We start from the raw sequence: 115,343 nt of genomic DNA on the forward strand, positions 1-115,343 counted from the left end.
CTCCTTTGAACCCGCTATTTGTCGGAATATCAAAAGGTGTATTAAAGTTGCCCTTTTTTACCTAAATAGAAAAATTAATTTTTTTTCCATTCACTATTGACATTTCTTAGCTGGACTTAATATATTTGTTATGAATATAATACATGAATCATAGAGTATTATTTCTTAACTTCATTTTTTTAATCTATTTTTATTAATTTATCGCATCGTTGGGCATATATTTATAAGCTTTGATAAATCAGATCGATATGGCAAAAGATAATTCACCGGGAAGATAAACAGAATACAAATCAAATTCCTTTACTTACTGCACAATATAAAAATAGGACTCCCGAAGACCGGAAATCCAAATTAACACTAGCTTTTCTTAAAAGCGCGAGACGGGACTCGAACCCGCGACCCCGACCTTGGCAAGGTCGTACTCCACCAACTGAGCCACTCGCGCATATATGTTTGTTTCACAACACTGGCATTATACCATATGCGGGACAAATTTGCAATAGATTTTTATTTTTTTTTATTACAGAAATAATATATAACAAATGTGCTTTTCTAATAATTTGGAAACTTTATCCAATACTGTTTCTTGATTAATCACTGGTAAAATCACCCATTATTCCTTATTATTTTCCTAATATTATTAATTTAAAAGTGCTTTTATTTTATAATCTTAATTCATAACTTAATATATCCAATTATTCTGATTTTTCATTGACACCATTCTGACGGTTCCGTATAATGCAAGAAATTGGTCATCTGACCAAAAGGGGGACGTGATATGGGGCAAATTTTATCAACAGAAGACCGAATTCTGGATGCAGCCCTTACAGTCATTCAGGAAAAAACCATCGGAGGCTTGAGAATCAGGCAGGTGGCAGAAAAAGCACATTTATTTCAATCCAACATTCACTACTACTACAACAGTAAGAAAGAGCTTCTCCTTGCTGTTCAAAGAAAAGTCTTAAACCGTTACCGCGAAATCCGCCAGCAATCCATAAACCAATCGGGAATTGGTCCGGAAGCGACCCTGGAAGATCATCTGGACATTTTTATAAAACAGAAGATTCACACGATTTTAATAGAAGATAAATACGATGTTGCTGAGCTGGATTTTTGGAATCAGTCCCGTCTGGATCCTGACATGCATCAGGAATTCTGCCGTTCCTATCAAAACTGGAGGAGCGAAATACGGGAAATCACAGAAAAATTTGCACCTGATATGCCTTTGGCAAAACAGAATCTGGTTGCCGGAATCGCCGTCTCATTACTGGAGGGAGCCACGGTTCAGTTTCTGGTTGACAAAGAAGCATTTGATTTAGATTCATATTTTGCCTATTGCAAATCAATCCTGATCCGGGAGATCAGAGGCTAGGAGGAACCAATGAAGGAATTGCTGAGAATGGAGAACATCACCAAGCAGTTTGGGGATGTATATGCCAACCGCAATATCAACCTCTCTGTGAGAGAAGGAGAAGTACATACTCTGCTGGGGGAGAACGGTGCTGGAAAGAGCACATTGATGAATATTCTCATCGGCTTATACCAGCCCACTACAGGAACCATTTTTCTCCGTGGAGAAAAAGTAAAAATTGATACTCCAAAGGCGGCAGTAAAGATGGGAATTGGCATGGTTCACCAGCATTTTATGCTTGTGGAGGCCATGACCGTACTGGAAAACATTATTCTTGGAACCCGGAAGGATTCCTCTGTTTTCATAAAAAAGGACCAGGTCAGAAAAGAAATTCTGGCACTTTCAGAAAAATACGGTCTTGATGTGGAGCTGGACAAGCTGATTACCGAAATTTCTGTTGGTGCCCAGCAAAGAGTGGAAATTTTAAAAGCCTTATACCGGGGAGCGGAGCTTCTTATTCTGGATGAACCCACAGCGGCTCTTACCGACATGGAGGCAGAAGGGCTTTTTTCCATTATCCGCAAGCTGACCGGAGAACAGAAATCCGTGATCTTTATCTCCCACAAAATGAGAGAGGTTCTTTCCGTCAGTGACCGGATTACGATTCTGCGGGCTGGGGAAACTGTCACCACATTAAATAAAGAAGATACCGACGGCACCCAGCTGGCCAATTTAATGATCGGTAGAGAAATGGTGCCAAGTAATTATAAAAAAGTCACATCTCCCGGAGATGAGGTCTTAAGCTTTCAGCAGATCAGTTATCAGAAGCAGCAGAAACACAGCGGCTTAAACGATGTCAGCCTGACCGTCCGGAAGGGTGAAATCCTGGGCATTGCCGGAGTGGACGGGAACGGACAGTCACAGCTGGCGCAGCTGGCTGCAGGAATTATTGCACCGGATGAAGGAAACGTGTTATTAAAGGCCTCCCGCATCTCCCGCTTTGCACCCAATGGATTCATTCTCAACCATGTCTCTCATGTCCCGGAAGACCGCAATAAAATGGGACTCATCGGCAATATGACTGTCAGGGAAAATCTGGTTTTAAAAGCAACAGAAGAGGACCGTTTTTCCTATGGACACGGAGCTCTTTTAAAGAATAAAGCCATTACAAAATTTGCTCTTGAGATGAAGGAAAAAAATGATATCCGCTGTGCTTCCATCGAGCAGGAGGTGCGTAACCTCTCCGGAGGGAATCAGCAGAAAATTATACTGGCAAGAGAAATGGAGAACGATCCCGAGCTCTTAATCGCAGTTCATCCCACCAGAGGACTGGATATCGGTGCCGCCCGTTATGTGCATGATACCATGGCCTCTGCCAGAGATAATGGCTGTGCAATTCTCTTAATCAGTGCAGATTTTGATGAAATACTCAATCTGTCCGACCGGATTCTGGTTATGTTTGAGGGACAGGTCATGGGAACCTATTCAGGTGTCAATCCGCCCATCGAACAAATCTCACTTGCAATGGCAGGAAAGGGGAATTAGGACATGAAGCAGAAAGAAAATTTAATGAAAGTCATCGTGCCCGTATTATCCATTCTGGTGGCATTCATCATTGGAGGAATTATTATTATCTGCCTGGGTAAGAACCCCTTTCAGGCATATGGATTTTTGTTTTCCGGGGCATTCGGAAGCAGCAGAAAGATCGCTCAGACCCTTGTGATCGCCTGTCCCCTGATCTTTACCGGACTGACCGCTGCCTTCTCTTATAAATGCGGTGTGTTCAATCTTGGCGGGGAAGGCCAGTTTGTTATGGGCGCTGTTGCAAGCATCTTTTTTGTGACAAAATCAGGTATAGAAGGGTTAGCAGGAATACTGTTAAGCCTCCTGATCGGAGCAGCAGCCGGAGCATTATGGGGTGCCATTCCCGGAATTTTAAAAATAACAAGAGGCTTAAATGAAATGATTGTCAGCATCATGCTGAACTATGCAGCAACTCTCTTTATGGGTTACGTTTATACCACACTTCTGCGTGATGGAAGCGTACCCCAGACCTTTGCTATTCCCGCCAGCACCAAACTCTCAGTAATATCAAAAAGCTTTCCTGTTCACTGGGGCGTCTGGATCGCATTGTTTCTTGCATTTGCAGGCTACTATTTTCTTTTTTATACCTCAAAGGGATTTAAGCTAAGGGCAGTGGGATTAAATTCGACTGCAGCATTTTTTAACGGCTTCCCTGTTAACCGGTATGTACTCTTCTCCTTTATCGCCTCCGGAGCGGTGGCTGGACTTGGCGGAAGCGTGGAACTTCACGGCAAACAGTTAAGGCTGATGAGCGGATTTGGTCAGGGCTTCGGCTTTGACGGTGTGGCAATCGCACTGATCGCACAGCTTAATCCCATCGGAACAGCCGCTGTGGCATTCATTTTCGCCATACTGAGAAAAGGAGCAAGCACCTTACAGACCGGCATGCAGATTCCCACCGCAGTGGTTGATATTATTCAGGCACTGGTCATTATATTTGCGGTGGCCGGCACTGCACTTTTAAAGCTTCCTGCAATCAGACAATACATAAACAGCCACATGGGGAAAAAGGAGGTCACTAACTGATGGATGCATTTTTAAACATGAATTTTCTTACAGAGCTTTTGCTTTCCACCATTCGCATGGCTACTCCCATCCTGTTTGTTGCTCTGGCTGAAACCTACTCGGAACGGGCCGGTTTAGTCAACATCGGTCTTGACGGCATCATGTCCTTTGGTGCATTAATCGGGTTTCTGATTGGTTATCGCAGCGGTAGCCCTATGGTCGGTATCCTTGCCGGCGCCCTGTCAGGAATTGCCATTAATATGATTTATGCGTTCTGCACCATCCGCTTATGCGCGCCTCAGATCGTATACGGCATGGCAATAAATATCTTTGCACCGGCACTGGCTTCCTTTATTTACCGCCTTTCCTTTTCCGATACCTCCACACTCATTCAGGGCGTATCCATGAAGGCACTTCCCATTCCGGTTCTAAGCAGGATACCTTTTCTTGGTCCTTTGTTCTTTAACCACATTCCTCTGGTGTATGCCGCATATCTTCTGGTGCCTGTGACAACTGTTTTCTTCAGCCGGACAAAGGCCGGACTTAACTTTAAAGCCGTAGGAGAATTTCCAAAAGCTGCAGAGACACTTGGAATCAATGTGGTGCTTCAGAAATACCTGGCCTGCGTTATCTGCGGCGCACTTGCAGGGATCGGCGGTGCGTATTTAACCATCTGCTACACCAGTACATACTCCGAAGGAATCGTTGCAGGCCGTGGTTTTATCGCCCTGTCAGCTGTTATATTCGGACGATGGATGCCTTCCGGAGTCCTGTTAGCCTGCCTGCTTTTTGGTTTCTGTGATGCACTGCAGATCCGGTTACAGCTTTTAAGTCCATCTACGCCCTACCAGTTACTCCAGATGATTCCTTATCTGTGCACCCTGTTTGTTCTTGCATTTTTCGGAATCCGAAAAAGCGGTCCGAAGGCAAACGGCCAGCCCTATTACAGGGAAGAGCGCTGATGATAATTCCAGGATAGCCCTGCGAATATATATCTTTTCAAACATAAAAGGAGGATTATTATGAAAAAGACTATGAAAACAGCTTCACTTATCATGGCCGCAGTTCTTACCGCCATGAGTCTTGCCGCATGCGGCGGCAAAGCTGCCTCAGAGAAGACAGAATCTTCTGCAGCAGAAACAGCCAAAACAGAAACTACCGCAGCAGAGACTGCAAAAGAAGGTGACACACAGGCGGCCGCTGATACTAAAGCCGGCGGCTTTAAGGTAGCCATGGTCCTGGACTCTTCTGTTTCTGACGGAGGCTGGGGAGCAAGCTGCTATCAGGCTATGGTAAATGCAGCAAAAGACAGCGGCTGGGAAACAGTGTATACCGACAACGTTGCTACTGCAGATTATGCCACTGTTATGACAGACTACGCAGAACTGGGCTATAACCTGATCTTCGCTCCTGGTAATCAGTATACCGATGCAGTAAAGCAGGTAGCAGAGGAATATCCGGAAATCAATTTTGCTCTGTTAAATGGTACCGTTGAAACAGAAAACATTACCTCCATTCTCCCTGATGCAAAGCAGATCGGCTACATGGCAGGCGCTCTTGCCGGTCTCATGAGCAAGACAAACAACATCGGATTTATCGGCGGTATGGAGCTGGATACCACCAAAGCAAAGCTGGAATGTTATGAAAAAGCTGCTAAAAAGGTAAATCCTGATATTAAAGTTTCTTCTGCTTATGCCGGATCTTTCAGCGATACTGCCAAGGGCAAGGAGATTGCTTCCTCCATGGTCTCCACCTATGACGTTGATGTAATGTTTGGTGATGCCTCTGCAGTTGATACAGGTGCACGGGAAGCTCTGAGTGGTTTAGAAGGCAGATACGATATCGGTCAGCCCGGAGACTTAGGTTCTGCAGATGATAAGATCATCATCTGCTCTGTGGTAACAGACAATGCAGCTTTATTAAAGGCATGTATGAAGGATGTGGAAGCAGATACCTTTGGCGGCCAGACAATTTACGGAGATTTAGGCAATGGCTGCTTAAGCATAGGAACATTCTCAAATGCAGTTCCTGAGGACATTCAGACACAATATAAAGAAATTGTAGGCCAGATTCAGGCAGGAACTTTTATCCAGTAATTATAAAGCCCCACGCATTCAGTATGGATCAACATACTGGAGGCATGGGGCTTTTCCCTGTCTGTAAAACGGGGATCTTTCAAACGATACATAATGAACGGAATTGGGGAATCCTGATTTAATGGTGCTGTCTATTATTTTGTCAGTGCAAAGGATTCAAAGAACTTATCAATCTCCGGTGTTCTTTCTCCAGTTGCTGAAACCGCCTGGAGCTGGTAAATACGATCTCCGGCAATGTAAACTCTGTGATAGAAGGTAATAGTATCAGAACCTGACGGAACACTGTACTTTAATTCTTTTCCCATATACTCACCAAGAGTAATATCCTTGCTGTCTTCAATGGTATAGGGAATATTGGAAACGGCGCCCTGCAGCATGGCTGCGGGATCTGCATTACCGCCCTCTGGTATATCACTGTACATCACATTATAAAGAGCATCCTCCTGCTCAAGCATATAGGAATACAGGTCTATAGCAGTTCCTTCAGAAGAAGCGGACTGCTTCATCTCTTTCGGTGTTCCCGGATAGCTGGCTGTAAACATACCATTGGGATCTTCAAACGGTGTGAATGCATCTTCTGCATCTGCGACAGTGCTCTCATCTGCTGCCTTACTTTCTTCTGCTGTTGTCTGTGATTCTGCTGCTGTTGTGTCTGCTGCTGAGCTCTCAGCCTTTTTACTGCAGCCTGCAAGTGCAGCAATCAGTAAGCAAGCCAGTAAAATACTATAAATTCTCTTTTTCATAATCTCTCCTTGTCAATTGTTATTGGCAATTCCCCTGCTTTTATATGTAAAATCGAAAGCAGTAAGATTATAACACAGAACTTGTATAGTAACAAGTTTTTTTATATATAATTATTATTTAATATTTTGTAACTTTTTATCTGCACTGCCGGTGGACATTCCTTCTTTACTGTCTTCTATCAACCACAAACTCATGGGTGGGAACAGGAATATTACATTTCTTAGCTGCTCTTACTCCCAGACCATGAGCTACTGCGATCTTCATATTCATTCACCTTCCATCGTCAGGAAAACTCAGCGATTCCCTCAATGGCATAAGCACGGATCGGACAGGAATCAAGTCCCTTGATCGGAATCGGTGTATAGGACATGAAGAAGGTATCCGTTGTCAGTTCCTCTAAATTCTTAAGCACTTCTAAAAACACCACATCAACCTCCATTAAAACATCATGGAATGCAGAAACATCGGTGTTGTTGCTTTCAATGGAAACACCGTCTCCGAAGCCAACACATTTCACCTTTTTTTCTTTCAGCCACTCAGCTGTTTCACGGCAGATAAAAAGTCTCTTATCTTCCTCCGTGTTAGAAGCGGGAGTAAATGGAGGCAGCTTATACTGGGAATCCAGAATTACGATATCACCTTCTTTGATACGGCTGCCACAGGCTTTCTCTAAATCCTCTCCCTTTATTTTACCGTTAGGCTCCATATGAGTAATATTTACATAAATAGCACGTCCCATAAATGTACTGATGGGAAGGCCCTGTACATCCGTCCAGTTATCATTGTGATGATACGGACACTCAACATGAGTTCCTAAATGGCTGGTCAGATCCATGATGGTGTGAAAATCCGGGATCGGACCGCCAGTGTTAAAACGGAATAAATGACACCTTCTTGATTCTGCCGCCGGATCCAGCTGCTTTGTTAAATCAATCACTCTTAATCCATTGCCTAATTGAGATACGCTCATTGTTTTCCTCCTCCTGTGAGATTGAATATTAATTGTCTTATTGCTGTTATTATACCTGTATACCGGTATACCGGTCAATCTTTTTTTATTGACTTGTGAATTTTTCTGGGGTATGATAGGCTAAAATCACGAAAGGAGTTTTTCATGAACGATAGCGTTTCCCTGCAGTCACAGGCTTATAATATCATCAAAGAACAGATTTTATCCAAATCACTGGACTCAGATATTTTATATTCAGAGACCAGACTGGCAAGAGAGCTTGGAATTTCACGGACTCCTCTGCGGGAAGCACTTCAGTGTCTTTCCCAGGATGGCTACATCACCATCATCCCAAGCCGGGGCTTTAAGATACGCCGTCTGGATAAAGATACCATGCGCGAATCCATTGAAGTCCGCTGTGCAATCGAAGGTTTCTGCGTTCATCTGGCTGCCTCTTTAAGAGCAGACCAACGGTTTCTGACACTTCTTAAGGATATGGAAGAGTCCCTGAAACGGCAGAAAGCCGCACTGAGTTCGGACAACTTTCCTGTCTCTTTTACGGAGGAGGACCATCAGTTTCATATGCTTCTGGTCCATTTTGCCAGAAACAGTGAATTTGACCACTTGTTCCAGCGCCTTCTTTACATGATCCACCTGACTACAGCCAATGCCCTTACTGTTACAGGCCGGACACAGGCTACGTTAGAGGAGCACGAGAATTTTTATCATCATTTAAAAAATGGAAATACAGATCAGGCTTATCAGATTCTGATTGCTCATCTCATGATGCCTCTTAGGATGAATTTAATCTGACCCCCCCCCCGCTGCTAAACGGCTGCCAGATCTTCGTTTTATTTGCTTGCAATATCCTTCGTATCCAGATTCCCCGAAACGATTGCTAAGATCTGGTTCCAGATCTGTTCGTCAACGGTTACTCCGTTTTCCATGCTCTGCTTTCTGGTCTCTACGGTACGTTCGCCGGGGCAGGTAACTTTACCTCCCTCTTTTTCCGGATGGCTGTCATCTGCAGCTGCAACTCTTCTGTTTAACATCTCCTGAATTTCTTCCTTAGTGCCGAACAGATATGGATCATAAGCAATGAATATCTGGCAGCAGCCTGTACAGCTTCCTCTTCCTTCCTCGTCCATATTCAGTCCGCTTTTTCCGTTGGCCATAAGTGCCGCCGCCAGATCAAGAGCAATGGCCATGGAACTTCCCTTCCAGTATCCGGCAGGAAGTATCCTTCTGCTTTCCTCAATCGCTCCCGGATCATCTGTCAGGTTGCCGTCTTTATCGAAGCCACCGGGGTACGGCAGCTTTTTGCCCGCCAGACGGTATACGCCAAGCTTTCCGTAGGCATACTGGCTCATTGCCATATCAAGTACGATGGGACCATCTTCTCTTGGAACGGCGATACAGAACGGATTGTTCCCTACCCCCGGTTCATCACTTCCCCAAAGCGGCATACAGCTTTCTGTATTAATCCAGCTGATTCCCATATATCCGGCTTCCGCCATTCTCCAGGCATAAGTGCCGCCCCGCATCCAGTGCGTGGTATTTTTCAAAGCTACACAGCCGATTCCATGCTCTTTGGCAAGCTCCATGGCACGGTCTGCACAAAACAGGGCATTGGTGATGCCGATTCCCAGATGTCCGTCATAATTTTCTACTGCACCCTTGGCTCCTACTAATTCCGGATCACCTTCCGGATCAATCAAGCCTTTTAATACATATTCTACAAATCGGGGAACCCGGTTTAATCCGTGGCTTTCCACTCCATCTGCGCTGGACTGGGTGTGAACTCTGGCACAAATTTCTGCCTTTTCTTTCGATAATCCTGCCTGCAGCAGCGCCTTCTCAACGGTTTCACGCATTGTGTCATAAGGAATTTTTATACTCATTTCTTTTTCTCCTGTCTATTTTTTTATAAAGCACAAAAACGGACAGCCTCAGAATCAAGGCTGCCCGTTTTAATTAATAAGCGGGTGATGGGAATCGAACCCACGTATCCAGCTTGGAAGGCTGGTGTTCTACCATTGAACTACACCCGCAAGGATTTCAGAAAGATTTCAAATGCGCTTCGAAAAGCACAGTGCCCAAAGCCGGAATCGAACCAGCGACACGAGGATTTTCAGTCCTCTGCTCTACCAACTGAGCTATCTGGGCTTATTCTCCTGCAACATGAGTAATTCTACAAGATTTCTCCCCAATTGTCAAGACAAGTTTTATAAATTTTGCAATAAAATATAAAATAATAACAGTTTTTATATTGACTATATTATAATAATATAATATTATAATTTTATAATATGCGAGGAGGTAAACTAAAACAATGTCTTTAAGTCACAGCATACTGGGTTTCTTATCTTATGGAAGTATGACCGGATACGATCTGGCCAAAGCATTTGGTTCATCTGTCCGTTTTTTCTGGTACGCCCAGACCAGCCATATATATTTAGAACTGAATAAATTGGAAAAGAAGGAATTCGTCACCTGCGAAACCATCATCCAGACAGAAAAACCAAACAAAAAACTTTATACTATCACGCCAGAAGGAAAAGTGGAATTTTTCCGCTGGCTCGCAGAGGAGAATCACGAATTCACCAAGGGAAATAAAAATGCTTTTTTAATGAAAGTATTCTTCTCCGGAAACAGACCACCCAGAGAATGCATTGATATGCTTACTGATTTTATCAGTGACTGCAGCCTTTATCTGGGTGAAATGCAGAAAATACCTGACATCATCAGTCATTACAGCAGCATGGTAGAAACAGACCAGAAGCTGTACTGGGAATTATCTGCAGATTTCGGCTACAGCTACATACAAATGTGTATGGACTGGGCCCGCAGATCCATCAAACGACTGGAGGAACTGACATGAATGTCCTGATTATAAGCGGAAGTCCCAGGGGCACTAAAAGCAATTCTCTTAAGCTGACCGAATCATTTGTTCAGGGAATGGAAGAAAGCACCTCTGTTCATACAGAAACACTGACCGTTTCAAAGCTCAGCATTAAGCCGTGTCTGGGCTGCTTTCACTGCTGGAAGGAGACACCGGGAAAATGCTGTTTATCCGATGATATGACAATGGTGATTGAAAAGATTCTGGCTGCTGATGTGGTCGTATACAGTTTTCCCCTATATTATTACGGACTTCCCTCCCATTTAAAGGCACTGATAGACAGACAGCTTCCCATGGTATTGCCTTTTATGGAAAAGGGAGACCACAGCGGTTCCCATCCTTCGCGGTATGGCAGTTCAGAAAAACGTTATGTCCTGATCTCCACCTGCGGCTTTTATACCTCCAAAGGCAATTATGACGCGATTGATGCCCAGTTTTCCCACCATTTGGGTAAGGACAATTACGAAAGCATCTACTGCGGACAGGGTGAGCTTTTTTCAGTTTCCGAACTGAAGAGTCGAACCGACGAATATCTGGAGATTGTCCGTGCAGCAGGCAGGGAATTTGCAGACGGCAGGATCTCCCAGGAAACCAGAGACCTCCTAAAACAACTGCTTTATCCAAGAGATGTATTTGAACGTATGGCTAATGCAAGCTGGGGGGTAGAACCATTGGACCGGAGCGGTGTACAGGAGAAATCCGGCCCTGCTGTTTCATTTACAAGACAGATGGCGGCGCTTTACCGGAAGGATTCGTGGAATGGCAGAGATCTTGTTCTGGAAATGCATTATACGGATGAAGATATCGCCGTGCAGTTAATTATGGGCAAGGAGGATTGCCAGGTTATAACCCGGAATTTTAAACCATATACTACCAAAATCACAACGCCTCTTTCTGTATGGATGAAAATCGCAAAGGGAGAAATTGACGGACAGGCTGCACTGATGGACCATCTTTATCAGGTAGAAGGTGATTTTCAGCTGTTAATTCACTGGGATGATTATATGGGTCTCTCTTCGAAGTCCCAGGTCCCACAAACGGCTCCAGTTAAAAAAAGCAACATGACCCTTATGCTGCTTCCATGGTTTCCACTATGGTTTACAGGCTTTTATCAGCCTGTATTTGGGGGTATTCTATCAATAATTATCAGTGCAGCCATACCGTTTTTATTTTTCCGGTATCAGCCCACCCCATTTGATGTATTCTCCGGATTTTCGGCAGCGCTTCTTGGCCTCCTTGCCGTAACAGGATATTCCACCTTATATCTGGTTCCCTTATCCTACCTGCTGTTTGGACTCATGTGGACTGTGACCGCATTTATGAAAGTTCCCTTATCCGCTTATTATTCTATGTATGGATTCGGCGGAGAACGTGCACTTAATAATCCTCTTTTTATAAAAACCAACCGGATCCTGACCGCCTGCTGGGGAATTCTTTATCTTCTCACCCCTGTGTGGACCTATCTGTTTCTTAATTTCAATTACAGGCAGCCTGTCACCCTCCTCAATACAGCACTTCCATTTGTTCTTGGTTTCTTTACCAAATGGTTCCAGGAATGGTATCCGGCCCATTATGCAGCCAGCAAATAACAGAAAAAATAATTGTAAAATGTAAATAATTGTATTATAATACAAAAAGCAGGGAATGAAGTTCTCCCTAAGGCTAGTCCTTAAACCGCTTATTAAGCTGATGACTTCTGTGATAAAATATCGCAGACGTATCAGCTTTTTTAATCGTCTGCAAAGAATGGAGAAACAATATGTTATTATCACTGGCACTTATATTTCTTATTGGAATGGCTTTGGGTTCCCTTTTTGAAAAACTGAGGATTCCCAGCCTTCTGGGAATGATCCTGACCGGCATGCTGCTTGGTCCCTACGTCCTTAACCTTCTCGATCCAACTATTCTGGGAATATCCGCAGAGCTGCGTAAGGTCGCGCTTATTATTATCCTGACCAGGGCCGGCTTAAACCTGGATATCCAGGATTTGAAAAAGGTGGGGCGCCCTGCTATTCTTATGTGCTTTATCCCCGCCAGCTGTGAGATTGCTGCGATGGTGATTTTTGCCCCCATGTTTCTGGACATCACGCGGTTAGATGCTGCAATTATGGGAACGGTTGTGGCAGCAGTCTCACCAGCAGTAGTTGTCCCCAGAATGTTAAAGCTGATCGAAGGCGGTTATGGAACCAAAAAAAGCATTCCCCAGATTATTATGGCAGGTGCTTCGGTTGATGATGTTTATGTTATCGTACTTTTTACCGCGTTTACCGGTCTGGCAGGCGGAAAAGCCATCAATCCATCCGATTTTCTCACCATACCGACCTCAATTATATTCGGACTTTTAGGCGGAGCTGCTGCCGGTCTGCTTTTGTCCTTTTTCTTTCAGCGTTTTCACTTAAGAGACAGCGCAAAGGTTATGCTGATCCTTTCCATTTCATTTCTTCTTGTGACAGCTGAGAATTACATTAAGGGAAACATTGGATTTTCCGGACTTCTGGCAATTATGGCACTCGGGGCTGCACTCAGACAGAAAAAATATGAATTATCGAGAAGGCTTTCACTTAAATTCTCCAAGCTATGGGTTGCCGCAGAGATTCTTCTGTTTGTTCTGGTAGGAGCTACTGTTAACATTCAATACGCGCTCAGGGCCGGAATTATGGCTGTTCTTTTAATATTATGTGTTCTTGCATTTCGTGTCGCAGGCGTCTTTTTGTGCCTGTTAAAAACGCCGCTCAATAAAAAAGAGCGCATATTTACCGCGTTCGGATATATGCCAAAAGCAACCGTACAGGCTGCCATCGGCGGACTTCCCCTTGCCATGGGACTGTCCTGCGGAGACATCGTTTTAACGGTTGCCGTCTTATCAATTCTGGTTACCGCTCCACTGGGAGCCACACTAATAGACCGCACGTATCAAAAATTGTTGGAGCAAAATCATTAATAAGAATGCTGCGTCAGAAGCGGGAATCTGTACCCTTGCTTTTAACGCAGCATTCTTATTTACAGGCTAAAGTGATTCTTTCAGCCGTTCTACATTGATTTCCTCGAATTTTAACAAACGCTTCATCAACTCCACAATTTCTTTTTCCGCTTCCCCTTCATACTGCCTGATTCGTTTGATACAGTCAATGATTCCCCGTACACTTCCCAATATCAGCATTTCAGCCATATGGGAGGCACTTTTGTCAATCATTGTCTTCATATCAATTGTCAGGTAGGTCATCACTTTCTGAAGCTGCCCTATTTCTTTTTCCTTGTACCCATGTTTGTTTAACAGTTCCTTTGCTTCCTCATGAATACCTGTATATTCCTTCAGCTGTGAATGAAGCTGTTTTTTAAAAGCCTCATTATCCGTCATTGGTAAAAGTTGGTGTAATGTTTCCACTCCCATCTGGGAATTCTGATAAATGAAATTAAGTAATTCTGCATCAGCGCTCATACCTGCACCTCTTTTCTTTTTTATTAGTATGAGACAAAAAATAATTTTTATAACAGGAGGTATATAATGACCCAGAAACCGTTATTTTTTACTGATAAAAATCGAAATGTTATTCTGGAAGCAATTCTTGGTACACCAAACGCTGCCATACCAGACAGCTTAAAACCCTTTGAATTCCTGGAACCCAATACGTCCGATGCAGCATCGGAAAAGCACGCACCTGTTCTGGAGACAAAAGGTCTTCATGTCACAGTTAAGGTAGGAAGCGTACTCCACCCTATGTCAGATGATCACAGCATAACCTGGATTATGCTTGAGACAAAGGCCGGATGCCAGATGAGAATCCATTTTACGCCAGGTTGTGAACCAGTTGCCCACTTTACCCTGGAGGAAGGTGATTCTCCCAGAGCTGCTTATGCATACTGCAATCTCCATGGCTTCTGGAAGACAGAGGCTTAATAATGAAAAAACAGATTGAATCAGACCTCTTCCTGGTCTGAATCAATCTGTTTTTCTTCTTTATTTACCCGGAAATGAGACACCTCCGTCTGAAGAGCCTGCGCCTGCCCCGCCAGCCGTTCACTGGAGCCGGAACTTTCCCTCGCTGTCTCCATATTGGACTGAACTGCTTCTGACACAGTTAAAAGGCTCTGATTGATCTGTTCCATCACCTGTACCTGTTCCATGGAGGAGTTTTCTATCTCCCTGATTACTTCTTCTGTCATCCCGGCCTGTCCAGCTATTTCTTTCAGGACCCGTCCGGTATTTACCGCCAGACTCCTGCCCTTTGAAACCGCGTGGACGGACTGCTCCACTAACCCCTTTGTTTCCTTAGCTGCATCTGCAGATTTCGCAGCCAGATTACGGACCTCGTCTGCAACAACTCCGAAGCCTTTTCCTGCTGCCCCAGCCCGTCCTGCCTCCACTGCTGCATTTAAAGCCAGTATGTTAGTCTGAAATGCGATATCTTCAATCAGCTTTGTAATGCCGCTGATTTTTCTGGAAGTTAAGTCGACCTCTTCCATTGCCTGATTTAAGCTGTGCATATGTAAATTTCCTTCTTCCACTTTCTTTCCGGATTCTATTACATAAGCAGACGCTTTCTTCACATACTCTGCATTTTTCACGGACTGTTTAAAGACACCTGCTATGGATGTCTGCAGCTCCTCTATGGCACCGGACTGCTCCGCAGATCTTTTTGCAAGCTCCTGAGCCCCATCCCAGACCTGCCCGGAGCCTTCCGTCACCTCATATGCGGATGCCTTAATGCGCAGAAGCGTCTCTCTGAGCCGATATGCAATCGCTTCCATGGAAGTCCGGATTCCATTAAATTCACCAGGATACTCACAGCCGCTTTCCGCCTGTAAATTTCCACAGGATATTTCATACAGAAACCGGGATATGTCCGATATGATTTCTTTATATTTCCCTGCCATCTCATTGACCTTCTGTACGATCTGGCCTATTTCATCACTTCTGCGAATGGACAATTCCAGATTTAAATCACCTCCTGACAGCCGTTCAATTGCCTCTGCCGCCTGTCCGATCGGCTTTGTAATTCTGTTGGCAATATGAAGCATTGCCAGACCCGCAAGTATCATGGAAACAATACCAAGAACCAGGGACCCCAGAATAGAGACTGTCACCCCTGACATAAATTCCGACTCCATAGCTGTCACATTTACAGACCAGCCATCCGTATCTGCTATAGGAGTATATGCCCCGATTTTTTTCTTTCCGTTTATCCGGAAAAACCGGAAACCAGCCTCACCCTTTATCATAGAGCGCTCCAGGCTGGCCGCCTCTGCATATGCTCCTGGATTCTTTTTTGCATCTTCAATATCATTTTGTCCGGCCAAAACAAGAGAAAAATCTTCATGAGCCATTTTCCTGCCATCCCGGTTTATCATATACGTACTTCCCGTATTCCCCAGTTTGGTATCTTTTATAATTTCATCAAATACAGCGTATGGAAATTCCAGGACTACAACAATGTCTCCATAGGGATAAATATATTCGTAAGAGATTTTACCTTCTTTTATAATTGGATCTGATAAGGAAGGCTTTCCTTCTTCCGCCTTTAAAAATGCCGCATCCTGACTATAGGAATCTCCGTTTACAATAGATACTCCATCCTTGGAAAGAATATCAATCCGGTTTAAGCCATACTGGGAGCTGGACATATTCAAAAACAGCCCGATATTTCCGCCCCGTGCCGCATTTCCCTTCTGATACAGCGCAATGGATTCTGCAATCACAGAATACTCTTTTAATTGCTGGGTAATTTTCTCCGACACCAGTTCCGACGTCTCTTTTAAACACTTATTTAGAGTTCTGCGATTTAAATCATAAGAAAGATAAACAGATCCCGCAGACAAAATAAAAACAATAAAAATAATACAACCCATGGTAAATAAGATCAGTTCTCTTTTAATTCCAGCTGTCTTACGTCTCTTCATTCCTGCTGTCCTCCGATATAAACGTATGGCTCTATTCCATTATGGAAAGAGACAGGATCATTATAACGGATAGTATTCTGATAAGTATAGACGTTTTACCAATATTTTACAATTTTTACCTATTGTTTACACAATTAATTCCTTTCTAAACAGACACGACATCTTTCTTCCTCAGCCAGATAAAAGCTACCGCTGTTGATGCTGCCAGATAAAACAGACAGCCGGCCAGAAATTGTTCCTTACTGCATGCCATCGGACCTCCCGGACTGTTGGCCCTCATTCCCAGACTTAACAGTGTATAGGGATAGAAAGCTCCCAGACCTTTGGAAAGAGCTGCAATCCCCAGAATTCCCCCCGCTATTGCAATTCCTACCGGTACCGCAAAGCTCCGGATAATCAGGGAAAGCAAAAGCTGGACACTGCAGATAACAACTCCTCCCATTGTCCCAAACAAAAGCCATTCAAAAAGCTCCGGCGGAACCGGATCCGAAAGTCCCGATAATATTCCGGAAAGTATAAACAAAATCCCTACCCATATCTGAGTCAGCACCACCATGGCAGATGCCGTAATTAGTTTTGCCAGATATAAATGAAGTTCAGGAACAGGAAGCGTCATGACACGATTCCAGTTATGATTGGTGTGCTCCAGCCGGAAAAGATAAGAGCAGTAAACAGCAATTGTAGCAGGCAAAAAGAAATAACAGGTGAACAGTGTATGCTGGGTCCAGAGACTGTACCACCCATCCTCCAGTATTTCAATATTCTGGAGATAATTAAATGTCCCCATAAAAGCAGGGAGAACAGGAAGAATAAGAAAAGCCAGCCATACCGGGCTGCGTCTTAACTTCATACGTTCCCCACGAAGTACATTCCATAACATAAACTTACCGCTCCTTTCTGGTAAAACACCAGCGTCCTGTCAGATAAATTGCCGCAAGCAGTCCCAGAAGCAGCAGAAAACCGCTCCAGTCAACCGGAATATACTGCAGATCTGCAATTTTAGTCTGAAAGTCCCAATTCATCTTTACCGGTGTCAAAACCCCATAGTAACTCCATAAAATTCCTTTCTGTATGCCAGGCGGCAGAAAAAGGGAAAAAAGACCTGCAAAGCTTCCCGTAATTCCAACGATCAACGGAATCATCTGATTGGAAAATAATATAGAAACCACCTGTTGGAGCGCTAAAATGGTAATAGTCACCGTAACCGTTGTAATCAGATAATAAACCAGGTAACCCGGCGGAAATGGTTCCGTAAATCCCGCCGTTTTCCCAAGAATAATAATAAATAAGGTCTGGGCTGCGCCTGCTGCCGCCATATAAAGGGAGGCACAGATAAACTTTGCATCAAACAGGATACCTGCCGGCATAGTCGTCAGCAGCAGCTTAAAGGTCTGTCCCTTATGCTCCAGATCACAGATTCTGGAAGCTGTTATTGCAGCTATCATTGGCATCAAAATCGTATTGAAAACAGAAAAATGATACAAACACTGCATATACCCCTGTGACAGTTCTTTGGCATTCATATCCCGAAATGCCCATAACGCCCACAGGCACTGTATTCCAAGCAGCGCAACAATCGTAACCCAGATTTTTCTCCTTCGTATTTTATAGAATTCAAGGCATATTTCCTTCATTAAAGATTCACCGCCATTCCCGTTAATTCCAAAAATATATCCTCCAGCGTTTTTTTCCGTTCTTCTATCCGGACAACACCAATCTCATTCTTTAAAAACTGCAGAAAATATTCCGCCAGCTTTCGGTCCGGAAGTCTGGGAATCAGCAAAAATCCCTCTTCTTCCTGACAGGAAATCCCCTGGCTGCTTAATACATTTCTGGCCGCTTCATTATTCAGAGTACGAATTGCAATACAACTGTCACTTCTGTCATGAAGCACAGACAGCCGGTCCTGAAAAACCAGTTCTCCTCTGCTGATCACACCAATATGATCAGCCATCTGGTCAATTTCGCTTAATAAGTGACTGGATACCATGACTGTCATACCAAAAGAATGAGGCAGCGAACAAATCAGCTCCCGTATCTCCTGGATACCGGCAGGATCCAGTCCGTTGGTCGGTTCATCTAAAACAAGGAGCTTCGGATTCCCTAACAGTGCGGCGGCAAGGCCCAGCCTCTGCTTCATTCCCAGCGAATACTGGCCCACCTTTTTATTCTTTTGATTTTCCAGGCGTACCAGCTTTAACACACGGTCAGCTTCATGATCCGGCAGCTCTTTTAAGGTGCTGATTATTTTTAAATTTTCTTCTCCTGTAAGGTGTGCATAGTAACTTGGTGATTCAATAAGTGATCCCGTTTCTTTTAAAATGGCAAGCCGGTTTTTGCTGTTCACCTGTTTATCAAACACGGTAATGGTCCCGCAGGTGGGTTTTGCAAGCCCCAGTATCATCTTCATTGTGGTAGATTTTCCGGCTCCATTGGGACCGAGAAATCCGTAAATTACCCCTTCAGGTACTGCCAGGTCTAAATCCTTTACTCCCATGGCTGATCCATATTGTTTGCTGAGACCATTGGTAGTAATTATATTTGTCATACTTTTTCATCTCCTTTCCTTTTATGGTCTCATTCTAACAAAGCTGCCTTACATCAGCCTGTAAGCCACCTTACATTTACCTTAAACATTTACTTTTTCGTCCAAAATCCCGGCATTTCGGTTATAATGATAACAAAACGGACGGAAAGGAACCAACGCCATGAACGATATCTTTGACTGTAAACTCCTTCTTGTTGACGATGAACCGGAGCTTCGAAAAATGGTTGGCAATATATTAAAACAAAACGGTTTTAAAAAAATTATTTTTGCAGCAGACTGCAGTCATGCACGGTTTATGTTTACTTCTGAGAAACCAGATGGCGTATTACTTGACGTATCCCTTCCTGACGGTGACGGCTTTACCCTGATGCGGGAATTCCGAACCATTTCCGCCGCACCCGTTTTGTTTCTTTCCGCCAGAGATGAGGATGAAAACCGGCTTCTGGGTCTGGGCCTGGGTGCAGATGATTACATTACCAAGCCTTTTCTGCCACGAGAACTGATCCTGCGTCTTCATGCCGTATTAAACCGCACCTATTTTCCTGCTGTTTTAAATCCGAAAGAAAAAGCAGTCTTTTATCTGGGAGAGACCCGGATAGATTTTAACAGCGGAACCGTCAATTCTGCCAAAGGAATCTTTACTCTCACAGCAAAGGAGTTTGCACTCCTTGAAAAACTGTTTGAAAACAAAGAAAAAATAGTGACAGGAGACAGTCTGTGCCTTGCAGCGTGGGGGGACCCTCTCTACGGATACGAAAACACACTGATGGTCCATATCCGGCGTCTGCGCGAAAAAATAGAGCCGGAACCTTCCGACCCTATGTATCTGATAACAGTCCGGGGACTGGGCTATAAACTGGTGGGGGTGACATTGTCTTGAAAACCATGATTAAAATTTTATCCAGATATGTACTTTCTGCCGCAGCAGTTGCGATTTTCCTGCTTATCATTAATTTCACCGTTCTAGCTGCATGGCTGTTTCAGTCTGCCAGGGAATACGGAAAAAACTATACAATTAATCAGATGGCAGATGGTCTTACTTTGTCTAATGGTAAATTTTCCCTCTCTGATCCGATTGCCACAGAGCTTGACCAGCATCAGCAATGGGCTATGCTGATCGACGGGAAAGGTTCAGTCATTTGGAACAGAAATCTCCCATCGGATGTACCCCTGACCTATACCCTTACTGATGTGGCAGGATTGTCCCGCTGGTATTTAAGGGATTATCCGGTAAAGGTATGGCAGTACAGGAACGGACTTTTTGTAGTTGGTGATCCAAAAAACAGCATGTGGAAAATTGGTTTAGAGCTTCCAATGAAAACAATGGACAACTCCCGGTTCTGGGTACCGCTGTTCTTAATTTTAAATCTTGTTACTGCTGTAATACTTGCACTTCTCTTTGGTCTCCGGCTGTTTCTCTCCTTAAAAAAACTGACCACGGGTATTGAAGATCTAGCCCAAATGAAACCGGTGTCACTACCTTCCCAGGGTATTCTTGGCGATCTGGCTTCAGGTATAAACCATGCATCAGCCCAGCTGATTCGCCAGGAGACTGCATTAAATAAACGGGATAATGCACGTACCACATGGATTGCTGGAATTTCACACGACATCCGCACACCGCTCTCCGTAATAATGGGATATGCCGGCCAGATGGAAGAAGATAAAGCACTCACCAGAGAACAGCAGGAGCTTGCTGTCATTATCCGCAGCCAGTGTCAGAAAATAAAAGCATTAATCAATGATCTGAATCTGGCTTCTAAGCTGGAATATGACATGCAGCCCATACGTAAAGAAGAAATCCACCTTACGCCTCTGATACGCAGTCTCGCGGCTGATGTATTAAACAGCAGAATTTCAGACAAACATACTTTGGATATCTTAATAGATGAGAATGCACAGAACATTATTATAAATGGTGACAGCCAGCTGATCCGCCGGGCCATTACCAACTTAATTATAAACAGCATGAAACATAATCCAGATGGCTGTGATATTAAAATCCGGATTTCCAGTGGCTCCAAAACTGCTCTTTTGTCTGTTACAGATAATGGTTCCGGTTTTCCCCCTCAGACTCTGGAACGGCTTAATCAGCCACTGGAACCCATGGAACTTGACAATCACGGGCTTGGACTTACCATTGTACGGCAGATTATAAATGTTCACGGTGGCACCGCCTCTTTTTCCAACCCTGCTGGCGGCGGGTGCCGTGTTATTCTCACTCTGCCTGTCTTGCCATTATAAATTCCTGATGAATGTAACTTAAAAACTGGTCGAATATGTGATAAAACTCTGGTTTATCTGCCAAATGAACATTATGATCGGTATTGCTCATGGTATAAGCAATGGCATCCTTTAAGCAGACTTTCATATCCAAAAAATCCTGACTTGTTACCGCCCCTTCTCCTGCCGACTTTATAAGAAGCGTTTTGCAGAATATCTGGGGAAGCAGATCCATCCAATCATATACATTAGCCCTGTAAGCTGCCAAAGCCTTCTTTGAAAATAAAAAGCGATATCCTGATTCATCCTCATATAAACTGTTGACAAAATACTCTGTTTCCAGTTCAGAGGCCGATGCCCTCTTTATACACTCCAAAGCTTCTCTTCTCGTGTCAAAAACTTCATTCCATTCTTTTGTAAAAGCATCGTACTCTTTCACCTGACTTGACAAAACCGGAATATGTCTTTCCGGTCCTTTTGCCGTTTTGTCAAGAATCGCTGCTGCCAGGACCTTATCGGGATATTTTGAGGCAATATAACCCACGATACCTCCCCCCATGGAATGTCCCATAAGAATTGCCTGTTTTATTCCAATCCTGTCCATCAGCTCCACCACATCTTCTCCCATTTCATCAAACGTGTAATACCCGTCTGGATTTTTGTATCATAATAAAATAACTCTGCTTTGCTTAATCTGGCTGTTTCTCTAAAAATCTTTTTCATGTCTTTCTCCTTCTAATTAGTTTTATATAAAACTATTTCTATATAAAAATATGATTTCTCACAGAAGCCTCTGCTGAATCTTATTCTTTTCAATTATTATTAAAATTCTGGTTTATTTTTTCCAGGGACTGCATCAGTGCCATACGTTCCTCTTTTGGTATGTTTTGATATACTGTTTCAAATAAATTCTTTGAAATATCGTCAAACATAGGCTTTAAATCCTGTCCCTTTTGTGTAAGGGACAGGTATGTAATCCGGTTATCTGCCACATCCCGTTCCTTTTTCACATATCCAAGGCGAACCAGCTTTTCCACAAGCACGGTTACAGTAGACTTGTCTTTTTTAATTGAGCCTGCCAGATCCTTCATAGCAATCTTTTCAGTACTGAGTAATGTGAAAATAATATCACCATGGGAGGGCGCCAGCTCGTAAACACCATAGTCCACCATTTTATTGGTTATAAATTTATTAGCCTGATCCCTGATTTTAGATAGTAATGAAATAATATCTTGTTCTCTCATGGTTATATAATAGTTTTATATAAAATTAATGTCAAGTCAAATTTGGTAATACAAAAAGAAAAGCCAGCATTTTGCCAGCTTTCTTTTTGGGGCTATACTCTTACCAAATTCTTGTACTGGGCTATTACTCGATCCATTAATTCCGCTGCCCTGCAATAAGTCTCTTCATTTATCTGATTAAACGGGAAAATTGCCTGAGGAGAAATCTCTACCCCTCTTTTTATCATCAGCTTTTTAAACAAAAGTGAAAAATTGGAATCCATATCGTATAGAGGCATCAATTGGTGGATCAGATTCTCCAGCTTAATAGAACGTTCAAAGTCTTTTCTATTAGCTGCTGCCACCAGATCGCTCCAGATTTCAGGCACTATATTTGATAATCCTCCGATACAGCCATTCCCTCCGGAAGAAATATTGTAAAGAAACTGATCATCAAATCCGGAATAAGATAAAAACGGATGTCCATCAGCCGCCCGGCAGATCAGATTTGTATGGTTTGGCTCTGTGACAGAGTCCTTTAATCCTGCAATATTCTTATTTTCCTGTAAAAGCTTTTTTATTGTTTCCGGGGCAATGGAATGTCCTGTTCTTGCCGGAAAATTATAAACATATAAATCACCGCTTAAGGATTTAGCCAGTGTATCATAAAATATGAACAGCTTCTCCTGGTCAAGTCCATAGTAATATGGTCCGATTACCATAGGAGCCACGTAACCCATAGAATAAATTTCATTGGAGAGTTCTACCGTCTCCTTAAAATTAGTGCTTCCCGTACCTGCATATAATTCCACACGCTGGTTTGTATATTCTGCATAAAAATGGAAGAAATCAGATTTTTCTTTTTGGGAAAGTCCTGTAAATTCTCCAGTGGATCCCAATACCAGGATCCCGTCCACTCCTCCTTGTACCAAAAAATCGATAACCTTTTTATTTGCCTCATAATCCGGTTTTTCATCCCTGTCAAAAACAGTTACTACCGGAGTAATAATTTTATACATTTTTTTATCCTTTCTCAGGTATTTATCCTGCAATCCTCATTACGCCGTAGACTAATACCGCAATAACCACCATGAACAATCCGTTTAAGGCTTCATACACAATTAATTTCAGTCTCTCCCGAATATCCATATTCAGCGCCCCTGCGCTTACATGGAAAAATGAACCATGTGGTAAACCGTCAAAAACAAAACTTCCTGTATGCGTCATAACCGCCGCCGCTATTGCAGATATTCCTCCCATCATTACCGTAGGCCCAAATATCTGACTTGCGAGAGTTGTTCCCGCTGTGGAAGATGCAGTGGCTGCTCCCATTAAAATACCGGATATGGGTGCCAGCAAAAATCCCGGAAGCCCTGCCAGTTCAATTCCCTGAATGATAACATCCTTTAAATTAGAGTTGGAAATAATACCTGCCAGTGTTCCAGTTCCTATTAAAAGCATAGCAACTCCGCTCATCTTTTTTAATCCGGAAGTAAAATAAAAGCAGATATGTCTGCCCTTTTTCATGGCAAGGATACCGGAAATTCCTCCTACTGGAAGCGCAATCAGAGGATCTACTGTAATCCCGCATAGCGGTCTTAACAGCAGAAGGCAAATAGTGACTGCCGGTCCTGCCACCGCTCCGGCGAGACCAGGCAGTTCACTTTCCTGAACAGCCTCTTCCATCCCATCAAAATCTGACCCCTTATGTATTAATGCCCTGGAAAGAAGGGTTGTTGCGATCAGAGCAGCAATTGCCGGTACAATTCCAGCCATCATAGTGGACGTCAGAGGTATGCCAAAGGCCTCAGAAGCCGCAATCGCATTGGGATTGGGACTCATTACATTTCCTGCTTTCACGCCACCGATAAGAGCCATTAAAATCCCAAGTTTTTTAAAACCAGACCTCTTTGCCAGCTGAATCGCAATGGGAGCCACTGTGATGACTGCCACATCGCCAAATACTCCTACTGCTGTCAGGCACCACGTTGCAAGCATGATGGCAATCAGGGAACGCCTGCTCCCCATTTTACTAATAATAGCTTCTGCGATACGTGCTGCAGCACCGCTCTCAATCAATACTCCGGCTAATATACCTGCTGTTACAATTCTAACAATTGCAGATACAATTCCCTGAACCCCTGTAATCATACAGCTTACTGTTCCGGCTAATCCTGCTCCGCCCAATAGCCCGCCAAAAATAGCTCCAAAAATCATGGCATAAGTCGGCTCCACCTTTTTCAGTATCAGAATAATCGCAATTATAAGAGCAAGGATTGCGCCAAATGCAGAAATATTCATTTCAGGACCTCCTTACAGCTTGTCATATTGCATAATTGCACCCTCAGAACCAGAGGCAGCAATCTTACAATATAATCCCAGATAGCCCCGTTTAAACTTGGGTTCCGGACGTTTCCACTCTTTTAACCGGTTTTCGATTTCTTCCTCACTGACCAGCAGATTAATACTCCGTTTTTCCACATCAATTTCAATTCTGTCTCCATTTTTTACAATGGCAATTGCTCCGCCTTCTGCGGCCTCTGGTGAGATGTGTCCCACAAAGCATCCATTATTGGTTCCACTGAAACGTCCATCCGTAATTAACGCGGTTGTTTTAGATAACCCCCGCCCGTATAAATATTTCATTGCTTTGTACATTTCACGCATTCCAGGTCCTCCCTTAGGACCTTCATACCGGATTACAACCACATGTCCATCCCGGATTACACCATTAAGGATCGCTTCTTCTGCCTCCTCTTCTGAATCAAAGCAAATGGCTTCTCCTGTAAAATGGTGAAGACTTTCATCAAATGCCCCAGGCTTTGTAATTCCGGAATCCGGTGCCAGATTGCCACGAAGTACTGCCACGCCTCCCTGATATCCAAACGGATCCGACATGGTTTTTATTACCCTGCTATCCTCCGGATACTGATAAATGTGAGTTTTTATATTATCCATCACACTATGAGCCGTTACAGTCATTTCATCTGCACAGATAATGGGCTGCATCTCTTCCAGCAGTCTGGATACACCCCCGGCACGGTAAAAGTCTACCATATTATATTCGGAAGCCGGATTGATTTTTGCCAATTGAGGGGTTACTCTTGATAACTGGTCAAATTCTTCCAGAACATTCATATCCAGTTCTGCCTCATGAGCAATTGCAGTCAGATGCATGACAGCGTTGGTGCTTCCACTCATGGCAAGGCATATTTTAATCGCATTTCTCATGCTTTCCTTGGTTATAATCTGGCGGGCTGTAATGTTTTTTTCCACCAGTTCCATAATTTTTATACCAGTATCTTCCGCGATAGCAAGACGTGCTGCACTGGCAGCCGGAATAATTCCTCCATCCGGAAGCGTCATCCCAAGTGCCTCAGAAAGGGAACACATGGTATTTGCCGTTCCCAGATAAGCGCAGGAGCCGCAGGTAGGGCAGGCTAAGTTCTCCAATGAGGTGTATTCCTTTTCTGTGATCTTATTTGCTGACAGCATTCCATAAGCCTCTGTACTGGAGGTCTGATCTGATTTACGGCCATCGAATTCAATACCTCCCTCCATGGGGCCACCTGGCAGTAAAATACAGGGAATATCCAGTCTGGCTGCCGCCATTAACATACCCGGAACAATTTTATCGCAGGAGCCGAGAAGCACAATCCCATCAAAAAGATTAATCTGAGCCATGGATTCAATTGAATTGGCTATAATTTCTCTTGACGGAAGTATGTAGTGCATCCCATCATGACCTTGTCCCATTCCATCACATCCGCCGATCACTCCGAATTCCACCGGAGTTCCACCTGCACGGTAAATTCCATCCTTCACACGCTGTGCCACCTGGCGCAGGTTAAAATGTCCGGGTACACATTCACTCCAGGCATTGGCAATTCCGATCATCGGGCGTTTTAAGTCTTCCGTAGTAAATCCCATTGATTTGTATGTAGCACGATAGTATTGATTTTGTAATCCATTTAGAATTTTTCCGCTTCTTTCCATCATATCCTTCTCCTTTTATACATTAGTTAATTTACTCACCTGCCGACAGCTTCTGACAGCCTTCCCCCAAACAAATCATTTACATCTCCTTTCTTTTCATTTATTTTCGTACTTATATACGTACCTAGTACGCATATAAGTATTTATAAGCTAAACAATAGCACTAACCTTTCATAATGTCAATATAGATAAGATAATAGATTTGTTTTCGTCTGATGTGACATACTTTATTTGTACTTTTTATGCAGTATTCACAAATGAATCCTATAGAATTCTATCCTGCTCTTTGATATAATAGATATAAATCTGAATGAATGAGGTGTCACATATGCCTTCGAATGAACATCGGCCCACAGAACGGGTTCTGGATATACTTGAACTACTGTCAACTAATGGAAATGGGATGACATTAACAGAATTATCAAAATCTTTAAATGCTCCAAAGAGCAGCATTATGCCTCTGGTACATACCATGACTACAAGAAAATTCATCTATATGAATCCGGAAAACTTCAAATATTTTATTGGAATCGCGGCTTTTTCCGTAGGATCCTCATATACAAACCACATTGACGCATTGGAATTTATCAAGACTGAGATGAGACATATCGTAGCAGAAAGCAATGAGACGTGCCAATTAGGAATTCAAAGCAGAAGCAATCTCCTCTATATTGCAAAAGAAGATTCGTCCCAGCCGATCCGGCTGGTGTCGTATGTCGGCAAGCAACTTCCTCTCTACTGTACTGCAATTGGACGGGCTATTTTAGCAGATATGGAACCAGACAAAATTTATGCATTATACCCTGATGGTTTAACGGGATTTACGCCTTATACCATTACCCAGTGGCCCCGTTTATTAGCAGAATTGGAAGAGACTAAAAAACGTGGATTTGCCCTTGAACATGAAGAATCAACCCCTGATGTCCACTGCGTCGGAGTTTCCCTGTGTAACAAAGAAAGGATTATTGCTGCTCTAAGTGTCTCTATTCCCTCATATCGTTATTCAGAAGAAAAGCTGAATTTTGTCATTAACCTTCTAAAAGAATCCAAAGCAACACTGGAAGCCGCTTTTTCAAGTAATCTTATTGATTTAAGCAGTCTTTCCTGATGGTTTAAGCATTACAATCATAAAAGGAGGGGGCACAATATGCGTCTCCTCCTTTTTAACAAATATCATTTCTGGGATGTAAAAAGGCTGTGTACCCAAAAGTACAACAGCCTTTTCCTATGCCGGCGACCGGAATCGAACCGGTACGGGAGGTAAGTCCCGCAGGATTTTAAGTCCTGTGCGTCTGCCAGTTCCGCCACGCCGGCAACTTATGCTGTCAATGCCTCAGCACCGAACAACATATCGATTATACAAAAAGACACCTTTTTTGTCAACTATTTTCGCTCCCATTAATTTTAAAAAAATATCGCTTTATCGATAATAGTAATTGTTTTTATTTTAACAATATGGTATAATTAAAAAAAATACAATTATGGAGGTAATTTTATGGAACGCATTGTTGTAATCGGGGCAAATCATGCAGGTACTGCTGCAATCAACACAATACTTGATAATTACAAAGACAAAGAAGTCATAATATTTGATTCCAATAATAATATCAGTTTTTTAGGGTGCGGTATGGCTCTATGGATCGGCAATCAGATCACATCACCGGATGGACTGTTTTACTGCAGCAAAGAAATTTTTGAGCAAAAAGGAGCAAAAGTTTATTTAGAGACAAAAGTAAATCATGTTGATTTTGAGAAAAAGCTGGTATCCGCTACAGGAAAAGACGGACAAAGCTATGAACAGCCTTATGACAAGCTGATTCTTGCCTCTGGTTCCCTTCCTATTACACCGAATATTGAAGGTACTGACCTGGCCAATGTTCAATATGTTAAATTATATCAAAATGCCAAAGAAGTCATTGATAAACTTCACGACCCCATGATCCGCAATGTGGTAGTTGTCGGTGCGGGATACATTGGTGTGGAACTGGCTGAGGCATTTAACAGAATCGGAAAGACGGTTACTCTGATTGATAATATGAATACCTGCCTGTCCAGTTATTATGACCCTGAGTTTACTGAGGTTATGTCTGAAAACTTAAAAAACCATGGAATCAAACTGGCCTTCAAAGAAACAGTAACCAGTCTTCAGGGCAGCCAAAAAGTGGAAAAGGTGATTACGGATAAAAATGAATATGAAGCAGACATGGTTGTACTTGGTATTGGGTTTAAACCCAACAACCAGCTGGGCAAAGACACCCTGAAGCTGTTTAAGAACGGAGCCTATCTGGTTAACCTGCACCAGGAGACAAGTGTTCCTGATGTCTATGCAATCGGAGACTGTGCTACCGTCTTCGATAACTCCATTCAGAGAACCAATTACATCGCTCTGGCTACTAACGCAGTCCGTTCTGGAATTGTAGCAGCACATAATGCCTGCGGCACTCCACTTGAGTCCAATGGGGTTCAGGGATCTAATGGTATCTGCATCTGGAATCTTAAGATGGTATCCACCGGAATCACTCTGGAAAAGGCCAAAAAGCTAGGATATGATGCCGCTGCTGCTGATTATGAGGATACACAGAAGCCTGCATTTATAGAACATGATAATTATAAGGTAAAAATCCGGATTGTCTACGATAAAAAATCAAGGGTAATCCTGGGTGCCCAGATGTGTTCCGAATATGACATATCCATGGCAATCCACATGTTCTCTCTTGCGATTCAGGAACAGGTAACCATAGACCGGCTAAAGCTGACAGACATCTTTTTCCTTCCGCATTTCAACCAGCCATATAATTACTTTACCATGGCAGCTCTACAGGCTGAGTAATTGGTATCCAAAAAGGCGGTGTGTTCATTGGAACACACCGCCTTTTTAAATGAAATGGGTGGAGAAGGATTCGAACCTTCGAAGTCGTCGACAACAGATTTACAGTCTGCCCCCTTTGGCCGCTCGGGAACCCACCCATGCTTTATTATCAAGCGAGTGTTATTTTATCATAGTGAATCAAAAAAATCAAGGCATTTTTAAAAATTTATAACAAAAATAAACAAGTTATTCCCGGTCTCCCACCAGCAAAACGGAGCTTAAAGGTGGCATTTGAACTCTTACTCCGCCTTGTTCAACTGTAAATGAAATCTTACCCACATTATAGCCATTCTCATAAGTAAGCATAACACGGGACATGGTTTCTCCGTCCTTCATACCCATCTGCCATACAGGAATCAAAACCTCTTTCTCATCTGTATGGCTGCTGACTGCAACTGCACAGATGCTGTCATTTAAAAAACGGCCATATGCAATCATATGATCTCCTGTCAGCAGGGGCTTTAATGAACCAAGACGAAGCGCCAAAATGGTCCTGTGCAGCTCAGTCATATATCTGTGAAACTCAATCAGTTCTAAATTTTCATTGCCCCAGGGATAGGTCCTGCGGTTATCCGGGTCCGTCCAGCCGCAGACTCCCGCTTCGTCCCCATAGTAAATAGCTGGAGCTCCAGGCCATGTCATCTGGATCATAACACCCTGCCGAAACACCCCATAGCTGATCCCTTCCGCTGCCGCCTCTGGTCCTTCCGTTGAAGTACGGCCGGTTCTTTTGTTCGTTCTTGTAAGAAACCGGGAATGATCATGGTTGGAAAGCTGGTTCATGGCTGTTAAAAGCGATCCTGTGGTCATACGGCTCATATGATAATTCATGGAACGAAAGAACGTCTCGCCATCACCTAAAAGCTTTGGATTTATCTCGTCACTGTGTTTTTCCATACCGGTTAAGAACCAGGAAACAGGTTCCATAAATGCATCATAATTCATAACGGTATCCCATTCATCCCCCTGCAGCCAGGCAGACGGATCTCCATAATGCTCTGCCAGTACGATGGCATTGGGATTTGCTGCTTTTACAGCTTTTCTGAAATCCTTCCAGAACTTATGATTAAACTGACTGCTGTGACCTAAGTCTGCTGCCACGTCAAGACGCCAGCCATCCGCATTATAAGGGTCGGAGACCCATTTTGCGGCAATATCCAGGATATAGCGGCAAAGTATTTCAGAGCCCTCATAATTAAGCTTTGGCAGAGTAGAATGTCCCCACCAGCCATCATAAGAATTATTATAAGGCCATTCTGTATCAGTAAACTTAAAAAAAGTACGGTAAGGACTGTTCTCCGATGCATATGCTCCCGGCTCATAGCTGCCTGACAGCTCATAGATCCGCTCCCCATCCAGCCATTTATTAAAGGATCCACAGTGATTGAATACACCGTCAAGAATCACCTTCATGCCCCGTTTGTGAACCTCCTCAACAAACCTGGCAAAAAACTCATTGCTTGCTTTTAAGTTCTCCTCATTGGTTGTACGGATCATGTATTTTGTGGCACCCAGGTTATCGGAAGCTTCCGCTGCCACCGTCTCTCCGCCGTCTTTTACAATCACTCCATAATGAGGATCAATATAATCATAATCCTGGCAGTCATACTTATGATTGGATGGAGAAACAAATATGGGATTTAGATATATCACTTCCACACCCAGATTCTCAAGATAATCAAGCTTATCCCATACTCCCTTTAAATCTCCGCCATAGAAACAGCCGACATCAAACTGATCGGGGTATTTATCCCAGCTATCCACCGCTGTCACTCTTTGTCCGAGATAGCGGTATTCTTCACTTACCACATCATTGGAGGGATCTCCATTACAGAAACGGTCCACAAAAATCTGATACATCACGGCGCCCTTCGCCCAGTCAGGCGTAGTAAATCCCGGCACAATGATAAACCAGCCGTTATCCGGATACTGCCCTGCAGGACCCAGACGGTTATAATAACAGACTTCATCTCCCTTTTTCACCAGAAAACAATATCTTATTGGATCACTGCCTGTCTTCAGCCTGTATTCATAATAGTCAAACAAATCGTCTGAATCTGATTTTACCATAAAAATCTCAGACGGTCTGCCAGCCTCTATAAAACTTACAGAATCTGCATTATTAACTCCTGTCCGGAAAAGAAGAACTACTTCGTCTCCTTCCTCAGGTTCCGACGGGAACCTGAAACTGTCAGTCTCATCAGTAAATAATGCATCTTTATTTAACGCCTCTGTCTGGAAGCACATAGGTTCTTCATTTCCTTTCACGTCTACTCTGCTTTTATTCTATCTGATTGGAAACAATTATACAACCCACCTAAAAATAAAAAACGGTCAGCGGGGTAGCTGACCGTTTTTCGGAGAAGGTATTTCGTTTCTTATGGGGTGTAGCAAAAACTATATAATGTATTGGGGGGGTTTACGATTATTAATATACCATGCCTGAGAAAATAAGTGTGCACAAACATCATTTTTTTACGAATCATTTTTTATGCATATTTTCTCTGTTACACCACAGGCAACAAAAAAGCACAGATCCCCGGGCAAAAACTTAGATATTTTACCGGATCTCTGTGCTTCTACTCATATCAATGCTTAGATCGTATCAGCCTCTGCATCAACAGGAAACAGGCTTTCAAATTCCTTCTGTCCTATTTTCTCTTTTTCCATCAGCAGCTTACAGCAGGAATGAAGAACATCCTCATGCTTTAAGATAATCTCTTTCGCTTTTACATAGCATTCATCAATGATTCTCTTTACTTCATTGTCAATGGTATTGGCAACCTGACCTCCGTAATTCTTGGTATGAGCCAGATCTTTACCAATAAACACCTCGTCGCTGTCATTGTCGTAATTAATCATACCAACCTGGTCTGACATTCCATACTGGGTAACCATGGCTCTGGCAAGAGCAGTCGCCTGCTTAATATCCTGGGAAGCACCTGTGGTAATATCGCCGAAGATAATCTCTTCTGCAATCCGTCCGCCTAAGTCTACCATAATATCCTGCAGCATCTTACCCCTGGTGTTAAACATATGGTCGTTTTCAGGAAGAGGCATGGTATATCCTGCAGCACTGACTCCCGTAGGAATAATGGAGATGGTGTGAACCGGTCCTTCATCCGGAAGCAGATGGAAAAGGATTGCATGCCCTGCTTCATGATAGGCTGTAATCTTCTTCTCCTTCTCCGTGATAATCTTGCTCTTCTTTTCTGCACCGATTCCCACCTTTACAAAGGCTTTATCAATATCAGACTGATTAATATACTTCTTGCTGTGCCTTGCTGCATAAATGGCAGCTTCATTCATCAGATTCTCTAAGTCCGCGCCGGTAAAGCCCGATGTGGTCTGAGCGATTCTTTTTAAATCCACATCCTCTGCAAGAGGTTTCTCCTTGGAGTGGACCCCTAAGATCTCCTCTCTTCCCTTCACATCCGGTCTCCCCACGCTGACCTTACGGTCAAAACGTCCGGGTCTTAAGATAGCCGGGTCCAGAATATCCACACGGTTGGTCGCTGCCATTACAATGATTCCTTCGTTGATTCCGAAACCGTCCATCTCAACAAGAAGCTGATTTAATGTCTGCTCCCTTTCATCGTGGCCGCCGCCCATTCCGGTTCCCCTTCTTCTGGCAACTGCATCGATTTCATCGATAAATATAATACAGGGAGCATGCTTTTTACCCTCTTCAAATAAATCTCTCACCCGGGAAGCACCCACGCCCACAAACATCTCTACGAAATCAGAACCGGATATAGAGAAAAAGGGAACGCCTGCTTCTCCAGCCACCGCTTTTGCAAGAAGTGTCTTTCCTGTTCCGGGAGGTCCAACCAGAAGAATACCCTTGGGAATACGGGCTCCTACTCCAGTGTATTTCTGCGGATTCTTTAAGAAATCCACAACCTCTTCCAGTTCCTCTTTTTCCTCTTCAAGTCCTGCTACCTTGCTGAAGTTTACTTTGTTGGCATCCTTGGCAAGATGAGCACGGCTCCTTCCAAAATTCATCATCTTGGCATTGGCGCTGCCCGCTCCGGCTCTTGCATTCATTAACATAAACAGAAAAACCAGGGCTACCGCTGTTAAAATAATGGGAAGGGTAACGACCAGAAAAAGATTCTCTTTCTGAACGGCATCCACAGTATAGGTAATTCCGTTCCGGTCCAGAAGGTCCTGGATTTCAATTACATTGGATACATTGGCCTGTTTTGATGAACCGTCCGTCATAGTCATCTCGATTCTGCCGGTCGGGGGCGGATCGTTCTGTTTGACTGTGGCTGAAGTTATGGTCCCATTGTCTATCGCCTGCATAAGTTCCTGGTTTGTAATGATTCCGCTCTTTTGGGGCAGTCTACTGGCAAATAAAAGCATAATAGCCAGAAGGAGCAGGAATCCCAAGCCTTTAAATGGTTGCTGTTGTTTCAACATGCTGCCTCCTTATTGCTGTTCTATCACTCCAATATATGGCAAATTCCTGTATATCTGATCGTAGTCAAGACCATAACCGATGATAAACTCATCCGGCACGGTAAAGCAGGTATACTTTACTTCAACCTGTTTCTTCACACGGCGCTCCGGCTTATCAAGCAGGGTACATAACTCCACGCTGTTTGGATTTCTCTGTTTTAAAACCTCAATTAAGTAAGAAAGAGTATTGCCGGAATCGATGATATCCTCCACAATCAATACGTCCTTGCCTTCAATCGGGTCATCCAAATCCTTTATTATTTTCACGATTCCGCTTGATACAGTTCCGGATCCATAGCTGGAAACAGACATAAAGTCCATGGTTAACGGCAGCTCAATCCTCTTTGCCAGTTCACAGGTAAAGAAAACGCCTCCCTTTAAAATGCAAATCAGGTGAAGGGGCTTTCCCTTGTAGTCCCTGCTGATCTCTTCCGCTATTTCCTTAATTCTTGTTGCTATCTCTTCCTCTGATAGCATCACACGTATCTTGTCATCCATTAACTTTTCCTCCGTCTAGCTGCATTTGTATTACTGTATGGGTATCATCTGTTATCTTATAGTATTCACTGATCCGGTATCCGATTACCCATAGGACATGGGAACCTTCCGCAACAAGTGGAATTTTTCCACGTTCCTCTCTGGGAACCTTGGCATCGATCAGATATGACTTTAATGTCTTTCTTCCGCCACCGGCCAGTGTCATGTAATCTCCGGTTTCCCGATACCTCACAGAAAGTGCACATTTGATTTTATCATAATCAAACCATTTCGTATACCCGTTTTTGGGAATTTCCATGCCTTTTTTGTAGGAAAAAACAGAAAAATCCACATTGGGAAGACAAAACTCCCGGTGGTTATCCACCAGATCTTCGACATTTTTCTTTCTTATCCACATTTTCTTCCCGGTTCTGACCGCAATCAGTCCTCCGGGCAGGTCAATCTGCCTGCCTGCAGGACCAAAAAGAAGCGCTGCCGCGCTTTCCACATGAATCATGGTAATATCTTTCATGGACTGATTGACAATTCTGATCATACACCGGATTACATAGTTTTTTATAATGTCATCCTCATTTAGGAGTAAATCCGTCTCAATTCCGCAATGAACAACAGACCCGGTTTTATCTTTTTTCCTTTCTCCATGATTCTTTAAAAGAATCTCTGCCTGCTTTTCCAGGTAGGCATCTGCCTGGGCTGCCATTATCCCTGCATGAAGAATGTTCTCGCCTGCTCTTGCATTGAGCTGTTCCTTCACCTGGGGAAGGATTACTTTTCTGATCCGGTTTCTGGCATATTCGATGCCATTGTTGGTTGAATCCTCACAATAAGATATCCCTTTTTCGCTGAGATATGCAAGAATTTCCTCTCTTCCCACGCACAAAAGAGGGCGCACAATCTTCCCTCTCACAGGGCGCATGCCCCCCAGCCCTTTTAAACCGGTTCCCCTGAACAGGTTATATAATATTGTCTCAGCCTGATCATCTCCATGATGAGCCACTGCTATTTTTGTCCCGTTTAACTGATTTCTTTCCTGTTCAAAAATCTCATATCTCAAATATCTGCCCGCTTCTTCCACAGACATTCCATGGTCTTTCGCATAACCTGCCGCATCTACATAAACGCAGGAAAAGGGCACTCCCAGCTTTTTAGAAAGTTCCCTGGCATAGTTACTGTCTCTGTCCGCTTCTTCTCCTCTTAACCCATGATGAACATGCACTGCCTTTAATTTTAAATCAAATTCCTGCTTCATTTCATTTAAGATTACAAGAAGACAGACAGAATCGGCTCCTCCGGATAACCCCACGATTACATGGTCTCCCCGGTCAAACAGCTGGTTCCGTCTGACATATTCCAAAATCGTCTTGTACATTCAGCCACCTTCCTTAGTTGATTTTCTCCCCTCTCTAACATAAATATACCCGCAAATCATATCTGTTGCAATTATTATTTTCGTTTCCATATCCCGGCAGTCAGCACTGTCATATCATCTGCAGCACTTTCCGTAAATGATCTTGCAAATAACAGAATCCGGTCTGCCATATCCTGGGGATTCTTTACCGGCATTCCTGCAATGAATTCCTGCAGCATCAGCTCCTTATCATCTGCAGGCAGCGCATCCAAAACGCCGTCACTTACCATAATGACCCGGTTATCGTCCCAAAGCTTCTTGGATAAAAGCACCGGCTCTACCGGGCTTAATATACCCATGGGGACTTCGCCTGCCTCCATCCGCTCCACGCCTCGTTCGCTGCGGATATAGGTAGCTGCCGCTCCCAGTTTCATGGCTTCCATGATTCCGGTTTTTAAATCGATGCAGCATAAATCCAATGTGGCCGGATGCTGGGATATTCCGGTGAGAAGCAGTACCGTATTGACCATTTTAAGTGCCGCCCGGGTGGAGAATCCTGCCTCCAGAAGTCTCTGGGTCAATTCAATCACCTGCCGGCTCTCTTCCTCCGCTATTTTACCGCTTCCCATGCCGTCTGACAGGCTCATGATCACCTGGCCGGGCTGAACATGTCCAAAGGTATAGTTGTCTCCGGATATCTCTTCTCCGGTTTTAATGGCCTTAGCTGCACCATAAATAATCTGGTAATCTCCCTTTTCAACAAAGCGGATGGTATCTGGCGACCTGGTAACCAGGGTTCTACCGTCAGGAGCTACCGTCCACTCCCCATCCTCCATGGCATCCTCTAAAATCTCCGCTGCCTCCTTTACTGTAACGCAGCGTCCGTTTAGAGTCCTCATGGTAAGATAGGCCTCTCTCTGCTGATTCTCATACTCCAGAAGCAGCATTTTCTCTATCACAATATGATTCTTACGGAATGCCCGTCTGATCTCATCCTCCCAGTCAGGAGTAATGTCAATGGCATTCTCCACCTGATGGGAAAACTCCTCCAAAATCACTGCCAGCTCTTTAAACTGCACAATAATTGCATCTCTGCTTTCCAGAAACCGGTTCTTCCACGCAAGATTCATGGTTGCCCGGCCAAGGCCCCGGTTTAAATGAACCAGGTACTCCTCTTTTCTTTTACAGCTTTCCAGAAAAAAACGGGGCATGTCCCCGTAATCTACGCTTCCCTTCTGTTCAAACGCACGAATTAAATACTGCAGATAATACTGGTTGTCCTGTTCCTTACCGGGATATACAATACATTTATTGCAGCCTGCGCATACCATTGCTGCAGCAGTCTCAAGTGCTGCGATCCCATCTTCCTTTGTAAGTCCCTGTTCTGCGGACAGCTCATCTGTGCACGCTCTGGCAAGCTCTCCAAGCGAATTTGCCATGTCGTTTAATCTCTTTGCCGTATATACATTCACATCAGCCATATCGTGATGTGCCGCTTTACGTCTGAACACAAAAATCCCTCCTGCCTGTATCATGCTTTAAACCATTATATACAGGGCGAAGGGAAATTTTTGTCAAAACTGCTGATTCAAATTTAAAATTGTACGACAGAATATCACTTCTTCTGCGGCTTCAACAAAATCTCATCGGGTTTTACAAGCCCCAGCTTCTGTTTCGCTACTTCTTCAATATACTGCTTTGTCTGGACATATACCCGGTATTCTTCCAGTTCCTTGGCACGGTTCTGCTCCTTGTCCACCTGCGCCTGAAGATTCTGCAGGCGGTACTGATATTCCAGTTCTTTCTCCTTCAGCGAGGCGCCTTCTATCGTGACAATCACTGCGAGACTGAAAACCACAAAGGTTATTCCAATCAGAGTCATGCGGTTGCCCCATCTATCTTTTCTTTTCCTTCTTGACTTTCTCATCTCTCTCATACACTCACCAGTTGTTTCTATTGCCGCTTTTTTGGTCGGATCCACTTATCCATTCTTATTTTAAGATATTTCTGAAGGTTTTTCAAGGATTTTAAGAAAAACCTGCTGACCAGCCGGTCATATAAAAACATCCCCAGAAAAATCCCGGCTATGACATATCCTCTTAATCCTCCGTCATTTTGCTCATACAACAGGGAAAATGTCACCAGTGCGGCATAAACCCAATAGATCATGTCCTCGATTCCTGTGAACACATAGGAATGGGGAATAAAAATACGGAAAATTCGCAGCAGGTCATATGTCATCATAAGCCCTGCACCTGTTAAAAAGCTGTAGAGCAGAAGTTTTACTTCATATACGATATGAACGCTCATATGACTCCCTCTGGATTTTATTTAAACAGCCTGGACAAAAGGGACTCCCCCGATCTGCGCAGAGCCTCATTGGAGGAATAGTTCAGACTTTCAATGCTGCCGTTTAAATCCAATTCTCCCTTTTCCAGAGTTAACCGGCTGACATGAAGATCCTTCCCCTTTAACGTCAGCAGACCCATATCCGTATCCAGCACTACCTGGTTTTCATCAAAGGATACCACATCCCGTATTCCGGTCATCGTACTGGAAGCACGATTATCTATTGTCAGCCTGTGAGGGCGTACGCTTATCTTTTCTTCCATAAAAAAACCTCCTAATATACCTTATAAAGTATATTAGGAGGCAAGCTCCAATATTCCTGAAATTGATCTTTTGTATCAAATCAAAGGCTAAAGATAGCGATAAAGCTCTTTTGCCTCATCTTTTTTTACAGTTTCCGCGACATCAAGAACCTCAACCTTAACGGAACTGGTGCCGAAATGGATTTCGATTACATCACCTTCCTTAATATTTAAGGAAGCTTTTGCAGGTTTTTCATTTACAAGCACACGGCCTGCATCACAGGCTTCGTTTGCTACGGTTCTTCTCTTAATGATTCTGGATACTTTAAGAAACTTATCAAGTCTCATGGATTATGCGTTCACCATATCCTTTAATGCCTTACCTGCTTTGAACTTTGGAGTTTTGGAAGCCGGAATATTCATCACTTCACCGCTCTTAGGATTTCTTCCTTCTCTTGCGGCTCTCTCAGATACTTCGAATGTACCAAAGCCAACTAACTGGATTTTCTCGCCCTTAACTAATTCTTCAGATATTACATCTGTTAAAGCCTTCACTGCCTTTTCTGCATCCTTTTTGGACAGCTCTGCTTTCTCTGCAACTGCCGCGATTAACTCTGCTTTGTTCATTGATATCTTCCTCCTAGAATGTAGCACCAGGCTACTAATTTTCTCGTTGACACGATTACTATATCATTTATAGCTGTTTCTCCTGTTTTTGTCAAGGTTTTTTGCTGTTTTCACGGGACTTCTCCTGCATTTTTATCTCATTCCAGACAGCCTCACCCTCTTCTGACGAAATCACCTTTTTATCGCCAAAAACATGTGGATGCCTCCGGATCATTTTTTCGCAGATTCCACTTACCACATCATCAATGGAAAAGCATTGATTCTCCTTTGCAATCTGACTATGAATCATTACCTGATATAAAACGTCTCCCAGCTCCTCGCAAAGGTTGTCCATATCCTTATGGTCAATTGCAAGAAATACCTCCTGGCTCTCTTCCTCCAGATGCTTTTTTAAGCTCTCATGAGTCTGCTCCCTGTCCCAGGGACAGCCATCCTCCGACCGCAGTTTATTTGTAATATCCACTAAATCTTGAAAAGTATACATACAAGTACCCTCCTTTTCTCAATTATAACACATAACGGTCAGCTCCGGAGGAATTCTGTTCCATTTCTGAAGATTTTCTGACATTTGTTCCGGACCCCTGTTAAAAATACGGTATATCTATTATAATGAGTGTTAATTTAATAAACCGGAGGTAATCATGAAACATTTTAGTATATGGAAGCGGATCGCAGCCTGTCTGCTGTTTCTTAACATTGTATTGAGTGCCTTTACACCTGAAATTATAACTCCCGGAAGGACTGCCGATGAATTAGTGGCCATGCGCATGGGCATCGGCACCTCTTTAAATATCGGACCTGGAAGTAAACTCTTTCACGGTGGAAGCCTTTCTCTTCTGGCAGATTATGACAACCGCCAGATGCTTTCCATGATCCTGCAGGATAAAGACGGCGCACTGGTGGTCATCGACGGCGGCTGGGATATTGATGCGGATCATTTAAGCGATGTCATCCAGTCAAAAGGAGGACATGTATCCGCCTGGTTTATCACCCATCCCCATTCAGATCATGTGGGAGCACTGGTTAAGATTTTAAATAATCCGGACCGCAAGATCACCATTGACCATGTATACAGCTCCCTGGCGGACCAGTCGTGGTATGACAGGGTAGAATCATCCCGCTCACAGATGGCTGCTGATTTACGTTCAGCATTAACCAATCTTCCGGCAGAAAGTCTCCATACCGTAAAAAAGGGGGAGGAGATCCAGATTGGCTCCATAAAAGCCAGGGTTCTTAATGATCCCTACCTTCTGGATGCGACATCAGTTAACAACAGCTCCATTGCTTACAAATTTTTCTTAAACAACGTGAGCATTCTGGTACTTGGAGATATGGGACCTGAAGCAGGTGAGCTCCTCTTACAAGAAACGGGCGTTTCCGGTTTAAAAAGCGATATTGTCCAGATGTCACACCATGGCCAGTACGGTGTAAACCGTGATGTTTACGCCGCTATAAAACCTCAGATTGCATTATGGCCCTGTCCTCTCTGGCTGTGGAATAATGACAACGGCGGGGGAATCGGAAGCGGCGACTGGAAGACCCTGGAGACCAGACAGTGGATGCAAGAGCTGGGTGTAAAAGTTAATTACTGTATTAAAGATGGAGACCAGATTATCTACTAACCCATGAAACCTTAATTAAAACGGCAGCCCAACTCATATCTGGCTGCCGTTTTTTAGCTTTGCTCCTGCTGTATTAATCCCCGCCCGGGCCATCCCGTCTTGGTCTTTCTGATTCTGGCAGCGGTTCTACATAAAAGCCATCTTTGTAGGGATCCGTATCGATTTCAGGAATATCGCCATCGCTGTAGTCGTCTTCTTCTGGCATAAAAACTCTCATATTATCACCTCCTTACCCTTCCATCTGCCGTCCTAAAAATCCTGCCGCTGTTGTTGCAAGTTTTGTTTCCATATCCCCAAACCGGGCTCTTGGTTCCCTGCTCAAAAGAGCTACCGCTCCAATCGCATCACCTTCGCAGATAATAGGTGCTACAACCTGTGCCGTTATTCCTTCCAGAGTTTCTCCTGTTAATGCAATAAATCCTTTATCATCTTTTCCTGCCACAACAACTGAGCGCTCATTGATGACAGCCTCAAGCTGTTTGCTGATTGTTTTCTGAAGGAGTTCTTTCTTTGATCCGCCCGCCACTGCAATAATCTGGTCCCGGTCACTGATGCATACGGTCAGTCCGGTCGTCTGGGCCATAGCTTCTGCATACTGGGATGCGAAAGCAGTCAGCTCCACCATCGGAGAGTATTTTTTTAATATAATTTCACCTTCTCTGTCTGTAAATATCTCAAGCGGAGTTCCTTCTCTAAGTCTGAGTGTTCTTCTGATCTCTTTCGGTATTACTACACGTCCAAGATCATCAATTCTTCTTACAATGCCCGTTGCTTTCATATTTAATATTCCTCCATCGTGTGCATTTTAATATCACTGATATTATTTTGCTTCGAATACACCAGATTATACTTAACTCTGCCATATTTCCCAAAATTTAAAATCAGGGTCAGACTTAAAATTTAAGTCAAACCCTGATTCTCACTGATAATTATAATGTTTTACGAAGAGGGATATATTCCATTCCCAGATCAAAAATCACCTTGCCTGACACGATGGGGAACTTCTTTTGAAGAGGATATATATGCCTCATGTGCCACTTTTGCTGCCTCACTGTCGGGGACAGGCGCCACAAATCTGTTTTCAAAAGAACCATAGCGCTGAATGGTTAATTCATCTGAAACTCTCTGGAGAAGATACATGCCTAAAACGTCCATAGCTACCACCTTTCTTCGAAAAAAAATGAATTGAAGTAAGAAAGCATCCGGGACTAAATCCCACTTCTACTATTAGTATATCACATAATAACAAAAAATCAACAAGACAAGCCATGTTTTTTTAGTTATTATTTCTATATTTTTCTATTATTCAGACAACTGTCCGATCTGCCTCAAGATAATCTCCGCCTGGGTTATCATTGTGTCAGTTGTCGCATTTTTCTTCCGGTCAAGATAGGCAAACTTCGGTTCTTCCCCCATGTGGAATTTCAAATCACCCCGGTATTCTTCAATAATCTTTGGAATTCCTTCCACCTTCAGCTTAGCATTTTTATACATCGTCAGACGGATCTCCTGACGGTTTATATTGACCTCAGTAACATATGCGCTGTGTGCAAGGGCCTTTAATGCCGCTACTTTAAGAAGATTCTCAACCGGCTTTGGCATCTCGCCGAAACGGTCCATCAGTTCATCCTGCATATCCATATGCTCATCTTCATTTTCAATGGCAGAGATACGCTTGTAAATGTCAAGTTTCTGATATTCATTTTTAATATAAGATGTCGGAATATAGGCATCAATATCACAGTCTACCACAGTTTCGTAGGTATCCTCTTCCCGTCTTACCCCCTTCAGTTCCAAAACCGCCTGGTTTAGAAGCTTACAGTATAAATCGTATCCAACCGCCTCCATATGACCGTGCTGTTCCGCACCCAGGACATTGCCGGCTCCCCTTATCTCCAGATCTCTCATGGCAATTTTTATACCGGAGCCAAGCTCTGTAAATTCCCGGATTGCCTGCAGACGTTTCTCTGCCTCTTCCTTCAGCATTTTATCCCGTTTATACATGAGAAATGCATAAGCGGTCCGGCTGGAACGCCCTACCCGGCCTCTTAACTGGTAAAGCTGGGAAAGTCCCATGCGGTCTGCATCCTGAATAATCATCGTATTGGCATTAGAGATATCAAGCCCGGTCTCAATGATCGTTGTACACACCAGAACATCAATTTCACCATTTACAAAATCAAACATGATCCGTTCCAGTTCATGCTCATGCATCTGTCCATGGGCAAACGTAACCACCGCTTCAGGAACCAGCTTTGCAATATGGTTTGCCACCTCGTCAATATTATTGACCCGGTTATATACATAATAGACCTGACCTCCCCTGGACAGTTCCCTGTGTATTGCTTCCCGCACCATCTCGTCGTTATGCTCCATCACATAAGTCTGTATGGGCATACGGTCAACAGGAGGTTCTTCCAGAACACTCATATCCCGGATTCCAACCAGGCTCATATGAAGAGTCCTTGGGATGGGAGTAGCTGTCAGGGTGAGAACGTCTATATTTTCCTTTAACTGTTTGATCTTTTCCTTATGTGCAACACCAAACCGCTGTTCCTCATCAATAATTAAAAGTCCCAGATCCTTAAACTGCACATCCTTTGATAAGACCCGGTGGGTGCCTACCACAATATCCACCATTCCCTTTCTTAAATCTTCCACAGTTTTCTTAATCTGGGAAGAGGTCTTAAACCGGGACATTAAATCCACACGCACCGGAAAATCCTTCATTCTCTGGGCAAAGGTATTGTAATGCTGCTGTGCCAGAATCGTAGTGGGTACCAGATATACTACCTGCTTCCCATCCTGAACCGCTTTAAATGCAGCCCTGAGCGCAATCTCAGTCTTACCATATCCCACATCTCCACAGATCAGCCGGTCCATGATCTTTCCGCTTTCCATATCTGTTTTGGTTGCTTCTATTGCATCCCACTGGTCTTCGGTCTCGTCATAAGGAAACATCTCTTCAAATTCCTTCTGCCAGACGGTATCCTCGCCATACCGGAATCCGTGTGTCTGCTGTCTGGCCGCATAGAGCATGACCAGATCCTTTGCAATCTCTTTTACTGCCCCCTTAACCCTGGTTTTGGTCTTGTTCCACTGGTCTCCTCCCAGCCGGTTCAGCTTTGGTTTCTTTGCTTCGGCACCTGCATATTTCTGAATTCCGTCAAGACGTGTGGCAGGAAGATAAAGATTACCGTTATCGGCATATTCCACCTTTAAGTAATCCTTAATCACCCCGTCCTGCTCAATTTTTTCGATTCCCCGGTAAATTCCCAGCCCATGATCCTCATGTACCACATAATCCCCTACGGAAAGGTCGGAAAAATTCTGGATTCTGGTACCTTCATAAACCGTCTTTTTCCGTTTGCGCTTCTTTTTCTCCATACCGAACATATCACCTTCGGTAATAACCAGAAATTTAATCATGGGATACTCAAAGCCCCGATGGATATTACCATGGGTAACCAGGATCTCTCCTGGTTTTACCTCATGCTCCCCGTCCTGGTCGTCCGGACAGTAGGCGCGTAAGTCGTATTCCCTTAAATCCCCGGCAAGACGGCTGGCTCTGGTCCTGGAAGCAGAAAGAAGGATCACACGGTAGCCTTCCCGTTTCCATCTGGTTAAATCCTTAATCAGCAGCTCAAAACTATTCTGATAGGAATTTACGTTCTTTACCTGAAAGCTGTAGCGGTTTTTTACCACAAAGCCTGACAGTTTCTGTTCCAGGCCTGTTAAATACACGCTGCTCTTCATCTGAATTCTGGCCAGCATCTCCTTTGCCGGATAAAGAAGATTTGTCTGACCTGGCAGGAGATATCCGTTTTCCAGCCTGTGAATCATGCTCTCCCTGAATTCCGCCTCAACAACTTCTCCCTTTTCCTTAAGCCGCTCAGGTTCATCCAGGAAAAACACCGTACTCTCAGGGGAAAAGTAATCCAGAAAGGATACGCTGTCTTTGCAGAAATAATGAATATATCCGTCCAGGCCATGCTGTTTCCAGCCCTCTCTTAAGCCTTCCAATAGTTCTGATAGAATGGAACGGATCCTGGCTGCCTCCTGAATCTTTGACTGCGCCCGCAAATCTTTTTCGTATTTTTTCACTTCTTTTTGAAGAGCGTCAATACCATCGCTGATCTGCTGAGAGGTAAGAATCATTTCCGTTGCAGGATAGATACGGATCTCATCAAGCTGCTCGATTGACCTCTGGCTCTCTAAATCAAAGGTACGGATAGAATCCACCTCATTGTCCCAAAGCTCTATGCGGACAGGAAGCTCTTCTGTCAGAGGAAAAATATCTATGATTCCTCCACGGACGGAGAACTGCCCCATTCCATCCACCTGTGCCATCCGTTCGTATCCAAGCTCTGCAAGCCGTTTTTTCCATTTCTCCACATCAATGATCTGGCCGCCCTCAACCAGAAGTGTCTGCTTTTTCATATCGGCCAGAGGCATCAGATGATCCATCAGTCCATCAAAGGTTGTAACCACCCACCCTGAGGATTGTTCCATTAAATGACGAAAAACCGCCATTCGCCGCTTGGTCAGCAGGTTTCCATGGATATCCGCATTGAAAAACAGCAAGTCCCTTGCAGGATAAAGCCACACATTGGAATCGAAAAAGCGAAGATCTTCATAGATTTCGCCTGCCCTGGTATCGTCATAGGTCACTACCAGTTTCAGACCTGCCTGCTTTGCCGATTCATACATCAGATGAGCTTTCTGGGAGTCCATGCAGCCGCTTGCTATAACCGGCCCGGCCTTCTTTGCAAGATCAGAGCAAAGGCCTTCGAAATCCCTTAGTTCTCTTAATGGTTTTTCAAATAGATCGTTCATGAAATCTCCTTATTTCTTCCTGTTGAAATAATTCATCGCCTGATCAGCCCCGTCTTCCACCATCATGACTGCAGCATCTGCTGCTGCCTGGTAAGCATCCGCCATAATCATCTCCTGCTCTTTAGGGAAATGCCCCAGCACATAATCTGCCAGATCCATCTCTTTTGGTTTTTCACCAACGCCCACCCTTATTCTGGGGAATTCCTGGGTTCCTAAATGCTGAATAATATTTTTGAGACCGTTATGCCCTCCGGCACTTCCTTTCTTACGAATCCGAAGCTGTCCCTCTGTGAGATTGATGTCATCGCAGATAATAATAATGTTCTCCGGCTCTACCTTATAATAGTCAGCCATAGAGCGGATGCTTTCTCCGCTTAAATTCATATAGGTCTGAGGTTTGGAAAGAATCACCTTCTGGTATCCTGCCATTCCCATCCCGTAAACAGCCTTATGTTTTTTTTCCGTAATCCGGATTCCCAGTTTATCCGCCAGAACATCAATAGCCTCAAAGCCCACATTGTGTCTTGTTTTATCATACTCTCTTGTTGGATTACCCAATCCTGCGATGATGTACATGATAATTCTCCTTATTATTTTCTATATTAACTACAGTTGCATTTCATGACTGATCCGGGTGTTAAATGAACGCCCGAAAAGCGTTAGATTTCCCTAACAGGGGTACCTAACGCGATTCCTATCATTTTAACAGTTCCGGCAAAGGATGTAAAGGCAGAATCACAGAATAATTTAATTCCATTGAAAACCAGCATTCCGGAAGTTATAATGTAGGTAATTGAGAAAGGAACCTGACATGGAACAAATTAAAAATTCTTACCAAATGATCCTTCTAAGTTCACTGACTAAAGTATTTACCGATGAAGAGCCCGTGTTTTATCCGGAATGCTGCCGCCTTAGCGGTCTCTGGGGAGAGACGGTTTCATTTCAGGCCGCCTGCTCTTTCTCCGGAAACGAAAAGGAAACAATGGAAGTTACTATTGATTCTCCTCTAAAAAGATATATAAACATCCGCCAGGTGATTTCTGTCCCCTCATCCTATCCTTCCCACGAGAGACGGGACAGCAATTATCTGCGCCACACACCAGGTCTTTATCCCGATCTTCTCCGAAACCCGGACCAGAATCAGCTTGTACTGATACCCGGCAAATGGCAGAGCCTGTGGATCGAGATTACTCTCACCAGTGAAATTCCTGCGGGCATTTATCCCGTCACGATTTCCATAATAAACGGGGAAAAACAGACAGCCGCCTCTGTCACTGCCAGGATCGAAGTTATTTCCGCAGCACTGCCCAGACAGGAACTCATTCATACCGAATGGTTTCATGGCGACTGTCTGGCTGATTATTATCAAGTCCCTGTATTTTCAGACGAGCACTGGGAAATCCTTGAAAATTTTATTGCTCTTTATGGAAAACGGGGCATGAATATGATACTCACCCCCATCTTTACACCGCCGCTTGATACCGCCAGAGGCGGGGAACGGACCACCATTCAGCTGGTGGGCATAACCGAAGCAGACGACAGCTATCAGTTTGATTTCACCCGGTTGAGGCGATGGGTTACAATCTGTAAAGCCTGCGGAATTAAATATTTTGAGATGGCTCATCTGTTCACCCAATGGGGTGCGGGCTTTGCACCAAAGATCCTGGTTACTAAAAATGGAAAAACCGTGAAGCGGTTCGGGTGGCATACCCCTGCCTTAGGGGAATATACCTGCTTTCTCAATCAGTTCCTTCCGGCACTGATTGAGGAGTTAACGCTTCTGGATATTCTTAATGACACCTGGTTTCATATCTCAGACGAACCACGAAACGCCCATTTAGAATCCTATGCCGCAGCCAGAGAATCCGTTATGAGACATTTAAAGGGCTGTAACGTGATCGATGCTCTTTCAGACTATTCTTTTTATGAGGCAGGTCTGGCCGAGCGGCCTGTTTGTGCCACCGACCATATCGAACCGTTTTTACAGCATGGTGTTCCTCATTTATGGAGCTACTATTGCACCGCACAGTGTGTCGATGTAGCCAACCGTTTTATGGCCATGCCATCACCACGAAACCGGATTTATGGAATCCAGGTCTATAAGTTTGGAATGGAAGGAATCCTTCACTGGGGTTTTAACTTCTATAATTCCGAATATTCCATGGAACATATAAATCCCTATCTGGTCACTGACAGCGGTGGAAGTTTTCCCTCCGGCGATGCATTTTTAGTTTATCCCGGAGCAGACAGGCATCCGGAAGAATCCATCCGTCTTATGGTTTTATACGAAGCCATACAGGATCACAGAGCATTGAAGCTGTTAGAACAATATATTGGCAGGGAGGCTGTCATAACACTTTTGGAAGAGGACTTGTCGGAACCGATAACATTTAAGACTTATCCAAAATCAGCCGCATATCTGATATTGATCAGAAATAAAATCAACCGGGCCATAAAGCAGCATATCGAAAGAAAAAGATGATGAAAATGGTATATTGTACCTTGTCATATCTCCAGGCATTATGATAGAATAATACCGTTGCGCTTATATAAGTTCAAAATTGGTTGAACGTTTCTACCAACTACCTCAATAGTTGACTATAAGAGTTAGAAGGAAAAAGGAGTGATGTTCATGAAGGAAGCTTTAAAAAAATATGATGTGATCATCATCGGTGCAGGCCCCTCCGGCATTTTCTGCGCCTATGAACTGATCGAGAAAAAACCGGATCTAAAGATCCTTATGATTGAGAAGGGCCGCCCAATTGAAAAACGTACCTGTCCAAAACGTACAACCAAAGTATGCGTAGGCTGCAAACCCTGCTCCATTACCACTGGATTTGCAGGTGCAGGAGCATTCTCAGACGGAAAGCTATCGTTATCCCCGGATGTAGGAGGGAACCTTCCTGAAATACTGGGATATGATAAAACCGTGGAACTGTTAAAGGAATCTGATAATATTTATTTAAAATTCGGCGCTGACACCAATGTATACGGTGTGGACAAGCAAAAGGAGATCCAGGAGATCCGACGCAAAGCCATTAACGCCAATTTAAAACTGATCGAATGCCCCATCCGCCATCTTGGCACGGAGGAAGGCTATAAAATCTACACCCGTCTGCAGGAGCATTTGCTGGATCAGGGCGTGGAGATGGAATTTAATACCATGGTGAAGGACATCATGATTGAGGATAATCAGGCAAAGGGAATTATCACTGATAAGGATGAGATCTATGAGGCATCTGAGATCGTTTCTGCCATCGGCCGCGAAGGATCTGACTGGTTCAGTCATATCTGCGGAAATCATGGAATTGAGACAAAGGTGGGAACCGTTGATATCGGAGTCCGTGTTGAAGTCAGAGATGAAGTAATGGAATTCTTGAATAAGAATCTTTACGAAGCAAAGCTGGTTTATTATACACCAACCTTTGATGATAAAGTACGTACCTTCTGTACCAATCCCTCAGGAGAAGTAGCGACGGAATACTATGAAAACGGACTGGCAGTGGTCAATGGACACGCCTACAAGTCCCAGGAATTTAAAACCAATAACACGAATTTTGCGATCCTTGTATCAAAAAACTTTACTAAGCCTTTTAAGACACCGATCGAATACGGAAAGCATATCTCACAGCTAAGCAACATGCTGTGTGACGGAAGAATTCTGGTACAGACCTTCGGTGATTTCCAGAGAGGCAGACGTACCACAGAAGAGCGCTTATGCCGCAACAATATCATTCCTACTTTAAAGGATGCGGTTCCCGGCGATCTGTCTCTGGTATTTCCTCACAGAATTATGGTTGATATCAAAGAGATGCTTCTGGCTCTGGATAAGGTTACACCGGGTATTGCCAGCGATGAGACTCTTCTTTATGGCGTGGAGGTTAAATTCTACTCCAATAAAGTCGTTGTTAACAGTGATTTTGAAACCAATGTTATGGGACTTCGCGCCATCGGAGATGGTGCGTCTGTAACCAGAGGTCTTCAGCAGGCTTCGGCCAACGGAATCAGCGTTGCCAGAAGTATTTTAAGCAAATTAAATTAAAGTGTAAAAATGGGGGGTGTTGCCCCCCTAATTTTACGCTTATTGTTTTTGCACCCATAATTTACCCCCCATTCCATATATAAATTAATGAACCTTATTAATTTTACTTTTTATCTCCCCCACCAACTCATGCACCGTTGTACACGGCCACATCTCTGATGGCTTAAATTTACCATCTCTAATGCACTGCTCAAGTTTCTGCTGTGCAATTTTAATAGCTTTCTCTTCATCACCATTCTTACAAATTTTACTGTAAATATTGTTGTCAGCTTTGGAATACTTTTGTCCTGTTCTACTTTCATACACTTTACCTAACTCAGAACAACACGTCCATGATTCCAGCAGTGCAGGCATGGAACCAAAGTAGGCATAAATCCAGATTTCAAAGCATGGATTCGACCAGCCTACTCCGATTCCTTTTTCTCTTGCTTCATTAATTATAATATCGAAATCTTTCACTTGATCTCTATCAAACACAATCCACGGCATGCGATACTGTGCTTCATATACTGTCAATTCCATACATTTATCTATCATATCTCGTGTTTTGGTCTCAACTACACGAATTACTAGCTTATCTTGAAGCTCATAAGGCAGACTATCATGTAAGCCATTAAAGTAACATCGTTCTGTAGCCTCCGTATCTGTAACAATTAGATAATACCCCAATTCGGGTACTCTGATCTTATTTCGTTGTTCCCTTGTTTTCCGATTACCTGTTCTTTCGTTTTTTGCCATCTTACCCCTCCTTAAAAATGTCAATACTCTTTAAGGTTGGAATTGCGCCGTACTTACCAATCAGATAATTCTTTTCGTAACTCTCATCCTTCCTAATTCTAGTTCCATCTTCATCTACAAAATCTGCCAGTGAATATAAAGTTGATATGCCTTGATGATTTTTATCAGTAAACCAAATCTCATCACGTCTAAGCAATAAATTTGATAGCTGCCAAGTATCATGAGTTGTGAATACCAGCTGTGCATGATTTACATTTATTTGTGGATTTAAAAATGTAAGAATAAAGTTTCTTACCAGTAGTGGGTGTAATCGTGCATTTAATTCATCTATAAAAAACACGCTTCCTTTGTTGATTACTTCCTGTAGCTCTGGATATAAGGCAAACATTTTTAAGGTTCCTGCAGATTCCATAGCTAATGGAATTTCTGCCATATCATCCGAGTCTATCTTTTTATGAAGTGCACTAATTTTATATTTACCTTCTTTTGAGTCTCCCTCTGCCGGAATTTTTTCAACACGAAAATCTTTAATGTTTTCATCAAAAGATGCAAAATATTCAACTACTTTCTTTTGCACGTTTTTATCTTCTACAAATTCTTTTGGCAATCTTCTTGACATGAAGAAATTGGTAAACACATCTCCAAAATCCGCAAATTGATTTGTAAAAAACCAATCACGAATTGCTTTGCATTTTGCAATCTTCAATTTGGCGCCCAATGATACAATCAAAACCTGCTTTTCTAAAGCAACTTCAATATTCTCTCTGCTGTTTTTGGGTATACCAATAAGATTCAAAGTATCCTCTGAACGATAAAATACAGGGCTATATTTTCTTGCTGTTTTTGCTTTTACATTTAGCCATTCTTCTGTAATACCTTCTTTACCAATACAAAACCCATAGTTATATGATTTTTCCGCTTTATCACCAGGTATTGTAAAATAGATTTCAAAACTAGATTCTACATTTTCTGATTTACAGTCAAACAAAAACGGGGTTGGTCTATATTCTGTAAATTTTTCTTCTTCGTCACCGTACTTAAATGATTCTACTACATATTTTGTCATGTATTCAAACGCGTTGTAGACATTTGACTTTCCACTGGCATTTGCACCATAAATTGCTGCAACCGTAAGAATTTTATCATTGCCAATGCAAACAACACGTTCTGAGAACTCAGTCATTTTGGTTGCTGATAGGTCTAATGTAGCTTCGTCTCTGAAGGATTTATAATTTTTAAAATTGAATTGTATTAACATTGTATCCACCTCACCTTCTATTCTAAATTCTATTATACCCAATATTGGCATAAAATCAACACTCAAGTGTGAAATAATCTCATATATATGTACTTATTTTACATAAAAGCAAAAGCAGATTCCTAAGAACCTGCTAGATAGAGCAACTGATTTATGTTAAAAAGCAGGAGCATCGCTTTTGATATGTAATCATAAAGATTTCACATCATTTTGCAACACTCCCTTTTATTATTCTGAATGATTTAGATAATACCCAACTTTTTCATAGCATAGGCAACTCCATTATCTTCCACATTCTTTGTATAAAACGTAGCATAAGGTTCCAGTTCCACGCTGTGATGTCCCATGACAATACAGTTCTTTGCATACTCAAACATAGATAAATCATTGGTACTGTCACCGAATACATATGTATCCGCAAGTTCCACTCCATAATGCTCTATCACTGCTTCAATGGCAGTCGCCTTAGAGTGCCCTGCCGGAACGCATTCGTAGAATCCGCCTCCCCGGTTGATAATCTCAAAATCCAGTCCTAATTCCCGGGCGAATCCTTTCATGTCACTTTGCTCATCCTCCATAACGCAGAATTTATCAAAATCATAACAGTCATCATCCCAGCTATATGAAGAGCAGTTTCCCTCACGAGCTACATTTTCCTTCATGGTTCTGACCTTAGCGATCCGTGATTCCGTTTTATTAAAATAGCAGCTTTCTGTTCCCTCTAAGATTCCGTCAAGACCATATTTCAGAATCATTTTTTTAATCTTTATACCCGTTTCATGAGGAATTGTAGCGGAGTAGAGAACTTCTTCCCCCGCTACAATCCGTGTTCCGCAGCCGCAGCAATAGCCATCCACCTGTAGGAGAGACCGAATTGGACTGGTAAGGCAATAGGTACGTCCGGAATTAATAAACACCAGATGCCCTGTCTTCCTTGCCTGTTCAATGGCGTGTTTTGCGCTCTCCGGTACATTCCGGTTAATTTCCGAAAAAAGTGTGCCGTCAATATCAAAAAACAGGGCTTTTCTCTTCCCGGTCATCGGTCACCCCTAAAACAGATGGTACCGGCGGTTTCATCCATGCTTTCCACGATTGCCAGGGATTCTACCCGGATACCCTCGGAACGAAGGCGGTCTCCACCGGGCTGAAATCCCTTTTCAATAACAATCCCGGCTCCGATCAGTTCTGCACCGGAGTCTTTTACAATCGCTGCAAGTCCCTCCAGCGCTTTCCCGTTGGCTAAGAAATCATCAATCAGCAGCACCTTGTCACCGGCTCCTATAAATTCTTTGGACACCATCACATCATAGGTTCTGCCATGGGTAAAAGATTCTACCTGAGTGGTATAAACATCACCGGCTATGTTCTTCGTCTTGGATTTCTTGGCAAATACCACAGGTACATCAAAATATTGTGCTACGATGCATGCGATACCGATACCGGAAGCCTCAATGGTCAGGATCTTGTTGACTTCTTCATCTGCAAATCGTCTCTTAAACTCTTTTCCGATCTCCACGAACAGCTTAATATCCATCTGGTGATTTAAAAAGCTGTCTACTTTCAGTACGTCACCGGACTTGATCTTTCCGTCCTTCCGTATTCTGTCCTTTAAAAGCTGCATAAAGGTTCCCCCTATGGTATGTGATTTATTCCGTTATCTTTGCGTTCTCTTTTAAGAAATCCAGAACTTTGTTGCTGATGATATAATCATCCACTTCATACTGTCCTGCAGCCTGGACCATGCTGTCTACATTTTCATAGCCCATCTTCTGTGCCACATCTTTGCGGTCATCATCGCTGACCGTGATTCCCTCTTTATCAGCAATTGCATTTAATACCAGTCTCTGTTTTACGATTCCTTCCGCCTGGGTCTTCACCGTATTTCTGAAGTCTTCTTCCTTCATTCCGGTAAACGCTGTGATAAATGAAGAGAAATCCATACCATAGGATGCTGCCTGGTTGGTATATCTGGCAATTACATTCTCAACATTGGCATCAATGGCTTCCTGATTCGCTTCAACCTTAGAATTTGCTAAAACAGCTTCATAAATGCTGCCTTTCACATTCTGATCTGCCTCATCATTCTTATTCTGGATCAGCGTCTGTTTCTTATCTTCCTTATATTCATCAACTGTCTTGAATTTTGTGTTTTCCTGAACAAATGCATCATTCAGCTCAGGAGTCTGCTTTTCCTTAATGGTATTGACTGTTACCTCAAATACTACCGGTTTTCCAGCCAGATCCTTGTTGTTGTATTCTGCCGGAAATGTAAGATCCAAAGAACGCTTGTCTCCTTTTTTTGCTCCCACCAGGCCTTCTTCAAAGCCAGGGATAAACTGATTGGATCCAATGGTTAAATCATAACCCTGTGCAGTCCCGCCATCAAATGCAGTCCCGTCTTTCTTACCAACGAAATCAATGTTTACCACATCGCCAGACTGTATGGCACGATCTACCTCTACATCTTTTTCATGAGCGGCAAGATCACTGTCAATTGCCTGCTGCACTTCCTCATCTGTCACTTCAACGGCATCTCTTTTTACTTCAATGCCCATGTAATTCCCAAGAGTAATGGTTCCGTTATCCACTTTTGATAAATCTACAGACGGTACTGTCTCCTGAGCGGAGGATTCCGTTGCTTCCGTGGATTCCGGTGCTGCTGTCGTTTCAACCGCCGGTTTTTTGGAACAGCCGGTTACAATAGCGGCGGCAATAAGACCGCACATACATACATTTAAAATTTTTTTCATAATACAATCCTTTTTCCTTCTAAAATTATAGATCAAAATCGCACTGCTTCCTGTCAGTTATACCATATCAGACACAGTAAAAAAAGCACTTTCCTGAAATTAACAAAAATTTCAATATTCCGTTATTATTTGTAAAAAGCCCGGAATGCTTTGTATGTATTGTAAACATCCAGTTTGGAAGAAAGCTCAAAGGGAGAATGCATGGAGAGAATCGGCACTCCTAAATCCACTACGTCCACATCCATCGCTGCCACATACTTGGCTATGGTTCCGCCGCCTCCCTGGTCTACTGCGCCCAGCTCACCAATCTGCCAGTATACGCCTTCCTTGTCCATCATGGCTATTACCTTTGCCATCAGCTCTGCACTGGCATCGTTGGACCCGGCTTTTCCTCTGACTCCGGTATACTTTGTCAGGACACAGCCTTTATTGATGTAGCAGGAATTACGCTCTTCATAAACGGACGCAAAGGTTGGATCATATGCTGCATTCACATCAGAGGATAAACAGATGGAATTACGCAGAACCGTTCTGACGTTTGCATGGGCCATCTCTGCCAGATCCTCAATATAATGAAGTACAAAATGGGAGTTTAATCCGGTATTGCCGTCTGAGCCGATCTCTTCCTTATCTGCCAGTACGGTTACTGTGGTATATTCCGGATTTACCGCATCAATCTCAGCCATAAGAGCGGTGTAGGCACATACCCTGTCATCCTGCCCGTATGCACCGATGATGCTCCGGTCCAGGCCCACATCACTGGCTTTTTGTGCCGGTACCAGCTCGATCTCTGCACGGAGGAAATCTGCTTCTGTAATTCCAAGGCGGTCATGTAACAGTTTCAGGGTCATCAGTTTTACAGGCTCTTTTAACTCCGCCTCGTCATTAAAAGGAAGAGAGCCGATGATAACATTCAGTTCCTCCCCCTTCAGTCCATCCCCAAGCTTTCTGTCATTTTGATCTGCTGCCAGATGGGGAAGTAAGTCTGTAATACAAAATACAGGGTCGCCTTCCTTTTCACCGATATTGACTTCCATCACTTCTCCGCTTTTCTTAATGATCACGCCATGCATGGCTAACGGGACCGTAGCCCACTGGTACTTACGGATTCCGCCGTAATAATGGGTCTTAAAATAAGCCAGATCGTTCTTTTCATAAACCGGATTGGGCTTTAAATCAAGTCTTGGAGAATCAATGTGGGCACCGTTCATGCGAAGCCCCTTCTCCAGCCCTTCTCTTCCAAACGTTGTTGCAAGGATTGCCTTGCCCCTGTTTATCTGATATACTTTATCACCTGCTTTGTAGGACTTTGTTGTGTCGAAAGGAACATATCCCTGCATCTCCAGCATGGCTGCAGCCTCTCTGACACATTCCCGCTCTGTCTTACCATTATCCAGAAATCTCTTATAACCGGTGCAAAACTGTTCTGCTTCTCCTATCTGTTCAGGTGCATCTTTTCCTATATGGGGAAATTTAAATGTTAATTCTTCCTGAAGAGTCTGTCCAATTGTTTTATCCATGATAAATAATCCTCCTTTGTTATTGGGACTGTGCCCTGTTGCTAAATTGCCGGACAGATCGTATCACTGTCCAAAACCAAAGTAAATGGTCCGTCATTTAATAATAAAACCTTCATATCTGCACCGAAGCGGCCGGTCTGTACCCGTTTTACGTAAGTACCGAAGCGGGCAGCTGCGTATTCATAAAGATGCTCTGCCAGCTGGGGAGAGCCTGCTCCTGCAAAACTGGGGCGGTTCCCTTTTCTGCAGTCTGCATAGAGCGTAAACTGACTCACTACAAGAAGCTCCCCCTCTACCTGGGATAGGGATAAATTGGTTTTCCCATTCTCATCCGGGAAGATTCTGAGTCTGCATATCTTATCCACCATCTTATCAGCAATTTCTTCCGTATCCGTATCGGAAACTCCCAGCAAAAGCAGGAAGCCCTTCCCAATCGAGCCGGTCTCCTGCCCATCTACGGTAACCGCAGCATGGGCGACCCGCTGTAATACAATTCTCATCTGTGTTCTCCTGTCTATTTTAATACCAGCCGCAAATATTCCAGCAGACTTTCTGTAGCCGCCTCACGGTAGATAATCTCCCGCGCAAGAATGGGATAGTCTGTAATGATATTATCCACTCCCAGCATCTTCATTCGCTCCATCTCACTCTTTCCATTTACAGTCCAGGCATGAACTGCCTTGCCCTTTTTATGGGCAGCCTCAACCAGCCGTTCATTGATGAAGCTGGAACGAAGGCTGATAAAATCTATGGAATCACTGGAATAAAAATCACCGTAAGCTGCAGAAATGATATAACCGGTCCGGATCTGGGAATTTGCCTTTTTGATTCTTACCAGATAGGAAAACCGGCTGGAGGTCACCACACACTGGTCCTCCATCTTATATTCTTCAATCAGCTTCCTCACCTTATCCGGCAGATCACTCTTATCACCCACGTTCTTAATCTCAATATTTAAATTGATCCTGCCTTTGCAGTATTCCATGGCTTCCTTTAAAGTGGGAATATTCTCCCCTCTGTATTCCTCTGAATACCAGGATCCCACATCCAGACTGCTTAAATCGTCGTAACGGAAGGAGGCGATGGTTCGGTTAATACCTGCCACCCTGTTTAACGTATAATCATGACCCAGAACTACAATCCCGTCCTTTGTCTCCTGCACATCTATCTCAGCAAAATCAGCCAGGTCATCCACAGACTTACGGAGCGCCGCCATGGTATTCTCCGGTGCTTCATTGGAACTGCCCCGGTGGGCTGTAATCTTCATCTCACTAAGCATATCTCCAGTGATAACGGAACCGTTTCTTAATACATAAAAGAGAGACAGCAGACAAAGCACTGCAGCGGATGCCATGATGATTCCCGCTGTCTTCCGGTTACCAAAAGGCTTTCCTTCATATCCGATTGCTGCCGCCTTTCTGGACATCCGGCTGTTAAACCGGAAATACTGGACACTGACTGCACCGTATTTACCCACAGCCAGAAGCATGCTGGAAAAGAAAATAAGCACCAGTTCAATCCAGTCACAGGCCGCGGGAAGCACAGCAAGTGCCAGTCTGTTATCTGTAAATAAGGTGACCGCAACCGCGGTAAGAAACACACAGAACCCGTAGAGAACAAAAAACGCAAGAATGACCGCCCCATAATAGCAAAGCATCAGGGGCAGAACTTCAAAAATCCTGCGTCTTAAAAGCCACCAGCTTTTCAGATACCCATCCCGAAACCGCTTCTGTTCGATCATACAGGTATGAAAGACATATAGGCCCGGAACTACAAAAAACAGGATTAAAAGAACCGATGATATCAGCATCACCCTGCCCCACGGCCGTCTTAACAGTTCAGAAGTAACAAAATTAATGGGTTTTACATGAGTAAAAACCCGATAGACCAGATACAGATTGGTAATAAAATAATCCGCCAGCACCAGTAGTCCCAGCTGCCAGTTTTTGCGGCGTATCTCATCGTATAGTTTTGATATTCCTCCTGCAAAAATCTGCCACAAAGTCAGCTTTCTGTAATAAAATGCTCCCTGATACAGGGTAATCAGACACCCCGTTTCCAGAAGCATGGTTAAAATCCCAAGAATCAGAAGAGCAGCAATCATTACTGCTGTCCATGGCTTCATTAGAAAAGATCCGATATTAGACGCAGTTAAATAACTGTAATCCGCCATTTTGAGCGAAAACTTAAGACCTGTATTTAAGGCAAACAGGTACAAAGGCGCTGTGACCAGGCGAAACAGCAGCGTAAAGATAAGACCATTCCTTTGATTATATCTGAGAATTTTAAATGTGTCTTTTGTTAATGTGCCCATAAAAAAACCTTCTTTTTATGAAGATAAAAAACAGCACTAAGCGGGCGGAATTGTCAGGTCTTGCACCTTTTTCTTTACTCTTCCTCTGCCTTGCTGTCCTGACCGTCTGGTATTGGTTTTTGAGCTTCACTCAACTCCAGAATAGCCTGATTCAAAGAAAACATCTTCTTATCAAGCATATTGACCACATCTGCACAGGCTTTCAATTCCTGCTGCAGATATGCCGGCGCATTACCTTCAAATTTATAATATATCTTATGCTCCAGACTTGCCCAGAAATCCATGGCAACTGTTCTGATCTGAACCTCTACCTTAGTATCAACCGGTCCATCCGTCAGATAAATTGGTATGGTCACTACCATGTGGTAGCTTTTATATCCGTTAGGCTTAGGATTTTCAATGTAATCCTTTACATAAAGGACTGTTACATCACTTTGCTTTGTTATCATCTCAGCAATCTGGTAAATATCTGAAGTAAACGAGCAGATAATCCTGATTCCTGCAATATCGTTTAACTTTTCCACCATATTATCTATGGTCACATCGTATCCGTACCGTTTTAATTTTTTAACAATACTGTCTGGTGTCTTAAGTCTTGACTTGATGTGCTCAATGGGGTTGTAATTATAGATATGCACAAACTCATTATTGAGTATTTCTATTTTTGTATTAATCTCCCTTAATGCAGAATCATACAAAAATATAATGGATTTCCACTGGTCAACCTGATTAAATGATTTGGGAATATTCATTCCACATTCCCCCTCTCCTTGGAAACCTGTCGGGTCAGTGAGACAGGGGCAGCCCGATAGACAGCCCCTGCTACTCCTTTCATAGTATACCATAGAAACCCAATATTTTATATTCTTTTTCCCCAGTTTCTAAAATTTTAATCCTTTCAGAAGATTGGCAAGTCCGGTGGATGCACTTCCCTCTTCCTTGTAATCAAAGATCTCTTCTGACTCTTCCTCGCCGGCTTCCACCGCTTTCATACTCAGGCTGATCTTATTATCTGCAGTTGAAAGAATTTTAACCTTTACAGTCTGCCCTTCTTTTAAAACAACGCCGGGATGCTTGATTCTCTGATTGCTGATCTGGGATATATGAAGGAGACCGGAAAGACCATTTTCCAAATTGATAAATGCACCATAATCCTTAATGGTATCAACGGTTCCTTCCATAACTGCACCGGCCTGGCATTTTGCAATTTTCCGGTTCGTTTCTTCCTTCTGTTTTAATAAAGCAGGTTCCTTTCCGGAGAGAACCAGCCTGTTATTTTCTTCATCCGCAGTAATCACCGTAACATCTATGGTTTTTCCACTGAACTCCTCCAGATCCTCAACATACTCTGCAGCCAGTTTGGACGCTGGAATAAATCCACGGATTCCTTCCAGGTAAACCACTGCTCCGCCTTTTACAATCTCTGCGATCTTTACCTTCATAATGGTGCGGTCTTCCATCATGGTCTTTAATTTATCCCAGGCTGCCTGATCATTCTGAAGCTTTCTTGAGAGCACGATATTGCCCTCCCCGTCATCAGTTTTAACAACGGTTGCGGTGATTTCATCTCCATTATGAATCTCCAGAAGAGGGTTGAAATCAGGATCACTGCTTAAGTCTTCTTTGTTAATAATCCCTTCTGCGTAATATTTCAGATCCAGAAATACCTGGTCCTCACTTACACGGATGACTGTTCCGGTTATTGTATCACCTTCTCTGACACGTTTAAAGGATGCCTCCAGCTCTGCTTTATAATCATCCATGGTTTCCACACGCTCCTGCGGGATAGCGTCTGTCTTCATCTCTTCTTCCATAAGAATTCCTCCATTCATAAAATACCTTATTTCAGGCATAATCTAAGTATATATTTAACACATCCCGCCTGATATTTCTATAGTTTTCTCAGGAAAAATATGTTATATTTTAAGAAATATATATACCTGCCGGTATCTTAAGAGCCGGTTTACAATAGAAAGGACAAACATGATGAAGGACATAATGGACCTGCATACTCACACTGTGGCAAGTGGACACGCATACAGCACCCTGTATGAAATGGCAAGATCTGCCTCTGAGAAAGGACTTTCTCTGATGGGTTCCACAGACCATGCACCAAAAATGCCAGGAACATGCAACGAATTTTATTTTATTAACTTTAAAGTGATCCCACGCACGCTCTACGGAGTTCATATTATCATGGGAGCGGAGCTGAATATACTGGATTATTCCGGCCGGGTAGATTTAAGTGACGGGCTTCTTGGAAAACTGGATTATACCATTGCAAGCATTCACGACCCCTGCTACGAAAACGGAACCATGTCACAGAATACAAGCGCCTATATTGGCGCCATTGAAAATCCTCATGTAAAAATCATCGGTCACCCGGATGACAGCCGCTTTCCTGTGGATTATGACACCCTGGTTTCTGCGGCGGCCCAAAACCACACTCTTTTAGAGGTCAACTCCAGTTCTCTCCACCCCTTAAGCGCCCGAATGAATGCAAGGGAAAACTATCAGGTTATGCTGGATTTATGCCGCCATTACGGAGCATCTGTTATCATAAACAGCGATGCCCATATTGAAGCTGATGTTGGTAATCATGTCCGTGCACTGGAGCTTCTTGATGAGATTTCCTTTCCCCGGGACCTGATTGTAAACAGCTCCCTTGAACGGCTTTTACCCTATATCCCTAAGCTGGAGGCTTATATATGATTAACTTCCTGAACCTGGAATATTTCCTGGCTGTTGCAGAAGAATTAAATATTACAAGAGCTGCAAAGAGGCTCTATATCTCCCAGCAGTCCTTAAGCAACCATATTTCCAATATGGAAAAAGAATTTGATGTTCAGCTTTTTAACCGGACCATGCCTTTAACCCTGACCTATGCAGGCCGTGCCTTAAAAATCAGGGCAAAGGAGCTGCTGGATTTAAAGGATGAGACATACCGCCAGTTAGCAGATATAAAAGATTTTACCATTGGACAGCTTTCCATTGGAGTGTCCCATACCAGAGGACGTTTTCTCCTTCCTGTCATCCTTCCTGCATTTCAGGAGAAGTTTCCCAATATTGAGCTTCATCTGGTAGAAGGAAATTCCTCTGAACTGAGCAATGCACTGATTCACGGTGACATTGATTTAATGATTGACCTCCTCCCATTTAAAGCGGAGAATGTGGAAACGGTCCCCATCTGTGAAGAAGAGATTCTTCTTGTTGTTCCTGACCAGATTTTAGACCGGTACTTTCCTGGCAGACAGGAAGAGATTAAGAAGGAACTGGAAACCAACGCGGATGTTACTATTTTAAAGGATTGTCCCTATCTCCTTATTAATAAAGGAAACCGGGTGCGCACCATTGCAGACGAGATATTCGAAGAGGCACAGCTTACTCCTGCCATTCTTCTGGAAACAGAAAATATTGAAACAGTTCTCGCCCTTGCCTCAAAGGGTATGGGGATCACCTTTTATCCCAAGATGTTTATGTCAGGCAGCCAGGACGGTGCCGTCACAGTTATGAAAAAAGCAGGTTTAAACTATTTTTCATTGAATTACATGAGGAGCCATGGAATACTTGCATTCGGCTGCCATAAGGGAAGATACTTATCCCAGGCTACAGAAGAATTTATAAGGATAGCTAAGGAACACATATAGATTATAACTGCAGATTGACAAACGAAGCTGAATCATATATTATTATATAGTAACAATTACTAATATAATTATTATTTTTGTAGAAAAGGAGCGGCCATGAAAACATTAAAGTACAGCCGTCAACGGGAATCTATTAAGACCAGCTTAATGGCGCGGCATGATCACCCCACTGCAGACGCCTTATACACATCAATTCGCGAAGAGTTTCCCAATATCAGCCTTGGTACCGTTTACCGGAATTTAAACCTGCTGGTGGAATTGGGAGAGATTCAAAAGCTGACTTGCGGAGATGGCGCCGACCACTTTGATGCGGACACATCACCCCATTATCATTTTGTATGCAGGAACTGCGGTCAGGTATATGATCTGCCTATGGAATCTATGGACAGTATCAATGATCTGGCTCAAAAACATGCAAACGGCAAGGTCGACAGCCATAAGATTTATTTTTACGGCACTTGTAACGATTGTCTGGAAAATAATTGAGAATTTCTCTTGACAGGGGATAAAACTTGTGGTAAATTAATATCAGTAATCATTACTATTTTTGATTACCACAATTTAATAAATCAAAAAATTATAATAAAAGGAGACATGAGATCATGAAGAAATGGGTTTGTACAGTATGCGGTTATGTTCACGAAGGAGACACAGCTCCGGAATTCTGTCCAGTATGTAAAGCTGGTTCCGAGAAATTTAAATTACAGGACGAAGATATGTCCTGGGCCTGCGAGCATGAAATTGGTGTAGCTCAGGGTTCTCCGGAAGATATTATGAAGGATTTAAGAGCGAACTTTGAAGGTGAATGTACAGAGGTTGGTATGTATCTTGCCATGTCCAGAGCTGCTCATAGAGAAGGCTATCCGGAAATCGGCTTATACTATGAAAAGGCTGCTTTTGAAGAGGCTGAGCATGCTTCTAAATTTGCTGAATTATTAGGTGAATGTGTTACTTCCAGCACAAAGAAAAACCTGGAATTACGGGTAGCTGCTGAGAACGGAGCAACTGCAGGTAAATTTGATCTTGCAAAACGTGCCAAAGCATTAAACTTAGATGCAATTCATGATACCGTACATGAGATGGCTAAGGATGAAGCCCGTCACGGAAAAGCATTTAAAGGCTTACTGGAAAGATACTTCGGCTAAATCCATTTTCTGACAGGAGGGTTATACGATGTCTAAATATGCAGGTACAAAAACAGAACAGAATTTAAAGGATGCGTTTGCCGGGGAATCCATGGCAAGGAATAAGTATACTTATTATGCATCGGCTGCAAAAAAGGCCGGATATGAGCAGATGGCTGCATTATATCTGGAAACTGCGGACCAGGAAAAGGAACATGCCAAGATGTGGTTTAAAGAACTGCACGGAATTGGCACTCCGGAAGAAAACCTTGTGGATGCTGCAGAAGGTGAAAACTATGAGTGGACGGATATGTATAAAAGAATGGCACAAGAAGCCAGGGCAGAAGGGTTCACTGAGCTTGCACTGAAGTTTGAATTTGTGGGTAAAGTGGAAGCAGCTCATGAAAAGAGATATCTTAAACTGTTAGACAGTTTAAAGAATGATAAGACCTTTAAAGGGGATGCTCCTCTTGGCTGGAAGTGCCGCAACTGCGGTTATATTCATGAAGGTGCTGATGCTCCTGAGATCTGTCCGGTATGCGCTCATCCGAAAGCCTATTTTGAAAGAAAAGCTGAAAATTACTAAAGCACTGCCGTAAACTCTCCGATACGGCACAAAAGATGCAGCAGTCAGAAGAACCCGATTCTTCTGACTGCTGCATCTTTTTTCGTTATTCATCCCCTGAAACCTGTACTTGTGCTGCTTTTTGGGCAAGCTCCTCATAGTACTTTGACTGTTTCACATCACCTGCCTGCCTATAACAGCTGGCCAGCTTAAGCAGAGGGAACTCTCCGGAATACCGGATATTTAGTTCACTATCCGTCTCGTATGCTGCATTATAAAACCAGATCACAGCTTCCTGCAAATCTCCTTTTTCTAAAAAATACTCTCCTACGTCATAGCAGACTTCCGCACTTGCCATTTTACAGGCCACATTCTTCAGTGCATTCTTTAAGATCTGATCAGCATCCTGCCTGATCCTTGCGCTTCTGGTCAGAACGCACTGAATGATTTTCAATTCTTCCTCTTCCCTTTCTTCTGACAGCAGACCGGCAAAATACCCTTCTGCATCCAGAAAGTCCTGATCTTCACCGGAAACAAACAGTTCTCTGGCATACATGGTACGAAGCTTCTTAGACAGAGGAATATCTTTTTTTATCAGCTTTTGAAAAATTCCAAAGTCCCGTTTTGAATGATTTCCTTCCGGCATATGTATAATCTCTATCTCGCTGTCAAATATCACGGGTTCTAAGCGGACGGTCTCATGAACGGGATCCTGCCACTCAAACCTTCTGTTTCTTTTGAATAACTTGGGACGTAACTCAGTATCAAAGTTATAAGTTGTATTAAACTGAAGCTGATTGGTGTATTTCATCTGTACAATTTCTATTTCAGGCAGGATACACTGCTTTAAATGAAGAAACCGTTTCCTGTTTTCTTCATCAATTACCTCGTCGGCATCTGCCACATAGATATAATCCATCTCCGCTTTTCCAAAGGAAAAATTCCTTGCAGCTGCAAAATCATCCACCCAGGCAAAATCAAAGATCCTGCATCCGAACTGTTCTCCGATCTCCCTTGTTTTGTCTGTTGATCCGGTATCTACAAGAACGATCTCATCAACCAGATCCTTCAGGCTTAAAAGACAGCGGGCCAATACATTTTCTTCATTTTTTACAATCAGACATGCACTGACAGTAATCATCTCTTTTGTACCTCTTCCCTCTCATTTCTTCCTTCTATTTTATCACTTTTATTTCTTTTGTACAGCAGGTTTCAATTCTCCACTGTCTTAACCGAATATTGTGGACAAGGAGAGCCGGCTTGAACAGGAAAGACGGGATTATGATCATAGGGGGACATGGAAAAGTTGGGCAATACATTGCAAGAGAGCTAAGGTACTATAACTTAATTCTGGCTGGACGGGATGAAGGAAAAATAAAAGGATTTTTAGACAAGGAAAAAATACAGGCAGAAGCTCTTAAAATGGATATCAATAATATTGACTTTACAAAAATGCAGGGTATTTGTTTTGTCGTTGTGTGCGTTGACCAGAAAAACACCTTACTTCTTGAATTCTGTGATAAACATGCAATTGATTATATGGATGTAACGGCAAACTCTGAATATATAGAAAAAATTCAGCAACTGCAGCTTAGTGGAACAAGCAGAATACTCCTGGGCATTGGATTAGCTCCGGGTCTGACCAACCTTCTTGCAGAAAAATTTGTCAGTATGTACCCTTCTGCCAAAAATATAAAGATACAGCTTATTTTAGGTCTGGGAGAGAAACACGGAGATGCTGCGATCAGATGGACATTAGATAATTTTTTAAAAGAATACTGTCATAAAACTCTTGGACAGATCAGACCATTTAAATGGAAAAGCACCGTTAAGATTAGACAAAAACGATTACGAACTTATAATTTTAATTTTGTTGACCAGCACATGTTAAATAATAAATATCCGGATAAGAATTTTACAACATATTTAGGCTTCGAGTTTGGTGACTATGGATTTGAAAAAAGGCCTGCTGGATATTTCTGATATCATCAGTGTAGAAGAAATAGCGCATAATGAATTGTTTGGATTGAGATTTATTACCCAGAACCACCACCCCTCATGAGTGAGGGGTGAGGTCTGTTATTTAAATAACACGGTTTTTAATAGAACCAATTTCCTCTATAATACATTCCACCTCATCACCTGCAGTCAGAAATCTGGGCGGATCAAAGCCCATTCCCACCCCTTTCGGAGTTCCGGTGGATATAATGGTTCCGGCCTTCAGCGTCATGCCTTTTGACAGCTCACTGATTATGTGGTCAATTGGGAATATCATATGACGGGTATTGCTGTCCTGCCTCAGTTCTCCGTTTACCTTAGACTGAATGGAAAGCTCAGGCGGATAGGAAATGGAATTGGATGTGAGAATGCAGGGCCCCATGGGAGTGAATCCATCCAGACTCTTCCCGAAATACCACTGCTTATGGGCTGTCTGTATGTTACGTGCGCTCACATCGTTAATTATGGTATAACCAAATATATAATCTGCTGCGTTCTCTGCTGGCACATCTTTTGCATCTTTTCCGATTATAACGGCTAACTCGGCTTCATAATCCAGGCTGTCCACAATATCACTGTGGCTTACTATTTCACCATATGGGGCAACTGCTTCATTCACTCTCTTTGAGAAATAGACAGCGTAGTTTCTCTCTCCGTCAAACGTCTCTTTTTTATAACGCGCTGACTCCTCGGCATGTTCCATGTAATTAAGACCCAGACAGATAATATCCTGATCTGGTGTCAGAATCGGGGCCAGGAGGGTAACTTCCTTCATCATAGCGGCTCCTACGATGTTGCTGCTGTCGGGATCCAGTCCGGATGCGTGTTCAAGCAGGTCCCGTTCTGACCGGCTCAGTCCCTTTACAACTTCCAGCATCTCTGTGTATTCCATACCAAAAGCCTTAAGAGGGAATACCCACATCTCATCCCTGCTCACGACCCCGATATCTCTTCTACGGTCAACCTCGTAAGTAACTAACTTCATAAAATCCTCCTTTTACATGAACCATAACTCTTCCCTGGTGGTAGAAATCGCATCCGCTCCGGCATGAAAAGCAGCCATAATATCTTTCTTGTCCGATATCAGCCCGCCTGCGATAATGGGAATATTGGTATATCTGCGGATCTCCTCCAGTGCTTTGGGCATAACTCCGGGCATAATCTCAACCATATCCGGATGGTAGGTGTCAATCTGCTTTTTTGTGGTACTCATGGCAAGAGAATCAATGATAAAAGTTCTCTGAATCCCGAATAAGCCCAATTCCACCGCGCGCTTTACAAGCAGCGGCTTCGTACTGATGATCCCATCCGCACAAGTATTTTCCCGGATGAAATCTACTACAATTTCTTTTGAATTGAGACCATGGGTTAGATCTGCATGTACCATAGCATACTTTCCATGCTCTTTTATCTGCCGTACTATGTTTCCGATGTTTAGTATACTTCCGTAAAGAACAAACACGACCTGGCATTCTGAATCAAAACACCGCTTTAACCCGCCTTCATCCTTTACTGCCGCAATCACCGGAGATGTCTCCAGCAGTTCAATTGCTTTCATTTTAGTCCCTCCGCGCCCAAAAATCTATGGATCTTGTTCTACTTTATCAATCCTTCCCACCACCGTCAAGAAATATTTTCGCTAATATTGATTATATTTTGAAAGTAATGCCCTGTTTCCGGCTTTTGGGGCAGCAAATGTATTAAAATAACCCGCAGCAAATGCTGCGGGTTTCCTGCATCATCGGGAACTTTTTACATTTCTTGTGGCAACGATGGGCACTCCGGTGCCTGCGCAGTTTTCAATAATTACATCTCCGATTGCTACCGGGGCATGAACGGAGGCACTTTGAATCTCTTTCATACAGTCAAAGATTTTGCCTTTTGGAATATCTGTTTTTGTCTTTACAGGAACCATGGCAAATTCTCCGTCAATTACCTTTACTGTGGATGTTACAACCCTGGTTGGGCTTAATACCTCTTTCTCCCCATACTCTGCACCTCTGGCACAGGAATTGCCGGTTACAGTTACCGTACCATTCTCCATACGTACCGTTAAAGGACAGCCCAGGGGACAGCAGATACAGATCAGTTCACGCTCTTCCATATTAATCCTCCTCTGTGCAGATTACGATTTCTGCCAAATCCGGATATTTTTCCAGACTTTCTTTTTTTATTCCTACCTGTTCCATCTCTCCAGGCGCAAGAACCTTTTTCTTCTTGTGATATACCCGCTCTCCATCATAATAGACGCTGATATACCGGTCCCGGTACACATCTGAAACACGGAATCGGATCTTCCACTGGTCTGCATCAGAATCCCGGCTTACAAACTGGGGAACTGTATAACGGACACCATTTACAGCCCGGATCTTTATATTGGAGGAGGGAGACTCCTCTTTTTGGGAGACAGCATAGGCTGCTGCACTTTTTCCTGCCAGTGCCGCTTCTTCGGATACATAATCCACCAGATCATGAACATGAAGTACATTTCCGCAGGCAAATATTCCTTCTGCGCTGGTTTCTAACCGGTCATTTACCACAGGACCGCCGGTTATCTGGTCAAGATTCACCCCTGCGCTTTTGGAAAGTTCATTTTCCGGAATCAGTCCGACAGACAGAAGAAGGGTATCACAGGAATAATACTCCTCGGTTCCCGGAACCGGTCTGCGCTTTTCATCTACTTTGGCCAGTGTGACTCCTGTAACACGTTCCTTTCCATGTATCTCTACCACCGTATGGCTTAATTTTAACGGAATCCCATAATCATCCAGGCACTGCACAATGTTTCTCTTTAAGCCTCCGGAATAGGGCATAAGTTCGGCTACCACTTTCACTTTGGCTCCCTCCAGGGTCATACGTCTTGCCATAATAAGACCGATGTCTCCGGAACCCAGTATCACTACTTCTTTTCCCACTTCATAGCCTTCCAGGTTCATAAGACGCTGGGCAGTTCCTGCGGAATAAATCCCGGCGGGACGATAGCCTGGTATGTTAAGGGCTCCCCTGGGACGTTCCCTGCATCCCATTGCCAGGATTACGGCTCCTGCCTTTATCTGAATTAAGCCCTCCTCACGGCTGATAACCGTCAGGACCCTGTCACTGCTGATGGAGAGAACCATGGTATTAAGCTTATATGGAATATGCTCTTTTTCAATAATATCAATATAGCGGGAGGCATATTCCGGCCCTGTCAGTTCTTCCTTAAATGTATGAAGACCAAATCCATTATGAATACACTGATTTAATATACCGCCCAGGTGGCCTTCCCGTTCCAGTATCAGTATATCCTGAGTGCCCGCTTCTCTGGCAGCTGCAGCTGCAGCCAGACCTGCCGGACCTCCGCCGATAATAACGATTTCATGCTCTGTCATGTCACTCTCCTCCTTGTCTTTTGCCTGTCAGCAAATTGGATCCGGATCTGTTTTTACAGATATCCTCCATCCGTCTCCCAGTTTCCCTGGCCAGTATTTCCATTGTCTTCGGAATACAGAATCCTGACTGGCAGCGGCCCATTCCTGCACGTACACGGCGTTTGATTCCATCTATGGAGACTGCACCCAGGGTCCTGTTAATTGCATCTGCAATCTCTCCCTCGCTGACACCTTCACAGCGGCAGATGATCGTTCCGTATCTGGGATCGTTTTTAATAAGTTCTGCCCGCTCTTTTAGGGAAAGCTTCTGTGGATTAACAATCCCTTTTCTGGTTTCTATAAAATCTTCCTTCTTTTGCACATTGAATCTTTTTGCTATCAGCTCTGCCAGATAAACACCTACTGCAGGAGCGCTGGAAAGGCCAGGAGATTCCATGCCTGCTGCATCAAAGAAACCATCTGCGTCCTTAACTTCTCCGACTACAAAATCATCTCCCTCCTCATGGGCACGAAGACCGGAAAATGAGGTAATCACCTGACGGAACGGAACGTTATTAACGCCCCAGGCAGCCTTTTCCATGATATCGGCCAGCTCCTTCGCAGTTGTGGAGGTCTCCTCCCGGTCCTGTACGTTGACTGCTGTCGGACCGGTTAAAAGATTGCCATGGACCGTAGGTGTTACCAGAATTCCTTTTCCCATTTTACCGGGAAGCTGAAAGATGGTATGTGACACAAGAGTTCCTGCTTCCTTGTCAAGAAGACAGTAATCACCTTTTCTTGGAATAATATGAAGTTTATTTTCACTGACCATATTGTGAATCACATCAGAGTAGACCCCTGCCGCATTGACCACATAGGAAGCATGAATGATTTTATCCCGGGAAATCAAATCGTAACCGGAACTGGTTTTGTTAATCTGTTCAATCTCTGTCTCAAACAGGAAGTCGGTTCCATTGTCACAGGCATTCTCTGCCAGAGCGATGGTTAATCCGAATGGACATACAATCCCCCCTGTGGGAGCATATAAAGCACTTGTTACTGTTTCAGATACACTTGGCTCCATCGCCCGGACTTCGTCTCCAGTCAGTATTGTCAGCTGGGGTACTCCGTTTTCTATGCCTTTTTCGTACAGTGCATTAAGAGCAGGTCTGTCATCTTCCGAAAAGCAAAGTACCAGGGAGCCGTTTCTGACAAAGGAAAAATCCAGTTTTTCTGAAAGTTCTCCCATCATGCGGTTACCTTCTGTATTAAATTTTGCCTTTAATGAGCCGGGCTCTGCGTCATAGCCTGCATGAACTATGGCACTGTTGGATTTTGATGTACCGGAACAGACATCTTCCTCCCGTTCAATGACACAGATTTTCAGCTGATAGCGGGACAGCTCTCTTGCTATGGCACAGCCGGTCACTCCGCCGCCGATGATCGCCGCATCGTAATTTAATTCCTTCATAATTCATTCCTCCAAATCTGTGATATTCCTGTTTTGCCAGGATTATAGAAAAAAAGAGTAAGGAAAATAAACGGATAGCTCCGTAATATCATCCTTACTCTTTCGTCTCAAAGGTTATTTATTCACTTGTCATAATGCTAACACAATTTAAATCTGATTGTCAAGATAATTGTGGATCTCCTAGTCCTCATCCTGAGACCAGTAAAGGGCACATCTGACTGCCCGTTTCCAGCCCTTAATACGCTTTTTACGGCATTCCTCTTCCATCTGTCTGTCAAAGGTTTTAGAAGACTCCCAGTTCTTCTTAATCTCTTCCCTGTCTTTCCAGTACCCCACAGCCAGACCAGCCAGATACGCAGCTCCCAGCGCAGTTGTTTCAATGCATTTAGGTCTGACAATCCGGGTATCTAAAACATCTGCCTGAAACTGCATAAGGAAATTATTGGCACAGGCTCCGCCGTCTACCCGCAGCTCTTTTAAATGAATCTGGGAATCCTGCTCCATAGCTTCAATCAGATCATGAACCTGATAAGCCATGGATTCCAGCGTAGCCCGGATAAACTGCTCCTTGCTGGTTCCTCTGGTCACACCCACAATGGTCCCTCTTGCGTACTGATCCCAGTAAGGGGCACCAAGACCCGCAAATGCCGGCACCACATAGACACCGCCGGTATCTTCCACTTCCTGGGCATACTCTTCTGTCTGATCAGCTGTACGCACCATGCGCATGGCATCCCGCAGCCATTGAATAGCCGCACCTGCAACAAAGACACTGCCTTCCAGAGCATACTGAATCCGGTCCTGATCACTGGCTGCAATAGTAGTCAGCAGTCCATGTTCGGATATTACCGCTTTTTCTCCTGTATTCATCAGAAGAAAGCACCCGGTTCCGTATGTATTCTTAACCTCACCCGCTTCAAAACAGCACTGTCCGAATAAAGCTGCCTGCTGGTCTCCTGCTGCCCCTGCAATGGGGATTTTCCCGCCCATTACATCAGAGGAGGTATAGCCGTAAACACAGCTTGAAGGCTTCACATCCGGAAGCATGGCTTTGGGTATATGAAAATAGTTCAGAATATCCTCATCCCAGCATTTTCTGTGAATGTCAAACAACATGGTTCTTGAAGCATTGGTATAGTCCGTCACATGGATGCAGCCTTTGGTCAGATTCCAGATCAGCCAGCTGTCTACAGTACCGAAAAGCAGTTCTCCACGCTCCGCCCTTTCTCTGGCCCCTTCCACGTGATCCAGAATCCACTCAATCTTACTTCCGGAAAAGTACGCGTCCGGAATCAGTCCGGTCCGTTCCCTGATCAGCCCATCAAGACCTTCTTCCTTTAACCGGCCAATCCTGTCAGCAGTTCTCCTGCACTGCCATACAATGGCATTATAGACCGGCTCTCCTGTCTCCTTATCCCACACAACAGTTGTTTCCCTCTGGTTAGTGATTCCAATAGCAGCAATGTCACTGTAATGCGCCCCAATTTTCCCCATGGCCTCCATGGTCACCGATAGCTGTGACGACCATATCTCCATAGGATCGTGCTCCACCCAGCCTGGTTTTGGAAAAATCTGCCTGAATTCTTTTTGTGCCTCGCTGCAGACGCCCCCTTTCTCATCAAACAGAATACACCGGGAACTGGTGGTTCCCTGATCCATAGCAATTACGTATTTTCCCATGATACCTTCCCCTTCCGTCTTTTTTCATTTTGTTAATTTTTTACCAAACAATAAAGAAAGAGCCTTGATAATGAACGGTTCCCCGCACTCATCACCTGGCTCTGTAATCTCTTAGGCTTATTATAAATAATACAAATTTATACTACCATACGAGCGAAAATATGTCAAGTTCTACAAAAAACCTAGTGCAGACTTTCCCGGATTGTCTTCATGGCCTGAATAATAAGGGTCGGAAGAATAGCAAATATAAAGATGGTGACAAACTGCCTTCCTGTTAAGTCCGCAACATAAAAAAGATTATGAAGCCCCGGAATAAAAAGAACCGCACCCAAAAGAACTGCACCGGCTTCAAATGCCATGATGCTCCATAAGTTGCTGCCAAGACCAATTTTTAGTATGGAATGACTGCTGCGGCAGTTAAAGCCATGAAAAAGTCTGGCAAGCGTCAATGTGGAAAATGCCATGGTACTGGCTGCAGCCTCGCTGCCGGTCAGCAGTCCAGTACTGTAGGCTGCCATGGTACAAACCGCAATCAGGGTCCCCTGAAACAGAATCACAAGGATAAATCTTTTTGTTAATATTCCCTCTTTTGGATTTCTGGGCTTTTGGGACAGGAGATCCGCTTCCGCCTGTTCCATGCCGATTGCAATGGCTGGAAGGGAATCTGTCAGAAGGTTGATAAATAGCAGATGTACCGGTGCAAACGGAATGGGCAGAGCTGCAAGGGAGGTATAAAGAACGCATAAAATACCCGCCATATTTCCTGAAAGAAGGAATTTTATGGCATTGCGGATATTCCGGTAAACATTCCGTCCATTGGAAACTGCCTTGATAATTGTGGCAAAATTATCGTCCGTCAGAATCATGGAAGAGGCCTCCTTGGAAACCTCCGTTCCCATCTGTCCCATGGCGACCCCGATATCCGCCTGTTTTAACGCAGGAGCGTCATTGACGCCATCTCCTGTCATAGCTACTATATGGCCCTTCTTCTGCCAGGCCCGGACGATTCTGATCTTATGTTCCGGAGAAACCCTGGCATACACACTGATGGATTCCAGACGGTGGCCCAGCTCATCCTCCGTCATATCATCAAGCTCAGGACCGCTGACTGCCAGGTCATCTTCCTCCAGTATCCCGATCCGCTCCGCTATGGCTGCTGCCGTAATTTTATGATCTCCTGTTATCATGACGGGATAGATTCCCGCTCTTCTGGCATTTGAGACTGCATTTTTTGATTCCGGGCGGGGAGGATCCATCATGGATACCATGCCGAGGAAGGTAAACCCGTTTTCTGAATTTTCGGATAGCTTTTCCTGCTTATCCATTTCCCTGCAGACAAAGGTAAGAACACGAAGTCCCTGGGCGGAAAACATCATGTTCTGCTCCATAAGCATCTGCTTGTCACCGTCTCTTAAAGGGCGGACTCCATCCGACGACCAGATATGAGTTATCCTGGGAAGCAGGATATCAACCGCACCCTTTGTTAATAAAACGTTCTTACCTTCCAGATAGTGGAGGGTACTCATCAGCTTTCTTTTAGAGTCAAAGGGAACCTCTCCTAATCGTGGGTGGCAGGATCTGACCGCTTCATCGTCTACCCCTGCCCGCTCTGCCATTAATATCAGCGCGGTTTCTGTGGGTTCACCGTTTAACTGCCCATCGACATGGCTGGAATCATTATTTAAGACAGCATCGTATAATAGATATTTATGTACGGGAATCTCTGGCTTTAGCATCTCAGGAAGATAAAGCCTGTTGTTTACAAAAACCTGCTGAACCGTCATGCGGTTCTGCGTCAGCGTTCCTGTCTTATCGGAGCAGATAACGGATACGCATCCCAGGCTTTCGACCGCTTTTAAGTCTTTAATGATGGCGTTTTCTCCTGCCATTTTCTGGGTTCCCATCGCCTGTACAATAGTGACAATGGAGCTGAGCGCCTCAGGTATGGCAGCAACAGCCAGCGCCACCGCAAACATAAGAGAATCCAAAACCGGCATTTTTCTGTATAAACTTAATCCAAAAACAATGGCACAGATTGCTAAAATAGCTGCTGCCAGTCTGCTGCCAAACTGATCCAGACTCAACTGAAGAGGTGTCTTTTTCTCTCCGGCATCATTCATTAATGAAGCGATTCTTCCTATTTCCGTATTCATACCCGTTCCGGTAACAACGGCTATTGCCCTGCCTGCTGCGACCTGGGAACCGGAAAAAACCATATTGGACTGTTCGGCCAGAGGAACCTTTTCCATGCGCAGCCTTCCGGTATGCTTTTCTACATTTACGGATTCTCCGGTTAAGGAGCTTTCGTTGACCATCAGGGAATAATTTTCCAGTATGCGGCCGTCTGCAGCCACCATATCTCCTGCCTCCAGCAAAAGAATATCTCCCGGCACAATCTCTTCTGACAGAACTTCCTTATTTCTCCCATCCCGTCTCACCCATGCCACCGGCGCAGATAAGGACATCAGACTGTCTAAGGATTTTTCTGCCTTTTGGTGCTGTACTGTTCCAAGGATTGCATTTAGCAGTAATACTGCAAAGATTACACCGGTGCTTTCCACGTCACCTGATATCATGGAAATTACTGCGGCTATAATCAGGATTATGACCAATAAATCTTTAAACTGATCTAGAAATACTTCAAAGGCACTCTTCCGTTTTGCTTTTTTCAGCAGATTGGGTCCATGCATCTGCCTGCGCCTTAAAACTTCTTCGGAATTTAGTCCACTCCTGTCAGCATGAAGCTGTTTTAGGACTTCATCCTCTGATAATCGAAACCATTCTTCCATTATGACGCTCCTTCCCGTTTCTCCTACTATGGTATGAATCAGGAAGTGAGTTTCATGAATGAATTTCCCTGCGGCAGTTTCTTGTGAGAGTAACTATTGCATGTAACCGTTTTTTTTATTATAATTTGATTGAATACAGCCAATTGTTCTACCGGCTTAACAGCCTTTCAGAAAGGATCTGATTTATATGGAAAAAATAACAAGCTTTACCATCAATCATTTAAAGCTGCTTCCAGGTATCTATGTCTCCCGCAAAGACAAGGTCAATGATACCACAATTACCACATTTGACATTCGCATGACCAGACCGAATTTCGAGCCAGTCATGAATACGGCAGAGATACACACCATCGAGCATTTAGGTGCAACATTTCTAAGAAATCACGAAACATTTGCTTCCAGGGTTTTATACTTTGGTCCGATGGGCTGCCGCACCGGTTTCTACCTTCTTTTAGCAGGAGATTACAAGTCCAGAGATATCGTCCCGCTGATCACGGAGATGTATGAATTCATGCGTGATTTTGAGGAAGAGATCCCAGGCGCTGCAGCCAGAGACTGCGGAAACTATCTGGATATGAACCCAGGCATGGCAAAATATCTTGCAAGAAAATTCTTAGACACCGTTCTCTACGGAATTGATGACGAGCATCTCATTTATCCGGCAGACTAACAGTGGATAACAGCACCATACCGCAGCCCCCATAGATCTGCTTTGAACCAGCCGCAGGAGTATGGGGGCTTCTTCGTTTTTCCTTCAACAAAATCTTATTGATAAAACTTGACCATTTAGGTGCAGTATGTTAATCTTATAACGTGGAGGTGCGATATGCTCATTACCAGAGAATGCGATTATGCAATAAGGATCATAAGAGCCTTATCATCGGGCGATATCATGAACGTTCCTACGATCTGTGAGAAAGAATCACTCACTTCAGCCATTACTTATAAGATGGCAAGAAAGCTGGAGAAAGCGGGATTAATTAAAAGCTATCGTGGAAGCGCGGGAGGCTATGCCTTAAACTGTGATCTGGAACGCACAACTTTATATGATATTCTGACTGTCATAGATTCCAACATGCTGCTGATTGAATGCATGCAGTCCGGCTATGACTGTTTAGTGAACCAGCCCAAGCAGCCCTGCCTGGCTCACAGAGAGTTCTTAAGAATTCAGATGAATCTCAATAAAGAATTAAAAGAGTGTTCTTTGGCCAAGCTTCTGCACGGATAATTTTTTTATTTTAATCTTTACCAAAATGGTATAGAATCAAAAGGAGGAAAAAACAATGAATCAATGTTACGGGTGCAATACCTGTCAAAGCGCCGACAAACCTTTAGAATCATTTATCTCTGCCTTACCGATGGAAACGTCTCACCACCGGGTTGAAAAACAAAGCACCAAATGCGGGTTTGGTCTTCAGGGAGTCTGCTGCAGACTCTGTGCCAACGGTCCATGCCGTATTACCCCGGATGCGCCCCGCGGAATCTGCGGAGCGGATGCAGACACCATTGTTACAAGGAATTTCTTAAGAGCGGTGGCCTCAGGAAGCGGCTGTTACATACACATTGTTGAAAATACAGCATTAAACTTAAAAAATACAGCTAAAGTGAAAGGGGAATTAAAAGGATTAAAATCTCTGGATCATCTGGCAGATATTTTCGGAATCGTAGAATCTGATGTATACAAAAAAGCAGAGAAAGTCGCTGATGCGGTCATTGCTGATCTGTATAAACCGGAATATGTGGAAATGGAGCTGACGGAAAAAGTCGCATACGCGCCTAGAGTTGCCCGCTGGAAAGAGCTGGGAATCATGCCGGGAGGTGCGAAGTCAGAAGTATTTAAAGGTGTGGTCAAATGTTCCACCAACTTAAACTCCGACCCCCTGGATATGCTGGTTGACTGCTTAAGACTGGGAGTCTCCACGGGCATTTACGGACTGACTCTTACAAACCTTTTAAACGATGTACTTTTAGGACAGCCGGAGCTTCGTATGGCTCCCGTAGGACTTCGTGTGATTGACCCTGATTATATTAACATCATGATTACCGGACACCAGCACACCATCTTTGTCGATCTCCAGGAGCAGCTTACCACTCCGGAAGCAATTGCCAAAGCAAAAGCGGCAGGAGCCAAAGGCTTTAAGCTGGTTGGCTGTACCTGTGTAGGGCAGGATCTGCAGCTGCGAGGCGCTCATTACCAGGAGGTGTTTGACGGCCATGCAGGAAACAACTACACCAGTGAAGCAATCCTTGCAACCGGAGCAATTGATGCGGTTCTTTCCGAGTTTAACTGCACACTTCCAGGTATTGAGCCTATCTGTGATGAACTTAAGATCAAACAGATCTGTCTTGATGATGTGGCGAAAAAATCAAATGCAGAACTGATGAAATTTGATTTTGACCACCGCAGGGAACAGAGCCAAAAGATCATCGACAAGGTAATAAAATCCTATCAGGAACGCCGCGGTACAGTCCCCTTAAATCTTCTTCCGGACCATGGTTATGACAATACTCTGACCGGAGTCAGCGAAGGTTCCTTAAAAGACTTCCTCGGCGGAAGCTGGAAGCCGCTGATTGATTTAATTGTATCCGGAGATATCAAGGGTATCGCAGGAGTGGTAGGCTGTTCCAACTTAACAGCCGGAGGCCATGATGTTCTTACTGTTGAACTGACAAAGGAACTGATTGCCAAAGACATCATTGTCCTTACTGCCGGCTGTTCTTCAGGCGGCATTGAAAACTGCGGACTGATGACACCGGAAGCAGCAGAATATGCAGGTCCCAAATTAAGAGAAGTCTGTAAAAAGCTGGGCATTCCGCCGGTTCTTAATTTCGGTCCCTGCCTTGCCATCGGACGCCTTGAAATAGTTGCTACGGAAATTGCACAGGAACTGGGCGTTGATCTTCCCAAACTTCCTCTGGTTCTTTCCGCAGCTCAGTGGCTGGAGGAACAGGCTCTGGCAGATGGCTGCTTCGGTCTGGCTCTTGGTCTTCCTCTTCATTTAGGACTTCCTCCCTTTGTGACAGGAAGCAAGGTTGCTGTTAAAGTTCTCACGGACGGTATGAAATCATTAACCGGCGGTCAGGTAATTATCAATAATGACGCTGTGGAAAGTGCTGATATACTGGAAAAAATTATTATGGAGAAGCGGAACGGTCTTAATATATAGGAGGAGGGCATATGAAACGTATATTCATTGATGAAGCCAAATGCGACGGGTGCAAGAACTGTGTACTCGCCTGTATGCAGGCACATAGAAAAGATGGCGGAAGCATTTATGATCTGGATTTAACCAATCCGGAAAATGAATCCAGAAATCACATCGTCATGAAAGGGAACGGTCACTATGCTCCCATCTTCTGCCGCCACTGCGACCAGCCGGAATGTGTGATGTCCTGTATGAGCGGGGCTCTTACAAAGGACGAGAAATCCGGTCACGTATATTACGACGAAGTAAAGTGCGGTTCCTGCTTCATGTGTGTGATGAACTGCCCTTACGGTGTGCTAAAAGCGGATACAACCACAAAAACCAAAGTGATCAAATGTGACTTCTGCCTGGAACACAACAGCGAACCAAGCTGCGTTAAAGCATGTCCGACAAAGGCGATTTATGTAAAGGAGGTGGAATGATGACTCATGTAATTATCGGCGCAGGAGCTGCAGGAATTTCGGCTGCAAAAACCATCCGGAAGCTGGATGCCAAAGCGGATATCATCATGGTGTCGGTTGACGACCAGGTCCATTCCCGGTGTATGCTTCACAAATACTTAAGCCATGAACGGGATGAGTCATCTCTTTCCTTTATACCGGCAGATTTCTTTGAAACCCTGGGAATCACATGGTTAAAAAACAGGGAAGCGGTTCGTATAGATGCAAAGAAGCAGACCGTTACTCTGGATGATGGCACAGAGCTTTCCTTTGACCGCCTTCTTATTGCCACAGGCGCACGCAGCGTGATCCCTCCCATCCCCAATTTAAGGGAAGCAAAGAATGTATTCGGTCTCAGGGATTTAAGTGACGCGAAACAGATCCGAAAGCTGGCCAGTACTGCAGAAAAAATTCTCATATTAGGTTCTGGTCTTGTTGGCATGGATGCTGCATACGCATTTCTGGAACAGAAGAAAGATGTGACGGTTCTGGAGCTGGCTGACCGCATTCTTCCCAAACAGCTGGACGAAAAAGCCGGAAAGGCATATCAGAACTTATTTGAACAGCACGGCTGCAAATTCGTACTGGGGCGGAAAGCTGTTTTAACCACTATGCCGGAAAATGATCTGATCACTTCTGTTATGCTGGATGACGGAACGATTCTGGAGTGCGATATGATTATTGTGGCTGCCGGAGTACGCCCTGCAGCTGACTGCACGGAGAATTGTGAAATCGCGGTTGACCGCTTTATTAAGGTGAATGAATACATGGAAACAACCTGCAGCAATATCTATGCGGCAGGAGATGTAAACGGAATCGCCGCCATCTGGCCCAATGCCATGAAGCAGGGGCACACAGCCGCCTGCAATATGTGCGGAGTTCCCACACCTTATGAAGATCCTTATGGCATGAAAAATACCATGAACTTTTATGGCCTTACAACACTTTCCATTGGTGACGGAATCGCAAAAGACGGAGATCTGGTCCTGTCGCAGGAGGATTCAAGCTGTTATAAGAGAGCAATTTTACGTAATGGGCGTTTACAAAGTATTCTGATCCAAGGTCCTATAGATTACACCGGTATTTACCAGTATCTAATAAAGAATCAGATCTCTCTTGAAACAGTAAAGACGGATGTGTTTCATTTGTCTTTCGCAGACTTTTATGGAACAGACTTCCGCGGACAGTATACTTATACGATAAATGCTTAATAATCTAAACAGTAGCAGGTACCGGCTGAAACAAATCACCGGTTGTCCTGCTGCTGTTTTATTTTATATATTAGATGCTTCTAAAACTTTTGTTTAGAATGCTGAATTATTCCGCAATACTTCAGTAAGGCTTTGTAAAAACTACTATTATTTGGTATTATTATTATGGTAGTCAATCTGCCGGGTGGTTTCCATCTCCAAAAGGAGGTGGTGATTGTGAACACTTATGAGGAATTTATGGTAATCATAAATATTGCAGCATTAATCGTTGCAATACTTACATACGTGAAACACAGTGACAAAGGTACAAAAAAATAATCACCCAGCCGACCAAAGCAATTGGTGATTATTTTTTAAATAATTAAACAAGAATTTGGAAGCCACTCTGTGGAGTTGGCTACCATTTGTACCTTCAGAATAACACGATTTTATAAACTTGTCAAATGGGAGTGTCCTTACTGCCTTATGCAAGCATAAATATTTAGAATAAAGGACTGCTCTTACAATCAGCATATATGGCACTGCATCGTGGGGTGCACGGAATTCCCCTAATTGGAATTTGAAAACATGACCAGTTATATTTGTCTCTCTCTTTGAAGTTTTGCATCTTCTTCCTGTCACTGCTTTATCAATGTCTCTTAATCTGTAAATAAATCCAGCTGCTCAAAGTCCAGTGTTTCATATGCTGATGTATTGTCTTCAACTATGTGGTTGGCCGCAATGGTAACGCGCCTGACTAATAGGCCTGTATCCATAATCTTAAAGTATAATTTCATCACTGCATCCATATTTAGTATAGTCGAGAATGTCCGTTTGCCAATATTTGCAGTACCATTCGCATGTTTTGGGATTTTACACCCATAGTGGTCTGTGACACCCTCCCCCTTGTAGGACTTGCGGATTTTCGGATCTGTCAGGTTCTCTATATCATAACCTATTGTTAGGACAACCTGATCTGTAACAAGCCCCTTATCTACCAGATCAAGGACAAGTAAGTCGGTCATCTCCTGCACAATAGCTTTGCCTTTTCAAAACTATCCTTGACATAATGTATCAGATTACTCCAAAGGGAAAACTGGAATTAGAGACCTGGCTGTTGGAAGAAACGCAGTTGCAGCCTGTGCGCTCTGAATTTATGCTGAAATTATTATTCTCCAGCGACCAGCCAAAAGAGCATATCATAAAAATGTTGGAGAACTATAAACAAGTCCATGTGGAAAAACGGGAAAAATACCTGAAAATGCAGCATGAACTGGATCAGGGAATTGAAGAAATAACAAAAGAACGAGCCCGTTTTCTAAACGCCATGCTCCGCAGAGGTATTTTATCCTGTGAAGCCACCATCTGCTGGTGTGATGAAACCATGGAAACCGGCCTTTAACAGATTCGCTTGAAACCATTTGTGGTCTGTGATAGTATCATCATAAGACAGATTACAACTGCTTTCAGAAAGGAATCATATATGTTTAAAGTGCTGATCCCCAGAACAATTTCACATACAGGTACAGAATATTTAAAGGAAAAAGGCTGCGAGCTTCTATTATCTGCTCCGGCCTCTTTGGAGGACCCCGTATGGGAACAATGTCATGCCATACTCACAGGCCCCAGCAGAAAGCTCCGGTACGACAAAAATCTGCTGGACCGGTGTGAAAACCTGAAAGTGATTTCCAGCTTTAGTGCAGGTGTAGACTATATCGATACCGCTTATGCAGAGAAGCTGGGCATTCAGGTGACCAATTCCGGTGATGCCAACTCCAATGCAGTCGCAGAACATACCATTTTTTTCATGCTTGCCTGTGCGAAAAACCATCAGATTATGACTGAGGCGGTGAAAAAAAGCGACTTTTCAATCCGTAAGGATGTATTTAACACAGAACTGTCCGGTCTCACCCTGGGGCTTATTGGTTTTGGAAATATAGGAAAGCTGGTAGCAAGAAAAGCCGCCATGGGATTCGATATGAAGGTCATCGTCTATGATCATCATTTAACCTCCGGCAATGCCCCCCTGGGTGTTACTCCCGTGTCTTCACCGGAAGAAGTTTACAAAAATGCTGATGTTATATCCCTTCATGTCCCCTATTCCGAAAAGAACAGGTACATGATAGCAAAAAGACAGCTGGATATGATGAAGCCATTTGCTATTTTAATCAATGTCTCAAGAGGCGGACTGATCCGGGAAGATGATTTAATCCAGGCTGTTAAAGACAAAAAAATAAAAGGGGCTGCTCTTGATGTGTTTGAAAAGGAGCCCCTTCCCGCAGACAGCAGTCTGCTTCAATATGAAAATATTATTGTTTCTCCCCACTGCGCAGCCAACACCCGGGAATCACTGGACCGTATGGAGCTTTTTGCAGCAATGGATATCTGGAGGGTATTAAATGGAGAAAGACCGGAATTTCCGGTCAATCATCCTATACTCCCCTGACAAGGCTATTAAGACTGGCTTTCTAAGCAGCAGATAACCTCCTTTAAAGTGGGCAGTATCTTAACGGTTCTCTGCTTTTCGGCATTACCCGGCTGTATGACATCTGGTATCATCACTACAGGACAGCCAGCCTGAAAGCCAGCCAGCACACCATTGGGAGAATCCTCTAAAACCAGACATTCTTCTGGCTGTCTCCCCAGCCGTTTTACTGCTTTTATGTATATCTCCGGATCTGGTTTGCTTTTTTCTGCCATATCCCCGTAGATGCAGACATCAAAATAATCAGCAATCCCTTCCATAGAAAGATATCTGTGAGCCGGTTCCTCATGGGTAGAGGTTGCAACTGCAATCTGATATCTTCTCTCCTTCAAATACTTCAAAAGCTCTGTAAGCCCCGTCTTATGAGGCAACCCATGAATTCCAATGTATTCCTCCATGTATTGGATTCTGGATTTTCGTATTTTCATAAAATCAAATTCAGGACCAAATTTCTGATAAAACAATTGTTGAACAAGCATTTGATTTGCGCCGCGCATCGGGTTTAGATCTTCCGGCTTTATGATATAGCCAAACTGCTTTCCTGCATGCTCCCATGCAATATCATACAGTTTTTCCGTATCAAACATCAATCCGTCCATATCAAAAATAACTGCTTTAATCATTCTTTTCTCCGTTTAGGTCTGAATATTGATCCCTGATCCCGTCTAATTCTTTACTTCCTATTTTTTTATGAAATTCAGGATCTTTTGGTATATCTGGATTTATACCAAGATCCTGTGGAGCAAGACAGGCAACCACTTGCAGCGGAATAATATATTCCCATGGAGAAAAAAGAGGATCTTCTGTAAACTGGCAGATCAAATCCTTCGAAGATGTTTTAAGCAGACCTTCAGGCGATGCAATCATATAGTGATGAGGGGTCCATTCGCTTAAAATATCCGTCAGTTTCTCCACCCGTGGTTTGTAATCACCTTTGGATACAAGATAGAAGATATGAGAGGATTCCGTAATTGAATTATAAATACCATGGAAAAATTCTTCTATATCATAGCCGGTTACTCCCTGACGAACTGTTTCCAGGATCTTTAATGCACCTTCCAGAACATCTGCATACATACCGTCGTACCCTACCACAATAATTCTTTTTGCCGGTAGAAATTCCTCCTTAATCCGGTCATACCATCTGGTGGCCTCTGCAGTAACCATCTCCATATTTGCAATTACACGGTACATCCGTTCAAAATATCCTTGAGCGTCCTCTTCCGTCAGTATTCCCTTAGCAATTGCCCACTCTGTCAGCATCATCATAAGAGTTACTGTAGTTCCGGCATATCCCTTTGTTTTTGCGCCGCATTTTTCATTTCCAACAAAAAGCCTTGTTTTAGTTTCTGCATGTTCAAAGATAAGCGCCGAAGGATTTTCTGACAATGCAGCTGTATATAGTCCCCTGTTTGCAGCTGAATCCAGACCTGCAACTGTGGAAAGGCTTTGCCCTCCCTGAGATATACCAATCACCAGAGTATTTTTGTTAAAAATCTTTTCATTCCGTTCAAATTGTGTAGGATAACTGTTAAATACCTTAATATTCAGAATTTCCTCAAGGTAAGCTTTGGCTGAAAGCCCGGCGTGGTAGCTGGTTCCTGAACCGATCACATATATCTGATCAATTTTCTTATCCTGATAAAATGTTACAAATTCTTTGGTTATCTCTTTTCTTCGTTTTATTATATCCATAAGTACTACGGGAGTCTCACAGATATAATCATACATTTTAGACTTAAAATTCATTATAATATTCCTAAAAACGCACAGATTATGCCGGCTGCGATGATACCAAACATGACTGTCACGGTTTTATATCCTTTCTTTAATAATCCGTAAATTCCAAATGTCAGTACAAGGGGCAAAACCTTTGGGAGGATCTGATCAAACACTCCCTGTAACTCAACCTTCGTCTCACCAATGTTAAGAACAAGGGGTGTGGAAAATGCCACCATAGAGGCGATCATGGCTCCAACCACGCAAAGACCGATGATTTTGGCACAGTTTGTAAGAATTTCAATCATACCTGATGACTGAGCCGTTTCTATAAAACTAATTCCGCTTTTATACCCCAGTTTTAATCCATAATATCTCACCAGATAATGAGGAATATTGAAAATGAGCAAAAACAGAACGGCTCCGAGTAGGCTTCCCTTCGCGGCCAGGCCGCAGCCCACTCCTGCTGCTATAATACGGAATGTTCCCCAGAAAAATGAATCACCGATTCCAGCGATGGGACCCATCAAAGCGGCTTTCAAAGCTGTGATTGACTCAATATCAAACCCCTCTTCTGATTTTTTATTCTGCTCCTCTAAGGCTACGCAGGCACCGGTGATAAAACTGACCATCTGTGGTGTCGTATTGAAGAAGGACAGATGCCGCTTTAACGCTTCTCTTGCCTTTTCTTTCTCTGGATATAAGCGCTTCAGTACTGGTATCATGGAATAACAAAATCCCACATTCTGCATGCGTTCGTAGTTAAAACAGCCCTGTAAAGGAAAAGAGCGCCAGAAGGTCTTTCTCATATCAGATTTAGTAATAAGGCTATTTTCGGTATACCCTTTATCCATACGGCTCATTATAGTTCACCTCCTAAATCATCAGACATTGATTGTGTCATAGCATAAGCCATCTGCTCTTTTTTTCTCTGTGTCGCAGCCTGGTAGACTGTATAAGCAATAACCGCACCCACAATCGCCACTCCGACTGTACTCATTCCCAGTAATGCGGTTAATATAAAACCAACAAAAAGATAGGCTGCATTAGTTTTATCAAATATGAGCTGCATGAGAATTGCAATTCCTAAAGCAGGAAGCATACCGCTTGCAATTTTTAAACCACTCAATATGAAAGCCGGAAGTGCATCCACAAACGCTGCAATAGTACTGGAACCAAGAAGCACTCCCAGGAAAACCACGAGAAATGAACTGATCCAAAACAACCATGCCCCTGACCAGAACGCTTTTGCAACTCCCCGGTAATCCCCTTCCTCTGCCGCACTATCGGCCCAGTGAAGAAACGTGTTATTAATGGTCCTGTCTAATATTCCTACCGATTGCGCTAAGGTGGCAATAGGCAGTGATAAGGCGACAGCTGCATCCATGTCAAGTCCCGACATGATGGCAAAGGCAGTCGCCAGGATTCCGCCTGATACTACATCCGGTGGTGTCGCCGCACCAATTCCCACGATACCCATCATTACCAGTTCAACAGCTGCACCCATTACTATTCCCGTTTGTACATCACCAAGCAGCAGCCCTACAATCGGTCCTGTTACAATTGGCCGGTCAAACATATGCTGTCCAAATACCCGGCCATCCCAAATCGCAAATCCTGCAAGAATCCCCAGCAGCAACGCTTTAAATACCATATAATTCTCCTCCTTCTTATTTATGAAACTCTTTTAAAATCTCATCGTACTGCAGTTTCTTTTCTGTAGGCACCGCCTGCAGATAAATCCCCTTTCCCAAAGCATGTATCTTCTCAATCGCCTCCACATCCTCCTTATCCAGGTACACCTGTCTCTCCACCATCTTCTTGTCCGGTGCTTTTCTGATTCCGCCCAGACAAACATCCGAAACGGCATCACACCGTTCTATTAAATAAAGAGCATCCTGTACACTTGCGGTTACTACGAAGATTGTCCGTCCGCTATGTTTGGGATTATTGATTACTGCCACCGCTCCCTCCAGGGATTTAATGGATAATGTAACCTGGGGCGGCTTTGCCATCTGGAAAGCCATTTGCATGAGTTTATCTGTGACTGCCTTATCATTGGCAACCAATATGGTATCTGCTCCCAAAAATGAAGCCCAGCTTACCGCAACCTGACCGTGAATCAAACGGTCATCCACCCGTAATAATTTAATCATTCTTCCCTCCAGTGCCGCAAAACAGGCGGCGTAAAGTCCATTTACAGTTCCTCAAGATCATCCGTCTCACACCTGCTTTCATCCAGGAGATCATTGACAAGAGCAATGGTGTTTCTGGAATTTTCGATTGCGCTTTTTAATAACTGTCTGTCCGATGACTTCTCTCCACTCATGGGAAGCATGGCAATTTCCAGCAGCAGCCCCAGATTCAGACCTGTGACCAGATAAATGTTTTCTCCTGGACTGAGCAGCTCCATAGCCGCTCTGGTCGTACTTCCTCCTGCAATATCACTGATGATAATCGTAATTGCCTCCTCAGAATCATACCTCATCTTAGCCTCAATCATGCCGGTTATCTCAGGAATTGTTTCTTTTGCACTGATCGAGACAAAATCAATGTAATCCGTCTCTCCCATAACCAGCTTCACGGATGTAAGTATGCCCTTGGCAAAGTCCCCATGTGTTACAAGTATAATCCGCTTCATATTCCTCCTTTCTATCTCTTTCCCCCGTAATGTATATACTTTTAAACTAAGTATATTCATTTCCTTTTGTTTCCCATATATTATCACAAAAAAAACAATATTGCAACTAATTTTATCTGTAATATTATCTAAATTTTATGTCCATTTTGTATAGACAATCGTCTTGTTCCGGTATATAATAATATGAGGCAGATATGCCCTGAAGGAGTGTGTCTATGAATCAGAAACCAAAGTATATACAAATAAAGGACAGTATATTAAAAGATATAAAAAACCAGACGCTCCATGCCGGAGACCAGATACCCACGGAAACGGAGCTTTGTGATCGCTTTCATGTCAGCAGAATGACCGTCAATAAAGCGATTTCTGCGCTCACATCCGAAGGCTATATTCGGAGAGTTGCGGGTAAGGGGAGCTTTGTTACCAGCTCACTGGTACAAAAACAATTTCACCACCAGCCAATCAGCTTTACGGAGGACATGGAATCCATAGGATTAAAATCGGGTGCGAGACTGTTAGAATACAGAATCTATCGTGGCAGCGACATTCCGGCAGAGATCGCCCAGAAGCTTCAGGCCGGTCCGGATGATTTAATCCACTATTTCTCCAGAATACGGACAGGCAATGAGATGATTATCAGCATCAGCTATAATTACGTACCGTGCAATACCATACCTGCCATTGACATAGCCAGCCTGGAACATTCATTTTTTCAATATTTAAAAAAACTGGGATTTATAGATCTGCATACCGTCGACTTCTCTCTTTCAGCAACGCTTCCTACTCCGGAACAAAAAAAACTGCTGGAGATAGAAAATGAGGCACTTTTAAAAGTATCCCATATTACCTGCAGCAGTCAGAATGATATTCTGGAATATATTGATACATATTATATCGGCAGCATGTATACATACCGGCTGGATTAATCCGCTCTGCCCATTAAAACCACAATTGTCCTGGGAGGAATGAGAAAGCTCTTTCCTTCCAGAACCGGTTCCTTTCCTTCCTCATACTTCCCGTTTTCTTCCAGCTTATGTGTATGGAACACCACATGCCATTGTTGTTTTTTAGGAAGGTTTGGAAGGTCAAAGGTATGAGGCTCCCAGTGCATGTTATAAGCAACATAAAAATGATTGTCTGACGTCCCATCCTCCTTTTTTGCATAATCTCCCCAATAAAGAATGCCCAGCTGGCGCCTGAAATTCTCATATTCCGGATACCACGGCTTTACTCCGTGATAGGATACATCAGGAAATCCACAGGCCAGATAATCCCTGTTCTTTGCTTCTTCCCTTCTGTGAAATACCGGATGGGCCTTTCGGAATGCTATAACAGATTTTACAAACTCAAAAAGATCCCTGTTTGTTTTTAGAAGGTTCCAGTTTAACCAGGATGTTTCATTATCCTGGCAATATGCATTGTTATTGCCGGACTGGGAGTTTCCAAACTCATCCCCTGCCAGAATCAGAGGCGTTCCCTGGCTCAGCAGCAGCAAAAGGAATGCATTACGCAGCTGCCTTTTTCTAAGGGCCACCACTTTTTTCTTTCTTGTAGGTCCTTCCGTCCCGCAATTCCAGGAATAATTATAAGGATTTCCATCCTGATTGTATTCACCATTGGCTTCATTATGCTTGGTATCATAGGTTACCAGATCCATCATGGTGAATCCATTGGTATTTGCCATATAATGAATTACCCCCCGGTCAGAGGGGTTGTTTCTGGTCCGGAAAACCAGATTCTTTATCTGCTCCTCATCCCCTTTGAGCACTCGTCTCATATCCGTCTGAAAGCTGTCATTATATTCTGCAAGATACTTCGCCTGATTCAGAGGAATATTCCCCCAAAAATCAGCCCAGAGTTTTACCCCCACCAGATAAGGATCTCGTCCGATTACATCAAGAGGGGGATAACCCACCAGATGAATCCCGTCCAGATGAAACTCCTCCGTCCAGAAACGGACTGCATCCAGAACAAAGGAAGGAGACTCCTTCCCTGTAAAATACAGCTCTGTAATAAGCTCTATTCCTTCTTTATGAAGCGCTTTTACCAGACTTTTCAGTTCTCCGGCCGGATCTTTCTTATCGCCGGAAGCATAGGAAGCTTTAGGTGCAAAATAATATCCAGAGGTATATCCCCAATAGTTTAATTTACCAGTGGGTTTATCCACACCATAAGGACTGCCCTGCACAACCTCAGGAAGAATCACTTCACCAAACTCATAAACCGGCATCAATTCAACGGTTGTAATCCCCAGTTCTTTGAGATAAGGAATTTTTTCCTCAATTGCACGAAAGGTTCCTTTATTCCTGGTTCCTGAAGTAGAATGCATGGAAAATCCACGAATATGAAGCCGGTAAATCACAGAATCCTCATACGGAATCAAAGGGCGCCTGTCATCTCCCCAGTCGAACGGGTCAGATACAGCGGGGCTTTTAGAGATTTGGTCTGCTCCTTTTAAATCTCCCCAGATCTCCTTACCTGTAAAGGCTCTCCCATACGGATCAGAAAACCGTTTTCCGTCTATCTCATAGCAATAGTAAATCCCGGAAAAGTCATCACCCAGTATGGTAGCAGAAAAAACTTCCCCCCGCTTATTTTTCTCTGGAAAAAGGAACGTACAGAAAGGCTGCTTTTCATCTTCATAAAAAAAGAGCAGTCTTAACTCTTTTCCCTTTGCGGCAACGGAAAAATGAATCCCCCCCCCAGTCTTGGTCATTCCCATGGGATAATATCCGGTTTCTTTCTCTGCGATCCTGTATTGTTTCATCCCTCTTCTCCTTTGCAGCTGTCCTGTCACTGATTCTCAATCTGCTCCGCCAGATCGTTTAAATACATCCAGCGTTCCATCTTCTCCTCTAAAAGTTCCTCTTTTTGTGCCTTTTCTTCCATCAGCTGGTTGAGCCTTCCATAGTCACTGGCTGCTTCCTCAATCTTACCATCCAGTGTCTCAATTGACGATTCCAAAGCAGCTATATCATCTTCAATGGTCTCCCACTCCCTCTGTTCCTTGTAGGAAAACCGAAGTTTCCGCTCTCCTTTAGGCTTTTCCCGTCCCTTTTTTTCTCCTGCGTCCGGTTTTTTCTCGGTTCCTGCATCGTTCCCCGCAAGTCCATCCGGATACCTGGCTGCAAATGCTGCCTGATAATCCGTAAATCCGCCCTCATACTGTGTAACCCTGCCTTGTCCTTCAAAAGCGAAAATTCTCCGCACAACCCGGTCTAAAAAGTAACGGTCATGGGATACTGTTATGACAATACCGGGAAAACTGTCTAAATAATCTTCCAGAATGGTGAGTGTCTGGATATCCAGATCATTGGTAGGCTCGTCAAGCAGCAGAACATTGGGCGCTTCCATGAGGATCCGAAGCAGATACAGCCGTCGTTTCTCCCCGCCGGAAAGCTTTTCTACGGTTGTATACTGGACACTGGATGGAAATAGGAACCGTTCTAACATCTGGGAGGCGCTGACGCTGCCGTCTTTTGTTTTCACGTATTCTGCGGCACTTCGGATATAATCGATTACCTTTAAACTGCCGTCCATATCCTCATTTTCCTGAGAGAAATAACCCATTTTCACAGTCTGCCCTACCGTTACAGTTCCTTCATCGGGATTTAGCCAGCCTGCAATTATTTTCATTAGAGTGGACTTACCCGATCCATTGGGACCGATGATTCCGATACGGTCATTTCTCAGGAAAATATAATTAAAATCTTTCATCAGGACCTTATCACCAAAAGCCTTTGTAATTCCTTCCAGTTCTACGGTAGTGCGTCCAAGACGGCTCTCTATGGAATCCAGCTCCACGTTCTTATCAGATTCCGGCGCCTTTTGGTCCCGTAAAGCCTCATACCGCTCGATATGGGCCTTTTGTTTGGTGGAACGGGCTCTTGCACCTCTTTGCATCCATTGCAGCTCAATCCGTAGAATGGACTGGCGCTTCCGCTCCGTTGCCTGCTCCATATCCATTCGGTCTGCCTTCAGTTTCAAATAGCCGCCATAGTTTTCCTGATAACTGTAAAGCTTTCCCTTATCAAGCTCCACGATCCGGCTGGTCACGCTGTCCAGAAAATACCGGTCATGGGTTACCATTAAAAGAGCACCCTTAAAACGGCGCAGATAATCTTCCAGCCAGTCAGCCATGCTGCTGTCCAGATGGTTGGTCGGCTCATCAAGAACCAGTAAATCTGCAGTGGAAAGCAAAACGCTTACCAACGCAACCCTCTTCCTCTGACCGCCGGAAAGCGTGTCTACTCTGGTATCAAATTCAGTAAATCCCAGTCTGGTCAGCATGCTCTTTGCCTGACTTTCTAAATCCCATACATGTTCATGACCTTCGTTCTCCCGGATAATACTTTCCAGAATGGTCTCTCCCTCTTCAAATCTGGGATTCTGGGAAAGAAAGCGGATATCTAAGTTTCTGCCCTTTGCCACAGTTCCCCCATCCGGCTCTTCAAGCCCTGCCACAATGCGCAGCAGCGTGGACTTACCCGTACCGTTAATTCCAATCAGGCCGATCTTTTCCCCTTCATTTATGCTGAAGCTGGTGTCATCAAACAGCAGCCGTTCCGTATATGATTTTGTTAAATGCTCAATTGTCAATAAATTCATTCTTTGCTGTTCTCCTGTAATCTCTGTCTGATCCCTTACTATTCAATTACAAGCTCCACCGGACAGTGATCAGAACCTGTCACCTGGGTGTGAATGTCCGCGCTTACCAGCCTGTCCACCAGAGATTGCGATACGCAGAAGTAATCGATACGCCACCCTGCATTCTTCTCCCTCGCCCGGAAACGGTACGACCACCAGGAATAAATCTCTTTCTGATCCGGATAAAAATAGCGGTAGGTATCCACAAACCCGTTTTCTACAAGTGCGGTAAACTTCTCTCTCTCCTCATCGGTAAAGCCTGCATTTTTCCGGTTGGTTTTGGGATTTTTCAAATCAATTTCTTTATGTGCAACATTTAAGTCTCCGCAGAATATAACCGGTTTCTTCTCCTCCAGCTCTTTTAAATAAGCAAGAAATGCATCCTCCCAGGTCATTCGGTAAGGAAGACGCGCCAGTTCATTCTGGGAATTGGGTGTATAGCAGGTTACCACGTAATATTCCTGAAATTCGGCTGTTATGATCCGGCCTTCCTGGTCGTGTTCCTCTATCCCCATTCCATAAGTGACCGATGACGGCTCTTCTTTGGTAAACAGTGCAGTTCCTGAATACCCCTTCTTTATGGCATAATTCCAATATTGATAATAGCCAGGGAGAGAAAGGTCAATCTGGCCTTCCTGAAGCTTGCTTTCCTGAATACAGAATACATCTGCATCTACCTCATGGAAATAATCCAGAAAGCCTTTCTCCACACAGGCACGAAGTCCATTCACATTCCATGATATCATTTTTTTCATCGCGTTCTCCTCCGTCAAAAATATATTGTTAGTATACCATTTAAAACTGCATTAGAAAAGGGGCTGTCGCATCAGCTGATTGAAATCAGCAGGTGTTCAGCCCCTCCAAATGCATATATTTTCAGACTCCCGGTCCGTTAAATCCCACTTCAACGGCAAGTCCGCTTATGGCAGCCTCGGTACTGTCCATGTACCTGCTGCTTAGTAATTTTTATCTTTCAGTATGATATCATGGGCTCCGCCTTCCCTGATACTCATGGGGGAAACAAGGGTGATCCTTGCTTTTTTTTGAAATTCCTCGATGGAAGCGGCCCCGCAGCTTGACATTGTGGACTTTATTTTGCTGATAGTGACAGATAAATTATCCTTGAGTGCACCTGCATACGGAACATAACTGTCAACACCTTCTTCAAAATGAGTATCTTTTTTGGCTGACATGCTGTAACGCTGCCAGTTCTTTGCTCGATCTGACCCTTCTCCCCAATATTCCTTTACATATTCATTGCCTCTTTTCAGCTTCTTTCCCGGGCTTTCATCAAACCTTGCAAAATATCTTCCCATCATAACAAAATCCGCCCCCATGGCCAGGGCTATTGCTATGTGATTGTCGTATACAATCCCTCCGTCAGAACAAATAGGGATGTAGATACCAGTCTTCTCCTTATATCTATCCCTGGCAGAAGTAACTTCCAGTATAGAAGTCGCCTGACCTCTTCCGATCCCCTTCTGCTCACGTGTAATGCAAATAGACCCGCCGCCAATGCCGACCTTTACAAAATCTGCCCCTGCATCCGCCAGATAACGGAAGCCTTCGGCATCAACCACATTGCCGGCCCCAATATATGCCTTCGGAAAATTTGACTTTATATAGGTAATGGCGTCATATTGCCAAGTGGAATAACCATCGGAAGAGTCCAGGCACAATATGTCAGCACCTGCTTCCAGCAGTGCCGGAACTCGTTCCTCATAATCGTAAGTATTAATTCCTGCACCTACAAGAAGGCTCTTCTTCTCATCAAGAAGCTCTAAAGGGTTTTCCTTATGAGCTTCGTAATCCTTACGGAACACCATATGGACCAGCTGCTGTTTTTCATTGACGATAGGAAGACAATTTAATTTATTAGCCCAAATCAAGTCATTGGCTTCATTCAGGGACATCCCATCCCTCCCTGTAATAAGCGCTTCAAAAGGAGTCATAATATGACAGACTTTTTTATCCAGGGAATCCCTGCTTATTCTATAATCTCTGCTTGTAATAATTCCCGTAAGAATACCGTCCCAATTTCCGTTAGAAGTAACAGCTATGGTAGTATGCCCGGTATCCTCCTTCAGCCTCAGTATATCATTCAAAGTGTGTTCTGGTGAAAGATACGAATCACATACAACAAATCCGGATTTGAATTTTTTGACTTTCCGTATCATATCAGCCTGAGAATCAATTGTCTGAGCCCCATATATAAATGACAGCCCTCCGCACCGTGCCAATGAAATGGCAAGTTTGTTGTCCGACACAGCCTGCATAATCGCAGATACAAACGGAATGTTAAGCCTTACGTGTGCCTCCCCTTCTCTAAATCTTGTAATAGGAGTTGTAAGATCAATTTTATCAGGTATGCACAAGGGGGTGGATAAATTAGGGATCAGCAGATATTCATTAAAGGTTCTGGAAATTTCATTATATAATTTAACCATTTGAGACCTCTTTTCCTTCTGCTGCTAAGAAAATGCTTTTCAATTCGCCGAAATTATTAATAATATAGGTGGGGTTTTGGGCTTTCAGTTCTTCATAAGAATTGTTTCCATAAGTTACACCACAGGTATGACAGCCTGCGCTCCTTCCCATCTGAAGATCAAATACTGTATCCCCTACCACCAATGCCTCTTCCGGTTCACATTTTTCCTGTTCCAATATTAATTGTGCCATGTCCGGAGCCGGCTTTTTATTTTTTACGTCCTGTTCGCCGTAAATGCGAGAAATGAAAGGACTTACCTTTAAATGATCCAACAATAGATGAAGAGCCTCTTTGCCCTTACTTGAGGCAACTGTAATAACGATTCCCTTTTTTGACAGATACTCTATCGTGCTCTTTACATTTGGAAACAATGTAACACTTTCCATGCAGATATCCTGGTATTTTCTGCGGTATAAATGAATTGCATTATCTATCTCGCTGTCCGGGACTTTTAATACAGAGGAAAAGGTATCCTTAAGCGGAAGACCTATTTTTTCCTGTATGTCCTTCTCTTTGGCAATTCCATAGCCCAGCTCTTTTCCTGTGGCCTGAATTGTATTTACAATACTGCTCTTTGTATCTGCTATTGTTCCGTCAAAATCTAATATTAAAAGCTTCATGATCCATACCCTCGCATCCTTATAATTACAGTTAATTTTACTTCCATAAATCATAATCAATTACCTGAATATCTTCCAATTCATTATTAAGCAGATGTCCCAGATTTTTTTCTGAGATTTCCTTCTCCACACCAATCTCTCCCAGCTTATAAGAAATGTTTTCATCAAACTGGTCCACCAAATCCTGCTTTCTGAAATAACGCCGGTTATCCTCTATATACTCTTTTAAATAGCATTTTACCGAATCATTATAATATCCGTAAAGCATGTTATTGAAATGCTCATGCACAATCTGATTATCTGAAATCAGGCGGTCTAACTCAACCATTAGCTTAATACTTCCAAATGTTCGTCTCATATCTTCAAATTCTTGTTTGTGAAGATGATTCTGAGATACGACAACATAGGAAATACTTCTGGTGTTATTTAAAACATCAAAAAATATTTTACTGTGAGCATGATTAATTTCCAGCTGCGACGAGATAATCACACGTATATCTTTGCTGTATTCGTTGCAAAGCAGTTCAATAATATAGGGATTTGATACCAGAATATATTTAAATCCTGTGTCAATCATGGTCTGAATATCTTTGCAAATCTCTTGATACCCCTCTACGGTGAACTCTCTGTTTTCAAAATGAAACATGTCATAGGCATAACATAACTGATGCCTGCCGCTTATGCTCCTGGCTTCCTCCGGCGAGACCGCACACTTCCTCGCCTCATGAAATAAAAAACAATCCTTCTGAAAGTCCTGCTCAAATCTGGTCAAAAAAATTCTGCCCTCAGATTCAGAGTCCATAAAGCTCTCATCCAAGTATAATGGTAGTAACATTTCACCCATCCGTATCTGCCCCCCTACTTATATTCTATACGCTGTATCTCGCCGATATTTAAATCATTGATATACGATAGTTTTGTAATTCTGCTCTGCCACCTCCTGTTATTTTCGATATACTGTTCTCTCTTATCCTCCGGATAATTCAGACCCTGTTCAGCGGCATGGCGGCATATAGCACAATGCATGCAATTGTCCGTATGATTGGCAGAATACCAGATTTTATTGTCCACATGAGAAATTTCAGGTATAAGCTCCAGCTGGTCTCTTGGATAAAGAGCCTGCTCCAAAGGGCCATCAGAGACAGTGGCATGAATGTTTGATTTGGAGCCATAGGTGCCTAATATTTCCTCCAGATGGGATTTCCGGCTTTGCTCAAGATATATTTCAATGGATTTCATGATCCACTCTGTAGTGGCCAGGCGATCCAGCAATTTGAAATTTTCATAACCAATTTCCATGTATTTTGGAATATCAGCCGGAGCAATCCATTTTCCACTATATATCTCCTCTGGTCTTAAATTCCGGATATTAACACATTTATTTCTGTAATAGCTGAAGTATGGCGTTTTTGTTTCCTTGTGCTTGCTGTGGGACCCCTGCATGCGCGTATGGCCTTTTTGCCAGGGGCAGTTCGATATGTACAAGTCATTTGGAATAAGCTTCAACAATATATCAGTTTTCGAACGAATTCTGATCAGCTCTGCAAAATTCTTAATCAAATCATAATGCAGCGTTGCTTCATCAATGCCTAATTGGATCAGATATTCAAGTTCTTCCCATGAACGAGTTTTTAAATTAACCGAAGCCGATATTTTTAAATCCGGCAGTTTTTGTTTTGTATATTTGATTAGATATGGATTGCTCAATGTGACCTTTCGTATTCCCAGATCAACTAATTTATTGATGAATTTCAGATACCTTTCCTGGTATTTTTCTGTAAACTCCTCGTTCATCAGTCCGTTATTGTTGATGACATAATTAAAATCAATACCGGTAGCGTTTAGCTTGTCCAGGATTACTTTTAATTCATTTTCCTGTTTCACAATATTTTGAGTTTGGGCGCGTCCACCGCCAAAATCATCAATTCCTAAATTACCAAAATAGCTTTCAACATAATCCCCGTATTGAAAAAGCGACTGTTCAATGAAATTCATATCTCCATTGTATGGTAGTGCAAATTTTATCATGTGACCCCCCTGGAAAAAATTTGTTGTTTTAAGTTTTTGCTCCTTTTACAAATAGCTTACGCAGTATTATATCATTTGCTTTTTGTGAAAAATATGAGTTTTCTCACATAAATCTGGAATTTAGAGAAGTTTTATAGTAAGATAAATTATAAAAACAGAGTTTGAAAGAGACTTGTCTATGAAAATAAAAAAGGCGAACGAAATAATTCCCTCCTATATCAGTAATATCTTTTCCTTTGATATTACTCCATATGCCAAATGGAAAGAATTCCGAAAAAATGAGTTAATATGCAGAGAAGGTGATGATTTATCTGATCTGGTATTTTTAATAAAAGGAAATGCTAAACTTTTCCTGACTCATGAAAACGGTAAAGTTACCATCATTGATTTTTTTAAATCTCCTACTTTATTTGGGGAGATGGAATTTATGGGGGCACAGAAATTTTCCAATGGAGTCATTGCTTTGGATAAGTGCATATGTATCCTGTTACCTCTAAGGGAAATCAGCCATCTTTTAAAAAATGATACTAAATTTTTAAATTATCTGTGCCTTTTTTTATGCCGGAAGGCTTTGCGCAATACCTCGAATTATGCGACCAACCAGAACTATCCTCTGGTGAACCGTTTGGCAAATTTTATACTATTATCTGCAGATGGAGATATCTATAATAGGAAACACACAGAGGTTGCGGAATACCTCGGTGTCAGCTACCGTCATCTGCTTCATGTGTTTGCGTTTTTATGTGAGGCCGATATTTTGCAGCATATGGATAAAAAAACATACAGAATTAAGGATTTTACATCCCTTGCGACAATGGCTGTTAATGAGAACAGTTTATGACAAATATCTGGTTGTGAAAAAATACCCTGATAGTTAAGCACAGCCTCTTTTTCTGTGTCTGACTATCAGGGTACAGTTTACCTTTTTATTCAACCCATTATGACTGTTTATCCTGCCATTTTTTCCGTTCTACCAGTCTTCCCATGAAAAATGCGATTACTCCCACACCGATTCCAGTCTGAAGGCAGAACAGCAGACTCTCCACCTCCCCTGGAAGCTCTCCGCCTAAAGCCGTTTCCATGACCGGAGTAAACCAGGGTTCATATTCCGTCCCACGGATCTTGGTAATCATCTGGCTTCCTGCATCATCAGAACCTCCAAACTCCGCTCCTTTTACTGCAAACAGCGGAATAACTGCAATCAGGACTACCAGTCCCAGCAGTACGGCAATGATCTGTTTCTTACTTCTGCTCATCTTATTTTACCTCCTTTGCAAAACCAATCGCTTTTAACTCCGGCAGAGCATAGCTTTCAAGTGTCATTACAATGACCGTGGTGAGAATACCCTCAATCACCGCAAGGGGCAGCTGGGTGGGAGCAAATACACCCAGGAATTTTACTGCAGAAGCTCCCACACCCCCGATTTCAGAAGGATAGGCAAGAGCAAGCTGAAAACTGGTAACACAATATGTAAATAAATCGCCCAGTGTGGCAGCAAGAAAAACGGACGCCATCCTATTCACTTTTAATGCCTTACATAATCTGTATATTCCAAAAGACACGAAAGGACCTGCAATTGCCATGGAAAAGGTATTGGCTCCCAGTGTGGTGAGGCCGCCGTGTGCCAGCAGCACTGCCTGGAAAATCAATACGATAATACCCAGAATGCTGACTGCTGATGGTCCGAACAGAATCGCTCCCAGACCGGTTCCTGTCATGTGAGAACAGCTTCCGGTAACGGAAGGAATCTTTAATGAAGAGAGCACAAATACAAAGGCCCCCGACATGGCAAGCACGGTAATGGATCTCCTGTTATCCCTAAGTTTCTTCTGTATGGAAAAGAAACCGGCTGTGAGAAACGGTACGCTGATCGCTCCCCAGGCGATACAGTACCCCGCTGGCAGATAGCCCTCCATTATGTGCATGGCATAGGCACTGGAAACCATTCCAAATGTCAGCGCAAATGCAACTGCAAGTTTCATGATACTTTTTTCTTTCTTACTCATTTTCATTCTCCTTCCAATAAAATAAGCACCTCATATCCGATGATTCCCACTCATCAGACAGGTGCCCTATGGGTAAATCTTTGTATCACAAAGAGACTTCCCGGCACCGGTCATCGCTCGTAACCGGATACTTCTGACAAAAAGGCAGGTCTTCTGACTCATGCATCAATCACAGCAGCTCCGTCTTCCCGGTTTCCCAGTGACTTATGGAGCCCTGCTCTGCATATACAGCGGCGGGACCGTAAGGGACTTTCACCCTTTTCCCTATTATCCTGCGGAGAATTTCACAGGCACCTTTTTGATAATACGCTTGTATTGTAACTGTATTACCAGTTTCTGTCAATAACACAATGCAGTTTAACCTCATATCAAGCCTTAAGCAGGCGGTTTAACTCTTGTGTATTCTTAAAATGAGGACTGTTTTCAGGTATGATCCGGCTTTTCACCAGGCTGTCATAGACCTCCATTAAAACCGGCTTTCTCAAATTCCCCTGTTTCAAAACCGGACCGCAGGCGAGTATATCCGTTACCGGACCATCAGCAATAATTGTTCCTCCTGCAAATACAACAGCTCGGTCTGCCCACTGATAGGCAAAATCCACATCATGGGTGGAAATCAGCAGCGTTTTCCCCATATCCGACATTTCTCCAAGAACTTTCGTCAACATATCCACATTCACCGGATCTAAGGACGCAGTGGGTTCATCAAACAGGATTACCTCCGGCTCCATGGCAAGAATATCTGCTATGCTGACCCGCTTCTTCTCTCCTCCGCTTAAATAGTGGGGCGGCCGGTCCTTCAGCATTATTAAATTCATGGACTTTAAAGCCGTATCCACCCTGGTTTTTACCTGATCCCTGGGAAGTTTTAAATTCATGGGACCAAAGGAAACCTCTGCGTATACTGTGGAAGCAATGATCTGATTATCCGCGTCCTGAAACACGACTCCAACTTTCCTGCGAAGCTCACTTAGATCTTTTTTCCCTATCTTCTTTCCCTGATACCAGATCGTACCGGTATCCGGTATTAAAACTCCGTTTAGATTGAAAAAGCAGGTGGATTTCCCCGCTCCATTGGAGCCGAGAACTGCAATTTTCTCTCCTTTTCTCACAGACAGAGACACATCATGAAGTGCTCTGTTTCCTTCGCCATAGGAGTACGAAAGATGTTCTGCCTGTAAAAGTATTTCTTCCATCATTTAATCCTCCTATTTTATATCAGCAGCAAGAGCAGGAGAACTGCAATATAACCGGCTGCCACTGCAGCTTCTTTTCTTTTCACCGGCTTTACTTCTTCCATAAACAAAAGCTCGCCCTCATAACACCTGGAAGTCATTGCATCGTAATACGTTCCCGCTTTTTTTAACGAAACAAGAAAGAGATTTGCCCCGATCCCCCCGAAAGAACGGCATGAGGTAAAAAAGCTGCTGTAACCAAGCCTGGACTGCGCAGCCTGCTTCATGCGGCTCTGGACATCCATCATAACAAAGATGAACCGGTATATAAGATTCATCAGCTCCAACAACAGTCTGGGAAGAGGAAGCTTTCCCAGTAAATTAATAACCTCACTTGCCGGTGTGGAAAGCACAAGCATGTACATTGCACTTACGCAGGCCATTGCCTTAATAATCAAACGTGCAGAAAGTATGGCTCCGTCATCCGACAGATAAAGATAAAAACCAGGAAGCGATACGCAGAAACGTCCTGTGGGAGCGGAAGATATACCTACCACAATGGCAGCTGTTCCAAGAATCAGGAAAGTCACTGGAATCTTTAGAAGACCCAGATATTTCCAAAAGGACAAACCTCCCCAGATAACCGTCACCCCACCCATGGTCAGAAATACCGTAACTGAGACCAGATAATTTCCGGTTCCGATACAAATCAGTAATGCTGCAATTGCCACCACGGCTTTTAAACCCGGGTTCAGCCCTTTTAAGCGGGATTCATATGCATAGAAATCGATTGTATGAATGTTTTTCACCTCCTTTTAAGGCTGATTATAAGCCATTAAAATTTCCTCTGCAAGTATAGGTTTTATGGCAATGTAAATAAAATTTCCATTATTATGTAAATATACCAGTTTTTGCGCGCTATTCAAGGAAAATCCATCATGTTATAATTTATACTATAATAAATTGTGAAGGAGAACACGATGAAAAGAAGTACGAGAAAGGCAACCATGTGGGCATTATCTGTATTTTTACTTTTTCTAATCAGCAGCTTCTGCAATAATACAACATTTGCAGCAAAGCCTGACAGAAGCGCTTCCCCCCCACCACAAAATTTAAATGCGGGTAATATTACCGACACTTCAGTCACACTGACCTGGGAGGCTCCGGCAGGAAGTACCCGGGTGAGAGAATACCAGATTTATAAAAATAATACATATCTGGGTTCTGCTTCCACCGTTACATATACCGTAAATGGTTTGACACCAGCGACGACCTACCAGTTTTATGTGAAAGCTAAAAATAAAAGAAATGTATCTTTGCCAAGTAATACGGTAACTGTAACGACGGCGCAGCAGCCAGATTTACCTCCGGCAGACACGGAAACGCCGTCTGGTAGAATGGTTGGATATTATGCAGCATGGGAAGCGTACAAGGGATCCTTCCCCGATCAGATTGATGCCAGCAAGCTGACCCATATTAATTACGCCTTTGCAAATATCGGGCCGGATTTAAAGCTTACGCTTGGATATCCGGATATAGATCCCAATAATATCAGGCTTTTAAATGAACTGAAGCTTAAAAATCCCAACTTAAAAACGCTGATTTCCGTTGGTGGCTGGAACTGGTCAGGTAGATTCTCGGATGCAGCGCTTACCGACGCTTCCAGAACTGCCTTTGCAGACAGCTGTGTAGATTTTATAATTGAATATGGGTTTGACGGTGTGGATCTGGATTGGGAATATCCAGTAAGCGGAGGTCTGGTTACCAACAGCAGACGTCCGGAAGACAAACAGAATTTCACCCTGCTGCTTCAGAAAATCCGTGAAAAGCTGGATGCCCGTGGAGCAATGGACCAAAAGCACTATCTGCTCACCATTGCCGGAGGAGCCGATGCTTCCTACGTAAAAAATGTGGAGCTGTCCGCACTGGCACAGTATTTAGACTATGCAAATATTATGACTTATGATTTACACGGAACCTGGGATTCCTATACAGATTTACTGGCACCACTTTACAATAACAATGATTACTCCCCTCAATATAAAACAAGTGTTGATTCTGCAGTCAGTACCTGGTTAAATGCAGCCTTTCCTGCAGATAAGCTGGTTATGGGAATTCCATTTTACGGATATCTGTATTCTTCCGTCAATAACGCAAATAACGGTTTGTACCAGACATATGGCGGAGCCAACTCCATCAGCTACAAGGATATTAAAGCCAACTACTTAAACAAAGCGGATTATACCAGATACTTTCATTCTCAGTCAAAGGTTCCGTGGTTATTTAACGGCACAATCTTCATCAGCTATGAAGACCCTGAGTCCATTGGTTATAAAGCAGATTATATCAAATCCAGAAATTTAGGAGGAGCCATGATATGGGAACTGAGCCAGGATTCCAATGAGGAGCTTCTTAACACCCTGTATAACGGATTAAAATAACATTATTTAAAAGGCCGCTGCCATGCGGGTAAGTATTTACCCGCAGCGCAGCGGCCTATCACTTTACTGGTTTTCACTCATCTCTTCTTCTGTCAGGGTAAATACCTGTCTCTTACGAGCCATCTCATCACTTTCCAGATACTCATCATAGGTAGTGATCTTATCGATCAGCTGACCGCCTACAATCTCCATGATACGGTTTGCAGTTGTCTCTACGATCTGATGGTCACGGGAGGAGAAAAGAAGCACTCCCTGGAACTTCACCAGTCCGTTATTCAATGCTGTAATGGATTCCATGTCTAGGTGGTCCGTCGGCTCATCTAAAAGAAGTACATTCGCTCCGGAGATCATCAGTTTTGAAAGCATGCAGCGCACCTTCTCACCACCGGATAAAACTTTTACTTTCTTTACACCGTCTTCTCCTGCAAAAAGCATACGTCCCAGGAAACCACGTACATAAGTAGCATCCTTTTCAGGAGAATACTGGGTCAGCCAGTCCACGATGGTGTCATCATTATCGAATTCTGCGGTATTATCCTTGGGGAAATAGCACTGGGTTGTGGTAAGCCCCCATTTATAATCGCCTTCATCCGCTTCCATCTCACCGGAAAGAATCTTAAACAGGACGGTCTTCGCAAGCTCGTTGGGCCCTACAAAAGCCACCTTATCCTCTCTGGTTAAGGTAAATGAAATATGATCAAGAACCTTTACCCCATCAATGGTTTTGGATAAATTATTAACAGTAAGAACCTCATTCCCGATCTCACGGGCCGGACGGAAATCAATATAGGGATATTTCCGGCTGGAAGGTTTGATGTCATCCAGTTCAATCTTTTCTAAGGCACGTTTTCTGGAAGTTGCCTGCTTGGATTTGGAAGCATTGGCTGAGAAACGCTGAATAAAGTCCTGCAGTTCCTTAATCTTTTCTTCCTTCTTCCTGTTGGCTTCCTTCATCTGCTTCACCATAAGCTGGCTTGATTCATACCAGAAGTCATAGTTACCGGCATAAAGCTGGATCTTGCTGTAGTCGATGTCTGCTATATGGGTGCAGACCTTATTTAAAAAGTAACGGTCATGGGAAACCACGATTACCGTATTTTCAAAATTAATTAAAAACTCTTCCAGCCATGCAATCGCATCCAGATCCAAATGGTTGGTCGGCTCATCTAACAAAAGAATGTCCGGATTACCAAAAAGAGCCTGTGCAAGGAGCACTTTCACCTTCTGGGCACCGGTTAGATCCTTCATCAGTTTATAATGGAATTCGGTCTCAATTCCAAGGCCGTTTAAAAGGTTTGCAGCATCGGACTCCGCTTCCCAGCCGTTCATGGTTGCGAATTCTCCCTCCAGATCTGCAGCCTTAATACCATCCTCATCCGTGAAGTCTTCCTTCATGTAGATGGCATCCTTTTCCTTCATAATCTCATATAATCTCACATTTCCCATGATTACCGTATCAAGAACCTGACACTCATCATATTTAAAATGGTCCTGTTTTAAGAATGAAAGTCTCTGACCCGGTGTGATCACAATATCACCGCCGGTAGGCTCCAGTTCGCCGGAAAGAATTTTTAAGAACGTGGATTTACCGGCACCGTTGGCACCGATTAAGCCATAACAGTTGCCTTCCGTAAACTTAATATTTACATCTTCAAACAATGCTTTTTTTCCAAGTCTTAATGTTACGTTATGTGCACTAATCATCTTAATTCCCTTTCTGAAATCTGGTTTTAATCCATATCATAAGCTACGCCGAAATCATCAAAATAGGGGTCTTTTGGCCCCTGATCTGTCATCTCTCTTATTTTACATGAAAATCCCGAATTTGCAAGCCTTTTATCAAAAAAGCCCTGCCCATCCGGGATTTATACCTGGTTTACTTCGCTGCTTCCACCTTTAATGGGAAGTTGGATTCACTTCCTGCATCATAGGTAACCGTTACATAGGTAACTTTTACCAAAGCACCGCTTCCATTGCTGTCATCACTGGCGTTTCCAAGCACGCCCGACTCCAGCCCTTCGCAGTTATCTTTAATAAAGCCCATCTCTTTTCCAGAATCTGTATTAATGGTAAAGGTACTCATAGCCTGATCCCTTACACTTCCGGTCACTTCCTTTACTTCCATCTTATCCTGAGCATCCAGAACTAGAACAACCTTTGCATTGGTCGTATCAGAGCCGGAAATCTCTCCTTTATAGATGATGGAAACTTTCACATCCGGTTCCAGTGAATAAGAGGTTTCAACCATAACATCATTCAGATGGAAGGCAGCTTTTGCATCGCCGTTTAAGACAGTCATGGACTCCATATTATCAGTTACTTCCGTGACCTTACCGGTCAATATCTTAAATTCTGCTGTACTTCCGGGCGCCTGGGTACTTGCCGCCGGAGAAGTTTCATTCACGGTTTTAGTCTCTGTTTCCGCAACGGTACCGGCTGCGCTCTGTGTCTGCTCTGGTGATTTACCGCATGCGGTAAATAAAGCAGCTGCGCAGACAGCTAATGCAATAATCAAAGTCCTTTTCATAAAGCATCCTCTTTTCTCTGTTTGCCATTTCATGTTATACCGATTTAGTATACCATCCGATTGTGAAGAGTTTTTTTCTTTTTTCTTAATATTATAGAATATCTCCATACCTTCCAAGAAAACTCTGGGTTCTCAAATTGCTGGATGCAAACACCTCATCCGGAGTCCCTTCCTCAACAATCACACCCTCTGCCATAAAAATCACCCGGTCGGAGATATCCCTGGCAAATGCCATCTCATGGGTGACAATTACCATGGCAATATGCAGATCTGCCAGGGATTTAATAACCTTAAGTACTTCACCGGTCAGCTCAGGATCCAGCGCGGAAGTCGGCTCATCAAAAAAGAGAATTTTAGGATTTAATGCAAGCGCTCTGGCAATCGCAACTCTCTGGCACTGCCCGCCGGACAACTGGCAGGGATATGCATCTGCCTTATCCGCAAGCCCCATCTTCTGAAGGAGTACTTTTGCCTCACTGACTGCTTCTTCTTTACTCCGCTTCTGAACATGAATTGGTGCATCAATAATATTATCCAGAACAGTCATATGAGGAAACAGATTGAAATTCTGAAAAACCAGACCATAATTTTTCTGGATCTCTCTCAGTTTTTCTTTCTTTGCATAGACAGAAGTCCCACCGCTTCCATTCCACGCAGCCTTCTCTCCCAGATAAAACAATTCGCCTCCATCCATCTGTTCCAGCATGGTGGCACATCGAAGCAGAGTAGACTTTCCGGAACCGGAAGGCCCGATGACAGAAAGAATCTCTCCTTCTTTCACAGCAAGAGAGATATCCCGAAGAACTCTCTGCTGGTCAAATGATTTTTCCACATGGTTCATTTCCAGTACGTGCATCTCGCTTCCTCCTATTGGTAATAATTCATCCGTTTTTCTATGTATTCCATGAGCATGGCTACAACCAGGTTGAATACATAGTAGAAAAGACCTGCTGCCACAAAAGGAATCAGGCTTGTCTGGGAAGATGCCAGCGCCTTTGCTACAGCAAACATCTCCAGTACACTGATGGTAAACGCAAGGGAAGTATCCTTAACCAGTGTAATTACCTCGTTTGTAACTGAAGGAAGAATCCGTTTTACTACCTGAGGAAATATGATTCTGAAAAATGTCTGATTCTTTGTATATCCCAGAAGCTTTGCCGCCTCATACTGCCCCGCAGGCATGGACTGGATGCCGCTTCTGTATATTTCTGCAAAATAGGCTGCATAGTTGATAACAAAGCCGATAAAAGCAGCCCAAAGCCGGTAACCGTTCCCAACCTTTACTCCAAAAAGGTAATAGGGACCAAAATACACCACCATAAGCTGCAGCATCAAAGGGGTTCCTCTCATGACTGAAATATAGAATTTAACAATGGCCTCTATGACCCGGTTTTTAGACATCCTCCCAAAGGAGACCAAAAGTCCCAGAGGCAGAGAAAAGATGAGTGTCACCAGAAAGATCTGGATGCTGACCCACATTCCTCCTGCCAGTTGTGTAAGTATCTTTGTAAAAGCCATGATTGCCCTCCGTCAGTATCAATTATTTTCCTATTGTTGTTACATCTTTACCGAACCATTTTTCGGAAATGGTCTTTAAGGTACCGTCTGCAGCCATTGCTTCCAGCTGCTCCTGCACCTGGTCTTTTAAGGCTTCATTTCCCTTTTTAAAGCCGACTCCGTATTCCTCTGCTGCAAGCGCTTCATCAAGAATAACAAAATCCGCCTTTCTCTGCTGGATCTGATAAGCTGCTACGATCTCATCCATTGCCACACAGTTTACAGCCCCCATTTCCAGATCCATAAAAGCAGTATTGTAATCCGGAGTTGTCTGAAGTGTCTGGAAGGTTTTGGCTAATGTGTCATCATCCTTTAATGCGGCCTCTGCAGATGAATCGGCCTGCACCTCCACTACCTTACCGGATAGATCGGCAAGCGTCTTGATTCCGGAATCCTTTGCCACAACAAAGACCTGGCGGTTAGCCATATAAGGCTTTGTCCAGGTATATCCATCTTCTCTTCCATTGATGGTAAAGCCATTCCAGATACAGTCTATGTTACCGCTCTCCAGTTCCATATCCTTCGCATCCCAGGCAATTGGCTGGGGTGTGAAGGTTTTACCCAGGCGGTCTGCCACCTCTTTTGCAAGGTCTAAATCAAATCCTGTATATTCCCCGTTGTCTCCCACAAATCCCATAGGAGGGAAATCCTGATCAAATCCAACGGTAAATGTATCTTTTCCGGTGTCCGCCGCAGTCGTCTCCTCTGCTTTTTCAGTTCCTGCAGATGAAGATTCTGCTTTCTTTGTTTCTGCCGCTGCAGGCACATCCTTTTTCGCTCCACAGCCGCTTAATAAAACCGCTGCTCCTAATAATGCCGCTGCCATAATCATGCCTTTTTTCATAACATAAATCCTCCTCGTAATTTTCATGTGTTACCATGGTAGCATAGTAAAGTGTTTCTGTAAAGAAGAAATTTATGTATAATCTGCTAAAACCTTATAAATGTAAAGATAAGAATCAGTATTACGATTGCGGCAGCCCCTCCAGCCAGAAACACCGGACTTAAAATCCCTTCACTCCGCGCTGTATCTGTCTCTGGCTCCGCAAGCATTCCCCATGGACTCAGTATTAAAACTCCCTGGGGCACCTCTTTGAAATTCCCGCTGCTTAAAAACTCTGAGAATTCATTCCAGTCCCGTTCAATTAATTTCCTGCCTTCCTTAAAATCCTCAGCAGGGTTTCTTTTGTCTTTTGTAAAAAAAGGCTCTGGCTCTCTTGTATTTTCTGTGATTTCTTTTTTCTTTAAAAATTGCTGATAGGCATAACGGAGTCCTTTATTGGCGGCCTCATTCACATCGGCCTTTGTCTGATATAAATTCATGATGTAATAAAAAATCTTGTATACATCCTTTGTTTCAAAAACTGGTTTTCTTCCTGACGCTCCTGAATTGTTCCGCGATGACCTGACCGCCATCTCCTGAATCCATTTATCAGTCAATCGGTCACCGGCTTCTCTTAAATCCATGGCAAGACCTTTTTCCAGCCCCAGAGATGATGCAAAAATCTGTGATTTTATTGACATAAGCGCCGCTAAAAATCCCCAGAGTTCTTCGCTCTTTCCCGTCAGACCTGCAAGCTTAAACAGATTCCCTTCTCTGTTCAAATACGATGCAAGACGCTGGGCTGTCTCCAGATCTTTTATCTCATAAATCCTTCCGGTTTTCAGCGGAGAGAGCGTTAAACTGGCCCCGTGGTTCTTTCCCGCTTTCCCCTTTAAAGAAACGCCTCTCTCCAGTATCATCAATGAAGTTTCTTTCATCAGGTTCTTAGCGTATCCTGGGTTGTTTTTAATCGTACCCGCACCTGCCGGCTGGTAAATGATTCCCGTATTGACCTCATTTTCGTTATCCGGGACCGGAGTTCTGATTCCACTTTCATTAACAGCCTCTGCTGAACTTCCCGTTAAATCTCTGCCCCCGAACATCTGATTCAGCTCTGCCTCAGTTAAATTCTTTCCCATGACACTGCGGCAGACTGCCGCCCGCAATGCAATGATACTTACAGCAGATCCATAATTTTTAAACAATTGCTCCAGGTCCCCAAGGCGGGACACCAAAAGTTTTTGAAGCAGCAGAGACAACTCCTGATTCAGCCGGTCTGCTTCTTCCCCCTCCTGAGTCCCATGGGTAAGAACTGCTAAGAGAAGCTCCTGATAAATTTTTGCCAGCCGGTTTAATTCCTCTGAAACAGGAATCGTTTCAGAAGGACACCAATCCGTAATCTCTCGAAAAGCTTCCTTCCACTCTTCCTCATCCCAAAGATCAGATGAATCGCGTACGGAAGCAGTATCTCTGTCCGCTCCTGATTGTTTTGGTTTATCTGATTTTTCCGATTGCTCTGCTTTTGCCTCTTCCTTTATAGCCTGAGTCTGGGCAATGGCCTCATTTAACAGAATCTCACCTGTGATAATACCTTTCGGGTTCAAGTCCGTTATCTCACTCATATTACCCTCCGGCGTTCCCTCTGCTTTTAGATCCCCCGGAAAGGCCGGGTCCTGCACCCTGATTTCCATCTTTTATCCTTTTCTGGCGTATGTCCGATTAATCTTTTTCATCCTGATATACAATCTTTCCCCTGCAGATCGTATATTTTACTTTTCCAAAAAGCTTCTTCCCTGTAAATGGCGAATTAGAAGACTTGGAAACGTATTCACCTGCCGTCCATTCCTCATTCGGATCGAAAATTACCAGATCCGCCATACCGCCTGTTTTCAGCACGCCGCAGTCCAGTCTGTATAATTTTGCCGGATTTATGCTCATCTTTTCCAATAACTGCATCATGGTTAAATGCCCGGTACGGACCAATGCTGTCACTCCCAGCCCCAGTGCTGTTTCCAGACCAATAATACCGCTGGGTGCCTCCAGAAGAGGCCTGTCTTTTTCTTCCGCACTGTGAGGCGCATGATCCGTAGCGATGATATCGATGCTTCCGTCTTTCAGACCTTCTATCACTGCTAAGCGGTCTGCCTCTGTCCGCAGCGGTGGATTCATCTTCGCCAGACTTCCGTGGATAAGCACAGCTTCTTCTGTCAGGGTAAAATGATGGGGAGTTACCTCTGCATAAACATCTGCCCCTGAATCTTTAGCAAACCGGACCATGCCAACCGATGCAGCTGAACTGATATGCTGAATATTCACCGCAGCCCTGGTATGAAGCGCAAGCATGCAGTCTCTTGCAACAAGGCTGTCTTCAGCCTCTGCCGGAGATCCGTAAATACCGAGACGTTCTGAAACTTTCCCATGATTAATTCCGTTATTTTTAATTAATGCCGGATCCTCCTCATGAAAGCTTAAAGGAAGATTTAAACTGGCTGCCTGTTCCATGGCCTGTTTCACAAGACCGGAATCCATCAATGGAATTCCGTCATCTGTGAAACCAGCTGCTCCATGAGATGCCAATTCCTTCATATCCGTCAGTTCACGCCCCTCCAGTCCTTTAGATACAGCCGCCGCATGAAGAACATGGATCCCAGTCTTTTCCCCTTCCTTTTTTACATATTCCAGAGTATCTGTATTGTCCACCGGGGGCTTCGTATTCGCCATACAGACAACCGTTGTAAAACCGCCTTTGGCAGCCGCTCTTGCACCTGTCTGAATGTCTTCTTTGTAGGTGAGACCCGGATCACGAAAATGAACATGGACGTCTACAAGCCCGGGTGCTGCAATCAGGCCTGAGGCATCTATCACCACATCCTCCTTTGATGCTGCCGCTCCCTGCGGACTCAGACCTGTTCCCATACCGACTATCACTCCATCTTCTATGCAGATATCCATATCCTGTTCTGTCTGAGTTGCTGGATCAATTACATGAGCATTCTTAATCCATATCATCGTTTTATTTTTCCTTTCTTTTCTGATGCCCGTCTGTCCTTTTTTGCTGCAAACCGAAAAAATCCCTGAGGCAATTCAAAAACAAACACAATACCAAGCACGATTGCAACTGCTACTTTCAGGGCAAGAAACCCGGTATGGGCAGCAAGAGCAGTGTTATCGGTCACAATATAGTAAGCAGTCCAGTAGACCAATGCCCCGGGAACCAGGGGAAATATCCCGGATACCAGAAAGATGGTCACCGGGCAGTGCTTTCTGACTGCAAATGTTCTGGAAATCAGGATCACGGCAATGGTTGCAAACAGAGCAGCGGCCGGCTCCGATAATTGTTTTACCAGCATGCTGTATACAAGCCAGCCGGTTCCGCCAATGAAACCGCAATAAGGGTAATATAAGGCAGGTACCCCAAATAACAGGGCAAATGCAACCGTACCCAGTGCTGCAACTGCCATCTCAGATATTGCTGTCACAATATTGCACCTCCTGTAAAACGGTGAAGCAGACCAAATACCAGCCCCACACCCATGGCAATGCAGAAAAACACCAGCAATGCATCCATCATACGGACAGAACCCGCGATATAGTCTCCGTCTGCAATGTCGCGTATGGCATTGGTAAATGCGACTCCAGGAATCAGCGGCATAATGGAACCGATGATCATGTAGTTTAAATGGTCTCCCACACGAAGCATATACAAAAGCGTACACAAAGCCGTGACAAGTGCTCCGCCGCCGATATTTGCCACCAGCTTGGACAGATGGGGACCAGCAAGAAAGACCACATATCCGTAAAGAAAAACGCCGGAACAAAACGCTGCTGCCGCATCTTTTAAATTGCCTCCAAACAAATAACAAAAGCAGGCGCTTCCCACTCCTGAGGCGAGAATGCGCATCTTCTTTGATTTACCCGGCATCTGTTTTATCTGTTCCAGTTTTTCCATCACCTCTGCCGGAGTTAAGGATCCTGTTACAATTTCTCTGGAAAGCTGATTGACAGCGGCCACCCGGTCTAAATGTGTCCCGCTCACCGGAATATGCTGAACCTTTGCAAATATTTCCTCTCTTTTGTTTCCCGCTGTTGTAAAGATTCCGTTGCTGAGTACAAAGGAACTGCAGGATTCAATTCCATAATGACGGCAGATCCGGTCCATGGTTTCTTCCACCCGGAAGATCTCCGCACCATTTTCCAGAAGAATATGACCAGCCATCATGGCGGCATCCAATACCTCACGATTCTGATTCCGTTCACTCATCGTTATGAAGCTCCTGTCCCAGAATAAAAGGCTGCCCGTCTCTTTCAATCATGATTATTCTCTCCCGGTAAGGACCGGATACCTCCAGTTCCTTTAACCGTCCAATGACAGAAAAATCCCCCCAGCAGTGCATGGGAAATGCATGCTGTACATCTGCTTTTCTCATAAACTCATCAAATCCAAGATAAAAGGAATCCTCCTGTCTGGGATCCAGGGGCAGAAACGCTGCACCAATCTTCACCCCTGCCAGCCTGTCCACTTCCCGGGAATACTTCTTTGCCATACTCCGGTTCCAGTCCTCCGGTTCCCCTTCCCATCTCCAGTTGTTTAAATCCCCTGCATGGTAGAGGACTTCTCCATCCACGTTCACCAGAAAAGCAACTCCTTCATCTGTAGAGGCGAAGGTTGTAATCTCAAGCTCCGTACCAAAACCATATGAAAGTCTTAATTTTTTTCCCGGTTTTACAAATGTAACGCAGTCCACTAATTCCTTATTAACCTTCCTTTTGGATATATCATCGGAAAGTACATAATGAACTTCTTTTAAGTCCTTTTGTAAATCAAAGATTTTTTCTGAAAAATGATCTCCATGCCGGTGGCTGGCGAAGATAAAAAGCGGCTTATCCGTATCCAGTTTCGGCAGCGGTCCCTGGGTATAATCAAACAGCAGTACAACAGAAGTCAGTTCTGCCAGAAATGCACTATGATGGACAAATGTGATTTTCATGAGAATCGGTCTCCTTTCATGACTATTTGGAAAAATTATATCACATACCAATCGGTTCTGCATAGCAGATGCGCGCAAAAAAAGGCGGAGACATTTGTCCCCGCCCGCGGAAATTTCTTTCCTTTTCAGCTGTTTTTTCTATATAATTAGTTAGCAGCCTTTGTAGTCTCTGCAGCTTCAGTAGTTTCTTCTTCGCTGGAAGCTTCTTCAGAAGACTCTTCTACAGATGCATCTTCCTTAGTTTCTTCTACAGACTCAGAAGATTCTTCAGATACTTCTTCTGTTGTAGTTTCTTCTGTTGTAACTTCTTCTGTTGTAGCTGCTTCTGTTGTAACTTCTGCCTCTGTTGCTGCAGTTGTTTCAGCAGTCTTTGTGCTTCCACAAGCAGAGATAGCTGCCATGGTTAATACTGCTACGCCGGTAAGTACAAGTTTCTTTGTTGTTAATTTCATAATATTCTCCTCCTTGCGGCTACCAATGTTTTTTATTGAATATGTATGCCGCTGTCTTTTTTTTGATTTCTCAAGACGAGACACAGTTTAACACCTTAAGAAAACAAAGTCAATGAATTCATTATGATTTTTTTCTTAATTAAAAACTGGTAAATTCTTAATTAAATTTACAAATGGCGATGATATGTCAAACAATTAATTATTGATTTGTGCTCTTGAGTTTTTTATATTCTATTTGTTTAAAATTTGTCCATTCGAAAAATTGACTATTTTCAGTAGTTATTACGCGATATTTTTGTTTTATTTTACTAAATCTTTTTCTTTTTTTGTCCATTGCAGATGATATTCATACCTGATATACTTTATTAATAAACGCTTAAAAATCAAGATATAAGGAGGAATCAAATATGTTAAAAGATCTCGTTACCCAGTGTCGTACATACCGCCGCTTCTATCAGAATACACCTATATCTGAAGCGGATCTGCTGGAACTCATTGATCTGGCCAGACTCACCGCTTCAACTGCCAATTCTCAGGCTCTGAAATTCCGGATCAGCCATACACCAAAGGAAAATGCCCTGATATTCGACACCCTGGGCTGGGCCGGAGCACTTCCAGACTGGGACGGCCCGGAGGAAGGAGAGCGTCCCTCCGCTTATATCGTAATACTCTGTGATTTATCACTTGCTAAAAATAAGCCCATTGATGACGGAATTGCCGCACAGACTATTATGTTGGGGGCTGTAGAAAAAGGCTACGGTGGTTGTATGCTGGGTAATGTCCACAGAAGCCAGCTGGCCCAGGCACTTGGCATCGACCCCGCTCTTTATTCTGTGGATCTTGTTCTGGCTCTTGGAAAGCCAAAGGAAGAGGTTGTTATTGTACCAGTAAAAGAGGATGGGGACGTCCGCTATTACAGAGACGAAAATCAGGTCCATTATGTCCCGAAAAGAGCATTAAAAGATATTATTATCTGATTTTGTTTAAAATAGAAATGAAGCCGGCCCGGATACTTTCCGGGACCGGCTTTTAAAATCTTTGTCCGCATTTGGGGCAGTACTCAAAATCCTCTGTTGTTTCATAACCGCAGTGAGAGCATTGCCTTTTATTCCACTCCTGATCCCTTCTGCCGGTTTGTACAAGCGTTAAATCATGCGCTTCAATTTCAACGGATTCTCTCCGGTTTAATTTCCTTCCCTTTTCAGGATTCAGCTCATAAACAGTATTACAACATGACATCTGTACATAATAACGTCTGTTCCATTTTATAATCGGGATAAAAAATACACTGAAATAGCTATAGGTCATAAATACCTGATATCTGCCATAGCCTCCGCACATGGCGCAGATCACTGTCTTCGTATAATCCAGCAGCTTTTTTCCCTGGCTCATTCCGCATATGAAAAACATGGTATCTATCCTCCTGAATTCATTTCGATTCGCTCTGCTGTAATTGCAGGCCTCACTTACCAAAGTAGTCATGTCCCGAGTATACCATAAGCTATTTTTCTTTACAAGTAATAGAAAAAACAGAAAAAAGAAGAACGCTATTATGGAAAAAAATTTACCAGCAGAGTATCTGTTGTTGAAATGATAGAGAAATATATAGAGTATTATAATAATAAACGATTACAAAGAAATTTTGGTGTACTAACGAACCTGATTCACGCTCTTATGAGACTATCACAAAAACCATAGCGGCATAGATGAAGGGCATTGCTCCATAGCTCATTATTGCTATGCCGCAACGCCCCTGTTTCCATCATTCACTATCTTTCCGTACTTGTTTCTTGATGACCATAAAAGGTAAGCAGATATAATCCGCAGATCCCTACCACGGCATACACGATTCTTGAAAGCCACGTCATGCTGCCGAAAATAAATGACACCAGGTTGAAATTGAAGAAACCTACCAGCCCCCAGTTTACTGCACCGATGATGGCAATTGTAAGAGCTGTGTAATTCAATGCTTTATTTCCCATGGCACTACCTCCTTTTCCCTTATATTATGGAGTAGCTTTTTGGTTTTTATACATTAATTTCCCAAACTCCTGATTCTTGATCTGATTTCATCTTCTCTGTCTTGAAATAAAAGATTTTTATTATATTGATAGTACCGTTCGCATTCATACTCTTTTAGAAATTTCATACTGTAATATCCGTTATTTAATTCTGTAATAAACAGAACCATCTCCTGCCCTGCCACAAATGCAGCTTCCAGAAAGTCAAAGGCATGCTCCAGCGCTTTACCGCTTTCAGTGAAAAGTACATCATAGCGGTCATTTTCATCCTGAAACAGCTTCCGGATCAGGTTCCAGTCTTCTTCCTTGTCATCTTTACCAGATTTCTTTAAGGTTTCTTCTATTTTAAGAAGAAGCGCCTCCACATCCCGGTACAGAAAATCTTCCCGCCTGCTCAAAAGCCCTGCCTTCTGCTTCTTCTTTAAGGATTCACTCCACTGGCTTCGTGTATTGTGTATGCGCTCCTCCATGGTAGTTGATGGGTCCACATCTGTCTGCGGGTCAATCTTTTTTAATTCACCCATCAGAAGGCCGGTCCGGTCTCCCTGGTCAGCAACCGCTTTAAAATGCTGTCCAAGCCTGGATAATAGAAGCCCTATTACATTCAGCTTTTCATCAAAGGGAGCACGGCTTAATTTATTACACAGACTTTCCCGGATTGTACCCGAAAGAATCTCGTCAATCTGATAATCATCCCGGTATTTATAGAAGAGTTCCAGATAATTGGCAAAATCTTTGGCAATCCTGGGATACTGAATATATTCTCCCACTACCTCCCGGTCCGGTTTCTTCCCCAGGCGTTCGTATATCTTGATAAAGCTGGATAAATCCTCCCAGCCTCTTGGTGTAGCAAAGAATTTTCCATCTACCGTCGTTTCGATCCGGCAGAAATTGTCCGTTCTGGCATTTAAATAAGAAATTACTGCCGGATGAACCTCATGCTCATACGCATAAGCCTTCCATACGTCATAATCTGCCTCTACATGAATAAGCTTAATTCTGTCTAAGGTCACCACATCGAATTCTCTGACTGATTTGTTGTATTCCGGAGGATTTCCAGCAGTTACAATAATCCATCCTTCCGGAATGCGGTGGTTTCCGAAGGTCTTATATTGAAGAAACTGAAGCATGGTTGGCGCCAGCGTTTCCGAAACACAGTTGATTTCATCAATAAAGAGAATTCCTTCCGGCAGCCCTGTGCTTTCTATTTTATTATAAACAGAAGCCACAATTTCACTCATGGTATATTCCGTTACGCGATACGTTTT

At 43.5% G+C, this 115,343-nt stretch carries 113 protein-coding genes, 5 tRNA genes, 2 pseudogenes and 3 riboswitches (1 of these 123 running past the window's edge); of the genes and pseudogenes, 36 read left to right on the forward strand and 84 right to left on the reverse strand.

The genetic code is table 11. The features are described 5' to 3' along the window. Nucleotides 1-372 precede the first annotated feature (372 nt). Nucleotides 373-445, reverse strand: a tRNA-Gly gene (locus tag CRO04_RS16555). A gap of 333 nt (nt 446-778) precedes the next feature. On the opposite strand from CRO04_RS16555, the gene CRO04_RS16560 reads away from it, so the two are divergent. The 5 genes from CRO04_RS16560 to CRO04_RS16580 are packed head-to-tail and all read left to right on the forward strand — an operon-like array spanning nt 779 to nt 6,036. Next, nucleotides 779-1,372, forward strand: a complete 594-nt coding sequence (locus tag CRO04_RS16560) for a TetR/AcrR family transcriptional regulator (RefSeq protein WP_097005361.1) — start codon at nt 779-781, stop codon at nt 1,370-1,372. 9 nt (nt 1,373-1,381) lie between these two features. Next, nucleotides 1,382-2,896 (forward strand): ABC transporter ATP-binding protein, encoded by a 1,515-nt coding sequence (locus tag CRO04_RS16565; RefSeq protein WP_097005362.1) that lies wholly within the window; start codon nt 1,382-1,384, stop codon nt 2,894-2,896. A gap of 3 nt (nt 2,897-2,899) precedes the next feature. Beyond that, nucleotides 2,900-3,961 (forward strand): ABC transporter permease, encoded by a 1,062-nt coding sequence (locus CRO04_RS16570; RefSeq protein ID WP_097005363.1) that lies wholly within the window; start codon nt 2,900-2,902, stop codon nt 3,959-3,961. After that, entirely contained in the window at nt 3,961-4,902 is a 942-nt protein-coding gene (locus tag CRO04_RS16575; protein ID WP_166432594.1) for an ABC transporter permease, read from the forward strand. The genes CRO04_RS16570 and CRO04_RS16575 overlap by 1 nt, the downstream gene beginning before the upstream one ends. A 60-nt stretch (nt 4,903-4,962) precedes the next feature. Then, the gene (locus CRO04_RS16580) at nt 4,963-6,036 is read left to right on the forward strand and encodes a BMP family protein (protein WP_097005364.1); all 1,074 of its coding nucleotides are present in this window, start codon (nt 4,963-4,965) and stop codon (nt 6,034-6,036) included. Between the two features lie 134 nt (nt 6,037-6,170). On the opposite strand, the gene CRO04_RS16585 is transcribed toward CRO04_RS16580, so the two are convergent. Both CRO04_RS16585 and CRO04_RS16590 read right to left on the reverse strand, forming a co-directional pair. Then, nucleotides 6,171-6,779: a hypothetical protein gene (locus CRO04_RS16585; protein ID WP_097005365.1), complete on the reverse strand. Its 609-nt coding sequence runs from the start codon at nt 6,777-6,779 to the stop codon at nt 6,171-6,173. A 284-nt stretch (nt 6,780-7,063) separates the two neighbouring features. After that, entirely contained in the window at nt 7,064-7,750 is a 687-nt protein-coding gene (locus CRO04_RS16590) for a cyclase family protein (RefSeq protein WP_097005366.1), read from the reverse strand. Between the two features lie 144 nt (nt 7,751-7,894). Between CRO04_RS16590 and CRO04_RS16595 the strand changes: the two genes are divergently transcribed. Then, the gene (locus tag CRO04_RS16595; protein WP_097005367.1) at nt 7,895-8,542 is read left to right on the forward strand and encodes a GntR family transcriptional regulator; all 648 of its coding nucleotides are present in this window, start codon (nt 7,895-7,897) and stop codon (nt 8,540-8,542) included. 38 nt (nt 8,543-8,580) lie between these two features. On the opposite strand, the gene yiaK is transcribed toward CRO04_RS16595, so the two are convergent. From yiaK to CRO04_RS16610, 3 genes are all read right to left on the reverse strand, one after another. Further along, nucleotides 8,581-9,630, reverse strand: coding sequence for a 3-dehydro-L-gulonate 2-dehydrogenase (yiaK, locus tag CRO04_RS16600; RefSeq protein WP_097005368.1), 1,050 nt, complete (start codon nt 9,628-9,630; stop codon nt 8,581-8,583). Nucleotides 9,631-9,709: 79 nt separating this feature from the next. Then, nucleotides 9,710-9,780 (reverse strand) — tRNA-Gly (locus CRO04_RS16605). 42 nt (nt 9,781-9,822) lie between these two features. Then, nucleotides 9,823-9,895 (reverse strand) — tRNA-Phe (locus CRO04_RS16610). A gap of 166 nt (nt 9,896-10,061) precedes the next feature. Between CRO04_RS16610 and CRO04_RS16615 the strand changes: the two genes are divergently transcribed. From CRO04_RS16615 to CRO04_RS16625, 3 genes are all read left to right on the forward strand, one after another. Continuing rightward, nucleotides 10,062-10,610, forward strand: coding sequence for a PadR family transcriptional regulator (locus CRO04_RS16615; RefSeq protein ID WP_097005369.1), 549 nt, complete (start codon nt 10,062-10,064; stop codon nt 10,608-10,610). Then, the gene (locus CRO04_RS16620; RefSeq protein ID WP_097005370.1) at nt 10,607-12,220 is read left to right on the forward strand and encodes an NAD(P)H-dependent oxidoreductase; all 1,614 of its coding nucleotides are present in this window, start codon (nt 10,607-10,609) and stop codon (nt 12,218-12,220) included. The genes CRO04_RS16615 and CRO04_RS16620 overlap by 4 nt, the downstream gene beginning before the upstream one ends. A gap of 42 nt (nt 12,221-12,262) precedes the next feature. Further along, nucleotides 12,263-12,337, forward strand: a riboswitch (Fluoride riboswitch). Between the two features lie 53 nt (nt 12,338-12,390). Further along, nucleotides 12,391-13,572 (forward strand): cation:proton antiporter, encoded by a 1,182-nt coding sequence (locus CRO04_RS16625; RefSeq protein ID WP_097005371.1) that lies wholly within the window; start codon nt 12,391-12,393, stop codon nt 13,570-13,572. A 66-nt stretch (nt 13,573-13,638) separates the two neighbouring features. On the opposite strand, the gene CRO04_RS16630 is transcribed toward CRO04_RS16625, so the two are convergent. Then, nucleotides 13,639-14,070, reverse strand: a complete 432-nt coding sequence (locus tag CRO04_RS16630; protein ID WP_097005372.1) for a hypothetical protein — start codon at nt 14,068-14,070, stop codon at nt 13,639-13,641. A gap of 66 nt (nt 14,071-14,136) precedes the next feature. Between CRO04_RS16630 and CRO04_RS16635 the strand changes: the two genes are divergently transcribed. Further along, nucleotides 14,137-14,529: a desulfoferrodoxin family protein gene (locus tag CRO04_RS16635; RefSeq protein ID WP_097005373.1), complete on the forward strand. Its 393-nt coding sequence runs from the start codon at nt 14,137-14,139 to the stop codon at nt 14,527-14,529. Between the two features lie 20 nt (nt 14,530-14,549). Here CRO04_RS16635 and CRO04_RS16640 read toward each other — a convergent pair whose 3' ends face one another. The 4 genes from CRO04_RS16640 to CRO04_RS16655 form a co-directional block, all read right to left on the reverse strand. Further along, on the reverse strand, nt 14,550-16,529 hold the full coding sequence (locus CRO04_RS16640; RefSeq protein ID WP_097005374.1) for a methyl-accepting chemotaxis protein: 1,980 nt from the start codon (nt 16,527-16,529) through the stop codon (nt 14,550-14,552). 145 nt (nt 16,530-16,674) lie between these two features. Next, nucleotides 16,675-17,409, reverse strand: a complete 735-nt coding sequence (locus CRO04_RS16645) for an ABC transporter permease (protein ID WP_097005375.1) — start codon at nt 17,407-17,409, stop codon at nt 16,675-16,677. A gap of 4 nt (nt 17,410-17,413) precedes the next feature. Next, a complete protein-coding gene (locus tag CRO04_RS16650) occupies nt 17,414-18,163 on the reverse strand; it encodes an ABC transporter permease (protein WP_097005376.1) in 750 nt (249 codons plus the stop codon). Further along, the gene (locus CRO04_RS16655; protein WP_097005377.1) at nt 18,163-19,077 is read right to left on the reverse strand and encodes an ABC transporter ATP-binding protein; all 915 of its coding nucleotides are present in this window, start codon (nt 19,075-19,077) and stop codon (nt 18,163-18,165) included. The genes CRO04_RS16650 and CRO04_RS16655 overlap by 1 nt, the downstream gene beginning before the upstream one ends. 160 nt (nt 19,078-19,237) lie before the next feature. Between CRO04_RS16655 and CRO04_RS16660 the strand changes: the two genes are divergently transcribed. Together CRO04_RS16660 and CRO04_RS16665 are read left to right on the forward strand one after the other, a co-directional pair. Next, a complete protein-coding gene (locus CRO04_RS16660; RefSeq protein ID WP_097005378.1) occupies nt 19,238-19,957 on the forward strand; it encodes a response regulator transcription factor in 720 nt (239 codons plus the stop codon). Nucleotides 19,958-19,962: 5 nt separating this feature from the next. Continuing rightward, entirely contained in the window at nt 19,963-21,321 is a 1,359-nt protein-coding gene (locus CRO04_RS16665; RefSeq protein ID WP_242974531.1) for a HAMP domain-containing sensor histidine kinase, read from the forward strand. Here CRO04_RS16665 and CRO04_RS16670 read toward each other — a convergent pair. The 5 genes from CRO04_RS16670 to ilvD form a co-directional block, all read right to left on the reverse strand. After that, entirely contained in the window at nt 21,296-21,916 is a 621-nt protein-coding gene (locus tag CRO04_RS16670; protein WP_166432595.1) for an alpha/beta fold hydrolase, read from the reverse strand. The two genes, CRO04_RS16665 and CRO04_RS16670, sit on opposite strands and share 26 nt — an antisense overlap. 196 nt (nt 21,917-22,112) lie before the next feature. Continuing rightward, nucleotides 22,113-22,544, reverse strand: a complete 432-nt coding sequence (locus CRO04_RS16675) for a MarR family winged helix-turn-helix transcriptional regulator (RefSeq protein ID WP_097005381.1) — start codon at nt 22,542-22,544, stop codon at nt 22,113-22,115. A gap of 92 nt (nt 22,545-22,636) precedes the next feature. After that, a complete protein-coding gene (locus tag CRO04_RS16680) occupies nt 22,637-23,542 on the reverse strand; it encodes a dihydrodipicolinate synthase family protein (protein ID WP_097005495.1) in 906 nt (301 codons plus the stop codon). Between the two features lie 22 nt (nt 23,543-23,564). Next, the gene (locus CRO04_RS26610; RefSeq protein ID WP_207654464.1) at nt 23,565-24,824 is read right to left on the reverse strand and encodes a GntP family permease; all 1,260 of its coding nucleotides are present in this window, start codon (nt 24,822-24,824) and stop codon (nt 23,565-23,567) included. Nucleotides 24,825-24,836: 12 nt separating this feature from the next. Next, complete coding sequence (ilvD, locus tag CRO04_RS26615) at nt 24,837-26,522, reverse strand: dihydroxy-acid dehydratase (protein WP_207654465.1); 1,686 nt, start codon at nt 26,520-26,522, stop codon at nt 24,837-24,839. 325 nt (nt 26,523-26,847) lie between these two features. Between ilvD and CRO04_RS16690 the strand changes: the two genes are divergently transcribed. After that, nucleotides 26,848-27,627: an IclR family transcriptional regulator gene (locus tag CRO04_RS16690; RefSeq protein WP_097005382.1), complete on the forward strand. Its 780-nt coding sequence runs from the start codon at nt 26,848-26,850 to the stop codon at nt 27,625-27,627. Nucleotides 27,628-27,747: 120 nt separating this feature from the next. On the opposite strand, the gene CRO04_RS16695 is transcribed toward CRO04_RS16690, so the two are convergent. Continuing rightward, nucleotides 27,748-27,833, reverse strand: a tRNA-Leu gene (locus tag CRO04_RS16695). Nucleotides 27,834-28,014: 181 nt separating this feature from the next. Here CRO04_RS16695 and nox point away from each other — a divergent pair. Further along, entirely contained in the window at nt 28,015-29,349 is a 1,335-nt protein-coding gene (nox, locus tag CRO04_RS16700; protein WP_097005383.1) for a H2O-forming NADH oxidase, read from the forward strand. A 55-nt stretch (nt 29,350-29,404) separates the two neighbouring features. Here nox and CRO04_RS16705 read toward each other — a convergent pair. From CRO04_RS16705 to CRO04_RS16760, 12 genes are all read right to left on the reverse strand, one after another. Further along, nucleotides 29,405-29,486 (reverse strand) — tRNA-Tyr (locus tag CRO04_RS16705). Between the two features lie 88 nt (nt 29,487-29,574). Next, entirely contained in the window at nt 29,575-31,635 is a 2,061-nt protein-coding gene (locus CRO04_RS16710) for an alpha amylase N-terminal ig-like domain-containing protein (protein ID WP_097005496.1), read from the reverse strand. A 348-nt stretch (nt 31,636-31,983) separates the two neighbouring features. Next, the gene (ftsH, locus tag CRO04_RS16715) at nt 31,984-33,810 is read right to left on the reverse strand and encodes an ATP-dependent zinc metalloprotease FtsH (protein ID WP_097005497.1); all 1,827 of its coding nucleotides are present in this window, start codon (nt 33,808-33,810) and stop codon (nt 31,984-31,986) included. 12 nt (nt 33,811-33,822) lie between these two features. Then, the gene (gene hpt / locus CRO04_RS16720) at nt 33,823-34,350 is read right to left on the reverse strand and encodes a hypoxanthine phosphoribosyltransferase (RefSeq protein WP_097005384.1); all 528 of its coding nucleotides are present in this window, start codon (nt 34,348-34,350) and stop codon (nt 33,823-33,825) included. Next, nucleotides 34,343-35,719, reverse strand: coding sequence for a tRNA lysidine(34) synthetase TilS (gene tilS / locus CRO04_RS16725; protein WP_097005385.1), 1,377 nt, complete (start codon nt 35,717-35,719; stop codon nt 34,343-34,345). The genes hpt and tilS overlap by 8 nt, the downstream gene beginning before the upstream one ends. A 74-nt stretch (nt 35,720-35,793) precedes the next feature. Beyond that, entirely contained in the window at nt 35,794-37,209 is a 1,416-nt protein-coding gene (locus CRO04_RS16730; protein WP_330400868.1) for a SpoIIE family protein phosphatase, read from the reverse strand. 104 nt (nt 37,210-37,313) lie between these two features. Next, complete coding sequence (locus tag CRO04_RS16735; protein ID WP_097005387.1) at nt 37,314-37,634, reverse strand: septum formation initiator family protein; 321 nt, start codon at nt 37,632-37,634, stop codon at nt 37,314-37,316. A gap of 17 nt (nt 37,635-37,651) precedes the next feature. Then, nucleotides 37,652-38,008, reverse strand: a complete 357-nt coding sequence (gene yabQ, locus CRO04_RS16740) for a spore cortex biosynthesis protein YabQ (protein ID WP_097005388.1) — start codon at nt 38,006-38,008, stop codon at nt 37,652-37,654. A gap of 17 nt (nt 38,009-38,025) precedes the next feature. Further along, nucleotides 38,026-38,310 carry a sporulation protein YabP gene (yabP, locus tag CRO04_RS16745; RefSeq protein ID WP_097005389.1) on the reverse strand — a complete coding sequence of 95 codons (285 nt, stop codon included), beginning with the start codon at nt 38,308-38,310 and terminating at the stop codon, nt 38,026-38,028. A gap of 87 nt (nt 38,311-38,397) precedes the next feature. Beyond that, a complete protein-coding gene (locus CRO04_RS16750; RefSeq protein ID WP_097005390.1) occupies nt 38,398-38,637 on the reverse strand; it encodes an RNA-binding S4 domain-containing protein in 240 nt (79 codons plus the stop codon). 3 nt (nt 38,638-38,640) lie between these two features. Continuing rightward, complete coding sequence (locus CRO04_RS16755) at nt 38,641-38,943, reverse strand: HU family DNA-binding protein (protein ID WP_268875600.1); 303 nt, start codon at nt 38,941-38,943, stop codon at nt 38,641-38,643. Between the two features lie 64 nt (nt 38,944-39,007). Beyond that, a complete protein-coding gene (locus tag CRO04_RS16760) occupies nt 39,008-39,400 on the reverse strand; it encodes a MazG family protein (protein WP_097005391.1) in 393 nt (130 codons plus the stop codon). Between the two features lie 157 nt (nt 39,401-39,557). Between CRO04_RS16760 and CRO04_RS16765 the strand changes: the two genes are divergently transcribed. Next, entirely contained in the window at nt 39,558-40,538 is a 981-nt protein-coding gene (locus tag CRO04_RS16765) for a ComEC/Rec2 family competence protein (protein WP_097005392.1), read from the forward strand. A gap of 73 nt (nt 40,539-40,611) precedes the next feature. Here the strand turns inward: CRO04_RS16765 and CRO04_RS16770 are convergent, their stop codons facing one another. From CRO04_RS16770 to pth, 5 genes are all read right to left on the reverse strand, one after another. After that, nucleotides 40,612-40,755 carry an AE-binding protein gene (locus tag CRO04_RS16770; RefSeq protein WP_097005393.1) on the reverse strand — a complete coding sequence of 48 codons (144 nt, stop codon included), beginning with the start codon at nt 40,753-40,755 and terminating at the stop codon, nt 40,612-40,614. 12 nt (nt 40,756-40,767) lie between these two features. Beyond that, nucleotides 40,768-41,316 carry a stage V sporulation protein T gene (gene spoVT, locus CRO04_RS16775; protein ID WP_097005394.1) on the reverse strand — a complete coding sequence of 183 codons (549 nt, stop codon included), beginning with the start codon at nt 41,314-41,316 and terminating at the stop codon, nt 40,768-40,770. Nucleotides 41,317-41,507: 191 nt separating this feature from the next. Then, entirely contained in the window at nt 41,508-41,693 is a 186-nt protein-coding gene (locus CRO04_RS16780; protein ID WP_097005395.1) for a hypothetical protein, read from the reverse strand. Nucleotides 41,694-41,840: 147 nt separating this feature from the next. Beyond that, on the reverse strand, nt 41,841-45,374 hold the full coding sequence (mfd, locus tag CRO04_RS16785; RefSeq protein ID WP_097005396.1) for a transcription-repair coupling factor: 3,534 nt from the start codon (nt 45,372-45,374) through the stop codon (nt 41,841-41,843). A gap of 9 nt (nt 45,375-45,383) precedes the next feature. Beyond that, entirely contained in the window at nt 45,384-45,950 is a 567-nt protein-coding gene (gene pth, locus CRO04_RS16790) for an aminoacyl-tRNA hydrolase (protein ID WP_097005397.1), read from the reverse strand. A 235-nt stretch (nt 45,951-46,185) separates the two neighbouring features. Between pth and CRO04_RS16795 the strand changes: the two genes are divergently transcribed. Then, nucleotides 46,186-47,856 (forward strand): DUF4091 domain-containing protein, encoded by a 1,671-nt coding sequence (locus CRO04_RS16795; RefSeq protein ID WP_097005398.1) that lies wholly within the window; start codon nt 46,186-46,188, stop codon nt 47,854-47,856. A gap of 43 nt (nt 47,857-47,899) precedes the next feature. Next, nucleotides 47,900-47,995, forward strand: a riboswitch (purine riboswitch). Nucleotides 47,996-48,006: 11 nt separating this feature from the next. Beyond that, nucleotides 48,007-49,416: an NAD(P)/FAD-dependent oxidoreductase gene (locus tag CRO04_RS16800; RefSeq protein ID WP_097005399.1), complete on the forward strand. Its 1,410-nt coding sequence runs from the start codon at nt 48,007-48,009 to the stop codon at nt 49,414-49,416. A gap of 84 nt (nt 49,417-49,500) precedes the next feature. Here the strand turns inward: CRO04_RS16800 and CRO04_RS16805 are convergent, their stop codons facing one another. The 10 genes from CRO04_RS16805 to CRO04_RS16850 form a co-directional block, all read right to left on the reverse strand. Beyond that, entirely contained in the window at nt 49,501-50,154 is a 654-nt protein-coding gene (locus CRO04_RS16805; protein ID WP_097005400.1) for an RloB family protein, read from the reverse strand. Nucleotide 50,155: 1 nt separating this feature from the next. Beyond that, nucleotides 50,156-51,412 (reverse strand): AAA family ATPase, encoded by a 1,257-nt coding sequence (locus CRO04_RS16810; protein WP_097005401.1) that lies wholly within the window; start codon nt 51,410-51,412, stop codon nt 50,156-50,158. A 242-nt stretch (nt 51,413-51,654) separates the two neighbouring features. After that, nucleotides 51,655-52,452 carry an HAD family hydrolase gene (locus tag CRO04_RS16815; protein WP_097005402.1) on the reverse strand — a complete coding sequence of 266 codons (798 nt, stop codon included), beginning with the start codon at nt 52,450-52,452 and terminating at the stop codon, nt 51,655-51,657. Beyond that, a complete protein-coding gene (locus tag CRO04_RS16820) occupies nt 52,449-53,033 on the reverse strand; it encodes a xanthine phosphoribosyltransferase (protein ID WP_097005403.1) in 585 nt (194 codons plus the stop codon). Before CRO04_RS16820 ends, CRO04_RS16815 begins: the two co-directional genes overlap by 4 nt. Nucleotides 53,034-53,058: 25 nt before the next feature. Then, nucleotides 53,059-54,162: a trigger factor gene (tig, locus tag CRO04_RS16825; RefSeq protein ID WP_097005498.1), complete on the reverse strand. Its 1,104-nt coding sequence runs from the start codon at nt 54,160-54,162 to the stop codon at nt 53,059-53,061. A 125-nt stretch (nt 54,163-54,287) separates the two neighbouring features. Continuing rightward, complete coding sequence (locus CRO04_RS16830; protein ID WP_330400871.1) at nt 54,288-55,682, reverse strand: aminopeptidase; 1,395 nt, start codon at nt 55,680-55,682, stop codon at nt 54,288-54,290. A 41-nt stretch (nt 55,683-55,723) separates the two neighbouring features. Continuing rightward, nucleotides 55,724-56,182, reverse strand: a complete 459-nt coding sequence (dtd, locus tag CRO04_RS16835) for a D-aminoacyl-tRNA deacylase (protein WP_097005405.1) — start codon at nt 56,180-56,182, stop codon at nt 55,724-55,726. A 14-nt stretch (nt 56,183-56,196) separates the two neighbouring features. After that, the gene (locus tag CRO04_RS16840; RefSeq protein ID WP_097005406.1) at nt 56,197-57,996 is read right to left on the reverse strand and encodes a glycerophosphodiester phosphodiesterase; all 1,800 of its coding nucleotides are present in this window, start codon (nt 57,994-57,996) and stop codon (nt 56,197-56,199) included. 74 nt (nt 57,997-58,070) lie between these two features. After that, the gene (locus CRO04_RS16845; RefSeq protein WP_097005407.1) at nt 58,071-58,748 is read right to left on the reverse strand and encodes a GTP pyrophosphokinase; all 678 of its coding nucleotides are present in this window, start codon (nt 58,746-58,748) and stop codon (nt 58,071-58,073) included. 129 nt (nt 58,749-58,877) lie between these two features. After that, on the reverse strand, nt 58,878-59,810 hold the full coding sequence (locus CRO04_RS16850) for a S1 RNA-binding domain-containing protein (protein WP_242974525.1): 933 nt from the start codon (nt 59,808-59,810) through the stop codon (nt 58,878-58,880). A 172-nt stretch (nt 59,811-59,982) separates the two neighbouring features. On the opposite strand from CRO04_RS16850, the gene CRO04_RS16855 reads away from it, so the two are divergent. The 5 genes from CRO04_RS16855 to rbr all read left to right on the forward strand — a co-directional run bounded on the left by CRO04_RS16855 (nt 59,983) and on the right by rbr (nt 63,353). Then, nucleotides 59,983-60,708 carry a phosphatase gene (locus CRO04_RS16855; protein ID WP_097005500.1) on the forward strand — a complete coding sequence of 242 codons (726 nt, stop codon included), beginning with the start codon at nt 59,983-59,985 and terminating at the stop codon, nt 60,706-60,708. Continuing rightward, nucleotides 60,705-61,643, forward strand: coding sequence for a LysR family transcriptional regulator (locus CRO04_RS16860; protein ID WP_097005408.1), 939 nt, complete (start codon nt 60,705-60,707; stop codon nt 61,641-61,643). The genes CRO04_RS16855 and CRO04_RS16860 overlap by 4 nt, the downstream gene beginning before the upstream one ends. Before the next feature lie 96 nt (nt 61,644-61,739). Next, nucleotides 61,740-62,129, forward strand: coding sequence for a Fur family transcriptional regulator (locus tag CRO04_RS16865; protein ID WP_097005409.1), 390 nt, complete (start codon nt 61,740-61,742; stop codon nt 62,127-62,129). A 116-nt stretch (nt 62,130-62,245) separates the two neighbouring features. Beyond that, complete coding sequence (locus tag CRO04_RS16870; protein ID WP_097005410.1) at nt 62,246-62,788, forward strand: NADH peroxidase; 543 nt, start codon at nt 62,246-62,248, stop codon at nt 62,786-62,788. Between the two features lie 28 nt (nt 62,789-62,816). Then, nucleotides 62,817-63,353, forward strand: coding sequence for a rubrerythrin (rbr, locus tag CRO04_RS16875; RefSeq protein WP_097005411.1), 537 nt, complete (start codon nt 62,817-62,819; stop codon nt 63,351-63,353). A gap of 85 nt (nt 63,354-63,438) precedes the next feature. On the opposite strand, the gene CRO04_RS16880 is transcribed toward rbr, so the two are convergent. Then, nucleotides 63,439-64,473: a glycosyltransferase family 2 protein gene (locus CRO04_RS16880; RefSeq protein WP_097005412.1), complete on the reverse strand. Its 1,035-nt coding sequence runs from the start codon at nt 64,471-64,473 to the stop codon at nt 63,439-63,441. Nucleotides 64,474-64,592: 119 nt separating this feature from the next. On the opposite strand from CRO04_RS16880, the gene CRO04_RS16885 reads away from it, so the two are divergent. After that, a complete protein-coding gene (locus CRO04_RS16885) occupies nt 64,593-65,315 on the forward strand; it encodes a hypothetical protein (RefSeq protein WP_097005413.1) in 723 nt (240 codons plus the stop codon). Between the two features lie 100 nt (nt 65,316-65,415). Here CRO04_RS16885 and CRO04_RS16890 read toward each other — a convergent pair whose 3' ends face one another. From CRO04_RS16890 to CRO04_RS16920, 7 genes are all read right to left on the reverse strand, one after another. Continuing rightward, on the reverse strand, nt 65,416-66,315 hold the full coding sequence (locus tag CRO04_RS16890; RefSeq protein WP_097005414.1) for a fumarylacetoacetate hydrolase family protein: 900 nt from the start codon (nt 66,313-66,315) through the stop codon (nt 65,416-65,418). Between the two features lie 12 nt (nt 66,316-66,327). Continuing rightward, nucleotides 66,328-66,888 carry a glycerol-3-phosphate responsive antiterminator gene (locus CRO04_RS16895; RefSeq protein WP_097005415.1) on the reverse strand — a complete coding sequence of 187 codons (561 nt, stop codon included), beginning with the start codon at nt 66,886-66,888 and terminating at the stop codon, nt 66,328-66,330. A 180-nt stretch (nt 66,889-67,068) separates the two neighbouring features. After that, nucleotides 67,069-67,434 (reverse strand): DUF1667 domain-containing protein, encoded by a 366-nt coding sequence (locus CRO04_RS16900; RefSeq protein WP_097005416.1) that lies wholly within the window; start codon nt 67,432-67,434, stop codon nt 67,069-67,071. A gap of 1 nt (nt 67,435) precedes the next feature. Next, nucleotides 67,436-68,701 (reverse strand): NAD(P)/FAD-dependent oxidoreductase, encoded by a 1,266-nt coding sequence (locus tag CRO04_RS16905; RefSeq protein WP_097005417.1) that lies wholly within the window; start codon nt 68,699-68,701, stop codon nt 67,436-67,438. Between the two features lies 1 nt (nt 68,702). Next, on the reverse strand, nt 68,703-70,151 hold the full coding sequence (locus tag CRO04_RS16910) for an NAD(P)/FAD-dependent oxidoreductase (RefSeq protein WP_097005418.1): 1,449 nt from the start codon (nt 70,149-70,151) through the stop codon (nt 68,703-68,705). A gap of 180 nt (nt 70,152-70,331) precedes the next feature. After that, complete coding sequence (gene glpK, locus CRO04_RS16915) at nt 70,332-71,831, reverse strand: glycerol kinase GlpK (RefSeq protein ID WP_097005419.1); 1,500 nt, start codon at nt 71,829-71,831, stop codon at nt 70,332-70,334. 182 nt (nt 71,832-72,013) lie between these two features. Then, nucleotides 72,014-74,620 carry a cation-translocating P-type ATPase gene (locus CRO04_RS16920; RefSeq protein WP_097005420.1) on the reverse strand — a complete coding sequence of 869 codons (2,607 nt, stop codon included), beginning with the start codon at nt 74,618-74,620 and terminating at the stop codon, nt 72,014-72,016. A 187-nt stretch (nt 74,621-74,807) separates the two neighbouring features. Between CRO04_RS16920 and CRO04_RS16925 the strand changes: the two genes are divergently transcribed. The 6 genes from CRO04_RS16925 (at nt 74,808) to CRO04_RS26890 (ending at nt 79,795) form a co-directional block, all read left to right on the forward strand. Continuing rightward, nucleotides 74,808-75,290 carry an S-ribosylhomocysteine lyase gene (locus tag CRO04_RS16925; protein WP_097005421.1) on the forward strand — a complete coding sequence of 161 codons (483 nt, stop codon included), beginning with the start codon at nt 74,808-74,810 and terminating at the stop codon, nt 75,288-75,290. Between the two features lie 156 nt (nt 75,291-75,446). Continuing rightward, on the forward strand, nt 75,447-75,848 hold the full coding sequence (locus tag CRO04_RS16930; RefSeq protein ID WP_097005422.1) for an RrF2 family transcriptional regulator: 402 nt from the start codon (nt 75,447-75,449) through the stop codon (nt 75,846-75,848). A 55-nt stretch (nt 75,849-75,903) separates the two neighbouring features. Further along, entirely contained in the window at nt 75,904-77,787 is a 1,884-nt protein-coding gene (gene cooS, locus CRO04_RS16935) for an anaerobic carbon-monoxide dehydrogenase catalytic subunit (protein WP_097005423.1), read from the forward strand. 11 nt (nt 77,788-77,798) lie between these two features. After that, the gene (locus CRO04_RS16940) at nt 77,799-78,248 is read left to right on the forward strand and encodes a 4Fe-4S dicluster domain-containing protein (RefSeq protein ID WP_097005424.1); all 450 of its coding nucleotides are present in this window, start codon (nt 77,799-77,801) and stop codon (nt 78,246-78,248) included. Further along, on the forward strand, nt 78,248-79,477 hold the full coding sequence (locus CRO04_RS16945) for an FAD-dependent oxidoreductase (protein ID WP_097005425.1): 1,230 nt from the start codon (nt 78,248-78,250) through the stop codon (nt 79,475-79,477). Before CRO04_RS16940 ends, CRO04_RS16945 begins: the two co-directional genes overlap by 1 nt. 216 nt (nt 79,478-79,693) lie before the next feature. Beyond that, nucleotides 79,694-79,795 (forward strand): putative holin-like toxin, encoded by a 102-nt coding sequence (locus tag CRO04_RS26890; protein ID WP_242974527.1) that lies wholly within the window; start codon nt 79,694-79,696, stop codon nt 79,793-79,795. Between the two features lie 323 nt (nt 79,796-80,118). Here the strand turns inward: CRO04_RS26890 and CRO04_RS16950 are convergent. Further along, nucleotides 80,119-80,505, reverse strand: a pseudogene (locus CRO04_RS16950) (hypothetical protein); the annotation flags it as partial. Nucleotides 80,506-80,573: 68 nt separating this feature from the next. On the opposite strand from CRO04_RS16950, the gene CRO04_RS16955 reads away from it, so the two are divergent. Then, nucleotides 80,574-80,858: a hypothetical protein gene (locus CRO04_RS16955; RefSeq protein WP_166432596.1), complete on the forward strand. Its 285-nt coding sequence runs from the start codon at nt 80,574-80,576 to the stop codon at nt 80,856-80,858. 9 nt (nt 80,859-80,867) lie between these two features. Beyond that, nucleotides 80,868-81,902, forward strand: coding sequence for a hydroxyacid dehydrogenase (locus CRO04_RS16960; RefSeq protein ID WP_141400999.1), 1,035 nt, complete (start codon nt 80,868-80,870; stop codon nt 81,900-81,902). A gap of 8 nt (nt 81,903-81,910) precedes the next feature. Here the strand turns inward: CRO04_RS16960 and CRO04_RS16965 are convergent, their stop codons facing one another. The 6 genes from CRO04_RS16965 to CRO04_RS16990 are packed head-to-tail and all read right to left on the reverse strand — an operon-like array spanning nt 81,911 to nt 86,301. Next, nucleotides 81,911-82,564 (reverse strand): HAD family hydrolase, encoded by a 654-nt coding sequence (locus CRO04_RS16965; protein WP_097005428.1) that lies wholly within the window; start codon nt 82,562-82,564, stop codon nt 81,911-81,913. Continuing rightward, nucleotides 82,557-83,690 carry an SIS domain-containing protein gene (locus tag CRO04_RS16970; protein ID WP_242974528.1) on the reverse strand — a complete coding sequence of 378 codons (1,134 nt, stop codon included), beginning with the start codon at nt 83,688-83,690 and terminating at the stop codon, nt 82,557-82,559. Before CRO04_RS16970 ends, CRO04_RS16965 begins: the two co-directional genes overlap by 8 nt. Further along, nucleotides 83,690-84,523 carry a PTS system mannose/fructose/sorbose family transporter subunit IID gene (locus CRO04_RS16975; RefSeq protein ID WP_097005429.1) on the reverse strand — a complete coding sequence of 278 codons (834 nt, stop codon included), beginning with the start codon at nt 84,521-84,523 and terminating at the stop codon, nt 83,690-83,692. Before CRO04_RS16975 ends, CRO04_RS16970 begins: the two co-directional genes overlap by 1 nt. After that, complete coding sequence (locus tag CRO04_RS16980) at nt 84,523-85,314, reverse strand: PTS mannose/fructose/sorbose/N-acetylgalactosamine transporter subunit IIC (RefSeq protein ID WP_097005430.1); 792 nt, start codon at nt 85,312-85,314, stop codon at nt 84,523-84,525. The genes CRO04_RS16975 and CRO04_RS16980 overlap by 1 nt, the downstream gene beginning before the upstream one ends. A 16-nt stretch (nt 85,315-85,330) precedes the next feature. Continuing rightward, nucleotides 85,331-85,816 (reverse strand): PTS system mannose/fructose/N-acetylgalactosamine-transporter subunit IIB, encoded by a 486-nt coding sequence (locus tag CRO04_RS16985; protein ID WP_097005431.1) that lies wholly within the window; start codon nt 85,814-85,816, stop codon nt 85,331-85,333. 41 nt (nt 85,817-85,857) lie between these two features. Next, a complete protein-coding gene (locus CRO04_RS16990) occupies nt 85,858-86,301 on the reverse strand; it encodes a PTS sugar transporter subunit IIA (protein WP_166432597.1) in 444 nt (147 codons plus the stop codon). Nucleotides 86,302-86,516: 215 nt separating this feature from the next. On the opposite strand from CRO04_RS16990, the gene CRO04_RS16995 reads away from it, so the two are divergent. Then, the gene (locus CRO04_RS16995) at nt 86,517-87,227 is read left to right on the forward strand and encodes a GntR family transcriptional regulator (RefSeq protein WP_097005433.1); all 711 of its coding nucleotides are present in this window, start codon (nt 86,517-86,519) and stop codon (nt 87,225-87,227) included. Here CRO04_RS16995 and CRO04_RS17000 read toward each other — a convergent pair. From CRO04_RS17000 to CRO04_RS17030, 7 genes are all read right to left on the reverse strand, one after another. After that, nucleotides 87,224-89,068: an alpha-amylase family glycosyl hydrolase gene (locus CRO04_RS17000; protein WP_097005434.1), complete on the reverse strand. Its 1,845-nt coding sequence runs from the start codon at nt 89,066-89,068 to the stop codon at nt 87,224-87,226. The genes CRO04_RS16995 and CRO04_RS17000 overlap by 4 nt on opposite strands. 26 nt (nt 89,069-89,094) lie before the next feature. Continuing rightward, on the reverse strand, nt 89,095-90,909 hold the full coding sequence (locus tag CRO04_RS17005) for an ABC-F family ATP-binding cassette domain-containing protein (RefSeq protein WP_097005435.1): 1,815 nt from the start codon (nt 90,907-90,909) through the stop codon (nt 89,095-89,097). A gap of 38 nt (nt 90,910-90,947) precedes the next feature. Further along, the gene (locus CRO04_RS17010; RefSeq protein ID WP_097005436.1) at nt 90,948-91,703 is read right to left on the reverse strand and encodes an exodeoxyribonuclease III; all 756 of its coding nucleotides are present in this window, start codon (nt 91,701-91,703) and stop codon (nt 90,948-90,950) included. A 201-nt stretch (nt 91,704-91,904) separates the two neighbouring features. Then, entirely contained in the window at nt 91,905-93,395 is a 1,491-nt protein-coding gene (locus tag CRO04_RS17015; protein WP_097005437.1) for an IMP dehydrogenase, read from the reverse strand. Next, nucleotides 93,388-94,056, reverse strand: a complete 669-nt coding sequence (locus CRO04_RS17020; RefSeq protein ID WP_166432598.1) for an HAD family hydrolase — start codon at nt 94,054-94,056, stop codon at nt 93,388-93,390. The genes CRO04_RS17015 and CRO04_RS17020 overlap by 8 nt, the downstream gene beginning before the upstream one ends. A gap of 37 nt (nt 94,057-94,093) precedes the next feature. Next, the gene (locus CRO04_RS17025; RefSeq protein WP_141401000.1) at nt 94,094-94,858 is read right to left on the reverse strand and encodes a hypothetical protein; all 765 of its coding nucleotides are present in this window, start codon (nt 94,856-94,858) and stop codon (nt 94,094-94,096) included. A gap of 56 nt (nt 94,859-94,914) precedes the next feature. Next, on the reverse strand, nt 94,915-96,084 hold the full coding sequence (locus CRO04_RS17030; RefSeq protein WP_097005440.1) for a U32 family peptidase: 1,170 nt from the start codon (nt 96,082-96,084) through the stop codon (nt 94,915-94,917). A gap of 178 nt (nt 96,085-96,262) precedes the next feature. Between CRO04_RS17030 and yeiL the strand changes: the two genes are divergently transcribed. Then, nucleotides 96,263-96,925, forward strand: a complete 663-nt coding sequence (gene yeiL, locus CRO04_RS17035; RefSeq protein ID WP_097005441.1) for a transcriptional regulator YeiL — start codon at nt 96,263-96,265, stop codon at nt 96,923-96,925. A 97-nt stretch (nt 96,926-97,022) separates the two neighbouring features. Here yeiL and CRO04_RS17040 read toward each other — a convergent pair whose 3' ends face one another. From CRO04_RS17040 to cbiQ, 4 genes are all read right to left on the reverse strand, one after another. Beyond that, nucleotides 97,023-97,340 (reverse strand): energy-coupling factor ABC transporter substrate-binding protein, encoded by a 318-nt coding sequence (locus tag CRO04_RS17040; protein WP_097005442.1) that lies wholly within the window; start codon nt 97,338-97,340, stop codon nt 97,023-97,025. Between the two features lies 1 nt (nt 97,341). Next, entirely contained in the window at nt 97,342-98,091 is a 750-nt protein-coding gene (locus CRO04_RS17045) for an energy-coupling factor ABC transporter permease (RefSeq protein ID WP_097005443.1), read from the reverse strand. Nucleotides 98,092-98,216: 125 nt separating this feature from the next. Next, nucleotides 98,217-98,404: riboswitch (cobalamin riboswitch) on the reverse strand. 55 nt (nt 98,405-98,459) lie between these two features. Continuing rightward, a complete protein-coding gene (locus CRO04_RS17050; RefSeq protein WP_097005502.1) occupies nt 98,460-99,287 on the reverse strand; it encodes an ABC transporter ATP-binding protein in 828 nt (275 codons plus the stop codon). Nucleotides 99,288-99,304: 17 nt separating this feature from the next. Continuing rightward, nucleotides 99,305-100,075: a cobalt ECF transporter T component CbiQ gene (cbiQ, locus tag CRO04_RS17055; RefSeq protein WP_242974529.1), complete on the reverse strand. Its 771-nt coding sequence runs from the start codon at nt 100,073-100,075 to the stop codon at nt 99,305-99,307. A gap of 171 nt (nt 100,076-100,246) precedes the next feature. Here cbiQ and CRO04_RS17060 point away from each other — a divergent pair, with 171 nt between their 5' ends. After that, nucleotides 100,247-101,707: a glycosyl hydrolase family 18 protein gene (locus CRO04_RS17060; RefSeq protein WP_097005444.1), complete on the forward strand. Its 1,461-nt coding sequence runs from the start codon at nt 100,247-100,249 to the stop codon at nt 101,705-101,707. Between the two features lie 63 nt (nt 101,708-101,770). Here the strand turns inward: CRO04_RS17060 and CRO04_RS17065 are convergent, their stop codons facing one another. From CRO04_RS17065 to CRO04_RS17115, 11 genes are all read right to left on the reverse strand, one after another. Then, nucleotides 101,771-103,411: an ABC-F family ATP-binding cassette domain-containing protein gene (locus CRO04_RS17065; RefSeq protein ID WP_097005445.1), complete on the reverse strand. Its 1,641-nt coding sequence runs from the start codon at nt 103,409-103,411 to the stop codon at nt 101,771-101,773. A gap of 172 nt (nt 103,412-103,583) precedes the next feature. Next, nucleotides 103,584-104,234, reverse strand: coding sequence for a hypothetical protein (locus tag CRO04_RS17070; protein ID WP_097005446.1), 651 nt, complete (start codon nt 104,232-104,234; stop codon nt 103,584-103,586). A gap of 91 nt (nt 104,235-104,325) precedes the next feature. Continuing rightward, nucleotides 104,326-105,090, reverse strand: a complete 765-nt coding sequence (locus CRO04_RS17075) for an amino acid ABC transporter ATP-binding protein (RefSeq protein ID WP_097005447.1) — start codon at nt 105,088-105,090, stop codon at nt 104,326-104,328. Between the two features lie 11 nt (nt 105,091-105,101). After that, nucleotides 105,102-105,752 (reverse strand): amino acid ABC transporter permease, encoded by a 651-nt coding sequence (locus CRO04_RS17080; protein ID WP_097005448.1) that lies wholly within the window; start codon nt 105,750-105,752, stop codon nt 105,102-105,104. Between the two features lie 22 nt (nt 105,753-105,774). Then, a complete protein-coding gene (locus tag CRO04_RS17085; RefSeq protein ID WP_097005449.1) occupies nt 105,775-106,635 on the reverse strand; it encodes an amino acid ABC transporter substrate-binding protein in 861 nt (286 codons plus the stop codon). Between the two features lie 86 nt (nt 106,636-106,721). After that, nucleotides 106,722-108,305 (reverse strand): hypothetical protein, encoded by a 1,584-nt coding sequence (locus CRO04_RS17090; protein WP_097005450.1) that lies wholly within the window; start codon nt 108,303-108,305, stop codon nt 106,722-106,724. Between the two features lie 28 nt (nt 108,306-108,333). Beyond that, a complete protein-coding gene (locus tag CRO04_RS17095; RefSeq protein WP_097005451.1) occupies nt 108,334-109,623 on the reverse strand; it encodes a dihydroorotase in 1,290 nt (429 codons plus the stop codon). Then, complete coding sequence (locus CRO04_RS17100; RefSeq protein ID WP_242974530.1) at nt 109,620-110,093, reverse strand: threonine/serine exporter family protein; 474 nt, start codon at nt 110,091-110,093, stop codon at nt 109,620-109,622. Before CRO04_RS17100 ends, CRO04_RS17095 begins: the two co-directional genes overlap by 4 nt. Further along, on the reverse strand, nt 110,090-110,875 hold the full coding sequence (locus CRO04_RS17105; protein ID WP_097005452.1) for a threonine/serine exporter family protein: 786 nt from the start codon (nt 110,873-110,875) through the stop codon (nt 110,090-110,092). Before CRO04_RS17105 ends, CRO04_RS17100 begins: the two co-directional genes overlap by 4 nt. After that, on the reverse strand, nt 110,868-111,602 hold the full coding sequence (locus tag CRO04_RS17110; RefSeq protein ID WP_097005453.1) for an MBL fold metallo-hydrolase: 735 nt from the start codon (nt 111,600-111,602) through the stop codon (nt 110,868-110,870). The genes CRO04_RS17105 and CRO04_RS17110 overlap by 8 nt, the downstream gene beginning before the upstream one ends. A gap of 146 nt (nt 111,603-111,748) precedes the next feature. Further along, nucleotides 111,749-112,054, reverse strand: a complete 306-nt coding sequence (locus tag CRO04_RS17115; RefSeq protein ID WP_097005454.1) for a hypothetical protein — start codon at nt 112,052-112,054, stop codon at nt 111,749-111,751. Between the two features lie 407 nt (nt 112,055-112,461). On the opposite strand from CRO04_RS17115, the gene CRO04_RS17120 reads away from it, so the two are divergent. Beyond that, nucleotides 112,462-113,031: a nitroreductase family protein gene (locus CRO04_RS17120; protein WP_097005455.1), complete on the forward strand. Its 570-nt coding sequence runs from the start codon at nt 112,462-112,464 to the stop codon at nt 113,029-113,031. A 52-nt stretch (nt 113,032-113,083) separates the two neighbouring features. Here CRO04_RS17120 and CRO04_RS17125 read toward each other — a convergent pair whose 3' ends face one another. Beyond that, nucleotides 113,084-113,464 (reverse strand): zinc ribbon domain-containing protein, encoded by a 381-nt coding sequence (locus tag CRO04_RS17125; protein ID WP_097005456.1) that lies wholly within the window; start codon nt 113,462-113,464, stop codon nt 113,084-113,086. Nucleotides 113,465-113,602: 138 nt separating this feature from the next. Between CRO04_RS17125 and CRO04_RS27315 the strand changes: the two are divergent. Next, nucleotides 113,603-113,752, forward strand: a pseudogene (locus CRO04_RS27315) (IS3 family transposase); the annotation flags it as partial. A gap of 71 nt (nt 113,753-113,823) precedes the next feature. Here the strand turns inward: CRO04_RS27315 and CRO04_RS17135 are convergent. Beyond that, nucleotides 113,824-114,036, reverse strand: coding sequence for a DUF378 domain-containing protein (locus tag CRO04_RS17135; RefSeq protein WP_097005458.1), 213 nt, complete (start codon nt 114,034-114,036; stop codon nt 113,824-113,826). Nucleotides 114,037-114,089: 53 nt separating this feature from the next. After that, nucleotides 114,090-115,343 carry the 3' portion of an ATP-binding protein gene (locus CRO04_RS17140; RefSeq protein WP_097005459.1) on the reverse strand. It continues 261 nt past the right edge of the window, so 1,254 of the gene's 1,515 nt are visible here — the last part of the coding sequence; its start codon lies off the right edge, out of view; the stop codon is at nt 114,090-114,092.

Origin of the sequence: Lacrimispora amygdalina, assembly GCF_900205965.1 — a bacterium.
In the GTDB taxonomy this organism is placed as follows: domain Bacteria; phylum Bacillota; class Clostridia; order Lachnospirales; family Lachnospiraceae; genus Lacrimispora; species Lacrimispora amygdalina_A.

Bases quoted from the DNA above. Each gene is read 5' to 3' on its own strand.
- CRO04_RS16595 (WP_097005367.1), top strand. From the start codon at position 7,895: ATGAACGATAGCGTTTCCCTGCAGTCACAGGCTTATAATATCATCAAA.
- CRO04_RS17005 (WP_097005435.1), bottom strand. From the start codon at position 90,909: ATGAATTTATTGACAATTGAGCATTTAACAAAATCATATACGGAACGG.
- CRO04_RS17000 (WP_097005434.1), bottom strand. From the start codon at position 89,068: ATGAAACAATACAGGATCGCAGAGAAAGAAACCGGATATTATCCCATG.
- nox (WP_097005383.1), top strand. From the start codon at position 28,015: ATGGAACGCATTGTTGTAATCGGGGCAAATCATGCAGGTACTGCTGCA.
- CRO04_RS16965 (WP_097005428.1), bottom strand. From the start codon at position 82,564: ATGATTAAAGCAGTTATTTTTGATATGGACGGATTGATGTTTGATACG.
- tig (WP_097005498.1), bottom strand. From the start codon at position 54,162: ATGAAAAAAATTTTAAATGTATGTATGTGCGGTCTTATTGCCGCCGCT.
- CRO04_RS16980 (WP_097005430.1), bottom strand. From the start codon at position 85,314: ATGGTATTTAAAGCGTTGCTGCTGGGGATTCTTGCAGGATTTGCGATT.
- yabQ (WP_097005388.1), bottom strand. From the start codon at position 38,008: ATGAGCGTTCATATCGTATATGAAGTAAAACTTCTGCTCTACAGCTTT.
- CRO04_RS16845 (WP_097005407.1), bottom strand. From the start codon at position 58,748: ATGAATATTCCCAAATCATTTAATCAGGTTGACCAGTGGAAATCCATT.
- CRO04_RS17015 (WP_097005437.1), bottom strand. From the start codon at position 93,395: ATGGTTAAATTATATAATGAAATTTCCAGAACCTTTAATGAATATCTG.
- CRO04_RS17125 (WP_097005456.1), bottom strand. From the start codon at position 113,464: ATGTTTTTCATATGCGGAATGAGCCAGGGAAAAAAGCTGCTGGATTAT.
- CRO04_RS16625 (WP_097005371.1), top strand. From the start codon at position 12,391: ATGTTATTATCACTGGCACTTATATTTCTTATTGGAATGGCTTTGGGT.
- dtd (WP_097005405.1), bottom strand. From the start codon at position 56,182: ATGAGAATTGTATTACAGCGGGTCGCCCATGCTGCGGTTACCGTAGAT.
- CRO04_RS17065 (WP_097005445.1), bottom strand. From the start codon at position 103,411: ATGATTAGTGCACATAACGTAACATTAAGACTTGGAAAAAAAGCATTG.
- CRO04_RS16630 (WP_097005372.1), bottom strand. From the start codon at position 14,070: ATGAGCGCTGATGCAGAATTACTTAATTTCATTTATCAGAATTCCCAG.
- pth (WP_097005397.1), bottom strand. From the start codon at position 45,950: ATGTACATCATCGCAGGATTGGGTAATCCAACAAGAGAGTATGATAAA.
- CRO04_RS16655 (WP_097005377.1), bottom strand. From the start codon at position 19,077: ATGACAAATATAATTACTACCAATGGTCTCAGCAAACAATATGGATCA.
- CRO04_RS16910 (WP_097005418.1), bottom strand. From the start codon at position 70,151: ATGAAGGAATTAAATTACGATGCGGCGATCATCGGCGGCGGAGTGACC.
- CRO04_RS16830 (WP_330400871.1), bottom strand. From the start codon at position 55,682: ATGGATAAAACAATTGGACAGACTCTTCAGGAAGAATTAACATTTAAA.
- CRO04_RS16945 (WP_097005425.1), top strand. From the start codon at position 78,248: ATGACTCATGTAATTATCGGCGCAGGAGCTGCAGGAATTTCGGCTGCA.
- CRO04_RS16895 (WP_097005415.1), bottom strand. From the start codon at position 66,888: ATGAAAGCAATTGAACTGCTGGAGACATCTCCGGTGATTGCGGCAGTA.
- CRO04_RS16735 (WP_097005387.1), bottom strand. From the start codon at position 37,634: ATGAGAGAGATGAGAAAGTCAAGAAGGAAAAGAAAAGATAGATGGGGC.
- CRO04_RS16820 (WP_097005403.1), bottom strand. From the start codon at position 53,033: ATGCAGCTTTTAAAGGACAGAATACGGAAGGACGGAAAGATCAAGTCC.
- CRO04_RS16990 (WP_166432597.1), bottom strand. From the start codon at position 86,301: ATGAAGCGGATTATACTTGTAACACATGGGGACTTTGCCAAGGGCATA.
- CRO04_RS17115 (WP_097005454.1), bottom strand. From the start codon at position 112,054: ATGAAATTAACAACAAAGAAACTTGTACTTACCGGCGTAGCAGTATTA.
- CRO04_RS26610 (WP_207654464.1), bottom strand. From the start codon at position 24,824: ATGAATATTTCTGCATTTGGCGCAATCCTTGCTCTTATAATTGCGATT.
- CRO04_RS16640 (WP_097005374.1), bottom strand. From the start codon at position 16,529: ATGAAGAGACGTAAGACAGCTGGAATTAAAAGAGAACTGATCTTATTT.
- CRO04_RS16970 (WP_242974528.1), bottom strand. From the start codon at position 83,690: ATGAATTTTAAGTCTAAAATGTATGATTATATCTGTGAGACTCCCGTA.
- CRO04_RS16985 (WP_097005431.1), bottom strand. From the start codon at position 85,816: ATGATTAAATTATTACGGGTGGATGACCGTTTGATTCACGGTCAGGTT.
- CRO04_RS16930 (WP_097005422.1), top strand. From the start codon at position 75,447: ATGCTCATTACCAGAGAATGCGATTATGCAATAAGGATCATAAGAGCC.
- CRO04_RS16660 (WP_097005378.1), top strand. From the start codon at position 19,238: ATGAACGATATCTTTGACTGTAAACTCCTTCTTGTTGACGATGAACCG.
- CRO04_RS16665 (WP_242974531.1), top strand. From the start codon at position 19,963: ATGATTAAAATTTTATCCAGATATGTACTTTCTGCCGCAGCAGTTGCG.
- CRO04_RS16765 (WP_097005392.1), top strand. From the start codon at position 39,558: ATGAAACATTTTAGTATATGGAAGCGGATCGCAGCCTGTCTGCTGTTT.
- CRO04_RS16675 (WP_097005381.1), bottom strand. From the start codon at position 22,544: ATGAGAGAACAAGATATTATTTCATTACTATCTAAAATCAGGGATCAG.
- CRO04_RS16890 (WP_097005414.1), bottom strand. From the start codon at position 66,315: ATGAAGTTAGTTACTTACGAGGTTGACCGTAGAAGAGATATCGGGGTC.
- yabP (WP_097005389.1), bottom strand. From the start codon at position 38,310: ATGGAAGAAAAGATAAGCGTACGCCCTCACAGGCTGACAATAGATAAT.
- CRO04_RS16565 (WP_097005362.1), top strand. From the start codon at position 1,382: ATGAAGGAATTGCTGAGAATGGAGAACATCACCAAGCAGTTTGGGGAT.
- CRO04_RS17020 (WP_166432598.1), bottom strand. From the start codon at position 94,056: ATGAAGCTTTTAATATTAGATTTTGACGGAACAATAGCAGATACAAAG.
- hpt (WP_097005384.1), bottom strand. From the start codon at position 34,350: ATGGATGACAAGATACGTGTGATGCTATCAGAGGAAGAGATAGCAACA.
- CRO04_RS17010 (WP_097005436.1), bottom strand. From the start codon at position 91,703: ATGAAAAAAATGATATCATGGAATGTGAATGGACTTCGTGCCTGTGTG.
- CRO04_RS16880 (WP_097005412.1), bottom strand. From the start codon at position 64,473: ATGATTACTGTCAGTGCATGTCTGATTGTAAAAAATGAAGAAAATGTA.
- yiaK (WP_097005368.1), bottom strand. From the start codon at position 9,630: ATGAGTATAAAAATTCCTTATGACACAATGCGTGAAACCGTTGAGAAG.
- CRO04_RS16865 (WP_097005409.1), top strand. From the start codon at position 61,740: ATGAAAACATTAAAGTACAGCCGTCAACGGGAATCTATTAAGACCAGC.
- CRO04_RS16925 (WP_097005421.1), top strand. From the start codon at position 74,808: ATGGAAAAAATAACAAGCTTTACCATCAATCATTTAAAGCTGCTTCCA.
- CRO04_RS17085 (WP_097005449.1), bottom strand. From the start codon at position 106,635: ATGAAAAAAGGCATGATTATGGCAGCGGCATTATTAGGAGCAGCGGTT.
- CRO04_RS16570 (WP_097005363.1), top strand. From the start codon at position 2,900: ATGAAGCAGAAAGAAAATTTAATGAAAGTCATCGTGCCCGTATTATCC.
- CRO04_RS17110 (WP_097005453.1), bottom strand. From the start codon at position 111,602: ATGAAAATCACATTTGTCCATCATAGTGCATTTCTGGCAGAACTGACT.
- CRO04_RS17045 (WP_097005443.1), bottom strand. From the start codon at position 98,091: ATGAGTAAGAAAGAAAAAAGTATCATGAAACTTGCAGTTGCATTTGCG.
- CRO04_RS16815 (WP_097005402.1), bottom strand. From the start codon at position 52,452: ATGACCGGGAAGAGAAAAGCCCTGTTTTTTGATATTGACGGCACACTT.
- CRO04_RS17070 (WP_097005446.1), bottom strand. From the start codon at position 104,234: ATGAAAAGGACTTTGATTATTGCATTAGCTGTCTGCGCAGCTGCTTTA.
- CRO04_RS16575 (WP_166432594.1), top strand. From the start codon at position 3,961: ATGGATGCATTTTTAAACATGAATTTTCTTACAGAGCTTTTGCTTTCC.
- CRO04_RS16690 (WP_097005382.1), top strand. From the start codon at position 26,848: ATGCCTTCGAATGAACATCGGCCCACAGAACGGGTTCTGGATATACTT.
- CRO04_RS16995 (WP_097005433.1), top strand. From the start codon at position 86,517: ATGAATCAGAAACCAAAGTATATACAAATAAAGGACAGTATATTAAAA.
- CRO04_RS17080 (WP_097005448.1), bottom strand. From the start codon at position 105,752: ATGGCTTTTACAAAGATACTTACACAACTGGCAGGAGGAATGTGGGTC.
- CRO04_RS17075 (WP_097005447.1), bottom strand. From the start codon at position 105,090: ATGCACGTACTGGAAATGAACCATGTGGAAAAATCATTTGACCAGCAG.
- cooS (WP_097005423.1), top strand. From the start codon at position 75,904: ATGAATCAATGTTACGGGTGCAATACCTGTCAAAGCGCCGACAAACCT.
- CRO04_RS16840 (WP_097005406.1), bottom strand. From the start codon at position 57,996: ATGGGCACATTAACAAAAGACACATTTAAAATTCTCAGATATAATCAA.
- CRO04_RS16680 (WP_097005495.1), bottom strand. From the start codon at position 23,542: ATGTATAAAATTATTACTCCGGTAGTAACTGTTTTTGACAGGGATGAA.
- CRO04_RS16760 (WP_097005391.1), bottom strand. From the start codon at position 39,400: ATGTATACTTTTCAAGATTTAGTGGATATTACAAATAAACTGCGGTCG.
- ilvD (WP_207654465.1), bottom strand. From the start codon at position 26,522: ATGATGGAAAGAAGCGGAAAAATTCTAAATGGATTACAAAATCAATAC.
- CRO04_RS17040 (WP_097005442.1), bottom strand. From the start codon at position 97,340: ATGAGCAGAAGTAAGAAACAGATCATTGCCGTACTGCTGGGACTGGTA.
- CRO04_RS16920 (WP_097005420.1), bottom strand. From the start codon at position 74,620: ATGGAAGAATGGTTTCGATTATCAGAGGATGAAGTCCTAAAACAGCTT.
- CRO04_RS16905 (WP_097005417.1), bottom strand. From the start codon at position 68,701: ATGACAGAGCATGAAATCGTTATTATCGGCGGAGGTCCGGCAGGTCTG.
- CRO04_RS16580 (WP_097005364.1), top strand. From the start codon at position 4,963: ATGAAAAAGACTATGAAAACAGCTTCACTTATCATGGCCGCAGTTCTT.
- CRO04_RS16560 (WP_097005361.1), top strand. From the start codon at position 779: ATGGGGCAAATTTTATCAACAGAAGACCGAATTCTGGATGCAGCCCTT.
- spoVT (WP_097005394.1), bottom strand. From the start codon at position 41,316: ATGAAAGCAACGGGCATTGTAAGAAGAATTGATGATCTTGGACGTGTA.
- tilS (WP_097005385.1), bottom strand. From the start codon at position 35,719: ATGTACAAGACGATTTTGGAATATGTCAGACGGAACCAGCTGTTTGAC.
- CRO04_RS17095 (WP_097005451.1), bottom strand. From the start codon at position 109,623: ATGATATGGATTAAGAATGCTCATGTAATTGATCCAGCAACTCAGACA.
- yeiL (WP_097005441.1), top strand. From the start codon at position 96,263: ATGAAAATAAAAAAGGCGAACGAAATAATTCCCTCCTATATCAGTAAT.
- rbr (WP_097005411.1), top strand. From the start codon at position 62,817: ATGTCTAAATATGCAGGTACAAAAACAGAACAGAATTTAAAGGATGCG.
- CRO04_RS16860 (WP_097005408.1), top strand. From the start codon at position 60,705: ATGATTAACTTCCTGAACCTGGAATATTTCCTGGCTGTTGCAGAAGAA.
- CRO04_RS16750 (WP_097005390.1), bottom strand. From the start codon at position 38,637: ATGAGACTTGATAAGTTTCTTAAAGTATCCAGAATCATTAAGAGAAGA.
- CRO04_RS16940 (WP_097005424.1), top strand. From the start codon at position 77,799: ATGAAACGTATATTCATTGATGAAGCCAAATGCGACGGGTGCAAGAAC.
- CRO04_RS16635 (WP_097005373.1), top strand. From the start codon at position 14,137: ATGACCCAGAAACCGTTATTTTTTACTGATAAAAATCGAAATGTTATT.
- CRO04_RS16585 (WP_097005365.1), bottom strand. From the start codon at position 6,779: ATGAAAAAGAGAATTTATAGTATTTTACTGGCTTGCTTACTGATTGCT.
- CRO04_RS17120 (WP_097005455.1), top strand. From the start codon at position 112,462: ATGTTAAAAGATCTCGTTACCCAGTGTCGTACATACCGCCGCTTCTAT.
- CRO04_RS16650 (WP_097005376.1), bottom strand. From the start codon at position 18,163: ATGAAGGAAATATGCCTTGAATTCTATAAAATACGAAGGAGAAAAATC.
- CRO04_RS16615 (WP_097005369.1), top strand. From the start codon at position 10,062: ATGTCTTTAAGTCACAGCATACTGGGTTTCTTATCTTATGGAAGTATG.
- CRO04_RS16645 (WP_097005375.1), bottom strand. From the start codon at position 17,409: ATGTTATGGAATGTACTTCGTGGGGAACGTATGAAGTTAAGACGCAGC.
- CRO04_RS17050 (WP_097005502.1), bottom strand. From the start codon at position 99,287: ATGGAAGAAATACTTTTACAGGCAGAACATCTTTCGTACTCCTATGGC.
- CRO04_RS17090 (WP_097005450.1), bottom strand. From the start codon at position 108,305: ATGGAAATCAGGGTGCAGGACCCGGCCTTTCCGGGGGATCTAAAAGCA.
- glpK (WP_097005419.1), bottom strand. From the start codon at position 71,831: ATGGGAAAATACGTAATTGCTATGGATCAGGGAACCACCAGTTCCCGG.
- CRO04_RS17025 (WP_141401000.1), bottom strand. From the start codon at position 94,858: ATGGACTCTGAATCTGAGGGCAGAATTTTTTTGACCAGATTTGAGCAG.
- CRO04_RS16795 (WP_097005398.1), top strand. From the start codon at position 46,186: ATGGAACAAATTAAAAATTCTTACCAAATGATCCTTCTAAGTTCACTG.
- CRO04_RS16620 (WP_097005370.1), top strand. From the start codon at position 10,607: ATGAATGTCCTGATTATAAGCGGAAGTCCCAGGGGCACTAAAAGCAAT.
- mfd (WP_097005396.1), bottom strand. From the start codon at position 45,374: ATGAACGATCTATTTGAAAAACCATTAAGAGAACTAAGGGATTTCGAA.
- CRO04_RS16805 (WP_097005400.1), bottom strand. From the start codon at position 50,154: ATGGCAAAAAACGAAAGAACAGGTAATCGGAAAACAAGGGAACAACGA.
- CRO04_RS16710 (WP_097005496.1), bottom strand. From the start codon at position 31,635: ATGTGCTTCCAGACAGAGGCGTTAAATAAAGATGCATTATTTACTGAT.
- CRO04_RS16770 (WP_097005393.1), bottom strand. From the start codon at position 40,755: ATGAGAGTTTTTATGCCAGAAGAAGACGACTACAGCGATGGCGATATT.
- CRO04_RS16800 (WP_097005399.1), top strand. From the start codon at position 48,007: ATGAAGGAAGCTTTAAAAAAATATGATGTGATCATCATCGGTGCAGGC.
- CRO04_RS16900 (WP_097005416.1), bottom strand. From the start codon at position 67,434: ATGGAAGAGCGTGAACTGATCTGTATCTGCTGTCCCCTGGGCTGTCCT.
- CRO04_RS16870 (WP_097005410.1), top strand. From the start codon at position 62,246: ATGAAGAAATGGGTTTGTACAGTATGCGGTTATGTTCACGAAGGAGAC.
- CRO04_RS17030 (WP_097005440.1), bottom strand. From the start codon at position 96,084: ATGATAAAATTTGCACTACCATACAATGGAGATATGAATTTCATTGAA.
- CRO04_RS17105 (WP_097005452.1), bottom strand. From the start codon at position 110,875: ATGAGTGAACGGAATCAGAATCGTGAGGTATTGGATGCCGCCATGATG.
- CRO04_RS16975 (WP_097005429.1), bottom strand. From the start codon at position 84,523: ATGAGCCGTATGGATAAAGGGTATACCGAAAATAGCCTTATTACTAAA.
- CRO04_RS16780 (WP_097005395.1), bottom strand. From the start codon at position 41,693: ATGGACGTTTTAGGCATGTATCTTCTCCAGAGAGTTTCAGATGAATTA.
- CRO04_RS17135 (WP_097005458.1), bottom strand. From the start codon at position 114,036: ATGGGAAATAAAGCATTGAATTACACAGCTCTTACAATTGCCATCATC.
- CRO04_RS17060 (WP_097005444.1), top strand. From the start codon at position 100,247: ATGAAAAGAAGTACGAGAAAGGCAACCATGTGGGCATTATCTGTATTT.
- CRO04_RS16850 (WP_242974525.1), bottom strand. From the start codon at position 59,810: ATGGAAGAAGAGATGAAGACAGACGCTATCCCGCAGGAGCGTGTGGAA.
- CRO04_RS16590 (WP_097005366.1), bottom strand. From the start codon at position 7,750: ATGAGCGTATCTCAATTAGGCAATGGATTAAGAGTGATTGATTTAACA.
- CRO04_RS16810 (WP_097005401.1), bottom strand. From the start codon at position 51,412: ATGTTAATACAATTCAATTTTAAAAATTATAAATCCTTCAGAGACGAA.
- CRO04_RS16855 (WP_097005500.1), top strand. From the start codon at position 59,983: ATGAAGGACATAATGGACCTGCATACTCACACTGTGGCAAGTGGACAC.